Annotated in this window: 88 protein-coding genes; 33 read left to right on the top strand and 55 right to left on the bottom strand. The window is 66.5% G+C overall.

Annotated elements, in window-relative coordinates:
• The first annotated feature begins 330 nt into the window (after positions 1–330).
• On the top strand, positions 331–1,254 hold the full coding sequence (locus tag HMH01_RS16530) for a lipid A-modifier LpxR family protein (RefSeq protein ID WP_171326907.1): 924 nt from the start codon (positions 331–333) through the stop codon (positions 1,252–1,254).
• A 201-nt stretch (positions 1,255–1,455) separates the two neighbouring features.
• Here the strand turns inward: HMH01_RS16530 and HMH01_RS16525 are convergent, their stop codons facing one another.
• From HMH01_RS16525 to HMH01_RS16495, 7 genes are read right to left on the bottom strand one after another with little or no spacing between them, the layout of a single operon-like run.
• Positions 1,456–3,264: an ABC transporter ATP-binding protein gene (locus tag HMH01_RS16525; RefSeq protein WP_171326906.1), complete on the bottom strand. Its 1,809-nt coding sequence runs from the start codon at positions 3,262–3,264 to the stop codon at positions 1,456–1,458.
• On the bottom strand, positions 3,261–4,205 hold the full coding sequence (locus tag HMH01_RS16520; RefSeq protein WP_171326905.1) for an acetamidase/formamidase family protein: 945 nt from the start codon (positions 4,203–4,205) through the stop codon (positions 3,261–3,263). Before HMH01_RS16520 ends, HMH01_RS16525 begins: the two co-directional genes overlap by 4 nt.
• A gap of 4 nt (positions 4,206–4,209) precedes the next feature.
• Positions 4,210–5,832: an ABC transporter substrate-binding protein gene (locus tag HMH01_RS16515; RefSeq protein WP_171326904.1), complete on the bottom strand. Its 1,623-nt coding sequence runs from the start codon at positions 5,830–5,832 to the stop codon at positions 4,210–4,212.
• Between the two features lie 37 nt (positions 5,833–5,869).
• Positions 5,870–6,790 (bottom strand): ABC transporter permease, encoded by a 921-nt coding sequence (locus HMH01_RS16510; protein WP_171326903.1) that lies wholly within the window; start codon positions 6,788–6,790, stop codon positions 5,870–5,872.
• A complete protein-coding gene (locus HMH01_RS16505) occupies positions 6,790–7,671 on the bottom strand; it encodes an ABC transporter permease (protein ID WP_171326902.1) in 882 nt (293 codons plus the stop codon). The genes HMH01_RS16510 and HMH01_RS16505 overlap by 1 nt, the downstream gene beginning before the upstream one ends.
• Complete coding sequence (locus tag HMH01_RS16500) at positions 7,649–8,257, bottom strand: ANTAR domain-containing response regulator (RefSeq protein WP_171326901.1); 609 nt, start codon at positions 8,255–8,257, stop codon at positions 7,649–7,651. The genes HMH01_RS16505 and HMH01_RS16500 overlap by 23 nt, the downstream gene beginning before the upstream one ends.
• Positions 8,254–9,423 carry a transporter substrate-binding protein gene (locus HMH01_RS16495; RefSeq protein ID WP_171326900.1) on the bottom strand — a complete coding sequence of 390 codons (1,170 nt, stop codon included), beginning with the start codon at positions 9,421–9,423 and terminating at the stop codon, positions 8,254–8,256. Before HMH01_RS16495 ends, HMH01_RS16500 begins: the two co-directional genes overlap by 4 nt.
• Positions 9,424–9,905: 482 nt before the next feature.
• On the opposite strand from HMH01_RS16495, the gene HMH01_RS16490 reads away from it, so the two are divergent.
• The 6 genes from HMH01_RS16490 (at position 9,906) to HMH01_RS16465 (ending at position 20,036) form a co-directional block, all read left to right on the top strand.
• A complete protein-coding gene (locus tag HMH01_RS16490; RefSeq protein WP_171326899.1) occupies positions 9,906–13,844 on the top strand; it encodes a PAS domain-containing hybrid sensor histidine kinase/response regulator in 3,939 nt (1,312 codons plus the stop codon).
• Positions 13,845–14,173: 329 nt separating this feature from the next.
• Entirely contained in the window at positions 14,174–14,911 is a 738-nt protein-coding gene (locus tag HMH01_RS16485) for a GAF domain-containing protein (protein WP_171326898.1), read from the top strand.
• A 613-nt stretch (positions 14,912–15,524) separates the two neighbouring features.
• Positions 15,525–16,067 carry a Csu type fimbrial protein gene (locus HMH01_RS16480; protein WP_171326897.1) on the top strand — a complete coding sequence of 181 codons (543 nt, stop codon included), beginning with the start codon at positions 15,525–15,527 and terminating at the stop codon, positions 16,065–16,067.
• Between the two features lie 56 nt (positions 16,068–16,123).
• Entirely contained in the window at positions 16,124–16,579 is a 456-nt protein-coding gene (locus HMH01_RS16475; protein WP_171326896.1) for a fimbrial biogenesis chaperone, read from the top strand.
• Between the two features lie 68 nt (positions 16,580–16,647).
• Positions 16,648–19,086: a fimbria/pilus outer membrane usher protein gene (locus HMH01_RS16470; protein WP_171326895.1), complete on the top strand. Its 2,439-nt coding sequence runs from the start codon at positions 16,648–16,650 to the stop codon at positions 19,084–19,086.
• Positions 19,086–20,036: a Csu type fimbrial protein gene (locus tag HMH01_RS16465; RefSeq protein WP_171326894.1), complete on the top strand. Its 951-nt coding sequence runs from the start codon at positions 19,086–19,088 to the stop codon at positions 20,034–20,036. The genes HMH01_RS16470 and HMH01_RS16465 overlap by 1 nt, the downstream gene beginning before the upstream one ends.
• Before the next feature lie 22 nt (positions 20,037–20,058).
• Here HMH01_RS16465 and HMH01_RS16460 read toward each other — a convergent pair whose 3' ends face one another.
• From HMH01_RS16460 to HMH01_RS16435, 6 genes are all read right to left on the bottom strand, one after another.
• Complete coding sequence (locus HMH01_RS16460) at positions 20,059–20,796, bottom strand: response regulator transcription factor (RefSeq protein ID WP_171326893.1); 738 nt, start codon at positions 20,794–20,796, stop codon at positions 20,059–20,061.
• 597 nt (positions 20,797–21,393) lie between these two features.
• Positions 21,394–22,797, bottom strand: coding sequence for an amidase (locus tag HMH01_RS16455; RefSeq protein ID WP_171326892.1), 1,404 nt, complete (start codon positions 22,795–22,797; stop codon positions 21,394–21,396).
• Positions 22,794–23,072, bottom strand: coding sequence for a hypothetical protein (locus tag HMH01_RS16450; RefSeq protein WP_171326891.1), 279 nt, complete (start codon positions 23,070–23,072; stop codon positions 22,794–22,796). Before HMH01_RS16450 ends, HMH01_RS16455 begins: the two co-directional genes overlap by 4 nt.
• A 39-nt stretch (positions 23,073–23,111) precedes the next feature.
• Positions 23,112–25,088, bottom strand: a complete 1,977-nt coding sequence (locus tag HMH01_RS16445; RefSeq protein ID WP_171326890.1) for a TRAP transporter permease — start codon at positions 25,086–25,088, stop codon at positions 23,112–23,114.
• 100 nt (positions 25,089–25,188) lie between these two features.
• Positions 25,189–26,172 carry a TAXI family TRAP transporter solute-binding subunit gene (locus HMH01_RS16440; RefSeq protein WP_171326889.1) on the bottom strand — a complete coding sequence of 328 codons (984 nt, stop codon included), beginning with the start codon at positions 26,170–26,172 and terminating at the stop codon, positions 25,189–25,191.
• Between the two features lie 112 nt (positions 26,173–26,284).
• Positions 26,285–27,763, bottom strand: coding sequence for an aldehyde dehydrogenase (locus tag HMH01_RS16435; RefSeq protein WP_343035376.1), 1,479 nt, complete (start codon positions 27,761–27,763; stop codon positions 26,285–26,287).
• Between the two features lie 179 nt (positions 27,764–27,942).
• On the opposite strand from HMH01_RS16435, the gene HMH01_RS16430 reads away from it, so the two are divergent.
• Positions 27,943–28,719 (top strand): IclR family transcriptional regulator, encoded by a 777-nt coding sequence (locus HMH01_RS16430; RefSeq protein WP_171326888.1) that lies wholly within the window; start codon positions 27,943–27,945, stop codon positions 28,717–28,719.
• Positions 28,720–28,889: 170 nt separating this feature from the next.
• Here HMH01_RS16430 and HMH01_RS16425 read toward each other — a convergent pair whose 3' ends face one another.
• From HMH01_RS16425 to HMH01_RS16380, 10 genes are all read right to left on the bottom strand, one after another.
• The gene (locus HMH01_RS16425; RefSeq protein WP_171326887.1) at positions 28,890–29,411 is read right to left on the bottom strand and encodes a DUF2478 domain-containing protein; all 522 of its coding nucleotides are present in this window, start codon (positions 29,409–29,411) and stop codon (positions 28,890–28,892) included.
• 10 nt (positions 29,412–29,421) lie between these two features.
• The gene (locus HMH01_RS16420) at positions 29,422–30,699 is read right to left on the bottom strand and encodes a molybdopterin molybdotransferase MoeA (protein ID WP_171326886.1); all 1,278 of its coding nucleotides are present in this window, start codon (positions 30,697–30,699) and stop codon (positions 29,422–29,424) included.
• The gene (locus tag HMH01_RS16415) at positions 30,696–31,313 is read right to left on the bottom strand and encodes a carbonic anhydrase (RefSeq protein ID WP_171326885.1); all 618 of its coding nucleotides are present in this window, start codon (positions 31,311–31,313) and stop codon (positions 30,696–30,698) included. The genes HMH01_RS16420 and HMH01_RS16415 overlap by 4 nt, the downstream gene beginning before the upstream one ends.
• The gene (locus HMH01_RS16410; protein WP_171326884.1) at positions 31,303–31,824 is read right to left on the bottom strand and encodes a hemerythrin domain-containing protein; all 522 of its coding nucleotides are present in this window, start codon (positions 31,822–31,824) and stop codon (positions 31,303–31,305) included. Before HMH01_RS16410 ends, HMH01_RS16415 begins: the two co-directional genes overlap by 11 nt.
• A gap of 55 nt (positions 31,825–31,879) precedes the next feature.
• Positions 31,880–32,674 carry a peptidylprolyl isomerase gene (locus HMH01_RS16405; RefSeq protein ID WP_171326883.1) on the bottom strand — a complete coding sequence of 265 codons (795 nt, stop codon included), beginning with the start codon at positions 32,672–32,674 and terminating at the stop codon, positions 31,880–31,882.
• Between the two features lie 5 nt (positions 32,675–32,679).
• On the bottom strand, positions 32,680–33,465 hold the full coding sequence (gene narI / locus HMH01_RS16400) for a respiratory nitrate reductase subunit gamma (protein ID WP_171326882.1): 786 nt from the start codon (positions 33,463–33,465) through the stop codon (positions 32,680–32,682).
• 1 nt (position 33,466) lies between these two features.
• Entirely contained in the window at positions 33,467–34,174 is a 708-nt protein-coding gene (gene narJ / locus HMH01_RS16395; protein WP_171326909.1) for a nitrate reductase molybdenum cofactor assembly chaperone, read from the bottom strand.
• 8 nt (positions 34,175–34,182) lie between these two features.
• Positions 34,183–35,709, bottom strand: coding sequence for a nitrate reductase subunit beta (gene narH, locus HMH01_RS16390; RefSeq protein WP_171326881.1), 1,527 nt, complete (start codon positions 35,707–35,709; stop codon positions 34,183–34,185).
• The gene (locus tag HMH01_RS16385; protein ID WP_171326880.1) at positions 35,706–39,452 is read right to left on the bottom strand and encodes a nitrate reductase subunit alpha; all 3,747 of its coding nucleotides are present in this window, start codon (positions 39,450–39,452) and stop codon (positions 35,706–35,708) included. The genes narH and HMH01_RS16385 overlap by 4 nt, the downstream gene beginning before the upstream one ends.
• Positions 39,453–39,516: 64 nt before the next feature.
• Complete coding sequence (locus HMH01_RS16380) at positions 39,517–42,240, bottom strand: nitrate/nitrite transporter (RefSeq protein WP_171326879.1); 2,724 nt, start codon at positions 42,238–42,240, stop codon at positions 39,517–39,519.
• A gap of 258 nt (positions 42,241–42,498) precedes the next feature.
• Between HMH01_RS16380 and HMH01_RS16375 the strand changes: the two genes are divergently transcribed.
• Positions 42,499–43,197, top strand: a complete 699-nt coding sequence (locus HMH01_RS16375) for a helix-turn-helix domain-containing protein (RefSeq protein WP_171326878.1) — start codon at positions 42,499–42,501, stop codon at positions 43,195–43,197.
• 21 nt (positions 43,198–43,218) lie between these two features.
• On the opposite strand, the gene HMH01_RS16370 is transcribed toward HMH01_RS16375, so the two are convergent.
• The 5 genes from HMH01_RS16370 to HMH01_RS16350 form a co-directional block, all read right to left on the bottom strand.
• The gene (locus HMH01_RS16370) at positions 43,219–43,887 is read right to left on the bottom strand and encodes an NnrU family protein (RefSeq protein WP_171326877.1); all 669 of its coding nucleotides are present in this window, start codon (positions 43,885–43,887) and stop codon (positions 43,219–43,221) included.
• A gap of 10 nt (positions 43,888–43,897) precedes the next feature.
• Positions 43,898–45,103: an NnrS family protein gene (locus HMH01_RS16365; protein ID WP_171326876.1), complete on the bottom strand. Its 1,206-nt coding sequence runs from the start codon at positions 45,101–45,103 to the stop codon at positions 43,898–43,900.
• A gap of 84 nt (positions 45,104–45,187) precedes the next feature.
• The gene (locus HMH01_RS16360; protein WP_171326875.1) at positions 45,188–45,667 is read right to left on the bottom strand and encodes a hemerythrin domain-containing protein; all 480 of its coding nucleotides are present in this window, start codon (positions 45,665–45,667) and stop codon (positions 45,188–45,190) included.
• The gene (locus HMH01_RS16355) at positions 45,668–46,201 is read right to left on the bottom strand and encodes a DUF2478 domain-containing protein (protein WP_171326874.1); all 534 of its coding nucleotides are present in this window, start codon (positions 46,199–46,201) and stop codon (positions 45,668–45,670) included.
• Between the two features lie 7 nt (positions 46,202–46,208).
• Positions 46,209–46,703 (bottom strand): hemerythrin domain-containing protein, encoded by a 495-nt coding sequence (locus tag HMH01_RS16350; RefSeq protein ID WP_171326873.1) that lies wholly within the window; start codon positions 46,701–46,703, stop codon positions 46,209–46,211.
• Positions 46,704–46,822: 119 nt separating this feature from the next.
• Here HMH01_RS16350 and HMH01_RS16345 point away from each other — a divergent pair, with 119 nt between their 5' ends.
• The 5 genes from HMH01_RS16345 (at position 46,823) to HMH01_RS16325 (ending at position 50,685) form a co-directional block, all read left to right on the top strand.
• Complete coding sequence (locus HMH01_RS16345) at positions 46,823–47,236, top strand: RrF2 family transcriptional regulator (protein WP_171326872.1); 414 nt, start codon at positions 46,823–46,825, stop codon at positions 47,234–47,236.
• Positions 47,237–47,656: 420 nt separating this feature from the next.
• Positions 47,657–47,911: a (2Fe-2S)-binding protein gene (locus HMH01_RS16340; protein ID WP_171326871.1), complete on the top strand. Its 255-nt coding sequence runs from the start codon at positions 47,657–47,659 to the stop codon at positions 47,909–47,911.
• Positions 47,898–48,383: a bacterioferritin gene (gene bfr, locus HMH01_RS16335; protein WP_171326870.1), complete on the top strand. Its 486-nt coding sequence runs from the start codon at positions 47,898–47,900 to the stop codon at positions 48,381–48,383. Before HMH01_RS16340 ends, bfr begins: the two co-directional genes overlap by 14 nt.
• Positions 48,384–48,724: 341 nt before the next feature.
• On the top strand, positions 48,725–49,393 hold the full coding sequence (locus HMH01_RS16330) for a hypothetical protein (protein ID WP_171326869.1): 669 nt from the start codon (positions 48,725–48,727) through the stop codon (positions 49,391–49,393).
• A 59-nt stretch (positions 49,394–49,452) separates the two neighbouring features.
• Positions 49,453–50,685 (top strand): surface lipoprotein assembly modifier, encoded by a 1,233-nt coding sequence (locus tag HMH01_RS16325; RefSeq protein WP_171326868.1) that lies wholly within the window; start codon positions 49,453–49,455, stop codon positions 50,683–50,685.
• 9 nt (positions 50,686–50,694) lie between these two features.
• On the opposite strand, the gene HMH01_RS16320 is transcribed toward HMH01_RS16325, so the two are convergent.
• The 7 genes from HMH01_RS16320 to urtA all read right to left on the bottom strand — a co-directional run bounded on the left by HMH01_RS16320 (position 50,695) and on the right by urtA (position 59,968).
• Positions 50,695–51,351 carry a LuxR C-terminal-related transcriptional regulator gene (locus HMH01_RS16320; protein ID WP_171326867.1) on the bottom strand — a complete coding sequence of 219 codons (657 nt, stop codon included), beginning with the start codon at positions 51,349–51,351 and terminating at the stop codon, positions 50,695–50,697.
• Positions 51,348–53,498 (bottom strand): sensor histidine kinase, encoded by a 2,151-nt coding sequence (locus HMH01_RS16315; protein ID WP_171326866.1) that lies wholly within the window; start codon positions 53,496–53,498, stop codon positions 51,348–51,350. The genes HMH01_RS16320 and HMH01_RS16315 overlap by 4 nt, the downstream gene beginning before the upstream one ends.
• A gap of 497 nt (positions 53,499–53,995) precedes the next feature.
• Positions 53,996–54,691: an urea ABC transporter ATP-binding subunit UrtE gene (gene urtE / locus HMH01_RS16310; protein ID WP_171326865.1), complete on the bottom strand. Its 696-nt coding sequence runs from the start codon at positions 54,689–54,691 to the stop codon at positions 53,996–53,998.
• 2 nt (positions 54,692–54,693) lie between these two features.
• Entirely contained in the window at positions 54,694–55,434 is a 741-nt protein-coding gene (urtD, locus tag HMH01_RS16305) for an urea ABC transporter ATP-binding protein UrtD (protein WP_171326864.1), read from the bottom strand.
• Positions 55,431–56,699 carry an urea ABC transporter permease subunit UrtC gene (gene urtC, locus HMH01_RS16300; RefSeq protein WP_171326863.1) on the bottom strand — a complete coding sequence of 423 codons (1,269 nt, stop codon included), beginning with the start codon at positions 56,697–56,699 and terminating at the stop codon, positions 55,431–55,433. The genes urtD and urtC overlap by 4 nt, the downstream gene beginning before the upstream one ends.
• Before the next feature lie 4 nt (positions 56,700–56,703).
• Positions 56,704–58,653 carry an urea ABC transporter permease subunit UrtB gene (gene urtB, locus HMH01_RS16295; protein ID WP_171326862.1) on the bottom strand — a complete coding sequence of 650 codons (1,950 nt, stop codon included), beginning with the start codon at positions 58,651–58,653 and terminating at the stop codon, positions 56,704–56,706.
• Between the two features lie 55 nt (positions 58,654–58,708).
• On the bottom strand, positions 58,709–59,968 hold the full coding sequence (gene urtA / locus HMH01_RS16290) for an urea ABC transporter substrate-binding protein (protein WP_246237457.1): 1,260 nt from the start codon (positions 59,966–59,968) through the stop codon (positions 58,709–58,711).
• A gap of 544 nt (positions 59,969–60,512) precedes the next feature.
• Here urtA and rfbC point away from each other — a divergent pair.
• The 7 genes from rfbC to HMH01_RS16255 are packed head-to-tail and all read left to right on the top strand — an operon-like array spanning position 60,513 to position 67,208.
• On the top strand, positions 60,513–61,079 hold the full coding sequence (rfbC, locus tag HMH01_RS16285; RefSeq protein WP_171326860.1) for a dTDP-4-dehydrorhamnose 3,5-epimerase: 567 nt from the start codon (positions 60,513–60,515) through the stop codon (positions 61,077–61,079).
• Positions 61,076–62,119, top strand: a complete 1,044-nt coding sequence (rfbB, locus tag HMH01_RS16280; RefSeq protein ID WP_171326859.1) for a dTDP-glucose 4,6-dehydratase — start codon at positions 61,076–61,078, stop codon at positions 62,117–62,119. The genes rfbC and rfbB overlap by 4 nt, the downstream gene beginning before the upstream one ends.
• On the top strand, positions 62,116–62,973 hold the full coding sequence (rfbD, locus tag HMH01_RS16275; protein ID WP_171326858.1) for a dTDP-4-dehydrorhamnose reductase: 858 nt from the start codon (positions 62,116–62,118) through the stop codon (positions 62,971–62,973). The genes rfbB and rfbD overlap by 4 nt, the downstream gene beginning before the upstream one ends.
• Positions 62,967–63,851 carry a glucose-1-phosphate thymidylyltransferase RfbA gene (gene rfbA / locus HMH01_RS16270; RefSeq protein ID WP_171326857.1) on the top strand — a complete coding sequence of 295 codons (885 nt, stop codon included), beginning with the start codon at positions 62,967–62,969 and terminating at the stop codon, positions 63,849–63,851. The genes rfbD and rfbA overlap by 7 nt, the downstream gene beginning before the upstream one ends.
• Before the next feature lie 45 nt (positions 63,852–63,896).
• A complete protein-coding gene (locus tag HMH01_RS16265; RefSeq protein WP_171326856.1) occupies positions 63,897–65,153 on the top strand; it encodes a lipopolysaccharide biosynthesis protein in 1,257 nt (418 codons plus the stop codon).
• Positions 65,154–65,194: 41 nt separating this feature from the next.
• A complete protein-coding gene (locus tag HMH01_RS16260) occupies positions 65,195–66,274 on the top strand; it encodes a glycosyltransferase (RefSeq protein WP_171326855.1) in 1,080 nt (359 codons plus the stop codon).
• Positions 66,275–66,284: 10 nt separating this feature from the next.
• Complete coding sequence (locus tag HMH01_RS16255; RefSeq protein ID WP_171326854.1) at positions 66,285–67,208, top strand: glycosyltransferase; 924 nt, start codon at positions 66,285–66,287, stop codon at positions 67,206–67,208.
• A gap of 21 nt (positions 67,209–67,229) precedes the next feature.
• On the opposite strand, the gene HMH01_RS16250 is transcribed toward HMH01_RS16255, so the two are convergent.
• From HMH01_RS16250 to cuyA, 7 genes are all read right to left on the bottom strand, one after another.
• Positions 67,230–68,102 (bottom strand): glycosyltransferase family 2 protein, encoded by an 873-nt coding sequence (locus HMH01_RS16250; protein ID WP_171326853.1) that lies wholly within the window; start codon positions 68,100–68,102, stop codon positions 67,230–67,232.
• Between the two features lie 44 nt (positions 68,103–68,146).
• Complete coding sequence (locus tag HMH01_RS16245; protein WP_171326852.1) at positions 68,147–68,308, bottom strand: hypothetical protein; 162 nt, start codon at positions 68,306–68,308, stop codon at positions 68,147–68,149.
• Between the two features lie 156 nt (positions 68,309–68,464).
• Positions 68,465–69,193, bottom strand: a complete 729-nt coding sequence (locus tag HMH01_RS16240) for an amino acid ABC transporter ATP-binding protein (RefSeq protein WP_171326851.1) — start codon at positions 69,191–69,193, stop codon at positions 68,465–68,467.
• Positions 69,190–69,846 (bottom strand): amino acid ABC transporter permease, encoded by a 657-nt coding sequence (locus HMH01_RS16235; RefSeq protein ID WP_171326850.1) that lies wholly within the window; start codon positions 69,844–69,846, stop codon positions 69,190–69,192. The genes HMH01_RS16240 and HMH01_RS16235 overlap by 4 nt, the downstream gene beginning before the upstream one ends.
• A 2-nt stretch (positions 69,847–69,848) precedes the next feature.
• Entirely contained in the window at positions 69,849–70,565 is a 717-nt protein-coding gene (locus HMH01_RS16230; RefSeq protein ID WP_171326849.1) for an amino acid ABC transporter permease, read from the bottom strand.
• 69 nt (positions 70,566–70,634) lie between these two features.
• Entirely contained in the window at positions 70,635–71,504 is an 870-nt protein-coding gene (locus tag HMH01_RS16225) for an amino acid ABC transporter substrate-binding protein (RefSeq protein WP_171326848.1), read from the bottom strand.
• Between the two features lie 46 nt (positions 71,505–71,550).
• Positions 71,551–72,618 (bottom strand): D-cysteate sulfo-lyase, encoded by a 1,068-nt coding sequence (gene cuyA, locus HMH01_RS16220; protein WP_171326847.1) that lies wholly within the window; start codon positions 72,616–72,618, stop codon positions 71,551–71,553.
• A gap of 106 nt (positions 72,619–72,724) precedes the next feature.
• On the opposite strand from cuyA, the gene HMH01_RS16215 reads away from it, so the two are divergent.
• Positions 72,725–73,603: a LysR family transcriptional regulator gene (locus tag HMH01_RS16215; protein ID WP_171326846.1), complete on the top strand. Its 879-nt coding sequence runs from the start codon at positions 72,725–72,727 to the stop codon at positions 73,601–73,603.
• A gap of 124 nt (positions 73,604–73,727) precedes the next feature.
• On the opposite strand, the gene HMH01_RS16210 is transcribed toward HMH01_RS16215, so the two are convergent.
• Complete coding sequence (locus HMH01_RS16210; RefSeq protein ID WP_171326845.1) at positions 73,728–74,807, bottom strand: polyheme membrane-associated cytochrome C; 1,080 nt, start codon at positions 74,805–74,807, stop codon at positions 73,728–73,730.
• 125 nt (positions 74,808–74,932) lie between these two features.
• Between HMH01_RS16210 and HMH01_RS16205 the strand changes: the two genes are divergently transcribed.
• From HMH01_RS16205 to HMH01_RS16195, 3 genes are all read left to right on the top strand, one after another.
• The gene (locus HMH01_RS16205) at positions 74,933–76,405 is read left to right on the top strand and encodes a ferredoxin reductase family protein (protein ID WP_171326844.1); all 1,473 of its coding nucleotides are present in this window, start codon (positions 74,933–74,935) and stop codon (positions 76,403–76,405) included.
• Between the two features lie 177 nt (positions 76,406–76,582).
• Complete coding sequence (locus HMH01_RS16200) at positions 76,583–76,900, top strand: c-type cytochrome (RefSeq protein WP_171326843.1); 318 nt, start codon at positions 76,583–76,585, stop codon at positions 76,898–76,900.
• A gap of 220 nt (positions 76,901–77,120) precedes the next feature.
• Positions 77,121–78,404: a PQQ-dependent sugar dehydrogenase gene (locus HMH01_RS16195; RefSeq protein ID WP_171326842.1), complete on the top strand. Its 1,284-nt coding sequence runs from the start codon at positions 77,121–77,123 to the stop codon at positions 78,402–78,404.
• Between the two features lie 100 nt (positions 78,405–78,504).
• On the opposite strand, the gene HMH01_RS16190 is transcribed toward HMH01_RS16195, so the two are convergent.
• The 7 genes from HMH01_RS16190 to HMH01_RS16160 all read right to left on the bottom strand — a co-directional run bounded on the left by HMH01_RS16190 (position 78,505) and on the right by HMH01_RS16160 (position 84,893).
• The gene (locus tag HMH01_RS16190) at positions 78,505–79,389 is read right to left on the bottom strand and encodes a polysaccharide deacetylase family protein (RefSeq protein ID WP_171326841.1); all 885 of its coding nucleotides are present in this window, start codon (positions 79,387–79,389) and stop codon (positions 78,505–78,507) included.
• Between the two features lie 3 nt (positions 79,390–79,392).
• Positions 79,393–79,818, bottom strand: a complete 426-nt coding sequence (locus HMH01_RS16185) for a nuclear transport factor 2 family protein (RefSeq protein ID WP_171326840.1) — start codon at positions 79,816–79,818, stop codon at positions 79,393–79,395.
• Positions 79,802–81,304, bottom strand: coding sequence for an amidohydrolase family protein (locus HMH01_RS16180; protein ID WP_171326839.1), 1,503 nt, complete (start codon positions 81,302–81,304; stop codon positions 79,802–79,804). Before HMH01_RS16180 ends, HMH01_RS16185 begins: the two co-directional genes overlap by 17 nt.
• A 77-nt stretch (positions 81,305–81,381) precedes the next feature.
• Entirely contained in the window at positions 81,382–82,410 is a 1,029-nt protein-coding gene (locus tag HMH01_RS16175) for an ABC transporter substrate-binding protein (protein WP_171326838.1), read from the bottom strand.
• A gap of 42 nt (positions 82,411–82,452) precedes the next feature.
• Positions 82,453–83,226 (bottom strand): ABC transporter permease, encoded by a 774-nt coding sequence (locus HMH01_RS16170; protein WP_171326837.1) that lies wholly within the window; start codon positions 83,224–83,226, stop codon positions 82,453–82,455.
• A gap of 27 nt (positions 83,227–83,253) precedes the next feature.
• Positions 83,254–84,123 (bottom strand): ABC transporter ATP-binding protein, encoded by an 870-nt coding sequence (locus tag HMH01_RS16165; protein ID WP_171326836.1) that lies wholly within the window; start codon positions 84,121–84,123, stop codon positions 83,254–83,256.
• A gap of 173 nt (positions 84,124–84,296) precedes the next feature.
• Positions 84,297–84,893 carry a TetR/AcrR family transcriptional regulator gene (locus HMH01_RS16160; RefSeq protein ID WP_246237456.1) on the bottom strand — a complete coding sequence of 199 codons (597 nt, stop codon included), beginning with the start codon at positions 84,891–84,893 and terminating at the stop codon, positions 84,297–84,299.
• Between the two features lie 327 nt (positions 84,894–85,220).
• Here HMH01_RS16160 and HMH01_RS16155 point away from each other — a divergent pair, with 327 nt between their 5' ends.
• The 6 genes from HMH01_RS16155 to HMH01_RS16130 all read left to right on the top strand — a co-directional run bounded on the left by HMH01_RS16155 (position 85,221) and on the right by HMH01_RS16130 (position 91,717).
• Complete coding sequence (locus HMH01_RS16155; RefSeq protein WP_171326834.1) at positions 85,221–86,813, top strand: gamma-glutamyltransferase family protein; 1,593 nt, start codon at positions 85,221–85,223, stop codon at positions 86,811–86,813.
• 142 nt (positions 86,814–86,955) lie between these two features.
• Positions 86,956–87,846: a LysR family transcriptional regulator gene (locus tag HMH01_RS16150; protein ID WP_171326833.1), complete on the top strand. Its 891-nt coding sequence runs from the start codon at positions 86,956–86,958 to the stop codon at positions 87,844–87,846.
• 94 nt (positions 87,847–87,940) lie between these two features.
• Positions 87,941–88,756, top strand: a complete 816-nt coding sequence (locus HMH01_RS16145; RefSeq protein WP_171326832.1) for a putative hydro-lyase — start codon at positions 87,941–87,943, stop codon at positions 88,754–88,756.
• A gap of 30 nt (positions 88,757–88,786) precedes the next feature.
• A complete protein-coding gene (locus tag HMH01_RS16140; protein WP_171326831.1) occupies positions 88,787–89,827 on the top strand; it encodes a TRAP transporter substrate-binding protein in 1,041 nt (346 codons plus the stop codon).
• 22 nt (positions 89,828–89,849) lie between these two features.
• Entirely contained in the window at positions 89,850–90,437 is a 588-nt protein-coding gene (locus HMH01_RS16135) for a TRAP transporter small permease subunit (RefSeq protein ID WP_171326830.1), read from the top strand.
• Positions 90,434–91,717 carry a TRAP transporter large permease gene (locus HMH01_RS16130; protein ID WP_171326829.1) on the top strand — a complete coding sequence of 428 codons (1,284 nt, stop codon included), beginning with the start codon at positions 90,434–90,436 and terminating at the stop codon, positions 91,715–91,717. Before HMH01_RS16135 ends, HMH01_RS16130 begins: the two co-directional genes overlap by 4 nt.
• A gap of 99 nt (positions 91,718–91,816) precedes the next feature.
• Here the strand turns inward: HMH01_RS16130 and HMH01_RS16125 are convergent, their stop codons facing one another.
• From HMH01_RS16125 to HMH01_RS16105, 5 genes are all read right to left on the bottom strand, one after another.
• The gene (locus tag HMH01_RS16125) at positions 91,817–93,325 is read right to left on the bottom strand and encodes a sugar ABC transporter ATP-binding protein (RefSeq protein WP_171326828.1); all 1,509 of its coding nucleotides are present in this window, start codon (positions 93,323–93,325) and stop codon (positions 91,817–91,819) included.
• On the bottom strand, positions 93,322–94,323 hold the full coding sequence (locus HMH01_RS16120) for an ABC transporter permease (protein ID WP_171326827.1): 1,002 nt from the start codon (positions 94,321–94,323) through the stop codon (positions 93,322–93,324). The genes HMH01_RS16125 and HMH01_RS16120 overlap by 4 nt, the downstream gene beginning before the upstream one ends.
• A gap of 11 nt (positions 94,324–94,334) precedes the next feature.
• Positions 94,335–95,315 (bottom strand): ABC transporter permease, encoded by a 981-nt coding sequence (locus tag HMH01_RS16115; protein ID WP_171326826.1) that lies wholly within the window; start codon positions 95,313–95,315, stop codon positions 94,335–94,337.
• Positions 95,316–95,384: 69 nt separating this feature from the next.
• Entirely contained in the window at positions 95,385–96,206 is an 822-nt protein-coding gene (locus HMH01_RS16110; RefSeq protein ID WP_171326825.1) for an SDR family oxidoreductase, read from the bottom strand.
• A gap of 72 nt (positions 96,207–96,278) precedes the next feature.
• Positions 96,279–97,238: a sugar ABC transporter substrate-binding protein gene (locus HMH01_RS16105; protein ID WP_171326824.1), complete on the bottom strand. Its 960-nt coding sequence runs from the start codon at positions 97,236–97,238 to the stop codon at positions 96,279–96,281.
• 213 nt (positions 97,239–97,451) lie between these two features.
• Here HMH01_RS16105 and HMH01_RS16100 point away from each other — a divergent pair, with 213 nt between their 5' ends.
• Together HMH01_RS16100 and HMH01_RS16095 are read left to right on the top strand one after the other, a co-directional pair.
• A complete protein-coding gene (locus HMH01_RS16100) occupies positions 97,452–99,272 on the top strand; it encodes an ABC transporter substrate-binding protein (RefSeq protein ID WP_246237455.1) in 1,821 nt (606 codons plus the stop codon).
• Between the two features lie 11 nt (positions 99,273–99,283).
• Positions 99,284–100,090 (top strand): SDR family NAD(P)-dependent oxidoreductase, encoded by an 807-nt coding sequence (locus HMH01_RS16095; RefSeq protein ID WP_171326823.1) that lies wholly within the window; start codon positions 99,284–99,286, stop codon positions 100,088–100,090.
• Positions 100,091–100,150 lie beyond the last annotated feature (60 nt).

Genomic DNA, 100,150 nt, shown 5'->3' with positions numbered 1-100,150 from the left:
AGGCGGTAGACCCTTCCAACCACAGGGCGTGCACGGCCCCGATGGCGCGCATCACCCTGACCCGTCCAACTGCCTGCCACACCGCGGGTGTCGATGCAAAGTCCGGGGAAGAAAGGCAAGCGCCGCCCGGGTGAGAAGCATATGGCGGGGCAAGGGGAAACGGCAAGAAAGCCGAAACTTCCCGAACACAGGTCGAAAAATCCGGCAAATATCAATTTTTACTTAAATTTTCAGAACAAACCAAAATATTCCGAGAAAATATAAAATTTTCCCAAAATCCTGTCCGCAAGCAGGGACTCTACCCCTCCGGCTGCAAAGTCGGGGGATGACATGAGAATCCTGGTACACATCAAATCCGCAGTAGCCGTGCTGTCCATCTTTCTAATACCGATGCAGAGCCTTGCAGAGGGTGAGTCGTTCTCACCAAGAATTGCGGGGCATGTTACGCATCTTCAGAATGACGCGCTTGTATTCGATGGCAATGATCGGTGGAGAACCGGAAGCGGATCCACGTCTCTCTTTTTTGAAACTGACGCGCGTCTTTACGAGTTGCGTGGAAGAGTTGAGGTCATTACGCCGTGGAACGCGAAACACAAGCCTGTCGATCGCGCCGCCACGGGCGTTTTCGGCATCGGACTGTTTGCCCACGAGAACATGGGCAAGAATCGGGTCTCTTATGGGCTCGAATATGTGAGAACTTCATCAAAGATTCTTGGCCTTCAGGAGTTTATTCATGAAAGCCTCGACTCCGGAGGATACTCGCACGAGCGCCGGCAGTCAGAGACGGTACCGGATGAAAGCTTCATCTCTTTCAAGGGGGAACTCTCTCGTGAGTATCGCCCGACGCAGTATGCCGTGTTGCGTCCGTATACGTCCGTCCAACTGGGGTTCGACACCCATTTCCGGTTGGGACTGGAGGCTGTCATCGGGTCGTCCGGCTTCCCGCTGATGTCGGCGCGGGATCCCGTTACCGGCTTCTCGATCCCGGCGACCCCCACCAGGTCGGCCGCGCTGGGCAGCGGAGGGGCGATCAATCTGCACCTCGGAGCAGACATAAGCTTCGGCCATGATGACTATACCCTGAATTCGGGCTTGGTGACGCCCTCTCCGGTAAGAACGCGCCTGCGTGCAGGAGCACAGATAAACACCGGCAGGGTCGTTCTGTTCTATGGCGTGGCGCTTCTGTCGCGCGAATTCAAGGAACAGAAAGAAGCGCAGATGGTCGGCGCCGCATCCCTGAACATCCGTTTCTGAACGGGTGTCCAGGGAAGGGATCCGGCGCCACGCGATCCAGCAGAGCGGCACCGGGCGTGTTGCGCAAGCAATCCGCGGAACGGCCCGGTCCCGAAAGGCCGCGAACCCCTGCCGCCCGGAATTCTGCAAGACGCCGGGGACGGCCGACGGTCGCCTGGCGGGGCAGATCCACCGCCCGCCGACGATGTCCGTCACCGCGCATCAGGCCGTGGGGTGAAGGGCCGTGTCCTCGGCGACGACATGCCCGTTGCCAAGATCGCGCAGGCGCAGGCGCGGCGGCGGATCGCCCAGGCGGCGCACGGGGCTCGGGATCTCGGTGTCGAGGCGGGCGGACGGCTGGCGCTGGTGGCGCGGGTCGGGCACCGGCACGGCCTCGATCAGCCGACGCGTGTAGGGATGAGCGGGCGACCCGAAGACCTGTGCCCGCGTGCCCAACTCGACGACCTGGCCAAGATACATCACCGCGACCCGATCGGCGATGTTGTCGACCACCGCCATGTCGTGGGAAATGAACAGGTAGGAGACACGGAACTCTTCCTTCAGGGCGCGCAGAAGGTCGAGAACCCGCGCCTGCACCGACACGTCCAGCGCCGAAACACTCTCGTCGGCGATGATCAGGCGCGGCTCGAGCGCGAGCGCACGCGCGATGCAGATGCGCTGCCGCTGCCCGCCCGAGAATTCGTGCGGGTAACGCTCCACATGCCGGCGCGACAGGCCCACCCTCTCGAACAGGTCGACCACCCTGGCGCGGCGGCTTTCGGCTGTGCCGATGCCGTGGATCACCAGCGGCTCGGCCACGAGATCGCCCACGCGCATGCGCGGGTCGAGCGCCGCCATGGGATCCTGGAAAACGAGCTGCGCCTCGCGCCGCGCCGCGCGCAGATCGGCAGCGGTTCCCCCCAGGCGCTTGCCGCCGATCTCGATGCTGCCACGGAAAGGTACCAGCCCCGCCATCGCCCTGGCGATGGTGGACTTGCCGCAGCCGCTTTCGCCCACCAGCGCCACTGTCTCGCCCTCGCGGATATCGAGGGAGACGCCGGCGACCGCGTGGACCCGGTGGGTGACACGGCCGAACAGGCCGCCGCGCACATCGAAGGTGACCTCGACATCCGAAAGCCGCGCGACCACCTGCCCGCGCGCGGCGGCCTGCGCCACGGGCGCGGGCGCGGCCGGCCGCATGCGCGGGACCGCCGCAAGAAGCGCGCGGGTATAGGGCTCGCGCGGCGCGGTGAAGACCTGCTCCACCGTTCCCTGCTCGACCATGCGGCCCGACTGCATGACGATGACATCGTCGGCCAGTTCCGCAACGACGCCCATGTCATGGGTTATCAGGATGATCGCCGTGCCCAGATCCCGTTGCAGGTCGCGCAGAAGTTCCAGCACCTCGCGCTGCACGGTCACGTCGAGCGCGGTCGTGGGCTCGTCCGCGATCAGCACGTCGGGCCGCAGCGCCAGCGCCATGGCGATCATGATGCGCTGGCGCATGCCGCCGGAAAGCTCGTGGGGGTATTGCCCGAGCCGCCGCTCCGGCTCTGATATGCGCACCGCGCGCAGCGCCTGAAGCGCGAGCGCCCGCGCCGCGTCACGGCCGAGCGCCTCGTGCGCCTCGATCGCCTCGGTCAGCTGCCGGCCGATTGTCATCACCGGGTTGAGCGAGGTCATCGGCTCCTGGAAGATCATGGCGATCCGGTTGCCACGGATCCGCTGAAGCGCCTCCTCGGGAAGTGCGGTCAGGTCGGTCTGCCCCAGCCGGATGCTGCCACCGGTCACGCGCACCGCGGGCGGCGGCAGAAGCCCCATGATGGCAAGCGAGGTGATCGACTTGCCCGAACCGCTTTCCCCCGCGATGGCAAGGGTGCGGCCACGCTCCAGCGCGAAGCTCATGTCGCTGACAAGGGGGTGCAGCCCGCTCTCGGTCCGGACCGAGATGGTCAGCCCCTCGACCGACAGCACCGGCTCGGCTCCCGGGGCCTTGACGGCCCCGGGCTGGGTTTGCGCAAGCGCCGTCATTCGAAGACGCAGCGCGGGAAGTAGAAGGACACGACCCAGTTCGGCATGTCCACGATCTCCGATATCCGCAGGTCGCCGCAGGTGGAAACCAGCATGTAGGCATCCACCGCCTCCATGCCGTGCTGCGCGCAGAGCAGGTCGATCATGTTCGACACCGCGTCCCTCGAGGCCTGCATCAGGTCGGGCCCGATGCCGGTCGTCACCTCGTAGCCCTGCGCGTCGAGATGGCGCGTGACCGGCCCCGGCGTCGTGAAGCGGGGCGTCCTGAGCTTCGCGTCCTTCACCAGGTCGAGGGTCAGCACCACGTCCATCGGGCTTTCGATGGCCGTGCCGCAGACCTCGCCGTCGCCCTGCGCGGCGTGGGTGTCGCCCACGCTGAACAATGCGCCCTCGACTTCCACCGGCAGGTAAAGCGTGACCCCGGCCGTCAGGTCGCGGATGTCCAGATTCCCGCCCACCCGGCGCGGCGGCACGATCGAGTGATGCCCCGGCTCGGCCAGCGCGTTGCCGATCGTGCCCGCGAAGGGCTTGAGCGGCACGCGGCCGGACTTGCCCCAGAGCGCGGGCTCCATGGTCCCGGGATCGTATTTCCACAGCGTGAGCGCTGCCTCGGTGAACTGGTCGGCGAGCAGCCCGAAACCGGGGATGTTCGCCGTCCAGCCCCAGCCCGAGGGCGCGAAGCTGTCGATGGTGATCTTGAGCGCGTCGCCCGGCTTCGCCCCTTCGACATGGATCGGACCCGAAACCGGGTTGATCCTGCCGAAATCGAGGGCCTTCACCGTTTCGACGGTGGACGACGGGCCAAGCTGGCCCGCCGAACTGTCATGGCAATGGAAAAGGATCGTCGATCCGGGCGCCACCCGTTCGGCCGGGACATTGGTATTGTCCCAGCCGAAATGGTGCTGCGCGCCGTGGATCGTGTAGTCGCACGCCTTGCACATCGCCTTACTCGGTCACGTAGACATAGTCGTAGTTGACCGGGATCGACACCGGATCGACATAGAGCGCGTCATCGCCCCCCATGCGCGGCGACTTCATGGTGTAGCGCTGTTCGTTGAACACCGGCACCCAGGGCGCGTCCTCCATGACGCCCATGTAGACGTCGGACCACTTCGCCATGCGCGCGCCGCTCATCGCCGGGTCGGTGATGCCGTCGGCCTCGACCGCCATGGCATCAAGCGCCTCGTTGCAGTACTTGGACCAGTTCCACCCACCCTCAACGGCCCCGGCACAGCCGAGGATCGGTCCGTAGAAGTTTGACGGATCGGGGAAATCCGCGATCCATGCCATGCCGCCCGACCAGATCATCGGCGCGTTGCCGGCGCCGCCGGCCTCGATCACGTTGGCCTGCGCAAGGCTCTGGATCGAGGCCCTTATGCCGATGGTGGCCAGGTCCTGCTGGATCGCCTGCGCGATCCGCGGGTTGGGATCGGTGTTCATGACATAGAGTTCGGTGTCGAACCCGTCGGCCAGCCCCGCTTCGGCAAGCAGCGCCTTTGCGCCCTCGGGGTCGAAGGGATATCCCTCGTAGCCCTCGGTATAGCCCGGCATCGACGGCGGCAGCGGCTGGGTCGCGGCGACGGCGCGGCCGTTGATGATCTGGGTGATCCGCTCCTTGTTGATCGCCATGTTGATGGCCTTGCGGACATTGACGTTGTCGAGCGGCGGCGTGTTCACGTTCAGCGTGATGTAGCCGGTATGAAGCTGGCCGCCCTCGACCACGCGCGCGGCCTGTTCGGGATCGCCCATCACCTCGACGAATTTCGCCGGCGGAATACCGTCGCCCGGCACGTCCACTTCGCCGTTCTGAAGACGCAGCAGCGCGACGATCGGCTCCTGTCCGACCTCGAAGGTCACGGTATCGAGATAGGGCACACCCGCGCGCCAGTAGTCGGCGTTCTTCTCGAACACCAGCCGCTGGCCCAGGGTCCATTCGGCCAGCTTGAACGCGCCGGTCCCCACGGGCTGCTTGCCGAAATCGTCGCCCGCCGCCTCGACGGCCTCGCGCGCGACGACAGAGGCGAAGTTGAGCGCCATCACATGCAGGAACGTCGCGTCGGGCCGCGAAAGGGTGATCCTGACGGTCAGCGGATCCACCACCTCGACGCCGCCAAGGCTGGTGGCAGAGCCGTCCGACATCGCGTCATAGCCCGCGATCGACCCGAAAAAGCCCGCGCCCGGCGACTGGGTCGCGGGGTTGGTCACGCGGTCGAGCGAGTATTTCACGTCCTCGGCGGTCATCTCGCGGCCATTGTGGAACTTGACGCCCGGCCGCAGCCTGAAGGTGAAGGTCATGCCGTCTTCCGAGATCTCGTAGCTTTCGGCAAGGCCGGGGCGCAGCTCGGTGGTGCCGGGGACGTAGTCCATCAGCCCGTCGAACAGCGACTTGATCATCGACCAGTTCTGCCAGTCGTAGCCGATGGCGGGGTCCAGCGTCGCCACGTCGTCCTTGTAGGTGACGACGATGCCGCCGCCCGCCCTGGCGTTCGGGTCGTGCGTGTAGTCCTGGGCGAGCGCGGGCAACGCGAAGGTCGCGATGAGCGCGGTCGTGGCAAGCAGTCTTTTCATTTCCGTCTCTCCTGTTGGTTGGTCGATGGATCGTTGGTCACCGCACCCGGATCCGGGGGTCGATGAAGGGTGTCACGATGTCGGCAAGCAGGTTGCCCAGCACGATCGCGCAGGCCGAAACCAGGGTGACGCCCATGATGATGGGGATGTCCACGCGCTGGATCGCCTGCCAGGCAAGCTGGCCGATGCCGGGCCAGCCGAACACGCTTTCGACGACGACGATCCCGCCCATGAAGATGCCGATGTCGATGCCGATCATGGCGATGATGGGCAGGATCGCGTTGGGCAGGGCGTGGCGCAGGATGACGCGGCGCCGGCTGAGGCCCTTTGCCCGGGCGGTTCGGATGTAATCCTGCCTGAGCACCTCGATCATCGAGGAGCGCATCATCCGCGAATACCAGCCAGAGCCCAGTATGCCGAGCGTGATCGAGGGCAGCACCAGGTGCGCGAAGGTCCCGTAGCCGCCGATGGGAAACCAGCCCAGTTTCACCGCGAAGACATAGAGCAGCAGCAGCCCCACCACGAATTGCGGCGCCGAGACCCCGACGAACGACGTGATCATCAGCGCGTTGTCGGTCGCCGTTCCGCGCCTGAGCGCGGCGATGATGCCCATGGTCAGGCCGACCACCAGTTCGCAGAGGATGGCGCCGGCCATCAGCAGCAGGGTGGCCGGCAGCCGGGCCGCGATCAGTTCCGACACCTCGGATTTCTGAAGATAGGACCGGCCCAGATCGCCCTGCACCAGCCCCGAAAGGTAGCGCCAGTACTGCACGACGAAGGGCTGGTCGAGCCCGAGTTGCCGGCGGATGTTTTCCACCGTCTCGGCGGTGGCCGAGCGTCCCGCGATCTGGCGGACCGGATCGGCCGGCAGGGCATAGAGCAGGAAGAAGGTGATGAACGAGACGCCCAGCAGGATCAGCGCCGCCTGGGCCAGTCGCCGGAAAAGATAGGCCGCCATCAGTCGCGCCCCCTCTGTGTGGGGTCGAGCACGTCGCGAAGCGCGTCGCCCACCAGGTTGAACGCGAGCGCCAGCACAAGTATCGCCGCGCCCGGCAGGAACACCAGCCAGGGCGCCGCCTGGAAATAGGTCTGGTTCTCGAAGATGATGTTGCCCCAGGACGGCGTGGGCGGCTGCACGCCGATGCCGAGAAAGCTCAGCGTCGCCTCGAGCAGCACCGTGGTCGATATCCCGAGCGTCCCCCAGACGATGATCGTGGGCACCAGGTGCGGCAGGATATGCAGGAACAGGATGCGCACATGCCCCGCGCCCAGCGCGCGTTCGGCGGCGATGAACTCGCGTTCGGCAAGCGAGGTCGTCTCGGTATAGAGCACCCGCGCCGTCTGCACCCAGTTCACGAGCGCGATCACCAGCGCCACGATCCAGAGCGACGGCTGGAAGATGGCCGCAAGGCAGATCGCCAGAAGAAGCGCGGGAAAGGCCATCATCAGGTCGGTGAAACGCATCAGCACGCTGCCGATCCAGCCCCGGAAATAGCCCGCCGTCACGCCGACAAGGGTGCCGATCAGAAGCGCGAGACCATTCGCGACCACGCCGATGATCAGCGATGTGCGCGCCCCGTGCATGAGGCGGCTCAGCAGGTCGCGGCCCAGAAGGTCGGTGCCCAGAAGGTATTCGCCCCCCGGCGGAAGCGGCGCGCCCTCGATCGTGAGCCCGTCGAAGTGCTGCTCGTCGGGGCCATAGCTGGTCAGGAAAGGCGCGAAGATCGCGCAGCCCACGGCCAATCCGATCAGCACGAGCCCAAGCACCGCAAGCTTGCGGCGGGCCAGGCGCGCCAGCGCCCCCTGCGGGCGGGTTTCAGGAAAGCTCGTGTCGGACATCGCCGTCCCCCGTCGCTGCGTGCCGCGCGACCACGCGCGCCGCCGCCTGCTCGATCGTCTCGCGCCATGCCATGGCAAGCTGGCGCAACTGGGCGAATGCCTCCTCCTCGGTCCTGCCGCGCGTGGCAAGCAGGGTGACGGCCCGCACGACCGTCTGCCGCTCGGCCAGCCGCTGCCGGAGCCCGGCAATCTCGGCCGCAGATGCGCGGCGCGCCTCGAAGCCCTGGCGCGCGATCAGCAGCGCCGAGAAAACGCCGTTGTCGCCAACGGGCTTGAGGATCTGCGCGTCGGCGCCCTGTTTCAGCGCCCATTCGATGCGCCCCGGCGCTTCGGACCCGATAAGCGCGATCATCGGCATCGGCGCCTCGCCCGGCGCCCAGGGGAACTGGCCGTCATGGCCCATGTCCGCATCGAAGAACACATAGTCGGCCCCAAGCGCCACGGCGGGCAGGTCGGGCCAGTGCTCGCTGACCGCAAGGCCTATGGCGAGAAGCTGGCGCGTCAGCGCCTGCACGGTGGCGTGCGGGCGATGCAGGATCATCGCGCGCGCACCGCCAAGATCCGGAACCATCAGCCGCTTCTTCATTTCACCACCGACAGGCTTGCCCGCGGCGCCGTCAGCTGCCGGTCGCGGTTGCACAGGTAGGGATCGGCCACCACGCTGTCCCACCGCTCCAGCACCCGGAAGACGCCCGCTTCCATCTGCGCGATGACCACAGGCAGGGCGGCGTGATGGGTGCCAGTGTCGATCCTGAGACCGCCCTCGACCCGAAGCCCGAGGAGTTCCGGGAGCGTCGCCTCGGTCGGGTTCGCACAGCGCAGGAGCCTGAGCGCCAGCGTCCTTACCGCTTCATGCGCCGCCGCCTCGAAGGCCGAGCCGTGCGGCGCGTCCCCGGCGCGGAAATAGGGCCCGGCCGAGATGAGGCCCTCGGCGGCGGGGCCCAGCGCCTCGGTCTCGCATTCGGTCAGGTTGCACGACAGCACGGGGCAGCGCGCGGGCGTGAAATGCGCGTCCTCCGCCCCCAGCGCGCGATAGGCCACGAGGAAGCTGTAGGAGGACGGGCCGATCAGGTTGTTGAGGATGAAGTCGGGCCGGGTTGCGCGGATCTCGTCGATGAGTCGTCCCACATCCTCCTCGCCAAGCGGCAGGTAACGCTCTCCGGCCACCTCGCCGCCGGACTCCGAGATCATGTCGCGCGCGACGCGGTTCATCTCCCAGCCCCAGATGTAGTTGGAACCGGTCAGATAACCGTTTCGCCCGTATCGCGCGAAAGCCCATGTCAGCAGCGGCAGCAGGTGCTGGTTCGCGCAGGCATTGGCGTAGACGACGCGGTCCGACGTCTCGAACCCCTCATAGGGACACGGATACCAGAGGCTTCCGCCCAGCTTCTCCAGCGTCGGGATGACTTCCTTGCGGCTCCACGAGGTGACGCAGCCGACGATGTGCCGCGCCGAGGTGTCGCGCAGGATCTCTGCGCAGAGCAGTCCGTAACGGTCCACGTTGCCTTGCGGGTCGCGCTCGACCGGCACGAGTTCGATCGGCAGCGAGGGATCGGCATTCACCGCCTCGACCGCCGCCAGCGCGCCGGTGCGGCAGGCCTCGGATAGCCGCCGATAGCTGCCCTCGCGGGAAAACAGTATGCCGATCTCGATGCGCAACGCTCGCGAGCCCCAAACAAAAGCGCCCCGCGTCTGACCCGGATCCGGCTGGATCCCGTGCAGACGCGAGGCGCGGATGCCTGCCGGACCCATGGATCCGGCTATGTTCGTCCCCCACGGTGTCCGAGTCTTGACGCAAGTCAAGCGACTCGATGCGCCAGCCGCCACTTCTGACCGGAAACGGACAGGCCAAGGCGAAGCTTTGGGCCATATCGGACACCCGTTGCACATTTCGGCGGCACCGGACGCATTCGGAAAGCCCCCTGCTTGCGTCCCGCATTTACCGTTCCGCCATTCCGCGCCACAGGCACGCCCATATCGCGCTTGCATCAGCCAGGATCGTCGTCATGCCCATCCGGCGCATGGATCGCGGGTCGGCCGCAGGGCGGCCATATTCATGTCCTTAAGATCAAAGCCGACTGATTCCGGTTGATCGTTCCCTTGAGTCCGGGATCGCAGCCGGTGAAGGAACCTTATGCCAGAGTTTCCGAAAACTGATGTCCGCGGTGAACAGTCCTTCGGGGCCGGTCCCCGTCAGGACGACACGCCTGCCAGACCGACAAGGTGAAATGCCTGTGACAAGGGTTCCAGAACTCTCAGCCAACGCTCTCGACGCCTTCGACCAGGTGCTTGTCCCGGTCTGGATCTTCTCGATCGAGAGCCTGAAGATCCTCGAGGCCAACCAGTCGGCGCTGGACTGGCTGGGCTATGATCTGGCGACGCTGCGGACAATGACGATCGCGGACCTGCGGCCGGAACCCGACCGGGCCCGGATCATCGAGACGGTACGGCGATTCGAAGGAACAAGGGCCGATGCCGGAACATGGACGATCATCGACCGGTCGGGACGGCGGTTCACCGCGCATTTCAGTTGGAGCAGGGTAAGCTACAAGGGCATGGCAGCCGTCGTCGCGAGCATCCGCGACATGACGCTGATGTCACGGGCCGAGGCGCTGGCCGCCAATCTCAGGGTCCAGAACGACGCGCTTCGCCGCAGGGCCAGCCTGTCGGCCGAACATCTTTCGCGCCTTGTCGATGCGCTTCCCGGCAAGATGCTGGTGGTGACGCCGGGGGACTACCGGGTGGTGGCGGTCACCGACGAATACGCCAAGGCCGTCATGCTGGATCGCGACGCGCTGCTGGACCGGCACCTGTTCGACCTGTTTCCGGATGATCCGAACGAGCCCGGATCCGACGGGGTGGCCAATCTGGAAAACTCGCTTCGGCGGGTCGAGGTCATGCGCGTGACCGACGTGATGAACCTGCAACGCTATCCGGTGCGCCGCCCCGACGGCAGCTTCGAGGAACGCTTCTGGCTGCCCACGAACAAGCCGGTGCTCGATGCCGACGGGAACGTCATCCACATCGTGCACCGCGTCGAGGATGTGACCGCGCTGGTCGCGGAAAGCGCCGTGACGCAAGGCAACAACCGGGCCAGCCCGAGAGAGCTTTCCGAGGCGCGCAACGCCTTTCTTGCCCTGGAGGAACGCGAAACGCGCCTGAGGACCGCAGAGATGCTTCTCGAGCTGGGCGCGTTCGAATGCGACTTCAATGACGGCACATTCCGCTGGTCGGATCGCGCCTTCGATATCTTCGGGGTTCCGCGCGACCGTTCCGCCCCCAACTTCGATGGCTATGTCGCCCTCGTGCATCCGGACGACCAGCAGGCGATGCTCGAGAACTACAGGCGCTTCATCGAAACGGGCGCGCCCGAGATCGAGTTCCAGCACCGGATCATCCGGGCCGATGGCGCCGTGACCTATGTGCACGGCATGGGCGCACGCCATCGGGTCGACGGCAAGGAAATCGTGATCGGCTTCGTCCAGGACATCACCTACCTTCGCGAGGCAGAAGAGAAGCTGCGGGGCGAGGCGCAGCGGCGGCGTTTCGCCAGCCGGCTCGTCAGCCTGGGCAGCTGGCGGTACGATATCGGGCAGGCGACCGTCGCATGGGGCGACGGGATCGCCGCCATTCACGACGAGCCCGAGGCCACATCCCCGTCGGTCGAGCAGGCGATATCCTACTACATCCCCGAGCATCGCGGCCTGATCCGCGAACGCTTCGATGCCTGTGTCCAGAAGGGGGTGTCGTTCGACGAGATCTGCCAGATCATCACTGCCAAGGGCCGAAAGGTCTGGGTGCGGGCGATCGGGGAACCGGTACGCGACGCGTCGGGCAGGATCATCGCGGTACAGGGGGCATTCCAGGACGTCTCGGACCTGATCAACGCCCGCGACGCCGCCTCGGAACTTTCCGAGCGGCTGCGCACGACGCTGGAGCGCATGAGCGATGCCTTCTTCCTGCTGGATGAGGACTGGAACTTCGCATTCATGAACTCGCGGGCAGAGGAATTGCTGCTGCGTCCGCGGGACGAGCTTCTGGGCAGGAATTTCTGGGTTGAGTTTCCCGAAGCCGTGGGAACCCAGTTCGACGAACAATACCGGCGCGCCGTGTCCCTGAACTGCCCGGTCCGTTTCGCCGAATACTACGCGCCGCTGGAAGCATGGCTCGAGGTGGCCGCCGATCCGACACCGCAGGGGCTGGCGGTGCATTTCCGGGACATCACGCTGCAACGCGCCCGCGACTTCCAGCTTCGGCTGCTGGAGGCCGCGGCAGCCCGCATGAACGACATCCTGCTGATAACGGAAGCGGAACCGATCAGCGGGCCGGACGGGCCGCGGATCGTCTATGTCAACGACGCCTTCGAACGAAGGACCGGCTTCTCGCGCGAGGAGGCGATCGGAAAGACGCCGCGCCTGCTGCAAGGCCCGAAGACCGAGCGTGCCGAACTGGACCGCATTCGGAACGCGCTGTCGCGCTGGCAACCGGTCCGGGCCGAGCTGACCAACTACACCAAGACAGGCGAGGAGATCTGGCTGGAACTGGACATCGTCCCGTTGGCCGACGAGACGGGCTGGTATACCCATTGGGTTGCCATCGAGCGCGACATCAGCGAGCGCAGGCAGGCGGAACAGGCGCTCAACGCGAACGAAGAGCGGTTCCGGCTTGTCACCAAGGCCGCCGGCACGGCGATCTGGGACTGGCATGTCGCGGATGACAAGCAATGGTGGAGCGAGGGCCTTCAGGACATCTTCGGACATACCCCGGACAAGCACAACGTGGTTCCCACGATCTGGCGTCAGAACGTGCATGTCGACGATGTTGCCCGCGTGGATGCTGCCCTGGACCGCCTGGTTTCGGGAGAAGACAGCATCCTGAAGGAAACCTATCGCTTCCGGCGGTCGGATGGCAGCTGGGCCATCGTCGAGGACCGCGCCTTTGCCCTGCGCGACGGTACCGGCAGCGCCGTGCGTGTTCTGGGAAGCATGACGGACGTTACCGACAAGACGCAGCTTGAAGAACGGCTGCGCCAGGCGCAGCGGCTTGAAGTCGTGGGGCAACTGACGGGGGGTGTCGCCCATGACTTCAACAACCTGCTGACGATCATTCTCGGCAACGCCGAGCTGCTGGAAGAAGCACTGGGCGGGCAGCCGGCCCTGCAGAAGCTTGCCCGGATGTCGCTGGACGCCGCGGACAGGGGGGCGGCCCTGACAAGCCAGTTGCTTGCCTTTTCGCGCAGGCAGCCGCTTGCGCCGAAGATAATCGATGTCGCGAATCTGATCCTGGGAATGGACGGCCTGTTGCGGCGCACGCTTCCCGAGAACATCGACATGGAAATCGTGAATGCCAGCGATCTCTGGCAGATCGAGGCCGATGCCGCACAGCTTGAATCCGCGCTGCTCAACCTGATCGTGAACGCGCGTGACGCGATGCCGAACGGGGGATGGCTGACCATCGAGGCGACCAATACCGTGCTCGATAACGATTACATCGCAACGGAGCCGGATGTCCGGCAGGGCCAATATGTCGTCATTGTCGTCACCGATACCGGCCACGGGATCCCGCACGACATCCTTGGCAGGATCTTCGAGCCGTTCTTCACGACCAAGGGGGTCGGCAAGGGTTCGGGACTGGGGCTCAGCATGGTCTATGGCTTCGTCAAGCAGTCCGGCGGCCATGTGCGCGTCTATTCCGAACCTGGGGAAGGCACCGCCTTCAAGCTGTATTTCCCCCGCGCGCAGGGCGGCCCGGCACCGATGGACGGGGACGTACACCGGCAGATCATTGCCGGCGGCACCGAGTCGATCCTGGTGGTCGAGGATGACCCGGGCGTGCGGGATCACGTCTCCACGCAACTGCGCGGATTGGGGTATGTCGTGCTGGAGGCGTCGTCCGGGAACGAGGCTATGGACGTGCTTCGCAGGACGCCGGACGTGGATCTGCTGCTGACCGACGTGGTGATGCCCGGCGGCATGGGCGGCCGGGAACTTGCCGAGGCTGCCCGCGGTCTTCGGCCCGATATCAGGATATTGTTCACGTCCGGATACACGGAAAGCTCGTTCGTCCATGACGGGCGGCTCGATCCGAACATAATCCTGCTGAGCAAGCCATATCGGCGCGAGGATCTTGCGTCCAAGGTGCGCGAGGCGCTCGAGGAACAGCACGGACCCTGACCCATGCCCCCTGCCCCGGGTCGCGGCCTGCGCGCGCGCCGGGCATCGCCTGGGCCTTACAGCAAGCAAGCCGCAAATCCGCGTCACATCTTAGCAAACTTTCCGGGACATGATCGGCCCAGAGAGCAGCGGAAAGGAAGTGCAACTCGAATTCGCCCGCATGGTTAGCGGCCCCGGACACCTGAAGAACACGCCAGTCGTCCGGCGGCCGTCACGAAAAATCGCCCCTCCCCCCTCCGACGGGGCGATGGAAGCGCCCTCCACTCGGCCCCCTGACCCTACGCAGGGATGTGTAGAGTGGAGGGCGCGCTTACCTTTTGCGGACTGCAATGACGATCGGGATGCCTTCGGTTTCTGAACAAGAATTCTCGACCGTAAGAGCGACAAAAATGGCCACCAAAAAAATGATGCACGACATCAAGGAAGATGATGCCGAAATCCGCGAAAAATACAGGCTGAGGACCGTCGACAAGTACAATATACTCGACACGGCCCCCGAAAAGCAGCTTGACCAGCTGACAAGCCTGGCTGCCAAGATCTGTGGCACTCCGATGGCGCTGATTTCCGTGATTGACGAAGACCGACAGTGGTTCAAGTCGAACCAGGGCTTTGACACGAAGGAAACGCCACGCGAGCATTCGTTCTGCACGCACGCGATCGAGGACGACAGCATAATGGTCGTGGAGGACGCGACCAAGGACCAGAGATTCGCCGGCAACCCCTTTGTCGTGGGCGCCCCCGACATCCGGTTCTACGCAGGCTCACCGCTTGTCATGGAGAATGGCCACGCGCTCGGCACCCTCTGCGTGATCGACAGAAAGCCGCGGAAGCTATCTGAAAACCAGTTGGAAATACTTCAGATCCTGAGCGACGCCGCTGTAACCCATCTCGAACTGCGTCGTGCGTTGATGGACATGAAACTGATAGAAGGCATTCTTCCCATCTGCGCGTGGTGTCGGAACATCAGGCAGCCCGATGGCTCGTGGCAGACACTTTACGAGCATGTCATGGCGAAGCGAAGGGTCAGCCATTCGATATGCCCCGATTGCGCGGGGGAAATAAGCTAGGGCCAGTTCGCGGCGGTCCGACAACGGCGCGCGGCCGCTCCTGGCCCCGCCTCGCAGGTCCGCGCCCCGAATGAACAGTGGCGCATATGCCGTCGCGAGGGCAGGCTCGCAGCCCAGGCACAGGCGGCCCGACGGGCGGAAAAAAACCTTCGCCCCGGGCCAATCGGCCCGAAGGCGAAGGTACAAGTTCTCCCGGACTTGTTCTTTGCGCCCCGGTGCCCCTTATGGCTGCCCTTGTTACTCAAGGTTTGCGGGATTCTTGCGGTTTCTTTCGGATTTCTTTCCGCAAGGTTGCCACCCGGGGCCGTGGTCGGGCGCCTTGCCGGACGGGCCGCTGACCGGCCGGCCATGCGCAGGGCCCGCTCACAGTCGGGCGCAGCATGTCCCTGCAAGGACATTGTGGCGACGCCCCCGCCGAGGGGCCCGATTTCGGCCTTGAGTGTGCGCGCCGCGGCAAGCAATCCACCAGAAAATCCATAGATTTCGACACACTGATGGAAACTCCACCGCCGAGACTGGTCCCTGTCGCACCGGGCATAGAGCAGAAAAGCTGCGGGCCCGCACCGGCTAACAAGGGTGACGCCCGAAGGGCGCTTTAAGTGGAGAGAAGAGGATGAAGACCATCAACAAGAATGTCCTGGTGGCGCTGGCTGCCGGTTCCATGGTCATGGGCGCGCTGCCCGTGCTCGCGGCGTCTCAGACGGCGCCCGGCAGCATGACCGTGTCGGCGACGGTCGTCCGCAGCTGCAGCGTCAGCGCCGACGCTCTTTCCTTTGGCAACATCGACGACGCAGGCACTCCGGTCGAAGTGAGTGCTGACGTGACCGTCAGCTGCGGTTCTGCCAATGAAAACGACGCGGTGACGATTGCCTTCAGTGGCGGCCTCAACCCCGACGGCACCACCACCCGGCAGATGGTCAGCGCGAACGACGCAAACAACTACATCGCCTACACGCTTTCGGAGGCGACGAACGGAGTCACCCCGATTGCGATCGACGGTACCGTTCAGCCGGCGACGTCCGATGGAGGCGTAACCTACACCAAGACGATCTACGGCCAGACGCAAAGCGGCGCGGCCGCCGTGGCTGGTTCGTACTCCGACACGGTGACTTTGACCGTGACCTATGACGACGCCTATGTGGCTCCTCAGGGCTGATCCCCTGACATAGACGCCTGAACGCCCACACCCGATCTTGGAAGGTACGGATCATCATGAACACCAACGGCAACCCGAAACTCAAGACCACCATCGCGGCCCTTGCGTTCGGCTGCGCGCTTCTGCTGGCAGGGGCGTCCGCCGCGGGTGAATTCACGATCTCGCCGACCTCGATGAAGGTGTGGGCGCCTGCGCAGACGGCCGAACTGACGGTTGCGACGGGGGCGCGCAGCCAGGCCGTAGGCCAGGTGCGGGTCATGCGCTGGACCCGGTCGGGCGGGCGGGATGTCCTGACGACGACACGCGATGTCGTCGCCAGCCCGCCCGTCCTTCGGATGGCGCCGAACCGCGAGACCACGATCCGGCTGGTGCGGACCAGCAAGGCGCCGGTTCGCGGAAAGGAATGCTACCGGATCCTTGTGGACCAGTTGCCCCAGACCGGCGGAAAGGGGGCGCAGGTGGCCTTCACGATCCGCCATTCCGTCCCGCTCTGCTTCGAGAACCGGGGCTGAGGCGCGCGGGGGCGCGCCTGCGCCCGTGACGGCACAAGACTGGCAATCTGACCCGGAAGGAGCGACCATTGGACCGGTTCCGCGGCCGGACCCGTATCGTCGGCGTCCTGACATTCCTGCTGATGAGCACCGCGGCGCTGCGTCCCGCAGGGGCCGAGCCCGCTGCGGTGCCGGCGATTGCACAAGCCGGCGGCCCTTTTGCCGGGCCGTTCCTGCCGTCGGTGGACATGCCGCTTTTTCTTCTCGTCCTCGTCAACGGCGAGGATACGGGCCTGATCGCGGAATTCACCCAGCACGCCGGCGACGGGCGGATCTCGTCCACTGCCGGAGAGTTGCGCCAGGTGGGGATCAAGGCCAGTGGGGGCGACGGACGAACCGTCCATCTGGACGACATCCCCGGCCTTTCCTACGTCTACGACGATATCAGCCAGACCATCGAGATCACGGCCCCCCATTCGCAACTGGTCCCGCGGCAGATTTCGGCCGTCAAGCGGCCCGCATTCGTGCCCGCGCAGCCCGGCCTTGGCGCCGTGCTCAACTACGGCCTGACCGGCAACCTGGGCAGCAACCTGCTGGACGACGGGTTCGAGCTGTCCAGCCTTGGCGCCTATCTCGACGGGCGGATCTACACGCCGTTCGGCGTGCTGAGTTCCACCGGAACCGCAAGCTTTCCGGACTGGTCGCTCAAAGGCGGCCGTTTCCAGCGCCAGGAGACGGTGTTCTCCTACTCGAACCCCCAGCGGATGATCACCTTCTCGGCGGGCGACATCCAGTCCTCCGGCCCGCAATGGTCGCGGCCGGTGCGCATGGGCGGGCTGCAACTGATGCGGGATTTCTCGCTGCGCAGCGACGTGGTGAACACGCCGCTGCTGACCTATTCCGGCGCGGCGGCCCTGCCCTCGACCGTCGACGTGTTCATCGACAACGTGCGCGCCTGGTCGGGGCAGATCGAACCGGGGCCGTTCGTGCTGACCGAGCTGCCGACGATCACGAGCCAGGGCGAGGCGCGGATCGTGGTCCGGGACAGCGAGGGAAACGAGCAGGTCGCCCGCGTCCCCTTTTTCGCCGCGCGCGACCTGCTGCGGCGCGGCAAGCTCGATTTCTCGCTTGAGGTGGGGCACGCGCGGGAGGCCTATGGCGAGCGCAATTTCCAGTATGGCGACGCGACCATCTATTCGGCCAGCGCGCGCTACGGCGTGAGCGACCATTTCACGCTGGAAGGCCATGTCGAGGGCTCTAACGACCTGTTCATGGGCGGGATCGGGTTCACGACCACGCCGTTTCACCTGGCCGAGCTGACCCTTGCCGCGGGCGCCAGCCGCTACGGAAGTGAAACCGGGCACTTCGTCCACGGGCGCCTGCGCACGGAAGTGCTGGGCGCCAGGATAAACCTTGAGACGTTTCGCAGCTTCGGCGACTTCCGCGATCTCGCCTATGCCACAGGCGTCGATTACCTGGGCGCGGACGTGGTCAACGAAGACGTCACCGGGCTGATCCCGGCACGGGCACAGGACTCCCTGTCGGTCTATTTCCCCGAGATCTGGGACGGTGCGGGCCTCAGCCTTGGGCTGGTCAATGCCGAACGCGGCAGCGACAGGCGGACGATTCTTTCGGCAACCTACTCGCAGCGTTTCGAATGGACGGACGCATCGCTGCGCGCGGCCGCGTTCAAGAGCGTCAGAGGCGACGGGGGATACGGCGTCTCGATCGGTCTCTCCATCCCGCTGGGGCGCAAGACGCACGCATCGACCAGCGTGTCGCGCAGCGAGAACGGCGGGACGCGGGCGATTGCCAGCCTCAGCCGCCCGATGCGCCGCGAGGCGGGCAGCCTTGGCTACCGCCTCGACCTGAATTCGCAGGACGGCGAGCTGACCGGCAACGGCCGCGTGGAGTACCGTTCGCGCTACGGACAGGCGGGCCTGTCGCTGCGGGAGACGGGCCAGGGTGTCGGCGGTTCGGTGACGCTTTCGGGGGCTCTTGTCGCGGCGGGCGGCGGGATCTTCGTCGGGAACAGGATCAGCGACGCCTTCGCGGTGGTCGATGTCGGGGTCCCGGGCGTCGAGGTGATGTTGCACAACCAGCCCGTGACGCGGACCGGCCCGCTGGGGCGCGCGCTGGTCCCCGATCTTCGCGCCTATCGGGTCAATCGCGTCTCGATTGACCCGGCAAGCCTGCCGATCGACGCCTCGATCGATGCCACCAGCTTCGAGGTGGTGCCGGCCCGCAAGTCCGGCGCCGCGCTGAAGTTCGGCTCGGGCTCGGTGCCGTCCGCGCTTGTGGTGCTGCGAGACCCGACCGGCGCGTTTCTTTCCGTAGGCTCGATCGTCCGCCTCGAGGGCGGTGACGACGAGTTCATCGTGGGATTCGACGGAGAGACCTGGATCGAGGGCCTGGGGGCGACCAACCGGATCGTCGTCACCACGCCGCAAGGCCCTTGCACCGCCGAATTCGCGTTCGCCCCCCGGGTCGGCGAACAGGTTGTCATCGAAGACGTGGAGTGCCGCTGATGCTGACAAGATCTTCCATCGCCGTGCTGGCGATCGCGATTGCGCTGCTGTTTCACGCCCCTTCGGCAAGGGCCGCACTTGTCTGCGAGGCGACCATCCAGGATGTCGTGTTCGGCGAGGTTTCTGTCAGGGACGGAGCATCGGACACGACACTCGCCAACGTGTCGATCACCTGCGCCGGCGGGACGCCATCCACCTCGGCGCGCGTCTGCATCGACATCGGCACGGGAAGCGGCGGCGCGAATGCCGGCCGGTCGCCGCGCTACCTTGCGGGGCCACAGGGCGCGACGCTCGCCTATGAACTGACCAGCGGCAATTACGCCAGCTCGGGCGGCACGCTCTGGACCAACGCGGAATTCGACGTGACGCTCGACGCCAATGGCGATGGCAGCGTCGTCCCCGGGCTCTATGCCGAGATCACCTCGACCGGATCGGGCTTCGTCGGCGGAACCTACAGCTCCACCTTCCTGTCCGGCTCGGATGTCAGTCTCGACTACGGCGCCGGGTCCATCTGCACGACAAGCGGGGACGTGACCGGGTTCCAGGTCACGGCCGATGTCACACCGAGTTGCACGATCACAGCCTGGCCGCTGGATTTCGGCAACATCGACGGGACAATCCCGGCACCCATCGACGATATGACCACGCTCGACATTTCCTGCACGGACGGCACGCCCTACACCGTCAGCCTTGGCCTTGGCATGGGCACCAACGTCACGGGACCGTCCCAGCGCAAGATGATGAGCGGCAGCGAGGCGCTGACCTATGGGCTTTACCTGGATGCGGCGCGGACCATGCCGTGGGGCGACGGCGCAGGCGACGATCACGCCGGGACCGGGACCGGGACCGGATCAAACCAGTCCACACCCGTCTATGGCCGCATCCAGTCCGGTCAAAGCGTGCCCGTCGGCACCTATGTCGACTCGGTGGTCGTCACCATCGAGTACTAGGACTGGCCATCGTGGCACTGCCTCAATCGACAGAAAAGCAGTATCCGATGCCCCTGATCGTCTGAATGGAATCGAATCCCTGATCTATTGCGGCCATCTTTGCGCGCAGCCTGGAAATGAAGCCGTCGATCAGGCGATCGTAAGCAGCCCAACTTTCGCCCCGCAAAGCATCCATGATCTGGTTTCTTGTCACAACCCGGTTTCTGTTTCTGACAAGATAAAGCAGGACATCATACTCGGACGTGGTCAGGACAAGCGCCTTGCCAGACTCATGCATGACACGCCGCCCGGCGGTGTTGATGGACCACGCCCCTGCCTTCAGTCTTTCCTCAGGGGCCTGCGTCGCATCCTGCCCGGATGCCGGTGCCGCCGCCGGGACCAGCGCCCTTTCCTTCCGCCTTCTATGGACGGCCGCCACCCTTGCCCGCAATTCACGCAGGCGAAAGGGCTTGGGTATGTAGTCGTCGGCACCAAGCTCAAGACCAAGCACCACGTCCACTTCCGAACTGTGCCCGCTCAACATGATGATTCCAGCGTCTTCAAATTCCCGGATTTCCTTGACCACGCGCAGGATATTCATATTCGGGACACACAGGTCCAAAATATAAATATCGATATCCTCGCGTGATTTGATCTCCGAGAATTCCTGGACACTGTTCGCGACCAGAACCTTGGAGCCATCAAGCGCCAACGCTCCCTCGATCAGCGACGTGATCTGCTCTTCATCATCAAGCGTCAGAATTGTAGGGGCATCCAGCATCTAAGCACATTCATGTTTTGGGGTGGAACGATGATGGAGCGTCCCGCCGGGGGCGGCACGTTCACATTTCCGGCGGACACCTTAAAATAAATTCCCCACCCTCGTCAAGACAAAATCAAGACTTTTTCCGCCATTACATGCATGAAGTGGTATCTGTATGTAAAATGCATGCAACATTTGCGATGGGTGGATATGGTTTTAATAAATTTTTATACTTAAATACTCAATTTTTACGGGATAAATATAAAATTTTATACGCAAAAATTTGAAATCGTTTTAGATCAGTCAATTGTATATATGTTTTGTTCTGGATATGTCCTGTTCATCCTTCTTGCTGCCATGCAGCAAAAATTCATGCGAAGGACAACCGAGGCAGGGTGTTCGACCCGGGTCGATACCGGGCACGCACTTGGGGGTGGGGACCTGCGGAAAAGCCGGCGCGGCCGCCTCTGCATCGCGATACGCGCGCGGGAAGGCCTGCGGCTTCCGCCGCTCGGGCCGGGCTGGCCCCTCGGGGCCTGCAACCGGGCCGCAAGCTGCGCGGCCCGGCGGGAAAGCGGGTTGTTCGGTAAGGCAGCCGGCCGCGCGGCTGCTCTTTCAGCCGTCTGCTCTTTCGTCCGCTACCGGCGGGAAAAGATGGGCCCAGGGGCGGGCCATCTCGAACTGGTGGCCGATCCTGCAGATCATTGCCTCGTCGCGATGATGGCCAACGACCTGCATCCCCAGCGGCAGGCCGCACGCGGCAAACCCCGTGGGCACGGCGATGGCCGGGCTTCCGGTCAGGTTGAAGGGTGTCCGGGCCTGGCGGTCATAGGTCGCATCGATCGCATCATCGTCATCGACACGCGCAGGAAGGTGAAGGCTCGATACCCCGACGGCGGCGTCAAGCCCGCGCATGGCCTGGTCGAAGGCCTGCGTCAGGCTACGCCGCAGCTGCTGGGCCTGGATATAGGTTCCGGCATCCACGAATGCGCCGGACAGGATCTTGGTCCGGGCCCGCCAACCATACTCATGGGCGCGTGACCGCATCCACGACTTGTGAACCGCATAGCTTTCCGCCTGGATGATCAGCCGGCCGCAATCGGTAAAGGTCTGAAGCGGCGGCAGGTCCATCGCGACCAGTTCCGCCCCCATCTCGCGCAGCGTGTCCAGCGCCTGCTCGACGGATTGGCGAACCTCGTCCTCGGCGTGAGCGTTGAACTCCTCCAGCACGCCGATGCGCAATCCCTTGACGGATTTCCCCAGATCGGGGCTTGCCGGGCGCGCGTCCCGCAGGCTTGTCGGATCGCGCGGATCGTGGCCGATACAGGCGTCGAACAGTGCCGCGTTGTCGGCAACCGTGCGGGTCATGGGGCCCACATGATCAAGCGAGAAGGCCAGCGGAAACACGCCATGGCGGCTGATCGCCCCGTAGGTGGGCTTCATCCCGACAATTCCGCACGCCGTTCCGGGGTGTCGCGTGGATCCTGCCGTATCCGTCCCAAGCGCCGCCGGGGACATCGATGCCGCGACTGCCGCGCCGGACCCCGAGGAGGACCCGGCGGGATGATGGGCGGGGTTCCAGGGGTTGCGGGCAGGCGGCCACGGAAGATCGTGGGACGGGCCGCCGGTCGCGAACTCGTGAAGCATGGTCTTGCCGATGATGACCGCACCGGCCGCCCGCAGCCGTGCGACCACATGCGCGTCCTCGGCGGCCTTCTCGGTTATCGTTATCCGCGAGTTTCCCGTCGTGGCCATGCCTTCGACATCGATGATGTCCTTGACCGCGACCGGAACGCCGTGCAGGGCACCGGCGCGCGCGCCCCTGGCGTGCATCGCGTCAAGTTCATCGGCGCGGCGACGGGCGTTTTCGGCATCGACGCTGATGAACGCGTGAAGCCTGTCGTTCTGTGCATCGATGCTTTGCAGAAAGGCCTCGGTCACCTGGGTCGCGGAAAGCGCGCCCTCGTCAAGACGTCGGGCAAGGTCGGTCAGGGAAAGCCGGCAGGCTGGATCGATCATGAGACATCTCCGGAAACCTGAAAGACGACAGCCGGTTCGGTCGCCGGTGCAACATCCGCATCAAGGCTTTCGGACAGGGTCCGCTGCTTGAGCAGGGACTGCCACAGGCGGTTCCGGTCATGCGCGTCGAGATGGTCCAGTCCGAGCGCGCGAAGCCGCGCGTCGAACCAGCGCCTGGTATCGTCGTTTTCGGCAGACATCGGTCGTTCTTCTCCTTTTCCGTGCGGCGTCCGGCCGGAGTTGCGCGCGGCAGGCGCGCGCAAGATCAGGCCCATAAGCGCCCCTTGTCCGCAGGCCACAAGCCTGCAAGGACGTCATGCCTTGGCCATGTTTCCTGCAACGCGCCGCTTCTGGACAAGGTAGACCCCCGCCAGCAGAAGCAGCCCCCCAAGGTTCAGGATGAGTTGCGGGAACAGAAGTATCACCGAGCTTGTCACGAGCGCCCCGCGTTCGAGCAGGGTGGTGCGGCACAGCATGAAGTTCGACAGGGCGGCCGCCGCCGCGATCACGGCGATGAAGGACGTGACCATCGCCTGCGCCGCGCCGAAGGTCATCCCTTCGGGCATCAGGATCGGCGTGTAGAGAAACAGGACGGGGATCACGAACAGGAATGCCGAGAACTTCAGCGCCGTGAACCCGGTCTTCATCGGATTTGCCTTTGCGATCGAGGCGCCGGCAAAGGCCGCCATGCAGACCGGGGGCGAGATGTTCGAGGACTGGCTGTACCAGAACACCAGCATGTGCGCGGCCAGCGCGCTGACCCCCATCACCTCGAGCGCGGGAGCGACCAGGATCGCCATCAGGATGTAGGCCGAGGTCACCGTCATCCCCATGCCCAGGATGTAGGAACTGGCCAGCGCCAGCAGGATCCCCAGAGGCAGAAGCCCGAAGGTGAACTGCATCACCGAGGTGGTGAAGATGAAGCCGAGCCCCGTGAGGAACACGATGCCCAGGATGATGCCGACCGTGCCGACGACGGCCGAGATCACGAGCGAGTTCACCGCGCCCTCTTCGAGCCCCTTGATCAGATCGACCCCGGACTTCCTCAGGACCGAGGCATAGCTTTCATCCGCGGGCTTCTTTATCAGCCGCGCGGCGATGGCGACAGCAAGGAACAGGAAAACCGTGTAGTAGACCGCCCGCGATGGCGAGGTGCCGGTCAGCATCAGGTACACGACGAAGAAGATCGGAAGCAGGTAGTACCAGCCCTGCTTGAAGATCTCCCACGCGCTTTCGCGGTCTTCCTTCGGCAGGATCGGGATGTCTTCGCGGGCTGCCTCGAAATGGGCGACCGCGGCCACCGAGAAGAAGTAGAGAAGAGCGGGTACGATGGCCGCTATCATGATCTGCGTGTACGGCATCTGGATCATCTCGGCCATGATGAACACACCGGCGCCCATGATCGGCGGCATGAACATGCCGCCCGTGGATGCCGCGGGCTCGATGGCGCCGGCCACATGCCGCTTGTAGCCTGCCTTGATCATCAGCGGGATGGTGAAGGTGCCCGTCGCGACCGTATTCGCCGTCGCACTGCCCGAGATCATGCCCATCATGCCGCTGCCCAGGACCGCGGCCTTTGCGGGCCCCCCGCGATAGCCGGCGGTCAGCGCGAAGGGCAGCCGGACGAAGAAATCCCCGGCGCCGAAACGGTTCATCAGGGCGCCGAACACGACGAAAAGCACGACGTACTGTGCGGTCACGTTCAGGACCAGGCCGAACATCCCCTCCTGGGTGAACATGTCGGTCAAGACGCGCCCCCACGGGTACCCGCGATGCGAGACGCTTTCGGGAAGAAGGTTGCCGTATACGGCGTAAAGCAGGAAGATGACCGCAACGGCTGGCAGCATGCTGCCCATGACGCGGCGCGTCGCCTCGAACGAGACGATCGTGGCCATCAACGCCATGTAGAAATCCATCTCCGTGTAGTATCCGACGCGCTGGACGAGGGCGTCGAACTCCACCACGAAATAGCCGAACGACACGACCGTCATGGCTATCAGGGCCAGATCCACCGGCGTGGGACGCCTCGGATCGGATTTTCGGCCAAACGGATAGATCATGAAGACCATCAGAATGGCAAGAAGCAGGAACATTCCGCGATAGGTTCCGACACCGATCCGGCCGAAGAAGGACGGCCCCGCCGTATAAAGGTAGAAGGCGGCGAAGAAGATCGCGATCGCAGAGAACAGGAGCCCGAACGCCCCGTCGCGCGGGCGAAGCACGGTCTCGCCTTCCGCCCCTGAAGCCGCCGCTTGCGCCTCGTTCCTTGTCTTGTCTGCGGATCGCGACATGCGTCCCCCCCTGTTTGCAGGCTGTTGTTCGGGCCCCGGACAGGCCGGGCCCGGCCACGGCGGCAGCACCGCCGTGGCCGGCAAGCGCATTGGCCCTGGGTTACTGCTGGACCGGTTCCGGCACTTCCAGGCCCTTCTCGGCCCAGAAAGCGGCGGCCGCGGGGTGCAGCGGCACATAGGCCGTTTTCAGCCATTCCATGTTGCGATGGTCATGCTGCGGGAATGCGCGGTCAAGATGTGCGGCGGCGTCCTCGGTGTATGCAAGCTCGAGGAACTCGCGGACCGCCTCGTCGGGCACATCCTTGTGCACGATCCACTGCACGCCCTGGGCGTAGGTCACCGCATCCTCTTCCTGCCCGGAATAGGTTCCGGCCGGGATGGTCAGCTTCGTGAAGAACGGAAACTCCTCGAGAAAGCCGCTCTCATCGATCTCGGCCTCCAGATCGAGCACCCGGATCGGATGCGTGGCATCGATCTCGGTCGCGAACGGGGCCGGCGCGCCGCCCGTGCGGTTGAAGCCCTCGATATCGCCATCGGTCAGCATCCGACCCAGCTCGCCCCAGCTGTAGTAGCTTATGTCGATCTGATCGCGGACACCGATATGCTCGAGGAACAGGTCGGCATCCGACGCCGAACCCGAGCCGGGAGCGCCGGGCACGAATTCGCGACCGGCAAGGTCCGCCACGCTCTGGATGTCGCTGTCGGCCAGGACGATGAAGTTCCAGCCCGAGGTCTGCTGCGCCGGCCCGACCATCCGGTATTCGGTGTAGGGCTTCTCGAAGCCTACGCCGCTCCAGGCGCCGTAGATATGGCCTTCGAACGCCATGCCGAATTCGGCCTGGCCGCTGCCGACCAGCCGGATATTCTCGACCGATCCGCCCGAAGTCGACGGCACGACGCGAATGCCATCCGCGCGCGCGTTGATGAAGTCGGCCAGCGCCGCGCCCTGCGTGTAAAAGGTTCCGGAAGTCCCGCCCAGCGGCATGCTGATCTGGTACACCTGCGCCTGTGCTGCCGCGCCGAAGGCAAGCGGCGCGACAAGCGCCATGGACGCCAGCACATTGATGCGTGTCTGCTTGTTCATCTTGGTCTCCTCCTTCAAGTTCTTTTCTCGGCGCCGGTCCGGCACCTCGGTTCTTGGGGGCCGAAGCCCCCGCGCCGCCCATGCGTGGTCGGGGCGACGCCAGCCATCGGCATCAGAGCTTCATCGCGAATGGATCCCGCTCCTCGGCCGAAAGGTCGAGCATCACGTTCTTCACCTGAGTGTACTCAAGCAGGGCATGCCAGCTTCGTTCGCGGCCATGACCGGACAGCTTGGTCCCGCCGAAGGGCGCACCGACATAGGACGCACGATAGGTATTGAGCCAGACAAGCCCCGCCTCGATCTCGCGCGCGACGCGATGGGCCCGCCGCAGATCGTTGGTCCAGACCCCCGAAGCAAGACCGTACTCCGTCGCGTTCGCGATAGCCACGGCGTCGGCTTCGTCCTCGAACGGAATGATGCACAGCACCGGCCCGAACACTTCCTCGCGGGCGATCGTCAGCGACGGGTCGACATCGACGATGACCGTCGGCTCCACGAAATATCCACCCTCGAGCGCGGGGCCGCTCGCCTTCGCGCCGCCGACCGCGATGTTCGCACCCTCGTCCCTGGCCTGCTGGATCATCGCAAGGATCTTGTCGAGCTGGGCGCGGTTCGCGACCGGTCCCATCTCGGTCGTTTCATCAAGAGGATTGCCGAGCTTGATGCCCCGCACCTTCTCCACGACCAGGCGGCATACCTCATCATAGATCGCGCGCTGGACCAGCAGGCGGGATCCGGCGATGCAGGTCTGGCCCGAGGCGCCGAACACGCCGGCCACCGCGCCGGTCACCGCGGCGTTCAGATCCGCATCGGCAAAGATGATGTTGGGCGACTTGCCGCCAAGCTCGGTCGTCACGGGGATCAGGTGCGCGGCGGCGCTTTCCAGTATCCTGCGCGCCGTGGGCAAACCGCCGGTGAAGCTGATCTTGCGGACAAGCGGATTGGCGGTCAGCGCATTTCCGATCCGGCCGTCCCCGGTCACGATGTTCACGACGCCGTCCGGGAACCCCGCCTTCGCGATGAGCTTCCCGAACGCCAGCGTCGACAGGCTCGCATGTTCCGAGGGCTTGATGACCACCGTGTTTCCGGCTGCCAGCGCCGGCGCCAGCTTGTTCGCGAGAAGCGGAAGCGGCGAATTCCAGGCGGTGATGAGAACAGCCACACCAAGTGGTTCGACCAGCGTGTAATCGAACATCTGCCCGTTATCGAGCGGGATCGTGTTGCCCTGAAGCTTGTCCGCGTAACCCGCGAAGTACCTGTAATTGCGCGCGGCAAAGCGCATCTGGGATCGGGTCTCGCGGATGACCTTGCCATTGTCGGTGCTGTCGATCGTCGCCAGCTCTTCCGCATTCTCCTCGATCAGGTCGGCAAGCCTGTTCAGCATCGCCGCCCTGTCGCGCCCGTTCACATGGCGCCAACGCTCGCGAAAGGTCCGGTGCGCGATCTCGATGGCGTTGCCGACATCCTGTTCGGTCGCCTGCGGAATGGTCCCCCAGACTTCCTGGGTAAAGGGATTGTAGCTGTCGAGACGTTCCCCGCCGGTGCCGTCGGTCCATTCGCCACCGATGAGCATCTGATAGCTTTCTGCCACGTATTCTTCCTTCCATTGTCCTTTTGCGGCACCGCCCACGCTCTCACCGGTTGGTAATCCGCGGGCGGCGCGGTACCCTGCCCCTGGAAACTCGGAGAAGGGTGTTCCATCTAGCAGAACGCTGTTCTATTTTATGCAGAGTTGGCGCCGATGCAAGCGTTTTGCACACCGGCCCCGGGTTGGTACAAATCATCGGCGACTTTATCTTGAGCGGGAGAATTTTCGTGGACGAGAAAACAGGTGTGGCCGCGGTGAACCGGGCGTTGAGCATCCTCTCCGCATTCGACGGAGAGGTGGAGCCGCTGTCCGTTTCGGAACTTGCGCGGCGCACCGGCCTGTACAAGAGCACGACCCTTCGGCTGATCGAGTCGCTGAAGGCCTACGGCTACATCATCCAGCTCGCCGATGGCCGCTACCAGCTCGGCCCCATGCTTCTTCGCCTTGGCGCGATGTACCAGCGGGCCAGCCGCATGGAGGAACGGATCATGCCCGTCCTCGAGCGCATGACCGCGGCGGGAAGCGAGAGCCCGTCGTTCTACATCAGGCACGACGCGGAACGGCGGCTGTGCCTGTTCAGGGTCGATTCCGGGCATTCGACACTGGATCGCGTCAAGACCGGGTTGCTTCTGCCACTGCGGCATGGGGCGGCCGGTCGGGTCTTTCTGGCCCATGACGACGTCCCGGATCTTCCGCCGGAGATGGTCAACGACATCCGCCGAAAGGGCTATGCCGTTTCCTTCGGTGAAACCGACCCTGACTGCGCGGCTGTTGCCGCCCCCGTTTTCGGGCACGATGACGAAGTTGTCGGGGTGCTGTCGATCTCTGGCCCGCTCGATCGCTTCACGGAAGCCCATGTCGCCAAGCAGGTCGGCTACCTTCTTCCTGCCGCGCGCGCGCTGACCAATGCCTTTGGCGGAAGATTTCCCGCCAGCGGCGACGTGACAAGCGCCGCCTGAACCGCGGCCTGGCCCGGCCCGGCACCGCCACCACGACCCGCGCAGGCGGCTACGCGCACCGCTCCCTCGCAGCAACCGCCGACAGGGACGAAATCCGCCCCCGCCCCGGCAAGCGCGCGCAGGACCGCCCCGCACGGGCATGCAGGCGCGGTTCCGATCGCGCGGGCGCTTCAGGCGGCCCGGTCCGCCTTGCGCGACACCCGCTCCGCCCAATGCGCAAGCGCGGCCCCCTCGGGCGGCAGCCGGGTCGCAAGCCCGCCGGCAAAATCCTCGAACGCGGCACGGTTCAGGGCGTTCACACCCACAAGCACGGGCACGCCCAGCGCCATGGCCTCGGCGATCACGTCCCGAAACCCGCGGCCCGCCGCTTCGTGCTTTCCGAACTTGTTGACGATGAGCAGGTCCACCCCCGCATCGAGCCGGGCCGAGACCAGGCCGACTGCCGTCTCCAGCACCGCCGGATCCAGACGGCACCCCCGCGCCTCGAGCCCGAGGTTCTGGCTTATCCGCAGGACGGGGCCGCCGGGCAGCACCTGCACGTCCATGTCGCAGGGGCCGGCACCGGGCCTTTCGGTGTTGATCTGCACCGCGCCGCAGACCCTGACGCCGCGCGCGGCCAGGTCCGAGGCAAGGGTTGCAAGAATGAGATCGGTGTCCCCGCGTCCAGGCGACATTGTCCAGGCCAGTTGCATGTCCTGCTCCTCATGCATTGGAAAAAGGGTGAAACTCCACAAGCGCGCCGGTCGGCAGCACGTCGCGGTCGGCGGGCAGAAGGACCAGGCCATCGGCGGCCGCAAGCGATCCGACCCGGGCGGAATGGGTGGCATCCCCGAACCGCACGACCTCGCGGCCCAGCGCATCGCAGCCCACCAGCGTCGCGGGGCGAAGTTCGCAGCGGCCGGGCCTGCGGCGCACCGGCACCGCCGTGACGACCAGCCGCCGCGCCCGGGGCGGCGTCTGCCCGGTCAGCCGGCGCAGCAGCGCGCCCCCGAAAAGCTGCCAGGTGACCAGGGCCGAAAGCGGGTTGCCGGGCAGACCCAGCCAGGGCGTCGCGCCGACGCGCCCGAAGGATACGGGCTTGCCGGGCTTCATCGCGACGCCGCTGAAGTGGATTTCCCCGCCCAGTGCCCGAAGGGCGGGTTTCACATGGTCTTCCTCGCCCACCGAAACGCCCCCGGTGGTGACGATGACATCGACCCGCCCGATCCGGCGCGCCAGACCCTGCATCAACGCATCCCGGCGATCGGGGATACGTTCGAGCCGGACCACTTCGACCTGCGGGTCGCGCATCGCGGCCATGAGCATGGGGGTGTTCACGTCCCATATCTGCGCGTCGTCACGCCCGCTTTCGGCGCAGGCGATTTCATCGCCGGTCACCAGAAGGGCCACGCGCAACCTGCGCCGGACCGCGACCGTGCCCACCCCGGCGGCGGCGCAGGCCGCGATCTCGCGTGGGCCAAGACGGACGCCGGGGGCAAGGATCACCTGGCCGGGCATCATGTCCTCGCCTGCGCGGCGGATGTTCAGACCGCGCGGCGGGCACCTGTCGAAGCTCACCCGGTCGTGGGACAGGTGGGCGGCTTCCTGCGCGATGACGGCATCCGCGCCGGCTGGCAGGGGCGCGCCGGTGAATATGCGCGCAACGCGCGACGTGCCGACCATAGCCACGGGCGCCGTACCGGCCGGAACGCGGGATGCGACCGCAAAGCTCCAGGGACCGTCGCCCGCGAAGGCCGCGGTGCTTACAGCGTAGCCGTCCATCGCCGAATTGTCGAAAGGCGGTGTCATCGTGTTGGCGCGGACCGGCTCTGCCAGGACGCGGCCAGCCGCGCCGAGCAGCGGCACAGCCCCCGTGCCGGGCACCGGCGAGACATGTGTCTCGATCCGTGCAAGCGCCTCTTCCAGGCTGATCAGCCCGGCCCGGTGCCCTGCGGCGTCGCAGTCGCAGCCCTGCGCCTCGATGCGCTGGAGAACGGTCATTCCGCGGCCCTCCCCTCGAAATGTCCGGGGCCTGTCGAACAGTCGAGGTTCCTCAGGCGTCCGTCCTTCAGCCCGTAGATCAGCCCATGGACCCGGATATCGGCCCTGCGCGCCCACGCCTTCTGGATGATGGGCGTCTCAGAGACGCGCCTCACCCCCTCGACGACGTTCAGTTCGGCAAGGCAGTCGCGGCGCTCTTCGGCGGTCTTGCATCTGGCCAGGTCGACGGCATAGGCGCGCGCCAGTCGCCGGATCGGCTCCAGCCAGTGATCGGCCAGCCCGTGCGGCATGTCCTCGGTGGCGGCCCGCACGCCGCCGCAACCGTAATGGCCACAGACGATGATCTCGCGCACCTTCAGCGCCTCGACCGCGAACTCCAGCGCGGACAGAAGGTTCATGTCGGCCGAGTGCACCACGTTCGCGACGTTGCGGTGCACGAACACCTCGCCCGGGTCCAGCCCGGCGACGACATTTGCCGGAACGCGGCTGTCCGAGCAGCCGATCCAGAAGAATTCCGGCGTCTGCTGGGCCGCCAGCCGCGAAAAGTAGCCGGGGTCCTCGGCGTTGCGGGCATCCGACCATCGGATGTTTCGGTGGATCAGGTCACTCAGCATGTTTCGGCTCCAGGGTGGTGCGGGGGCTGCGGCGTCGCGTCATGGCGGCCCGAAGCTGCTCAAGATCCGCTGGCGTCAGGCGCAGCCGTGCGAAAGGCAGAAGAACGGCATTCTCCAGGATGAGGTGACGCCGCGATTGACCGGCATAGCGCCGGAGTTCGTCGCAGTCGCCCGCATCCAGTCCCGACCCGGCGTCCCCGACGATCCCGGTGATGCGCGGCGTCAAGGCGCTGGCGCGGCAGTGATCGGCGTGCAGCTGGTCCAGCAGGCGGTCGATCTCGTCGTCATCCGAGCAGCGCGCGCGCAGCATCGGAAACAGGTCCTGCTCCTCGTCGTCCAGATGCGCGGGAAGCTCGTCGGACAGGAACCGCAGGGCGGCCTCGATCTCGCCGGATGCGGCCCGGGCGCGGTCCGCGATCCGGTCCAGAAGCGCGCAGATCTCGCGCTCGCGCAGGTGCACGGCGTGCAGGAACTCGACCGGGGTCCGAAGCAGCGACGGATCTATCCGCATCGGACCGCCGGGGGGATGTTTCTGGCCTGACCGCTCCATGACGACCTTTCCCGCTTCAGATCGGCGCGAGGCTTGCGCCGGTGATCTGCGCACCTCGGGCCAGGCTTTCCACGAAGTCCCGCGATGCCCGTGCCCAGGCGGCTTTCTCCAGCGCCTGCGCTATCCTCGGACGGACGCTTTCGAAGGGCAGCACCTGCCCGGGCGCGACCGCGTTCAGCCGGATGATGTGCCAGCCGTGCCGCGACAGGACGGGCGCCGGGCTGATGCCCCCCTCGGGCAGGGTCCGCAGCGCCGCCTCGAATTCCGGGACGGTGTCGCCGGGGCCAAGCTGGCCGAGATGGCCGCCGGACGCCTTCGAGTCGCAGTCGCTGTCCCGGGCGGCCGCGGCGAAGCCCCTGGCATCACCGTCAAGCCGCGCCAGCAGGGCCGCGGCCCGCGCCTCGGCGGCCGCGCGCCCGTCCTCGTCGCGCGGATCGCAGGCGCACAGGATATGCGACACATCCCACAGCGGCGCAGAGCGGTAGCGGTCGGGGTCCTTTTCCCATTCCGCCCGAACTGCGTCATCGGTGACGGGCGGGATCGTCAGCGCCTCGTCCAGAAGGGCGCGGATCAGCGCCTCTTCCTCGGTCTCGATCCGTCCGGGGGCAAGTTCCTCGGAACGGGCCTTCAGGCCGCGGCGACGGGCCTCCTGCAAGAGCAGCGCGCGGATCGCCAGCGCCTGCGCCGCCTTGCGCCAGGCGATGCCGGGCTTGTCGCGCGGGGCCTGGTGGTTCTGCGCCTCGGCGGCGATGGCCGCCGAGGGGATGGTTTCGCCGTTGACGACGACATCGGCAAGGAACGCGGTCGACATTGCCCTCACTCCCCCGGCGTCGTGATCGAGGGCCCCCGCCGGGCCTGCACGCTGTCGAACGCGCGGCGGCGTTCTTCCAGCGGGCGATGCCGGCGCGAGCGCACGATCTGGTAGCCGGGCCGCGTCAGCAGGTAGCGGAAGGGGGCCGCGAAGCCCGACCAGATGTGCACCAGCCGCGTGAAGGGGAACAGCATGGTGATCACAAGCCCCAGGAAGATGTGGGTCTTGTAGAGCCAGTGGACATCCACCACCGTGACCCAGGCGTTGATGTTCCAGCTGACCACGCTTTGCGACCAGGTCATGAAGCGCACCATCTCGGACCCGTCCATGTGCTGGAGCGTCTGGGTGATCGTCAGCAGGCCGATGGCAAGTTGCAGCCAGATCAGCACCATGATCAGGATGTCCGGAAAGGTCGACGTCGCGCGGATGCGCGGATCGGCCAGCCGCCGATGCAGAAGCATCGTGGAGCCGATCAGCGCCGCCATGCCGGCTGGCCCGCCGATCAGCACGGCCATCCACTGCTTCAGCCCATAGGGAATGCCCAGCGTATCCAGCACCCAGACCGGCGTGAACAGCCCCACGAGATGGCCGAAGAATACCGTCAGGATGCCGACATGGAACAGGATCGATCCCCAGATCAGCTGCTTGCGCCGCAGAAGCTGGCTGGACGAACTCTTCCAGGTGAAGGGGTCGCGCTCGTAGCGCGCGACCGACCCCACCAGGAAGACGGTCAGCGCGACATAGGGCATGACGCCGAAGATGACGAAGTTGATGTCGAAGTCGCCGAACATGTCATGCGCTCCTGTCCAGGGGTTTCAGCGTGGCGGCCGGGCGGTCCATCACCGCGAGCATGTCGCGGACCTGCGGACAGCCGGCATTCGGGTCCGGGCCGAAGGTGACCTCGGTCTCTTCCCATACGGCGTCGAGCGCCTCGAGGTCGGACGGGTCATCGTCGGGCTGCGCCAGCATCGCGGCCACCGCGTCGGCGTCGGCCGTTGTCCCGGCAAGATCGGAAAGAGCGGCGAACGCGGCTGCATATCCACTGTCGCGCCGGCCGAGCCTGGCCCCCAGCGCGTCAAGGATATGGGCCGCGTCCGCCAGGGTGTCCCGTGCTTCGCGCGAGGGTCGCGTCGCCAGGAATTCCAGCAGCACCGGCAGGTGGTCCGGCAGTTCCGAGGTGGCGGGCTCGAACCCGCCCTCCCGGTAGGTCTCGATCAGGCTGACCATCGCGCCGCCCCGGTCGCGGCTTTCGCCGTGGACATGCTCGAACAGGTTGAGCGACAGGGTGCGCGAGCGGTCGAAGAGCATCACATAGCTCTCCTGAAGGTCGTAGAGATCGCCGCGGGCAAGCCCGAGGCAAAGCGCATCCAGCGCCGTCTTCACGTCCGGCGACAGGCGACGGTCCCCGGCCAGCACGTCCGCGATGTCGGGCATCGCCTGCCGAAGCTCCGGCGTGGGGTAGCTCAGGATCAGCGACAGCGCCTTGAGTGTGCGGTCCATCATCATCATCAGAAGGTCTCCTGCGGAAGGGTGAAGTTCCGCTTCTTGCCGCCGAACAGGGTGGTCTTGCCGGTCTCGCCGGTGGAACAGCCGTTGCCATCGGTGAAGCCGCAGCCGCCGCGGATGTCGGCGCCATGCTCGTTCTGTTCGCGGTGCGCCGTGGGGATCGCGAAGCGGTCCTCGTAGTCGGCGATGGCCATGATCCTGTACATGTCCTCGATCATGCGGCCCGACATGCCGACGCGGGCGGCCAGCCCCTCGTCGCGCACGCCGTCCACGCTGAGCGCCCGCATGTAGAGCCGCATGGCCGACATCCGTTCCAGCGCGTGCACGATCGGTTCCTCGTCGCCCGCGGTCAGCATGTTGGCGAGATACTTGACCGGGATACGCAAGCTGCGCACGTCGGGCATCTGGTCGCTCATCGCGATCTGCCCGGCCTGGGCGGCGTTCTGGATCGGGCTGAGCGGCGGGATGTACCACACCATCGGCAGGGTCCGGTACTCGGGATGCAGCGGGAAGGCGACCTTCCACTCCATCGCCATCTTCCAGATCGGGCTGACCTTGGCGGCCTCGATCCAGTCCTCCGGCACGCCGTCGCGGCGGGCGGCGGCGATCACCTCGGGGTCGTTCGGGTCGAGGAACACGTCCATCTGCGCGCCGTAAAGATCGGTCTCGCGCTCGACACTGGCCGCCGCCTCGATCTTGTCGGCGTCGTACAGGATCACGCCCAGGTAGCGGATGCGCCCGACGCAGGTTTCCGAACAGACCGTCGGCTGGCCGCTTTCGATGCGCGGATAGCAGAAGGTGCATTTCTCGGATTTGCCGGTGTCCCAGTTGTAATAGACCTTCTTGTAGGGACAGCCCGAAATGCACATCCGCCAGCCGCGGCATTTCTCCTGGTCGATCAGGACGATGCCGTCCTCCTCGCGCTTGTAGATCGCGCCCGAGGGGCACGACGCCGAACAGGTCGGGTTGAGGCAATGCTCGCACAGACGCGGCAGGTACATCATGAAGGTATTTTCATACTCTCCATAGATCGACTTCTGCACATCCTCGAAGTTGTAGTCGGCCGAGCGCTTCGAGAATTCGCCGCCCAGGATCTCTTCCCAGTTCGGGCCCTTCTCGATCTTTTCCATCCGCTCGCCGGTGATCCGCGACCGCGGCCGCGCGGTGGGGAAGGCGTCCATCTCGGGGGCGGATTTCAGGTGGTCGTAGTCGAAATCGAACGGCTCGTAATAGTCGTCGATCTCGGGCATGGCGGGGTTGGCGAAGATGTTCGCCAGGATCCGCCACTTGGACCCCTGCCGCGGGTGCAGCTTGCCGGAGGCCGAGCGCACCCAGCCCCCCTGCCAGCGTTTCTGGTTTTCCCAGTCGGTGGGATAGCCGGTGCCGGGCTTGGTTTCCACGTTGTTGAACCAGGCGTATTCGACACCGTCGCGGCTGGTCCAGACGTTCTTGCAGGTGACCGAGCAGGTGTGACACCCGATGCACTTGTCGAGGTTCAGGACCTTGCCGATTTGCGCGCGAACTCTCATTCCGCTGCCTCCACTTTCCGGGTTGCGGGCTGATCGAGCCAGTCGATCTTCTTCATCTTGCGAACGATCACGAACTCGTCGCGGTTCGATCCCACGGTGCCGTAGTAGTTGAAGCCGTAGGACAGCTGCGCGTAGCCCCCGATCATGTGCGTGGGCTTCAGCGTGGCGCGGGTCACCGAGTTGTGGATGCCGCCGCGATGGCCGGTCTTTTCCGATCCGGGCGTGTTCACGATCTTTTCCTGCGCGTGGTACATGAACAGCGTGCCCTGCTTGATCCGCTGGGACACCACCACCCGCGCGGTCAGCGCGCCGTTGATGTTGTAGGCCTCGACCCAGTCGTTATCGACGAGACCCGCTTTCTGGGCATCGACCTCGGACATCCAGACCACCGGCCCGCCCCGGTTCAGCGTCAGCATCAGCAGGTTGTCGGTATAGGTGCTGTGGATGCCCCATTTCTGGTGCGGGGTGATGAAGTTCAGCACGACATGCGGGCTGCCCTCGGCCGCGTCGTTGTTCACGGCCGCGGTGATGGTCTTGAGGTCCACCGGCGGGCGGTAGCTGACGAAGCCCTCGCCGAAGGCCCGCATCCACAGATGATCCTGGTAGAGCTGCTGTCGCCCCGTCAGCGTGCGCCACGGGATCAGCTCGTGCACGTTGGTGTAGCCGGCGTTGTAGCAGACTTCCTCGGACTCGATGCCCGACCAGGTGGGGCTGGAGATGATCTTGCGCGGTTGCGCGGCGATGTCGCGGAAGCGGATCTTGGTGTGATGCGCCCCTTCCGCCAGGTGCGCGTGGTGGCGGCCGGTGGGCTTTTCCAGTTCCTCCCACGCCTTCACGGCCACCTCGCCGTTGGTCTCGGGCGCGAGCATCAGGATCATCTCGGCCGCGTCGATGGCGGTTTCCAGCTTGGGCTGGCCCAGTGACACGCCCTCGTCCTGCACCACCCCGTTCAGGTCGCGCAGGTGCCCGACCTCTGTCCTGGTGTCCCAGTTGATCCCCTTGCCACCGTTGCCCAGCTTTTCCAGCAGCGGCCCGACGGAAGTGAACTTCTTGTACAGGTTGGGATAATCCCGCTCGACCGCCACATAGTTCGGCGCGGTCCTGCCCGGGATCAGGTCGCATTCGCCCTTTTTCCAGTCGCGCACATCCGCCTGCGCCAGTTCGCCGGGCGTGTCGTGCAGCAGCGGAAGCTGGACGATGTCGGTCTCGACCCCCAGCACCTCGGGTGCGACTTCAGAGAACTTGGCCGCGATCGTCTTGAAGATCTCCCAATCAGACCTGCTCTCGTAGGCCGGGTCCACCGCCGCCTGAAGCGGGTGGATGAACGGGTGCATGTCGGACGTGTTCAGGTCGTCCTTTTCGTACCAGCTGGCCGTCGGCAGCACGATGTCGGAATAGACCGCCGTGGTCGACATGCGGAAGTCGATGGTCACCAGCAAGTCGAGCTTTCCCTTGGGCGCCTCGTCATGCCAGACTGCTTCCTTCGGCATGGCCTGTCCTTCCTCGCCCAGGTCCTTGCCCATCACGCCGTGATCGGTGCCCAGCAGGTGCTTGAGGAAGTACTCGTGCCCCTTGCCGGACGACCCCAGCAGATTGGACCGCCAGACGAACAGGTTGCGCGGCCAGTTCTCGGGTGCGTCCGGGTCCTGGCAGGACATTTCCAGATCGCCGGATTTCAGCCGTTCGGCGACGTAGTCCTTGATCTCCCTGCCCGCCGCCCTGGCCTGTTTCGACACCTCCAGCGGGTTGGTCTTGAGTTGAGGCGCCGACGGCAGCCAGCCCATGCGTTCCGCGCGGATGTTGTAGTCGATGAGGGATATGTCCCAGTCGCCCTCGGGGGCGGTGGGCGACAGGATCTCGCCCGCGCGCAGGGTCTCGTAGCGCCACTGGTCGGTGTGGGCATACCAGGCGCTGGTCGAGTTCATGTGCCGCGGCGGGCGGTTCCAGTCCAGCGCGAAGGCCAGCGGCGTCCAGCCGGTCTGCGGGCGCAGCTTTTCCTGGCCAACGTAATGCGACCAGCCGCCGCCCTCCTGGCCGATGCAGCCGCACATCACCAGCATGTTGATGATGCCGCGGTAGCTCATGTCCATGTGGTACCAGTGGTTCAGGCCGGCGCCCAGGATGACCATGGACTTGCCGCGGGTCTTCTCGGCGTTGCCCGCGAATTCGCGGGCGACCGCGATGATCTTCTCCCGCTCGACCCCGGTGATCCGTTCGGCCCAGGCGGGGGTGTAGGGCATGTCGTCGTCGAAATCCTTCGACACCCAGTCACCGCCCAGGCCGCGATCCAGCCCGTAATTGGCGCAGAACAGGTCGAAGACGGTGGCGACCAGCACCTCCCTGCCGTCTGCAAGCTTGATCCGCCGCGCGGGAATGTTCCGGGTCAGCACCTCGGGCGCGTCGCACTTGACGAAATTTTCCGTCGCCACGCCGCCGAAATAGGGGAAATCGACCCCGACCACCGCGTCGTGGTCGTCATCGAGGATCTGGCTCAGGCGCAGCCTTGTCCCCGCCCCTTTCGCCTGCTCCTCCAGGTTCCACCGCCCCTCCTCGCCCCAGCGAAAGCCGATCGAGCCGTTGGGCGCCACGATCCGGTCCGACGCTTCGTCATAGGCGACGGTCTTCCAGTCGGGGTTGTTGGTCTCGCCCAGCTTGTCGTCGAAATCATCGGCCCGCAGCATCCGGCCGGGGACCAGCCGGCCGTCCCTTTCGTCCAGCACCACCAGCATCGGCATGTCGGTGTAGCGGCGGGCGTAGTCCTCGAAGTATTCCGCCTGCCGGTCGATGTGGAATTCGCGCAGGATCACATGGCCCATGGCCATCGCCAGCGCCGCATCCGTGCCGGCCTGCGGGTTCAGCCAGATGTCGCCGAACTTGGCGGCCTCGGAATAGTCGGGGCTGACCACGGCGGACTTCGTGCCGCGATAACGCACCTCGGTGTAGAAATGCGCGTCGGGGGTCCGTGTCTGCGGCACGTTCGAGCCCCACAGCATCAGGAAGCCCGCATTGTACCAGTCGGCCGATTCCGGCACGTCGGTCTGCTCGCCCCAGGTCTGGGGGCTGGCTGGCGGCAGGTCGCAATACCAGTCGTAGAAGGACATGCAGGTGCCGCCCAGCAGGCTCAGGTAGCGGGTGCCGGCGGCGTAGCTGACCATCGACATCGCGGGGATCGGCGAGAAGCCGAACACCCGGTCGGGGCCGTAAGTCTTGGTCGTGTAGGCATTGGCCGCCGCCACGATCTCGGTCGCCTCGTCCCAGGTCGCGCGCACGAAGCCGCCCTTGCCGCGGGCCTTGTTGATCGCATCGCGCAACGCGGGGTCGTTCTGGATCGCGGCCCAGGCGGCAACCGGGGTCATCGTCTCGCGCTTCTTGCGCCAGGCGCGCATCAGGGCGCCGCGGATCAGCGGGTTCTTCACCCGGTTGGCGGAATAGAGATACCAGCTGTAGGACGCGCCGCGCGCGCAGCCGCGCGGCTCGTGGTTGGGCAGGCCGGCGCGGGTCCGGGGATAGTCGGTCTGCTGCGTCTCCCAGGTGACGATGCCGGACTTGACGTAGATCTTCCACGAGCACGACCCGGTACAGTTCACCCCGTGGGTCGAGCGCACGATCTTGTCGTGCCGCCAGCGGTTCCGGTAGGTATCTTCCCAGTCGCGGTTCTCGCGGGTGGTCTGACCCCAACCGTCCGAGAATTGCTCCAGTTCCTTGCTCTGGAAGAAGTTCAGTCTGTCGAGCAGATGGCTCATCTGGCTTTCCTTTCGGTTGTCAGGGTCCGGGCGGCGGACTGCGCCGCGCGGGTATTCGGCCGGGTCATCGGGCGGGCCCGGCTGCGGCGCTGGCCAGCGGCCGGCCGTGTTCGATGGCGTGGAGCAATCCGCCGGGCCGCGTGTAGACGAGCCAGGTGATCGCAAGGCAGAGGACGTAGAAGGCGAGGAACACCCAGAGCGCGCCGATCGGGCTGCCGGTCATCGCGATGGACGAGCCGTAGGCCTTGGGGATGAAGAACCCGCCATAGGCCCCGATCGCGCTGGTAAAGGCGACGATCCCGCCCGATTCCATCGCGATCTGGCGCGCGCGGTCGGCCCCGGTCAGATGCGGCATCAGGCGCGGCACCTCGCGGCCCATGATCACCGGGATCATCTGGAAGGTGGATGCGTTGCCAACCCCGGTGAAGAAGAACAGCGCCATGAAGCCCGCGAAGAACCCGGCGAAGCTGCCCGCCTGAAGCGACAGGATCACCGCGAGAACCGAGACGATCATGCCGGCGAAGACCCAGAAGGTGACGCGCCCGCCGCCATGCCTGTCCGCAAGCCAGCCGGTGCCGGCGCGGGACAGCGCGCCGATCAGGGGGCCGAGAAAGACGTATTGCAGGGCGTTGATGTCCGGGAAGGCGATCCGGCTCAGCAGCGGGAAACCCGCCGAATAGCCGATGAAGCTGCCGAATGTCCCGATATAGAGCACGCACATCAGCCAGTTGTGGGTGCGCCCGAAGATCACCGATTGCTGGGCGAAGCTGGCCTTTGCGTCGGCGATGTCGTTCATGCCGACCCAGGCCGCGATCGTGGCCACCAGGATGAACGGCACCCAGATGAAGCCCGCGTTCTGCATCCACAGCTGCCCGCCGTCGGAAAGCGCCTGCGGCGCGCCGCCCATGGCGCCGAAGACGCCCATGGTGATGACGACCGGCACGAGGAACTGCATCACGCTGACGCCCAGGTTGCCGAGCCCGGCATTGAGCGCGAGTGCATTGCCCTTTTCCGCCTTGGGGAAGAAATAGCCGATATTGGCCATGGAGGAGGCGAAGTTCGCCCCGCCAAGCCCGCACAGCAGCGCAAGCGTCAGGAAGATCAGGTAGGGCGTCTCGGGGTTCTGCACCGCGTAGCCGATGCCGATGGCCGGCAGAAGCAGCGAGGCGGTCGAAAGCGTCGTCCACAGCCGGCCGCCGAAGATCGGCACCATGAACCCGTAGAAGATGCGCAGCGTCGCCCCCGACAGCGCCGGCAGCGAGGCCAGCCAGAACAGCTGGTCCGAGCTGAAGTCGAACCCGATCGCGGGCAGCCGCGCCACGACCATCGACCAGACCATCCAGACCGAGAAGGCCAGCAGCAGCGCCGGGATCGAGATCCACAGGTTGCGCCGCGCCACGGCACGCCCGGTCTCTTCCCAGAATGTGCGGTCCTCGGGGCGCCAGTCCTCCAGCACGCGCGGCATGTCGGTCTTGCCGGGGACGTGGATCTCCTGCATCTCGGGCAGGGCCGGCAGCAGTTCCAGTTCCGGGCCGCGCACCTTGCGTTCCATCGCGCGGATCGCCAGGTGCATCCAGGTCAGGGCCACGGCGACAAGGCAGAACAGGATCGCGAAGCAGGAGGTGTAGATCCCGGTCAGGTCGAGCGCGGCGCCGAACACGATGGGCAGCACGAAGCCGCCAAGCCCCCCGATCATGCCCACCAGGCCGCCCACGGCGCCGACATGGTTCGGGTAGTAGACGGGGATGTGCTTGAACACCGCGGCCTTGCCCAGGCTCATGAAGAAGCCCAGCGCGAACAGCGTCGCGATGAAGGGCCACAGCCCCATGGACGTCGCGAAGGCGATCGGCCCGTTCTTGCCCTGGATGACGTAGTCCGTGGGCGGGTAGGACAGCATGAACAGGAACAGCAGCGAAAAGCCGAAGGTCCAGTACATGACCTGGCGTGCGCCGAACTTGTCGCTCAGATGCCCGCCATAGGCGCGGAACAGGCTGGCCGACAGGCTGAACGAGGCGGCGGCCATGCCTGCCGTCTTCACATCGACGCCGTAGACGTCGATCAGGTAGTGCGGCAGCCACAGCGCAAGGGCGACGAAGGCGCCGAAGACGAAGAAATAATAGAGCGAGAAGCGCCAGACCTGGAGGTTCCTCAGCGGCGCGAACTGCTCGGAGAGCGATGGCGCGCGGATCCCCTTCTGCCTGCGTTCGACCAGCGCGGGATCGTCCTTGGCCAGCAGGAAGAACAGGATGCCGATGGTGGCAAGCCCCGCCGCCCAGGCGTATGCGACGCCGTGCCAGCCATAGGCGACCATGACGAAGGGGGCGACGAACTTGGTGACCGCGGCGCCCACATTGCCCGCGCCGAAGATCCCCAGCGCGGTTCCCTGCCGGCCCGCATCGTACCACCGGCTGACATAGGCGACGCCGATGATGAACGATCCGCCGGCAAGCCCCACGCCGAGGGCGGCCAGCAGATACATCGGGTAGCTGTCCGCAAGCGTCAGCGCCCAGGTGGCCAGCGCGGTCAGCAGCATCTGCGCCGAGAAAACCAGCCGCCCGCCGTATTTCTCGGTCCAGACGCCGAGAAACAGCCGGCTGATCGAGCCGGTCAGGATCGGTGTGGCCACCAGAAGCCCGAACTGGGTGTCGGTCAGGCCCAGCTCGTCCTTGATGGCGACGCCGATGATCGAAAAGATCGTCCAGACCGCGAAGCAGGCGGTAAAGGCGACGGTGCTCAGGCCAAGGGCGCGGTTCTGCGCCGCGCGCGTGGCCGTGACTGCGGTCTGCATGGCAGGTTCTCCTGCAGGAGTGGCGTGTTGCTCCCCTATCGGGGATTGACGCCAGACCTACGGAGCAGCCCGGGCCCAAAACTTGATCTGGATCATGAAAGCCGGGAATATCATTTAAATATAAGGGGTTATTGATATTAGTCGGATCCGCGGAAACGCATGTCAAGACCGCCCGGACGAATGTCCTTCCCGGGCTTGATGTTCATCAAGCACATCCGCCATAGTGGCGCCCCCGGCAGTGTCCCGACGAGGTAACGGATGGCCGATTCGAGTTATCAGGATCTGCGGCAGCTTCACCTTTTCGAGGCCATGGCGGACGATCATTTCGCGGCGCTCATGCGCTGTGCCTTCGTGCAGACCTTTCCGCCGCAGGTCGAACTGATCACCGAGGGCGATCCCAGCGACTTCCTGCATATCGTCCTTTCGGGGGCGGTGGACCTGTTCTCGATCTGGAACGGGCGGGAAACCAGCATGGCGACGGTGCGCCCGATCTCGACCTTCATCCTTGCCGCGACGATCCGCGACGCGCCCTATCTGATGTCGGCGCGCACGCTGGAGAAAAGCCGCATCGCGCTCATCCCCAGCGAGGAGGTGAGAACCGTCTTCGGCGTCGATGACGGGTTCGCCCGGGCGATCGTCAGCGAACTGGCGCAATGCTATCGCTCGGTGATCAAGGCGCAGAAGGATCTCAAGCTGCGCAGCTCGACCGAGCGGCTAGCGAATTACCTGCTGCGCGCGCAGCTGCGCACGGGCGGCCAGGCGGAATTCCATCTGGGCATGGAAAAGCGCAGGCTCGCCTCGGTGCTTGGCGTCACGCCGGAACATCTGAGCCGCGCGTTCCGGGGCCTGCAATCCCACGGCGTCCTGGCCGAGGGGGCACGGATCCGCATCGAGGACCGATCGAAACTCGAACGCTATGCCAGGCCCAACCCGCTGATCGACGACGCCGCAAGCTGAGCCGGCGCAGGCACTCCCGGCTCAGGTCAGCGGGCTGACCCCGAACAGCCAGGGATGCAGCCAGACAAGCCCCGCATGAAGTGCGATGCCCAGCGCCAGCCGGATCGCCGCGCCCCCCCATGAGACGGGCGGGGGCAGAAGCCGCGCCCGCCGCCGGGCACTGTCGAGACGGTCCCACGCCGCGCCCATCTCGCGCCGGCGGCGGCGGTCGACCAGCCGCATGCCGAACACGGCGAACCCCGCGAAGGTGCCGAACAGGATGACATGCGCCAGATCGCCATTGGCCGACAGATGCGCCGCGGCCCAGAGCGCGAGCGCCAGCAGCAGCGGGTGCCGCGTCAGCCGCACGATGCCGGGGCGCGCGGGATCGAAGCGGTCGTTCCGCGCGCCTCCGAATGAGAACGGGTTCGGGCGCGCGATGGCCAGCGCCAGGATCAGGCAGACCGGCAGCATGACGCTCAGCACAAGGTGGTTCTGCCACGGCGCCCAGTCCCACAGCGGGACATGCGGCGCGCGTCCCGCCGCGCCGATGAGCCATGCCAGCACGCCCAGCGACAGCGCCGAATAGGCGACGCCGAAGCCCACCGCCCCCAGCCGCGCCACCAGCCGCGGGCGCAGGGGCGGGCGGACCGGCAGCGAATGCGTCGCGAAGAACGCCGCGAAGGCCAGCGCGTATTCGGCCCATCCCATGGCCAGCCCCTCAGATCCGCTTGCCCGGCGCCGCGAAAAGAAGAAGCGGGCCGTAGATCGCCGCAACCCCGCCGAAGGCCGCGATCCAGGCAAGCCCCGCGACACCATGCAGAAGCGTCGCCTGCGACGGCCACAGACCCGCCGCGACCCGGGCCAGGACCGCAACCACCAGGGCCAGGTAGATGGCGACCGTTCCGGCATCCGCGACCAGCGCCTGCCCGGTATGGCCCAGCGTCGCCCGCGTCATCACCGCCAGCGTCATCAGCCCGATCGCCCCGCCCATCCACAGATGCTGCGCCCCCGCGATCCCCAGCGGACCCGGCACGAGGATCTCCACCCCCATGGCCAGCGCGCCGAGCGGCACGAAGGCGTAGCCCAGGTGCAGCACCGTCACCAGCGGCTCTGCCAGGGTCCGGTCCCCGGCCCAGCGCGCCAGGCGCAGCAGCTGCACAAGGCCCGCCACGATCAGAGCCACCCCGGTCGCCGCGTGCAGCGGCAGCGCAAGCCACAGCATGAGCGCGACCAGAAGCGACAGCAGCGCCAGCTTGTCGACGCGCTGCATCGGCGCCACCGGAAGCCGCCCCGGCCCGCGCCGGGCCAGCCAGTTGCGGGTGAAGGACGGCACGATCCGCCCCCCGATCACGGCGATCATCATGATCGTCGCCGCAAGCCCCAGCCGCAGGCCGTAGCCCTGCGCGGCATACCCGCCCCGCGCCGCCTCCCAGTGGAACAGGGCGTTGCCCAGCGCAAGGACCGCCAGCATGGCCAGCACGATCAGGTTGCGCCAGTTCCGCCCGGCCACGATCTCGCGCGCGATCACCCCGGCCAGGACCACCGGAAAGGCCAGGTCGACGCCCGCGACCAGAAGCGGCGGCAGGCCCGCCGACACCGTCACCACCACGCGGCCCGCCAGCCACAGCCCCGCAAGCGCGCCCAGCGGCCAGCCGGTGATGGGCATCCGGCCGGTCCAGTTCGGCACCGCGGTCAGCAGGAAACCCGCGACGACAGCGCCGACATAGCCATAGAGAAACGCATGGGCATGCCAGCTGACCGGGTCGAAGGCCGTCGGCAGCACGACATGCCCCGACAGCATCGGCACCCAGAGCAGCATGGCCAGCACAGCCCAGACCGCGCCCCCCAGGAAGAACGGGCGAAACCCGTAGGTCAGGATCGCGGGGCCGGTCCAGGCGCGCATCCGTCGGGCGGTCGAGGTCATGGGCTGCGTCTCCTTCGCGGGATGGGGCCGGGGCTGTCCTGGCGATCCGGCGACAGCGCGCCGCACCTTGGAGGAAGCCGTCTTTCAGCCGCGCATTTCTTCGAGGCGCGGAAACAGGATTTCGTTCTCGAGGTCGAGGTGCTCGTCAAGATCCTCGACCAGCCGGCCAAGCCCCGCATAGAGTCGTCGCCAACTCTCGCAGGCATGGCGGGGCAACCGGAAGCCGTGGGTGATCGCGGCGATCCGGTTCAGCGCCGCCTCCTGGCGGTCATGCTCCTTGCGCAGCCGCAGGACCGCGTCGGCCGCATGGCCCGCGCGCCATGTGCGCAGGGCGTCGAGGACGAGCACTTCCTCGCTGCGGGCATGGGCCTCGTGATCGGCGATCATCGCCTCCAGCGCATGTGTCAGGCCGTGCGGCGTCGCGGGATCGGTCGCATGGGCGGTCTCGACCTTGCGGGCAAGCGCGATCAGCGACGGCAGGTCGCGGCGATACATGTCGTGGTACCGGTTCCGGATGTGATCGATCAGCAAGGCGGTCGGCGGGTCCGTCGCAAGGTCGTGCATTCACGTCTCCATCGTGAGGGTCGCATCGCCGGCGACGGCGGACCGGCACCAGCCAAGGATCGCGTCCGCGTCGGGCCGCAGGTCGGTCGCAATGCCCCCGGCGAACCGCTCGAAGGCCGCGCGGTGGGTGTCGGGGACACCGGTCAGCACCGGCACCCCCTGCCCCAGCGCCGCGGCGATCAATGTGCGAAAGCCACGTCCCTCGGCCTCGGTCAGGCCGAACTTGCCCAGCACCACGAGATCCGCGCGCCCGGCATCCAGGCGGGCCGTCACCTGTCCGACGGCCGCCTCGAAGGCCCCCGCATCCATCCGGCACGCGCCGGAGCCGGGGCCCAGATCCTGGGTGATGCGCACCAGCGGCCCGTCGGGCAACAGCCACAGGTCGCTGTCGCAATGTCCCGCGCCGCCCTGCGTGCGGACCGGGCGCAGCGCCCCCAGAACCCGCAGCCCGTCGCGCATCAGCCGGTCCGCGACGGCCCCCAGCAGACGGTCCGTCGCGCCGCGCCCCTGCCTTGTGACGGCTGCAAGTCGCATGACTGCCCTACCTCGTCTCGAACCGGGGAAACAGCACGTCGTTCTCGAGCGCGACATGCGCGGCAAGATCGTCCAGCAGTGACGCGGTGCCACCATAAAGCGCGGCCCAGGATCCGCAGGCGTGATCCGGCGGCGTCAGGTCGTCGGTCAGCCGGCGGATCAGGGCGATGGTCGCGGCGTGGTCGTCATGTTCGGCCCGCATCACCGCGATGGGATGCCCGATGCCGGGCCGACCGCCGGCGCGCATGGCGGGAAACAGGATCATCTCTTCCTTCGCCATGTGATCCTCCATTTCCCGGGCCAGGGCCCGGATGGCGCGGGCCAGCCCTTTGGGCGCGTCCGGATCGTCGGCATGGACCTGCTCGACCCTGTCCGCCAGCGGCGCCAGCAGGGCCAGGTCCTGCCGGTGCATGGCGTGGTACCTGGTGAGGATGTGGTCGATCAGGGCGCCTGTTTCCTGCGGCACGTCTGCGTCCCCGGCGGCGTCTGCGCGGTCGTTCATGTCCGATCCTTCCCCCGGCGCGCCGCGCGGTCCTTGCGCGGGCCGGCTTCAATTGGTATCTGAAATGCGCATACCATCGACCGAATACGCACTTCAATTACCAAATCAGGACCGCGACCTTGCGCCTCACCTCCTTCACCGATTACGGCCTGCGCGTGCTGATGCGCATGGCGGGCGCGCCGGACCGCCCCTTCACCACCGCCGAGCTTGCCGACGAATTCAAGGTCTCGCGCAACCATCTGGCAAAGGTGATCTCTACCCTTGCGGGGGCAGGCTACCTGGAAACCCGCCGCGGCGGGGGCGGCGGCGCCATCCTGGCGCAGCGCCCCGGGGACATCCGCCTCGGCGACGTGGTGGCCCGGCTCGAGGCCGACCAGGCGCTGGTGGAATGCTTCGCGGCCCGCGGCAATACCTGCACGCTCACGCCACGCTGCCGCCTGATATCGCGCCTCGCCCATGCAGAGGCCGCCTTCATCGCCGATCTCAACCGCAGCACCCTGGCCGATTGCGCCTATCGCCCGGCAGAGGCGTGAACCCCCGGCGGCGGGTGCGGGTGTTCAGGCTCGTCCGGTCCGCGTTCCGGGAATTCAGCGGCCTCCGGACAGCCCGGCGGGGTGCGCGCGGCAACTGCCGCCCGGCCGCGTGGTGGCACCCGGCACAAGGCTCGGCTGGTCCCGGAAGCCGCCATCCCCGCCCTTTCCGCACGCGGCCCGGGGCAACGCCTGCGCGAAAGACCCGCCTTGGCGGCCGGCTGAATTCCGGATGACCGAGTAATTCACTCAGCCATTGCCAATGGCAACGAACTCAGTCACAAAATCGGGGGAATGAATCGAAAGGGGCGCCCGCGGGCAACGCCAGGTGCCGAAACCGGCAGGCCCGTCGGCCGGGCGGCCATGATCGTGTCAGGTCCACGGCCTGGCCACAGCGAACGCGGCCCGCCAGGAGACCGGAACATGATCGTCTGCCATTGCACCGGCATAACCGACCGCGACATCCACGCCGCCATCGACTGGATGCGGCAAGCCGATCCGGAGACCATCATCACGCCCGGCAAGATCTACCGCGCGCTGGGCCGATCGGCCGATTGCGGCGGCTGCCTGCCACTCTTCCTCGACACGATGCGGGGGAACGATAATCTCGAAGTACCCCGCAACCTGCGTGGCCTGCGCCGCGCCGCAACATCGGAGGACGCAAATGAAGGGCGATAGCAAGGTCATCGACTATCTCAACCGCGCATTGCGCAGCGAACTGACGGCGATCAGCCAGTACTGGCTGCACTACAAGCTGCAGGAGGACTGGGGCCTTGGCCACATGGCCAGGAAAAGCCGCGCGGAATCCATCGAGGAGATGAACCACGCCGACAAGATCATGGCGCGGATCATCTTCCTGGAGGGGCATCCAAACCTCCAGAAGCTCGACTCGCTGCGGATTGGCCAGACGCCCCGGGAAACGCTGGAATGCGACCTGGCCGCGGAACATGAGGCCCGCGCGCTCTACAAGGAAGCGCGGGAATACTGCCAGTCGGTCGGCGATCACGTCACCAAGGACCTGTTCGACGAACTTCTGGCCGACGAGGAAGGCCATATCGACTTTCTCGAAACCCAGCTCGACCTGCACGAGCGCATGGGGGCCGAGAATTACGCGCAGCTCAACGCCTCCCGCATGGACGAGGCCGAATAGGACGGCCCTTGCGCAGGCACTTGTCGTGATCGCCGCCAGCGGCGGTCGCGATCGTCTTGCGGCAGGGCCGGAAAACCGCCCCCCATCCGACCCAAGGCACGCGCGGCGCATCGAGGGTGCGTCCGGATAGACGCGCTCATGGCGCTGCCGCGAGGGCCATACCCTGCCAGTCGCGGGCGATGACCCCCATCGCGGTGGCACCTGTCCCCTTCGCCCGACCCTGTCGCGCATCGACACGAGGGACCCCCTGCCCCCCTGTTCGGGGGGATGACGGTCCCCGGCGCGCGCCCTCTAGTGAGCGGACCATTTCCAATCGCAAGAGGTCAGGAATGCTTTCGATCATGACGACCCGCCGGACATCCCGCGCGGCACTTCTGCTTGCCTGTACGGTGGCGCTGGGCGCCTGCGACAGCAGCACCAACGGCGGCGGCGGCGGTGGCGGCGGCGGTGGCTCCAGCAGCGAAACCCCGTTCCAGGAGAACTTCGACCAGGTGACGGGAACCGCACCCACCTCCAACATGCCGACCAGCATCAACGCGACCTATGCGGGCGCGGTACAGGCATCGGTGAACGATGGCGTGGAAGAGCTCGGCATCCTCGATGGCGACGTCACGCTGGATGTTGCCTGGACCGATGGGCAGTCCACCAACCCGTTCAGCGGGCAGATCGACAACCTGCGCTTCACCGACAGCGACGGAACCGTCGCGTTGCAGGGTGAGCTTGTGACCGACAACGATGTCGGCTCGATCTCGCGCACCGAAGTCTCGGCGCTGGGCCAGACCGCCTTCACCGGCTCCATGACCGTGCTGATGCGCGGCAATGTCAGCGTCCAGGATGGCGGGGAAACCCTCAGCGGGGATGCGGACATCCAGCTGGGCGGACCGTTCTTCGGCAGCGGCGCCTCTGGCTCTGCGGGTGCGGCATCCGGCGGGCTTCGCCTGGACGAGGGAACCTCGGGCGCGATCGCCGACTACGCCATCGCGGGCGAATACTACCTGCGCCGGCAGTGAGGGAAACGGGAGGGAGGGGGCCCTCCCACCTGCGTATCGTGACGAACGGATCCCTGCTGATGGCGCCGATCCTTGCGTTGCTGCTGGTTCTGCTGGCGGCAGCGCCGGGTCCGGCGCAGACCCCCGCGCTGCCCCCCGGCGCCGCCTCGGAACAGGCGCTCTGGGAAGCGGCCGTCGCCCATGGCCGCGCCGGAGAGCCGCGCGCGGCGCTTCCCTATCTCGAGCGGCTGGTCTCACTCGACCCGGACGACCTGAACTACCGGCTCGAGCTGGCCTCGGTCCTGGGGCTGCTCGGGCGCGACGATCGCGCAGCCTTTCATTTCCGGGCGGCCCTGGCCGGCACGCTGCCCGCGGATACCCGCCAGGAGATCCTGGCCCGGATCGCCGCGCTAGAGCGTGCGGATCGCTGGCGGGGCAGCCTGCGCGCCTCGCTCGTCACGGAAACCAACCCGCTGAATGCAACGGCCGAAAGCCGGCTGCGGATCGGGGATCTGGACTTCGTCCTCGATCCCGCGAACCGGCCGAAGCAGGCGACCGGGCTTGCGCTGGGCGCCACGCTGGGCCGCGGGGTCACGCTTCGGCCCGATCTGCGGCTCGAAGTCAGCGCGACGGTGGATGCCGAGCTGTTCGGCGGCGCGGCGCCGGACGACGTGACCCTGGGGTTGCAGGTCGCGCTCAGCCGCAGTTTCGACCGCGAGGGCCGCCTGTCCTTCGGCATCGGCCTGTCGGAACGCTGGCTCGGGCGCACGCGCGGCGAAAGCGGCGTCGAGCCCTATTCCTCGGGTGTGAACGCCACGCTCATCGCGGGCACCGGCCTGACCGACCGCACCCATGTCGAGCTGCGTTTCCGCCACGAACGCCTGCGCCACGACACCGCCATCGCCGCCGACGGGACCAGCACCAGCCTGCGGGTACAGGCGCGATACCGGCCGCAGCCCCGCCTGCAACTGCGCGCCGCCGCAGAGACAGAGGTGACGGACGCCCGCAGCCCGGTCGAAAGCGGCCGCAGGGTGACATTCTTCCTGGGCGGCGACTATGCCTTCGAAGGGGGGCTGGTCGGATCGCTCGACCTGTCGCGCGGGACCGACTGGCGCGACGCGGTGCCGTTCTTCTTCGGCAGGCTGCGCGACGACACCAGGACGACCGCCACATTGCGGCTTGTGAACCGCAACTGGGCGATCGGCGATTTCGCCCCGGTCGTGGAAATCGGCTACGAGAAGCAATCCTCGACGATCGCGATATTCTCATACGAGAACACGCGGCTGGGGCTGGGCATCACACGCTCGTTCTGAAGCGGCAGATCAGCCTTCGGTCGGCGGCTTCCAGCGCGTTCCCAGTCCCAGCCGGGTCGCGTGCCATGACGCCTCGGCGCGCGAGGATATGCCAAGCTTGCGGTATATCCCCTTGATATAGCTTGAAACCGTGTGATCCGACAGACCCAGGTGGCGCGCCACCTCGCTGTTGCGCATGCCCCGGCCGATCAGCGCGAGCACATCCGTCTCGCGCGCCGTCAATGCCACCGCGGGCGCGGCCGGCCCGGTAAGACGGAAATGCTCCATCAGCCGGCGGGCTATCGAAGGGGATAGCGCGGGGATGCCCTCGGCGATCTGGCGCAGCTGCCGCACCAGCAGTTCGCGCGGCTGTTCCTTGAGCAGGTAGCCCCCTGCCCCTGCGGCCAGCGCCGCGACGACATGGGCATCGTCGCCCATCACGGTGCTGACCACGCAGGTCGCATCCGGGTTGTGGGCCAGCACGTCGCGCAGGACATCGAGACCGGACCCGTCGGGAAGCCCCAGGTCGATCAGCGCAAGCGTGGGGGCATATGTCCGCGCGGCCGCCCGCCCGTCGCGCAAGGTGGCGGACTCGTTGATCAGGCTGCCGGGGAACGCCTCGGCCACGATCCCCGCCAGCCAGCGGCGCGTGGCCGGGATGTCCTCGACGATCATCACCCGCCTCATGCCGCCTGCCCCCGCGACAGAAGCGGAAGTTCGACCAGGATCGTCGTTCCATCGCGCCCGGACCGGATCTGCAGACGCCCGCCCAGCGCCTCGGCGCGGCGGTGCATGTTGGCCATGCCATTGCCGCCCGCGCGCGGCGTCCCGGTCCATCCCGTGCCGTCATCGGTCACGCCGAGCGCGATCGCGCCATGGCGCTCGGACAGGCGGATCGTGACCCGGCTTGCCCCTGCGTGACGGATGGCGTTGTGGACCGCCTCGCGGATGACGGAGCGCAGCGCATGGGTGAGTTGAAGCGGCAGCGCCCCCTGTCCGCCCGCCGCCACCTGCCAGTCGAGCGCCAGCCCCGACGCCTCCAGCTGGTCGGCGATCTGGACCCGCAGGTCCGCGAGCATCTCGTCCAGGCTCAGCGCCCGCCCCGTGGCGTTGCTGATGATGTCGCGCAGGTCCGAAAGCGAGTCGCAGATCATCCGGTTCTTGCTTTCCGGCTCGACGCTGTGCAGCGCGCCCATGAGCTGGATGCCGATATTGTCGTGGATGTCGCGCGCGATGCGCGCCCGTTCCTCGGCGACGCCCTTCTCATAGGCGCGGCGGCTTTCCATCGCGTCCCGCAGCATGGCGCAGATCTCGGCGGCGAATTCGACATCGCGCGGCGAGAACAGCCGCCGACCGCCGCTGGCATGCTCCAGCCGCAGGGCCGGCACGGGGCCGGCACCGGGAACGACCAGCGCCAGCCCTTCGGCCGCAAGCGCGGCCCGGTCCTGCGGCACGCAGGGGGTGATCCGCAGCGGATCGAACGCCTTGGCCAGCAGCCGGTGCCAGCCGGCAATCTGGTCCGCGCCGGGGGGCGTGAGGGCGATGTCCACGACGTCGCGAAACAGCCGCGCGGGCGTCAGGGTGGACCTGTGCAGGAAGCGCCGGCCGATCGCATCGCGCATCGGCAGGTAGAGACAGCCGACCAGCACCAGCGAAAGCGCAAAGGCCGGGACCCGATCCTCGAGCACGACATAGACGAAGATCGCGTCGACCCCCAGCAGCAGCAGGACGCCCCCGACATAGAACAGCGTGCGGAACGCCCATTCGTCGAGCAGGAACAGCCGGAACCGCGCCACCCCGAGCGCCACGCCCATGTAGATCAGCAGGAAGAACACGAAGCCCACGCCCTGTGACAGGATCGGCGCCAGTCCCAGCAGGTTGGGCATGATGACCAGCGCGACGAAGGCCCCCGACCCGATGGCGACCGAAAGTCCGAGCCATGTCAGCGAGGTGCGCGCGACCAGATCGCCGCGCGTGACACGGTACTGGATGCCCACCAGCACCAGGATCGTGGCCATCGACAGCACGATCGGCAGGTGAATGCCAAGGGGCGGCCCCTCGACAAGCTGCAACTGGTCCACCGCAAGCCAGGCCCCCAGCACGATCGCCGGCAGCGCCAGCGCGCGGCGCCCCACCAGCCGGTGCGGATAGCACAGGAACAGGCCGATCATGCCCACGCCGAACAGCAGCGTGCCGGCATGGTTGGCCCCCGACAGCAGCCGGAACGTCGCGCCGCCAAGCGCCAGTTCCCGCCCACTGTAGACCGCAGCCGTCAGCGCCGAGATCATCAGCCCCGTACCGGCCAGCGCCAGGAAACGGGCCGGCCACTGCCCGCGCTGCAACGACCAGATCCACGCCCCCAGCCAGAAGCCGGTCAGCCCGACCGCCAGTTGCAGCCAGAAGATTGCCGGCAGATCCGACAATGGCCGGTAGGGTGCCGGGCTGATCGCCACGCGCGACGGCGCCTGGCCGGGTTCGGCCACGACCTCCAGGGTGATCTCCTGGCCTTGCAGGATCCGCGCGATGCTGCGCTGCCGCGCGAAGACGTCGTTCATGGCGGCATAGGTGTCGACGGTGTCGGGTTCCTCGACCAGGTCGACGGCCCCGGGCAGGATCCGCTCACCCGCGCCGGCCAGCGCCAGGATGCGGGTGCCGGGCGGAAGGGACGCCGCCGGACCCGAAGGGTCGGCAGCGCGGACCTGCACCGCGCCGCTGTCGGGATCGGCGCCCAGTTCCAGGCCAAGCCAGGGCTGTCTTGCCGCCAGAATGACCATCGCCAGCGCAAGGACAAGGCCGGCAAGGACAGCGCCCAGAAGTGTCGGGGCCGGCGCCATTCGGGCAGAAGAAACTCGATCAATCATCACGCGACATCGGCAAACACTTGCCCGCACATAAAAACTTGCATGGATATCCAACGCTATCCAGTCAGGGCGACAAGTATTCGAGGCAAGCATTCTCTGGCTGTAGCCCGCCGCCTTTTGCAACCGTTGCGTGAAAGTCGCAGTCGCCCCCCAGGCAAACCGGGATTGCGCCATGATTGCCCGCATGCCGCCGCTTTTCGTGGCTCATGTGTGCGGAACTGTACTGCGGTGTATCGCCCTGAGGCCGTTGCGGCACTGTCGGCAGGCGCGAAACCGGACGCCGCCACCCTTCTTCGGCGCCCATCACGCGCCCGGCGGCGGGCACCGCCCCGGCCGCGCATCTGCGCGGGGCAGCTTGTGCCGATCCTTCATTCCGTGGCGCCGGATCACGCGCTGCCTGGCGGGCCGGATGGTGTCGGCACGGGGGACACGCAGGCGGGGGCGGGTCGTCCTGCCCTGCGGGCTTCCCGTCAGATCGACACGCTTGCAAGCAGGCGGTCGCGGTCGAGCGTCGCCTTCTCGCAGCGGTAGCTGACCTCGCCCCGGGTCATCACGACGAAGCTGTCGGCATGGCCCACCGCAAAGTCGAAATATTGCTCTACCAGCAGAATGCTCATCTGGCCCTCGTCCCGCAGGAAGGCGATCACCTTGCCGATCTGCTTGATGATGTTGGGCTGGATGCCCTCGGTCGGCTCGTCGAGGAGCAGCACCCGGGGCCGTGTCACCAGGGCGCGGGCGATCGCAAGCTGTTGCTGCTGGCCGCCCGACAGGTCCCCGCCGCGGCGGTCCTTCATTTCCCTGAGCACCGGGAACAGTTCGAAGATCCGTCCAGGAACGCTTCGCTCGGACCGGCCCAGGCAGGCAAAGCCTGTTTCCAGGTTCTCGGTCACGGTCAGCAACGGAAAGATCTCGCGCCCTTGCGGCACATAGGCGATGCCCGCCTTCGCGGCCGTGAAGGCGTTCGGACGGCCCAGGTCCCGGCCATCGAGCGCGATCGAGCCGCCCGCGAAGGGATGCCGCCCGGCGATTGCCTTCAGAAGGCTCGTCTTGCCCACGCCGTTCGTCCCCATCACGGCCGTCACCTCGCCCCGGCGCGTCACCAGGCTGACCCCGTGCAGGATCTGGCTCTGCCCGTAGCGCAAGGTCAGATCGCGAACTTCCAGCATCCTCAGCGCCCCAGATAGACGTCTATGACGTCCTTGTTCCGCGTCACATGGTCGAGCGACCCCTCGGCCAGCACCGACCCCTCGTGCAGCACCGTCACCTTGCATTCCAGCCGGCGCACGAACTCCATGTCGTGCTCGACCACGATCACGGCCCGGGTTTCGGCCGCTCTCTTCAGAAGATCCGTGGTGTGCTCGCGTTCGGCCGGGGTCATCCCGGCGGCCGGCTCGTCGACAAGCAGCAGCCGCGGATCCTGTGCCAGCAGCATCCCGATCTCCAGCCATTGCTTCTGACCGTGGCTCAACTCGCCCGCGCGGCGCGGCAGCTGCGCCAGAAGGCCGATCTCGTCGGCGATTTCCTCTATGCGCCGCGCGGCGCGGTCGGACTTGCGGTAGAACAACACGTCGAACGGCCCGCGCGGATTCTTCAGCGCCATGGCCAGGTTCTCGCGCACGCTCTGCGCCTCGAAGACGGTGGGCCGCTGGAACTTGCGCCCGATCCCGGCCCGCGCGATCCGGCTTTCGCTGAGCGACAGCAGCGACACGCTCTTCTCGCCCCAGGTGACGCGGCCCTCGTCGGGTCGGGTCTTGCCGGTGATGATGTCCATGAAGGTGGTCTTCCCGGCACCGTTCGGCCCGATTATGGCCCGCAATTCCGGCTCGCCGATCTCGAGCGACAGGTTGTTGATGGCCTTGAACCCGTCGAAGGACACCGAGACGCCCGAAACTTCCAGAAGCGCGCTCATTGCTCGCCCTCCTCCTTGCGCCAGGCGCCCGCCTCGGGCCCGTAATCGCCCTGCCGATCCGGCGCGCGGCGCTGCGCGACCAGATCGAAAAGCCCGCCGATCCCCTTGGGGAAGAACAACGTGACCCCGACGAAGGACACCCCCAGAAGCACCAGCCACCAGTCGGTCCAGCGGATCACATACCCGCCCAGCGCGATGTCGGGCGCACCGCCGCCGGTGAACCAGGACGAGAGCAACGATACCAGGGCCGCCCCGATCACGGCCCCGTAAAGCCGCCCGCGCCCGCCGATGGCGACCCAGACCGCAAGATAGATCGAGGCGATCGGCGCCATCTCTGCGGGGTTGATGATGCCGGCTTGCGGATAGTAGAGAGCCCCGGCGATGCCCGCGATCACCGCGGTCAGGGTGAACACGAAAAGCTTGTAGCTCTCGACATGGTAGCCGAGAAATCGCACCCGCGCCTCGTCGTCGCGGATGCCCCGGATGACGCTTCCCATCTTGCCCGACACCGTCCAGGCCAGAAGGACATAGCCCAGGCCCAGCGCCAGCGCCGCGACCCAGAAGAAGGCGATCGAGACCACCGATTGCGGGACATCCTCGTAGCCGGGGATGTTCTGCAGGCCCGACAGCCCGTTGTTGCCCCGTAGCCCGCTGTCGTTCTGGAAAAGATAGAGCGACAGCGCAAGCGTCATGGCCTGCGTGAGGATGGACAGATAGACCCCGGTGACGCGGCTGCGGAAGGCCAGCCAGCCGAACACCAGCGCAAGAAGGCCGGGGACCAGCACCACCAGCAGAAGCTGCAGGAACAGGCTGTCGGCGAAGGCCCACGCCCAGGGAAATTCCGAGGTGCCGACCACCCCGAAGATCTGCGTCGCGATGGCGTCGACGATCTCCTGTTCGGTGGGCGGGATCGGCGCGGCCGCAAGGCTTTCGGCGACGATGATCTCGGTGCGGGCATACATCAGCCACATGCCGATCGCGTAGCCCCCGAGCCCGAAAAAGGCCATGTGCCCGAGCGACAGGATCCCGCAATGCCCCCATACGGCATCCATCGCGATGGCAACCAGGCACAGGCACAGCGTCTTGCCCAGCGTCTTGACGAACGAGGTGGACACGACGCCGATGCCCGTCGCCTCGGCAAGGAACGTCACCAGCGCCGTGAACAGCGCAAGCGCCAGGAGAAACCACAGCACCGACGGGTTCTCGGCAAGAAAGCTGCGGCGGGTGGGGAATGCGGGGCCGGCGATGGTTGCGGTCCGGGTCATGGCGTCAGGCCTCCGCCGCGCGGCCCTTGAGGGCGACGATGCCCTTGGGGCGGAACTGGATGAACAGGATGATGAAAAGGATCATGTAGGTCTGCGCCGCAAGCGTGTTGGACGGGTTCATCCATTCGATGCCCTTCTGCAGGGTTCCGATCATCACCGCACCCGCAAGCGTGCCCCAGACGTTGCCCACCCCGCCCACGACCACGGTCATGAAGCTTTGCACGATATAGTCCTGGCCCATCTCGGACGTGACCTTGGCATAGAGCCCTATCGCCACGCCCGCGATCCCCGCGATGCCCGAGCCCAGCCCGAAGGTCAGCATGTTGATGCGGTCCGGGTTGATCCCCATCGAGGCCGCCATGCCGGGGTTCTGGGTCACGGCCCGCACCTCCAGCCCGAGGCGCGTCCGGTTCAGCACGAACAGGATCAGCCCCAGGAACATGAGCGCCAGGAAAAAGATCGCGATACGGATATGGCTGATCTGGATGACCTCGTTGTAGACCAGCGCGCCATCCAGCCATCCGGGGGCGGTCAGCGGCCGCGCCTGCGTGCCGAAGATGTTCTTCGCAAGCTGTTGCAGCGCGATGGAGATGCCGAAGGTGGCAAGCAGCGTCTCGAGCGGGCGATGATAAAGCCAGCGGATCACCAGCCGTTCCATCGCCACGCCGGCCCCGAAGGTCACGGCAAAGGCCAGCGGCAGCGCCACGATCAGCGCCAGCGTGTAGTCGGGGATGAAGAGCTGCACCACATAGCCGGTATAGGCACCCATCATTATGAATTCGCCATGGGCCATGTTGATCACGCCCATCACCCCGAAGGTGATGGCGAGTCCGATGGCCGCAAGGAAGTAGATCGAGGACAGCGACAGCGCATCGAGCGCCAGGTCCAGCGCCTGATCGAACGCGACCCGGCGCTCGATCGCGGCAAGCACGCGGGCCGCGGCCCGGGTCACGGCGGCATCGGGGTCGGCATAGGCCAGGTAGAAGACATGCGCATCGAGCGCAGCGCGGACCTCGTCCTCGGACACGGTGGGCGGAACGGTGCCGGCTGCCGCAAGCGCGGCATAGGCGTCGAGCCGGCGCGCCTCGGTGTCGAGTTGCCCGACGGCAATCCCGCCCGCGCGACCGTCCACGACATTGGCCACCAGCGCATCCCTGATCTGCGCCGCGGGGATACGCGGCGGGGCCAGGCCGGACTCGACCAGCCGGGCATAGGCCTCTGCGCGGGAAAGTTCGGGGCTTCCGGGTTCCAGCAGGCGGGCGATGTTTCCGGCCGGCAGTTGCGGCGCGACGCCCGCGCTGGTCGCGAGGATCTGGTTCAGCGTGGCGCGCACATCGACCGAGACATCCCCCGCAAGCCCCTCGATCGCAGCGACGCGGCCCTCGGTCGTTTCCGCGAAGCGGGCCTGCAACAGGCCCAGCAGCCGCGCCTTGCGGATCCGCAGGGCGGTGTCCGTTTCATCCTCGAGCGATGCGGCCAGCGGCTCCATGTGGTCGGCAGAGGGGGACCGCCCGATCGTGTCGAGCGCATCCCGCCGCAGGACGATGTCCGGTGCGGACAACTGGAACTGCACCAGGGCGCCTGCGATCTCGCGCCGGACGCCCCCGTTGGGGCGGATCTCCTGGATGGCCGAGGCGGGCACGCGCCCCGCATCCTGCCCCGTCTCGATGTCGAGAAGCGCGATCTGCCCGTCCGAAGCCTGGCCTGCATAGTAGAACAGCCCGTCGGAGCGGTTCAGCACGACCTCGCGGTTCTGCCACCGTTCGAGAAACCCCGACACGCCGGGATGCCCCGCCTCGATCAGCGCGTCGAGCACCACCGCGACGCGCTGGCGGCTTGGGTTCGCCACCTCCTCGGCATGGGGCTGCAATACCTCTTGCAGGCCCTGCGCCCGAACCAGATGGGCCGGCGCTGCCGCGAGCAGCGCAACGATGATCAGAAGAATGCGCAGCATGATGCCTGCCCGAACAGGAAAATGGGGCGCGCGCGAAGGCGCGCGCCCGCGACCGTCAGTAGTTCGACGTCAGCTGGACACAGGTCTGGGTCTGGGTGTTGTACATCCCGCACCCAAGATCCTTCCAGTCAGAGGTGAGCACGGCGGATTCCGGCAGGTAGTCCGTCCACGCGTCACCCGGAACTTCCTCGGTCTGGCTGATGATGTCGAACTGCCCGTCGGCGCGGATCTCTCCGATCAGCACCGGCTTCGAGAGGTGGTGGTTCGGCAGCATCACCGCCGTGCCACCGGTCAGGTTCGGGAATTCCTGACCGTACATGGCGCTGCGCACCGCATCGACATCGGTCGTGCCCGCTGCCGTGGCCGCATTCACCCACATGTTGAAGCCGATGTAATGCGCCTCCATCGGATCGTTGGTGACGCGGTTCTCGTCGCCGATGAAGGCGTGCCACGCCTCGATGAAGGCCGAATTCTGCTCGGCGTCCGCCGACATGAAGTAGTTCCAGGCGGCCAGGTGCCCCACGAGGTTGGTGGTATCGAGCCCCGACAGTTCCTCCTCGCCCACCGAGAACGCGATCACGGGGATGTCGTCGGCCGACACGCCGCGCGCGGCCAGTTCCTTGTAGAACCCGATATTCGCATCGCCATTGATCGTCGAAACGACCCCGACCTGCTTGCCGTCGGCCCCGAGCGCGACCACGTCGGAAACGATCGTGGACCAGTCGGAATGGCTGAACGGGGTGTAGTTCACGAAGATGTCCGCTTCCGCGATCCCCTTCGACATCAGATAGGATTGCAGGATGTTGTTCGTGGTGCGCGGATAGACATAGTCGGTCCCGAGCAGCGCGAACTTCTCGACACCCAGTTCCTCGAGGAAGTAGTCCACCGCCGGGATCGCCTGCTGGTTGGGCGCGGCCCCCGTATAGAACACGTTCTTCGAGCTTTCCTCACCCTCGTACTGGACCGGGTAGAACAGAAGCCCGTTCAGTTCCTCGATCACGGGCAGCACCGACTTGCGGCTGACGCTGGTCCAGTTGCCGAACATCACGTCCACTTCGTGCACGGTCAGAAGCTCTCGGGCCTTCTCGGCGAAGAGAGGCCAGTCCGAGGCCGGGTCCACGACCACCGCCTCCAGGTCGCACCCCAGCAGGCCACCCTTCTTGTTCTGCTGGTCGACCAGCATCAGCATGGTGTCCTTGAGCGTCGTCTCGGAAATTGCCATCGTTCCCGAAAGCGAGTGCAGGACGCCGACCTTGATGGGACACTCCTGTGCAAGGCTGCTTCCCGCCGACATGATCGCAGCCGTGGAAGCCATGGCAAGAAAACCTGCTTTTCTCATAACGCGTATTCCCCCTTCCGACTGGATACCCGCCTGTCTCCGGCCGCCATTCCAGGGGAAAGGCGCCGATGCGGGCACAGCGCTTCGTTTCACCACACGGGGATCGTGCATCTGCGCAGGCCACCCCGCCCGACAGCCCCGCCGCGCGGGACCGCCATGGGCTCAGTAAGCAGGGGTTGACGAACGGCACCGCAGGAATTGCGCATAAAAAAGGCCCGATCGGTTTGCATGAAATGTTTTTAAGCAGAAATACTGCTCTGTGATCGGGCAATGTGCATCAATTGATCATGAGCACCGCCAGCGCCCCCTTGCATCGGATGGCGACGTGGCGCAGATGCGATTCCCCTCCCGCCCGCAGGCACGCCGATCCGATGCGCCGTCGGGCGGGCGCGCAGGGGTCCGGGCGGGCCGATCCCGACGGCTGGCGGCTGGCCGGACCACTTCGCGACGGTTGCCCTCGGGATCGAACTGCGGTGTATGTTGCGTGCAAACACGCGTAACCTGCGCGCGAGGTGAATGAATGCTGAACGCAAGACCCGTCCCCCACCTGCCCGACCTTCTGGTCATCGAGCCGCGGCGCTTCGTGGATGACAGGGGCTATTTCGAGGAAACCTGGTCGGCCGGGGATTTCGCCAAGGCAGGCATCGGCGTGACCTTCGTGCAGGACAATCATTCGATGTCGCTTGCGCCCGGAACCCTGCGCGGGCTTCATTTCCAGGCACCGCCGCGCGCGCAGGCCAAGCTGGTGCGCTGCGTGCGGGGCGCGGTGTTCGACGTGGCGGTGGACATTCGACGGGGCTCGCCCACCTATGGCCACTGGCACGGGATCGAACTTGCCCCCGGAAATGGCAGGAAGTTCTTCATACCCGAGGGGTTCCTGCACGGCTTCATCACGCTGGAGCCGAATTCGGAGGTCGAGTACAAGTGCTCCGACAGCTATGCGCCGGACCTGGAGGGGGCGGTGCGCTGGGACAGCGTCGGGATAGACTGGCCCTGGAAAGACGCGCCCAGGCTTTCGCCAAAGGACGCCGCGGCGGTGCCCTTTTCCGGATTTCACTCTCCCTTCGGCAAGGGGCAGATCGCGTGAAGATCCTCGTCACAGGCGGCGCCGGTTTCATCGGGTCCGCGGTCGCAAGACTGGCCATCGCGCGCGGCTTCGACGTGGTGAACCTAGATGCGCTGACCTATGCGGCCAATCCCGCCAACCTGGCTTCGGTGGACAGCGCCCCCGGCTATGCGTTCGAGCATGCCGACATCCGCGACCGCGACGCGCTCGACCGGATCCTTGCGACGCACGAACCGGACGCGGTGCTGCATCTTGCGGCAGAGTCGCATGTGGACAGGTCCATCGACGGGCCGCGCGCCTTCATCGACACCAACGTCACGGGGACATTCAACCTGCTTGAGGCGTCGCGCGCCTGGTGGAGCGCACGGGGAAAGCCCGACGGATTCCGGTTCCTTCATGTTTCGACCGACGAGGTCTTCGGCTCGCTGGGCCCGGACGGGCGCTTCACGGAAGACTCGCCCTATGACCCGAGATCGCCCTACTCGGCGTCCAAGGCGGCGTCCGACCACCTCGTGCGCGCATGGCACGAGACATACGGCCTTCCGGTGATCGTCACCAACTGCTCGAACAACTACGGGCCGTACCAGTTCCCGGAAAAGCTGATCCCTGTCACCATCCTGAATGCCCTGGCGGGCAGGCCCCTGCCCGTCTACGGCAAGGGCGCCAACATCCGCGACTGGCTTTTCGTCGAGGATCACGCCGAGGCGCTTCTGCTGGTTCTCGAACGCGGAAGGCCCGGCCGCACCTATGCCATCGGCGGCGAGAACGAGCGTCGCAACATCGACATCGTCACCACGATCTGCGGGATCCTCGACCGCAAGCGCCCGCGTTCCCGGGGCGCGCACCGCGATCTTGTCACTTTCGTCGCCGACCGTCCCGGCCATGACGCGCGCTATGCCATCGACCCGACCCGCATCGCGACGGAACTCGGCTGGCGCCCATCGCTTACCATCGACGAAGGGCTGGAGCGGACGGTCGACTGGTATCTCGCGAACGAGGACTGGTGGCGCCCCCTGCTGCAGCGCGACGGGGTCGGCGCCCGGCTGGGCCTGAGCGCATGAGGGTTCTGGTCTTCGGCAGGACCGGCCAGGTCGCGCGGGAACTGGCGCGCCGTGCCCCCGCGGACCGGGCCATGGTCTTTCTCGACCGTGCCGACGCGGATCTGGGCATCCCCGAGGCCTGTTTCGCGGCGATCATGTCGCATCGCCCCGATGCCGTGATCAACGCTGCCGCCTGGACCGGGGTCGACCGGGCCGAAGACGACGAGGCGGCGGCGACCCTTGTGAACGCTCACGCCCCCGGCGCGATGGCGCGCGCCGCGGTCGAACTGGCGATCCCGTTCCTGCATCTTTCCACGGACTACGTTTTCGACGGGCGGGGGGATCGTCCTTTCGCGCCGGACGCGCCGACCAACCCGCTGGGCGCCTATGGCCGGTCCAAACTGGCCGGCGAACAGGCGATCCGGGACAGCGGCGCCCGGGCGCTTGTCCTGCGCACCAGCTGGGTGATCTCGGCGCATGGCACGAACTTCGTCAAGACCATGCTGCGGCTGGGACAGGAGCGGCAGACGCTGAACGTCGTGGCGGACCAGATCGGCGGGCCGACCCCCGCAGCGGCGATCGCGGATGCGCTACATGCCGTGCTGCCGGTGCTGGCGGCGGGCCATCCGGGCGGCACGCATCATTTCGCCGGGGCGCCGGATGCAAGCTGGGCCGACCTTGCCCGCGCGGTCATGGCCGGTGCGACCCTGCCCTGCCGCATCCTCGACATACCGAGCGCGGCCTATCCGACCCCGGCGCGCCGCCCGCTGAACTCGCGCCTCGACTGTTCCGGGTTCGAGCGGGATTTCGGGATCGCCCGGCCGGACTGGCGCACGGGGCTGCAAGACATACTGAAGGAGCTGGGCGCATGCTGACACGCCGCAAGGGGATCATTCTGGCCGGCGGGTCGGGCACGCGGCTCTGGCCGATCACGATGGGCGTCTCCAAGCAGCTGCTGCCGATCTACGACAAGCCGATGATCTTTTACCCGCTTTCCGCGCTGATGCTGTCGGGCATCCGGGAAATCGCGCTGATCACCACGCCCGAGGATCAGCCGCAGTTCCGGCGCCTGATGGGCGATGGCAGCCATTGGGGCCTGAACTTCACCTATATCGCGCAGCCCTTGCCGGACGGGCTGGCGCAGGCCTATCTGCTGGCCGAGGACTTTCTCGCCGGGGCCCCGTCGGCGATGGTGCTGGGCGACAACATCTTCTTCGGCCACGGCCTGCCGGAAGTGCTGGCAACGGCCGATGCCAGGACCGACGGCGCCACCGTGTTCGGCTACCATGTGACCGACCCCCAGCGTTACGGCGTGATCGATTTCGGCCCCGAGGGCGAGGTGCGCGCGATCGTCGAGAAGCCCGCAAGCCCCCCCTCCAGCTACGCGGTGACCGGGCTCTACTTCCTTGACGGGCGGGCGCCGGAACGGGCCGCGCGCCTGACACCCTCGGCCCGCGGGGAGCTGGAGATCGCCGATCTGCTGGAACTCTACCGCGCCGAGGGCAGCCTGCGGATGGAGAAGATGGGCCGCGGCTTTGCCTGGCTCGACACCGGAACCCATGGCAGCCTGCTCGACGCCTCGAACTTCGTGCGCACGCTGACCGAACGGCAGGGTCTCCAGGTCGGCTGCCCCGAAGAGATCGCCTTCCAGAAGGGCTGGATCGACGCCGAGGCGGTGGAACGGCGCGCGAAGATGTTCGAGAAGACCGGCTATGGCCAGTACCTGCGCGAGGCGGTGCTGGGCAGGCGCTGACCGGCCGGCAGGGAAACGGGGAATGACGGGATGCTGAGCGGAAGGATGCCGACATTCGGGGCCGGGCTGCGCGCCATCGCCCGCAACGGCATCCTGCTGTCGGGCGCCATGTGGATCGAGACGGCGATCCGCTTCGGCTACATCCTGGCGATCACGCACTACATCGGGGCCGAGGGCTATGGCGTCTGGGCCTATGCGGCGGCGGCCTATCTGCTGGGGGTCGGGCTGTCGGGCTTCGGGCTCGATGCGCTGATCCCGGTCCGGCTGGGCGCCTCGCGGCAGGGCACCGGGCGCTACCTGGGCGCGACGCTGACGATCCGCGTGGCGCTGGGCGCGCTCGCCGGTGCCGGGCTTGCGGCCTATGCCGGCCTCGTCGAGCCCGATCCGACCATCCGCATCGCCCTGCTTCTGGCGGTTCCGGCGCTGGTCGGGCGCAGCCTTTCGCTGTGGGTGCGCACGGTCTTCGTCGCCTGCGAGTCGCCCGCACGGCAGGTCCGCCTGTCCGTCGCTATGCGCCTGGCCGAGGTGGCGACCGGCGTCGCCCTGCTCTGGGCGGGGGGCGGCATCCTGGGGATCATGGCCGTCCATGCGCTGGCCATGATGACCGAGGCGGCACTCGGCCTTGTCCTGATGAACAGGCATGTCGCACGGGTCCGGCTGACCATCGCCGCCTCGGAGATCCGCCCCATCCTCGGCCAGGGCGCGACGCTGGGGGTGACGGCGATGCTGACGGCCTGGCTGTCGGCCGGCCCGCTGATCCTTCTGCGGCATTTCGGGCCGTCGGACCTGGCCACCATCGGCCAGTTCGCGCTCGCGCTTCAGGTGGGCAACCTGCTGGTGGCGGCCGTCATTCCCTTCTACCAGGCGGCGCTGCCGGCCCTGAGCCGGTCGGTCGCCAACGGGGATCCGCGGGCGCACGGCTACGGCCTGCTCACCGCCGGAGCAGCGCTTCTGCTGTTCGGAGGGGCGGCGGCACTCGGTTTCGCCGCGGGGCCGTGGGCCGTGACCACGGTGCTTGGCGCTGAATTCGCGCTGACCGGCAGCCTGCTCGCACCGGGCATCATCATCGGCGCGCTGGTGGTGCTGCCAACCGGGTTCTCGCAGATGCTGCTGGTCCGTGGCAGGCGCCGGGCCACGATGCTGGCCGCAGGGCTGGGCTGCGCGGTCTTGATCCTGGCGTTCCCGCAGGCCACCATGCAGTGGGGCGTGCATGGCGCGGCAGCAGCGCTTGCGGGGGCGTGGTTTATACGAAGTAGTGTAATCATGCTGATTGTAACGTCACTTGGACCGCCCAGAACATGAAAGTGTGCTGTATGCCCAGCGCAATTTAAAAAAGGTCAATAATGGCTCGCTTTCTACTTTTAACTAATCAGCTTTTTGAATGGGCAGGAAGCGAAACCGTAATCATAGAGATTGCAGAAGAGCTCGAAAAAAGAGGGCATGAAGTATGTGTTTTTGCAAATATATTTGGAGACAGCTTCATAGAAAAACTCAAATACAATTCGATTTCATTCGTTCGGAAAAGAAAAAATATTAAAATTGCTGATTTTGATGTTGTATATTGCCAACATCAGGTTCTTTCCTTGTTTGCGAACCAGCTCATTCACGCAGCCAAAGCAGGAAAGCTACCCAAGATTATATACGGGCACCTATCTCCTTATGTGCCTCTAGAATTCCCAGGCTCAAATATCGAGTCCCTTTTTTCGAGTTGTGGTTTATGCAACAGTCGTGAAACAATGCAAAAGATGGTGGAACTGGGCTTACCGGAGGAGAAACTCAAGTTATTTCCCAATCCGGCGCCAGAGGCATTTTTCTCCCTGGATGCTCCTAGCGATCCGCCAAAAAGCATTTTGGCGGTATCAAATCATTTTCCAGAAGAAGTTATAAACGCCTTAAAAATATTAGAAGAAAAGGGGTTTTCTGTTACGAGAAGGGGATCGGAGTTCAAGAACGAGCGTGTATCACCAAGAGACATTCAGGATCACGATATGGTCCTCACTATAGGGAAGACGGTTCAGTACGCTATCGCAAGTAGGCGACCGGTGTATATCTACGATAGGTTTGGCGGACCAGGCTGGTTAACAGCCGAAAACTTTGAGCGCGCCTCATTCTACAATTTTTCCGGCAGATGTACCTCAAAAATAAAGAGCGCCAACACCATCGCAGATGAAATAGAACGTATTGATTATATTTCGCTTGATCTTCTCAGCACCTCGCTGTCACGCGATGAATTTAGATTGCCTTTTTACATTGAAAATTTTTTCCTGGATAAAAATTGTTTTATTGATTCAAAAAAACACCTATCATTTTTTGAAAAAATTCATATATTGATTGAGCTTTTTCGATATAATTTGAAAATATCAAAGTTGAAAATCAAACAGCCGTTACGACCAGTATATTATTTTCTGAAGCGCCGGATATAGTTTTCGAAAGATGAGCACTCCCCCGCCCCGCGTCGCGGTCCTGATGGCGACCCACAATGGCGGGGCTTGGGTGGGTGCGCAGCTGGAGTCCATCCTCGCCTCCGAAGGGGTCGCGGTGCATGTGTTCGTGTCGGACGACAATTCGACCGACCGCACCCTCGAGGTGGCGCGACATGTCTGCGCCGACCGCATGACGCTGCTGCCCGCCCGGCGGCACGGCAGTGCCGCGCGGAACTTCTTCCGGCTTCTGCTCGACGTGGACTGGAGCGACTTCGACCATGTGGCCCTTGCCGACCAGGACGACATCTGGCGCGCCGACAAGCTGCACCGCGCGGTCGGGCGCATCCGCGCGGGCGGGCTGGATGCCTATTCGTCGGACATCACCGCCTTCTGGCCGGATGGCAGGCGCAGGTACATCCGCAAGAGCCAGCCGCAGCGCAGCCGCGACCACCTGTTCGAATCCGGCGGGCCCGGCAACACCTTCGTCCTGCCGCGCGCCTCGGCCGATTTCCTGCGCAGGCGGCTGCGGGCGACCGACCCGGCCCTTCTGCACCGGGTCGACGCGCATGACTGGCTGATCTATGCGATCCTTCGCGAGGCCGGGATGACATGGGGGATCGACCGGTTCCCGGGCCTCGACTATCGGCAGCACGCGGTCAACGTGATGGGCGCCGCCACCGGCATCGCGGCCCTGCGCAAGCGGCTGGGGATGATCCGCTCCGGCTGGTATCTGGACCAGGTGCGCCTGATCGCCGACATCGCGGGGGCGCGGGGCGGGCCGGTCATCGACTATGTGCGCGATCCTCGCCCGACGCGGCTGTGGGTGCCGCTCGTGCACTTCCGCAGCTGCCGCCGCAGGCTGCCAGAGGCGTTGATGCTGCTTCTGATCCTGCTCGACGCGGGGATCCGCCGGAACGGAGCCGACCGGGCGTGACGCCGGTCAGGGCCGAAGGATTTAGCGAATGGCAGAGAGGGCGCCGACGCTCTTGCGGTTCCCGAGCACGAACCACAGGCGGCCGGGCAACGTTCGGGAGGCGTTTAAAAACTCGGCCAACATCCGCGAGGCGTCGGCCGGCAGATCGGCGCCATAGGCCGCCTTGAATTCCTGAGCTTGAGACAGGCACGAAGAACTGCGAGACCGCCTCAGCGCCTTCAGGCCACGCTCCAACACACCCGCAACACTGCTTCGAAGACCTACGTGATTTGCCCCGTGCTGGCGGTAGAGGATATGGCTCTCGTTGTCATATCGGACCGAACCGTTCGCACTTGCGGTCAGTGAAAGCCACCAGTCGTGCATCAGAATCTGCGACGATCGAACGGGAAAGCGCAAATGTTCGAGAAATTCGCGATCCATGACGCAGGTGCATCCGGTCGCGTAGTTTCCGATCAGCGTGCTTGCCAAACTCTGATCACCGGCATGCCGATACCTTGACAGGGGTCTGAGTTCCTCATCCACCAGATCGAGCGCCGAGCAGTAAAAACCTGAACCTGACCTTTGCAGGCATTCTATAGCCCGCGCGATCTTCTGCGGCTTCCATACGTCATCCTGATCCGACAGCGCGTAGTATTCGGCCTCAATATCCTTGGCCCACTCAAGAAGCGTGAGGAAGCTGCGCGCCGGTCCAAGGTTCTCTCCAACCACGACGCGTATTCTCTCGGGGCCATAGGATCGGAGTATTTCCACCGTCGCATCACTTGACCCATCGTCTCGGGCAAGGATCGAAATGGTCCCTCCAAAGTCCTGTGAAAAGATCGAGTCGAGTTGCTCCTCCAGAAATTTCTCACCGTTCCAGGTGGAAAGCAGAACGAGGACTCGCGGATTGTTCATTTGGCGTTCAGCCCGTCTGTTTCACGCGATCAGGGCCAAGCGCCTCAACCGCAGGGTCCGTCCGCCGCAATCCTTGCCGGCGTGTTCACCGCAAGGACCAGCGCGTATCCCGCTTCGTGGTACATCCCTGCCTGGAGCCTTTGCAGGTCGCTCAGCGTTCCGTCCGGAGAGAACAGGCAGAACACAAGATTGTCGAGCGGATCCATATGTCCTCCTGACCGCTGCCGGCTGCGCCAGGTATGGCCCGGCGTCACACCCTTGCGCGGCTTCAAGCGTATCGAAGACCGCGCGCGCCATCAACTTGGTTCCGCCCCCGCCCTGTCGGCGCCCGAGACCCGGCCGGCCGGTCGCCGGACCGTTCGTCAGTGGTCCAGGATCTTGCTCAGGAAGTCCCGCGCGCGATCGCTGCTGGGGCTGCCGAAGAACTCCTCGGTCGGACGATCCTCGACGATGGCGCCGGCATCCATGAAGACCACGCGGTCCGCGACCTTTCGCGCGAAGCCCATCTCGTGGGTCACGACCATCATCGTCATGCCCTCGCGCGCGAGTTCGACCATGACGTCGAGCACCTCGTTGATCATCTCGGGGTCGAGCGCCGAGGTCGGTTCGTCGAACAGCATCGCCACCGGGTCCATCGCCAGCGCCCGCGAGATCGCGACCCGCTGCTGCTGGCCGCCTGACAGCGCGCCGGGATGCTTGTCGATGTGCTGCGACAGGCCCACCCGCTCGAGCAGGGCCTCGGCCTTGGCGACCGCCTCGTCGCGGCTGCGGCCAAGCACCTTCTGCTGGGCAAGGCACAGGTTCTCGCGGACGGTCATGTGCGGGTAAAGCTCGAAATGCTGGAACACCATCCCGATGCGCGACCTGAGCCGCGTCAGGTCGGTGCCACGCGCCGTGACGTCCACGCTCTCGACGGTGATGCGGCCCTTCTGCGCCGGCTCCAGGCCGTTGACGCATTTGATCAGCGTCGACTTGCCCGAACCGGAGGGGCCGCAGACCACCACCACCTCGCCCCTGGCGACCCGCGTGGTGCAGTCGGTCAGGACCTGGAAGTCGCCGTACCATTTCGACAGTCTCTCGATCTCGATCATGCGGTGCGCGCCTTCTGCAGGTGCCGCACGAACAGCGATCCCGCGAAACAGATCACGAAATAGACGCAGGCGGCGAAGATGTACATTTCGACAAGCCGCCCCTCGGTGCGGGCGACGATGGACGAGACGGTCATGAAGTCCCTGAGCGACACGACGAAGACAAGACTCGTGTCCTGGAACAGGATGATGCCCTGCGTGACAAGGATCGGGATCATGTTCCGGAACGCCTGGGGCAGGACGATGTGGCGCTGGATCTGCCAGTAGTTCAGCCCGGTCGCCTGCCCGGCATGGACCTGGCCCTTGCGCACCGACTGGATGCCCGCGCGGATGATTTCCGAGAAATAGGCCGCCTCGAACAGGGTGAAGGCGATCAGCGCCGAGTAGAAGCTGCCGATCGGGCGGCCCAGCGCCAGGGGCACGAGGAAGTAGAACCAGAAGATCACCAGGATCAGCGGCACCGACCGGATCAGGTTCACATAGGTGGCCGCCAGCAGCGACAGCGGCAGGATCCCCGAAAGCCGCATCAGCGCAAGCAGCGTGCCGAAGACGATGCCGCCAAGGATCGCGAGACCGGTCAGCAGAAGCGACAGCTGCAAGCCCTGCCAGAGGAAGGGAAGGTTGTTCAGGATGACGGCGAAATCGAACCCGGCCATGGCTATTTCGACCCCATGTAGCCGGGGATACGCGTGTAGCGTTCAGCCACCTGCATCACCAGCGTCGCGACAAGCGCGATGCAGACATAGATCACGGTGGCGGCGGTATAGGCCTCGAAGCCGTTGAAGGTGTATTCCGCGATCTGCTGGCTTTGCGCGGTCAGTTCCAGAAGCCCGATCGTCAATGCCAGCGAGGAGTTCTTGAAGATGGTCAGGAACTCGGAGGTCATCGGCGGCACGATCAGCCGGAACGAGATCGGCAACAGAACGTAGCGATAGGTCTGCGCCACCGAAAACCCGTTGGCATAGGCCGCGTTGGTCAGCCCCGTGCCGACGGACTCGATACCCGCGCGCACCTGCTCGGCCACCCGGCTGGCGGTGTAGAGCCCGAGTGCGATGACCGCCGTGACGTATTCGGGGTTGGGCATGTCGCGCTTGATCCAGCGCCCCATGTCGTCGGGCACCAGTTCGGGCATCACGAAGTACCACAGGAACATCTGCAGCAGCAGCGGCACGTTGCGGAACAGCTCCACATAGGCCGTGCAGACCAGGGCGATCGGGCGCGAGGGCAATGTGCGCCCGACCCCCACAAGGATGCCCACCACAAGCGCCAGCGCCCAGGCCGCGATGGCCACGGCAAAGGTCCATTGCACGCCCATGACCAGCCAGCCGAGATAGGGTTCCTCGAAAAGGACGCCCCAGTTCCAGTTGTAGTCCATGCGAAAACATCCCCGTTGGCATGTAGCGAAAGGGGGCGGTCGGCCGCCCCCTTCCCCTGGCCCGGCCGGTTACTCGGGCAGCGCGTTCAGCTGGAAGGACGCCTGAAGCAGGTCGGACTGCTCGACCCCCATGGGCCCGAACCAGCGCTCGTAGATCTCGCCGATCTCGCCCGAGCGGAACAGCGCGGCCAGCGCGCGCTTGCCGACCAGTTCGAAGTCGCTCTCGTTGCGCGGGATCATCAGCGCGTAGGGATCATAGGACAGGAAGTCGCCGACCACCGCGAAGTCGTCGGGGGTGCGCGATTTCTGGATCAGCCCGTGCAGCAGGATGTGGTCGGTGGAATAGGCGTCGACCCGGTCCGTCTCAAGCGTCAGCATGCCTTCGGCATGGTCCTTGACCGGCAGGATCCGCACGTCGAGGCCACGCTCCTCGACCGCCGCCTTGATCGCGCGCTCGTTGGTGGTTCCCTGCGCAAGCGCGATGGTCTTGCCATCCAGATCGTCGACCGACGCGATCCCGGAATCCTTGCGGGTCAGGATCTTGGTCCCGGTGATGAAGGTGACGGGCAGGTATTCGACCTGCTCCTGCCGGGTCAGGTTGTTGGTGGTCGAGCCGCATTCCAGGTCGATCGTCCCGTTCGCCATCAGCGCGATGCGGGTCTGCGGGGTCACCGGCACGAACTGCACCTCGAGATCCTTGCCCAGCGTCTCCTCGACGGCGGCCACCACGGCCATGCACAGGTCTATGCTGTAGCCGACGGGGTTCTGGTTCTCGTCGAGATAGGCGAACGGGACCGAGCTTTCGCGGTGCCCGAGCACGATGCTGCCGCGCTCGGCGATGGCGCCCAGGCGCCCGCTCGTGATGTCCTGCGCAAGGGCGGTGGTGCCAAGGACGGCCATCGCGGCCGCGCCTGCCATCAGGATGCTGAGTTTCTTCATTTGGCCTCTCCTGTCGTGGATTGTTGGTTTTCCCGGATTGTCGATATCAGTCGGCAGAGAACAGATCGGCATAGCCGAACAGCGCGGCGCTGCCCCCTGTGTGCAGGAACACGATGTTCTTGCAGTCTGCAAAATCCCCGCGCCCGACCAGGTCGATCAGGCCGGCCAGTCCCTTGCCGGAATAGACCGGGTCGAACAGCAGCCCCTCGAGCCGTGCAAGCAGGCGCACCGCGTCCTTCATGCCCTCGGTCGGCAGGCCGTAACCGGGGCCGACATGGTCGCAATTGGCGCGCACGCGCTCGCGCGCGACCGTGAAGCCCGCGCCGAGGTGGTCCATCGTCCGGCACGCAAGGTCGTAGACCATCTGCTCCTGCTTCTCGCGCGGCGCCCGCACGCCGATGCCCAGCAGGTCGAGATCGGACTCGACCGCCGCCAGACCGGCGACCAGCCCCGCCTGCGTGCCAGAGCTTCCGGTGGCATGGACAAGCGCGTCGATCTTGAGCCCCATGTCCTCGGCCTGGGTCAGAAGTTCCAGCGCGCAGTTCACATAGCCCAGCGCACCGACCGGGTTCGATCCGCCGCCGGGAATGACATAGGGCCGCCGGCCCTTTGCCCGCAGCGTGTCGGCCAGCGTCTCCATCTCGGCGGCCATGTCCGCCCCGCCGGGCCTGCGGTCCACCGTCGCGCCGTGGATGCGATCCAGCAGGACGTTGCCGTTGTCGGTGTAGTCGGGGTCGGTATAGCCGGTCCGATCCTCCAGCAGGATATGACAGCCAAGCCCCAGCCGCGCGGCCGCCGCCGCCGTCTGGCGCGCGTGGTTCGACTGGGTGGCGCCCTGCGTGATGACGCAGTCGGCGCCCTGCGCCTGGGCGTCGGCCATCAGGTATTCGAGCTTGCGGGTCTTGTTGCCGCCCCCCGACAAGCCGGTGCAGTCGTCCCGCTTGACCCAGATGCGCGGCCCGCCCAGATGCGCGCTCAAGCGGTCCATCGGCTCGAGCGGTGTCGGCAGATGCGCAAGCGACACGCGGGGGAAATGCTCCAGCTTGCGCCGGATCGCGTCGCAGCGATCCTTAATGTTGCTTTGGGCGACGGGGGCCGGGGAAACCGCACTCATGGGGAGGCCTTTCGAAATTCAATGTTGCCTCTGGTCTAGCAACGTTGACCAGCCGCGAAAAATGCTTCTATCCTTGACCGCTCATACAATTGATATGAGCGGGCGGATGGACTCACGGCTTCTCGATGATGTGCTCGCGCTTCTGGAAGAGGGAAACCTCAGCCGCGCGGCGTCCCGGCGGAACATCACGCAGCCGGCGTTCTCGCGGCGCATACAAAGCTTCGAGGACTGGGTCGGCATCCCGCTGCTCGAGCGGCGGAAGAACCGGATCGCGCTGCACCCGGCGCTTGCTGCCAACGAGCTGGAAATCCGCGCGACGATCCAGCGGATCGAGGCCCTGCGCGCCCGCCTGCGCGACGGAACGACCGGGGCGGGGCGCCTTGTCCTCGCGACCCAGCACGCCCTGGCCGCAAGCGTCATGCGCGATACGCTGGTGGCCCTGCACAGGTCAGAGCCCGGTCTGATCACGCGGCTGCGCACCATGAACCGCGAGGACTGCGTTTCCTTCTTCCTGCGCGGCGAGGCCGACCTTCTGATGATCTACGAGGCGCGCGGCTTCCCGCCCCTGCCCTTCGACGACACGATCGGCCGCCGCACATGGATGCGCGATACACTCGTGCCGGTCTGCGGCGGGGCCTTGCGCCACAGGTTGACCGAGGATGGCATTCCCAAGGCCCCCTTCCCGCTGATCCAGTACCCCCCGGACAGCCATTTCGGACGGCTGATCCACCGCAACGGCCGGGACGCGGTGCTGTTCGATCACGGCGGCCGGGTCGCCATCGAGACCGCGTTCAGCGTGGCGGCGCTTAGCCTGGCCGAAGCCGGGCTCGGCGTGGCCTGGCTGCCGCACAGCCTGTGCCTGCGCCAGATCGCGGCCGGGGACCTGGTCAACCTGGCGCCCAGCTTCGGGCAGATCGCGCTTGATGTCAGCGTCTTCTTCTCGAAGCAGAGCGCCGATGCGCAACGCTTCCTGTCCGGCATCTGAGGGGGTCTGAGCGCCGCCGATCCCGCGCGTCCGCGGGGCCGAAGGGAAGCTGCCATAGGTGCGTCATGTTCATGGTTTCAAGCGACGTTCTTCGTGCAAGAACAGCGCCGGCCGGCCCATGCCGTCACGGTCGGCTCAGCCGCCCGTGCCCGACTTCGGCGACATCCGCCAGGCTTGCGATGCTGTCGTGCAGCAGCTGGATCGCATAGGCTGGGTTGTGGACCCAGGCGCCGCCATCCCTGGCCACAAGCTGGTAGTTGTAGGCCGCCATCAGCAGCCGCGGCGTCCAGCTGGCATAGCGGTTGGGACCAAGCGCCTCGGCGTCGGAAATCGCCCCGTCGCCATCGCTGTCGTTGAAGAAATAGGGAAAGCGGCCGGGCGCGTAGCCGATGGGGCTGCCTGCGATCTCGCGCGCATAGGTGGCGATGGCGTTGCCGAGGACGGCGTGCAGCCCCTCGATCTCGGACGCGATGCCACCGCTTGTCACGCCGTCCCCGTCGAAATCGGCGTGGCGGGTGCGGATCCCGGTGATGTCGCCGGTCCCCTGGTGGCAGGCGAAGCAGCGTCCGGTGTCCACCTCGGTCGTGTGCGGCTCGTGGCAGGCGACGCAGCTTCCCACGCTCGGGACATGGCGGAAACGGCCCGCATAGTCGCGGCCCGGATACTCGAACCCGCCGCGCGCATCCGCGCCGTGCAGCACCGCGGCCGCCACGCCGTAATGCACGTTGATGAACCGCAGATCCGGCGACACCGCGTCCGGATCCATTCCGTCCGTCGCGCTTGCCACGCTGTCGGCAGAGGCGCGGCCCTGGTGACAGACCGTGCAGGTCGCCGAAGAACCGAGCCCGCCGACGGTGACGCCCGAGGGGAACGGCACCGCATCCAGCGCCCCCGCCTCGGAGACATGGCAGGCGGCGCAGCCGATCACGGTGTTGATCGTGCCGGGATGCTCTACCGCAAGGGGCGCGCTGCCATCCGCGCCCAGCCAGTCCAGCATGCCGCTTTCCGAATGGCAGGCGGCGCAGGCGGCCGGAACCTCGCCCTCCGGGTTCCAGTGCGTGAAGGCGGGCGAGCGGTAATCGCCATGCGGGCCGTCGAGCCATGCCTCGACAATCTCGGCAAGGCTGCGGTCCTGGGCGGCAAGCGGCATCGCCGCAAGGACGAGGAACGCGGCAAGACCGGAAAGGAAACGGGCGGGGCGCATGGCGGCCTTTCTCGTGCTGGGAAAGACAGGGTGCACCGGGCTTTCGGACCAGGTCCTTGACGCAGGTCAAGGAAGCATGCGCCCGCGCCCCGCTCAACTGGGGCCCTATGCAAGGGAGAGGTTTCATGCAGGACGCGCCGGCCGGCAGCCGATCCGCCGACGCCCACCAGTCGCCACGCCTTCCCGCCTGGGTGGCGGCCCTGCTCTATCCGGCGGCCTGTCTCGCGCCCCTTGCGCTTGCCGCGACGCGCACCGTCGCGCCCGCCGCCACATGGGAGCTGGCGGCAGCGGGTCTGGGCCTTGCGGGTCTTGCGGCGATGGCGGTGCAGTTCGTGACCTCGGGGCGGTTCCAGATCGTCTCAGGGCATCTCGGCGTCGATCGCGTCATGGCCTTTCACAAGACCGCCGCCTGGTGGGTGCTGCTGGCGCTGCTGCTGCACCCGGTGCTTTATGTCGTGCCGACATCTCTTGCCGATCCCGCCCTGGGGGCAGAGCGGCTTCGGGCCTATGCCACCCTGACGCATTACCGCAGCGGGGTCGTGGCGCTCGCGGCGCTTGCAATCCTTGTCATCGGCTCGGCGCTTCAGAAGCGCCTGCGACTGCGCTACGAGGCATGGCGCGGCGCCCATGTGCTGCTGGCGGCCCTCGCGCTGGGCGCGGGCCTGCACCACGCGCTTGCGGTGGGCCGGTTCAGCGCCACGGGTGCGCTGGGCCTGTTCTGGTGGGCGCTGGGCGCGCTGGTCATGGGCATTGTCGCGGTGCTCTACGGGTGGCGCTGGGCCCGGCTGCACCGGCGGCCCTGGCGCCTTGCCTCCGTCGTCAGGGTGGCCGACCGGATCTGGGAGCTGGACATCCAGCCGGTGCCGGGCACGCCGCCGCTGGGCTACCGCGCGGGACAGTTCGTCTGGATGACCGAAGGCGCGCGGCGCTTCCCGCTGTTCGATCACCCCTTCTCCGTCGCCGACAGCCCCGAACGGCCGGGGCTGAGCCTGATCGTCAAGGAGGCGGGCGACTTCACCGGGCGGATCGGGCAGCTTGCCCCCGGCACGCCCATCGGGATCGACGGGCCATATGGCACCTTCACCCTCGAGGGCCGGGACGAGGACGCGGTCCTCCTGATCGCGGGCGGCGCGGGGATCGGGCCAATCATGGGGCTTCTGCGCGACCTGGTCGCGCGCGGGCATGAACAGCCCGTGCGCCTGGCCTATGCCGCGGGCGCGCCCGAAAACCTCGCCTGTCTGGGCGAGATCGCGGCCGCGGAGGCGCGGCTCGACCTGCGGACGCTTCTTCTGAGCGAGACGCCGTCGTCCGGGTGGTCGGGCGCGGTGGGGCGGCTCGACCATGCGCGGATGGCGGAAATGCTGGACGGGCTGGACCCGGCCCGCACCGTGGCGCTGATCTGCGGGCCGGGGCCGATGGTGACGGCGGTCGCCGACGGGCTGATCGAATTGGGGCTTCCCATGGACCGCGTGATGTACGAGCGGTTCGACTATTCCGAAGGCGCCTCACGGCTGGACCGGCGCCTCAGGCGGCGCTTTCTTGCGCTCGCGCTGGCACTTGGCATCGGTATCGCCGCCTTCGTGGCCGCCCTTGGCTGAGGGATCGTCGGCGGGCGCGACGCGCAGGCGGCGCACCCCGAATGGACCCGCTTGATTGCGCCTGCGGAGCCTGTAGAAGTCGGGGGTGCGTTCGCCGGCCGGGCCCTGTCCCGTCACGGGACGCGGGGGCCCCGCCGCATCGCCGGGCCCCGGCAAGGACACAAGGGGAGGACACAGATGTATCGAGCATTCATCCTGGCGCTGGGCATGACCGGGCTTGCAGCGACCGCGCAGGCAGGCGAGGCGGATGTCGCGGCCGGCGAGAAGGCCTATCAGCAGGTCTGCCGCAACTGCCACGGGCCCAAGGCGCAGGGCATGTCGGCCTATCCCAAGCTGGCCGACAAGGAAGCGGATTACCTGACCGAGCGGCTGGAGACCTATCGCGCGGGAGAGCGGATCGGGCCGAATTCGCCCCTGATGATCCCCTTCGCGCAGGAGCTGTCCGACGAGGATATCGTCAACATCGTGGGCTACATCACCACCGCCTTCAAATAGGCAGGCCCACAGGTTGCAGGACACCGGCCGGCGCACGCGCCGGCCGTTTTCGTATGGCGCTTTCCCATTGTGCGGAAACATGAATTTCCGATGCACCGGCTTCGGAATCAATTGAAGGCGGACCCGGCGAAGCGTACTCTCCGCCCACTGCTTCGCCCAGGGTCGGACCAGCTGTCCGGCCCGGCGTCGACAGAAAAAGACGATCCCTTGGGAGGATACAATGAAACTTCGTACAAGCAGCGCATCCGCGCTCTTCCTGGTGCCGCTGGTTGCCGGCGCGCTCGCCCTTCCGGCCACCGCCCAGACCGGCATGAACACCACCGCGCTTGAGCACAGCGTCGTTCTGGACAACCTCGAAAGCCCCTGGGACATGGCCTTCCTTGCGGACGGCACGATGTTCTTCACCGAGAAGTGCAAGGGCCTGTCGGTGCTGATGCCCTCGGGCGAGGTGAAGCCGCTTCTGGGCATGTCCGGCTCGGAGGGCTACCCCAGCACCGCCGACGACCTGTTCTGCGAGGGGCAGGCCGGCATGATGGGCGTGGCCATCGATCCGAACTTCGCCGAGAACCGCCGGATCTATGTCTACTCGACCTCGAACATGGTCACGCCGCACACCAACCGCCTGATGCGGCTGGTGGTCAGCGAGGACTTCACCGGCGTGTCCGATCGTACCGACATCGTGGACGACGTGCCCTACAAGATGGCGGCCTCGGATCACCCCTTCGGCGGGCCCGGCGCGCATAACGGCGGGCGCGTGCGCTTCGGTCCCGATGGCGCGCTCTGGCTGACCACGGGCGACAACCACAACGCCGAGATCCCGCAGAGCCCGACGCTGATGGGCAGCAAGGTGCTGCGCATCGACACCGACGGCAACGCGCATCCCGACAACAACCCGCCCGAGGGCTTCGACAAGCGGGCCTATACCTATGGCCACCGCAACGTGCAGGGCATCGCGTTCGAGCCTGCGACCGGCACGCCGATCGTGGTCGAGCATGGCCCCTGGCACTCGGACGAGATCACCGTCCTGGTGAACGGCGGCAATGGCGGCTGGGATCCGCGGCCCAACATGGCCGGCCGTGGCGATTGCCCGGACAACTACTGCGGCTACAGCCCGAACCAGATGGAGGGGATGAACCGCTACGAGCGCGCGGCCTTCATGCCGATGACCGATCTCGACACCTATCCCGACGCGATGCAGCCGATCTGGGACAACAACGGCTGGTCCCAGGGCAGCGGCTCTGCCGCCTTCCTCGAGGGCGAGCAGTGGGGCGACTGGAACGGCGCGATGGTCGTGGGCGTCATGGGCATCGGCTTCGGCGGCACGCCGATCGGCCAGCGCATCGACGTGGTCGAGCTGACCGACGACCTTCAGGTCGAGGACGTGACCGAGATGACGCTGCCGATGGAATCCGCGCGGTTCCGCTCGGTGGTGCTCGGGCCCGATGGCAGCCTCTACACCGCGGTGGACGAGGGCGCGATCCACAAGCTCACCCCCGCCAACTGAGGGCGACACCGGCGCGCCGCCCCGCCGCGGCGCGCCATCTGCCGGGCGCGGGTCCCCTGACGGGGGCCCGCGTTTTCCGTTTCGGGCCGCCCACCCACGCTCAGACGATCAGGCCGTCGATCTGCTCCCGGCAATAGGTGTGGATGTCGCCTGCGCGGGTCAGCCAGATCCGGTCCCGGTGCGCGCAGATATGCGACAGCGCCCGGCGCAGCTGGCGCAGGCGGTAGGGCTGGCCCACCAGGTAGGGATGCAGCGCGATGCCCATGACCAGCGGCTGGGCGCGGGACTGCTCCAGCATCTCGTCGAAATTGTCGATGATCATGTCGGCGAAATCTGCCGCCCCGTCCTTGCGCGCGACGATCGAGGGGATGTCGTTCACCTCCTGCGGATAGGGGATCGACAGGATCCGGCCCGCCCGCGTGCGCATCCAGACCGGCTGGTCGTCCATGCACCAGTTCAGCGTGTAGCCATAGCCCGCCTCGGCCAGCAGGTCCGGGGTGACGGCGCTTTCCGCGATCCAGGGCGACAGCCAGCCCTGGGGCGCCACGCCCTCGGCCTGCGTGATCGCTTGCGTCGCCTCGGCGATGAGTTGCGCCTCCTCCTGCTCCGCCAGCACGCTCTGGCGTTCGGAATTGGTGCGGCCATGGCCCACCACCTCGTCGCCGCGGGCGCGGAAGCTGTCCATCAGTTCGGGCGCGTAGTCGTACATCGCGCTGTTGGCGATGATGCTGGCGGGCATCTCCAGCGCATCGAACATCTCGCGCATCCGCCAGGCGCCGACCCGGTTGCCGTAGTCGCGCCAGGCGTAGTTCAGCACGTCGGGCTGCGGCCCGCCCGGCGCAAGCTCTGCGCCCAGCCCCTCGCCAAAGGCGAAATGCTCCAGGTTCAGGCCCAGATAGACCGCCAGCCGCGCGCCACCCGGCCAGGTGTAGTCGGCGCGCCGGGTGATCGGCACATAGTCATAGCGCCCGTGGTGCCTCTGCATGGATCAGAGCTCCGCTTCCGCCAGCCCCGCCTTGAAGAGCAGGATCTCGGCGCTGTCGTTCCAGACATCGGTGCGCACCAGCTTGCCGTCGCGCACGATGAACTTGTCCATGTAGCGGTTCGTCTCGAAGGGCGTGCCGTCGGGCCATTCGCCATACAGATAGCCGGTGTTGTAGACATGCACGTCGCCCGTCTCGGGGTCCAGCGCGGCATCGGTGCGCAGGAAGCGCTTCTTCACCCAGGCATAGCGCCGGGCGTTGAAGGCGGCGCTTTCCGAGGGGTTCGCAAAGCGCCGCCCCCCGGTGAAGACCAGCTCGAAATCCTCGCTGATATGGGCAGAGGCTGCGACGGGGTCGGGGATCATCGACAGCTCGAGATAGGTTTCGACGATGGCCTTTGCGGCGGCCACGGGATCAGTTTTCTGGTCCATGCGATCCTCGTTGATGACTTGCGGGGGGGAAATCGGCGCAGGCGCCGCGACAGAAGCTTCGCACGATCACGGCGGCCGCATCGGCCATCTGCCGCGCCTGCGCGTTGGCGGCATCCAGCCGCCGCGCGGCGGTGCGGGCGCGTTCGGCCAGCGCCGTCTCGTCCAGCGTCAGGACGCGCCCGTCCTTGAGCACGAAGTCGCCCGCGATCATCACCTCGCGAAGCGCCGCGCCATTCTCGGCGAACACGATCTGGGAAAGCGTGTCGCGCAGGGGCACATAATGGCAGTAGTCGGCATCGAGAAACAGCAGATCCGCGGCCCAGCCCTCCTCGATCCGGCCGACCCGGTCGAGGCCCAGGATCCGCGCGCTGCCCTCGGTCGCCATGCGGAAGGCTTCGGTCGCGCCGATCCAGTGCTCGGGCGCTGCGGCCTGCGCCCGGCTGAGCGTGGCGCCAAGGCGCATCGCCTCGAACATGTTCTGCCCGTCCGAGGTGTTCGAGGCGTCGGTGCCGATCCCCAGGCCGACACCCGCATCCGCCAGCATCCGCACCGGCGCGGTGCCCGAACCGAGCCGCAGGTTGCTCATGGGGTTGTGCACGATGCCGGTGCCGCTGGCGGCCAGAAGCCGCGCCTCCGTCTCGGACAGCCAGACGCCATGCGCGCCGCTCGCCCGGGCCGACAGCACGCCCAGCGCCCCGAGATGCGCGGTCAGGCTGGTGCCGTAGCGGCGCCGGGCTGCCACCTGCTGCATCCGGCTTTCGGCCAGGTGGGTCTGAAGCCGCAGGTCGCAGTCATCCGCGAGAGCAGCACAGGCGCGCAGGAAATCGTCGGAACAATGGAGCGGGATGGCCGGGCCGATGCCGGGCCGGACCCGGTCCATGGGCACCGGCCAGCGCTGCACGGCGTCCGCGCAGATCGCCAGCGTCTCGGTCCAGGGGGGCATGGCGATCGCGGCAAGGGCCGCGCGCATCTCGGGCGGAAATGCGTCAAGCAGCCCCGGCAGCGCCTGGTGGATCGTGCGGTCCGAGATCATCGGCGCGACCACCGCCCGCATGCCGGCCCCATGATAGGCCATCGCCACCGCGTGAATGCCCTCGACGCTGGGGCTTGGCAACTCCACGCTCAGGTCGAAACAGGCGGTGCAGCCCTTGCGGATCATCTCGACGGCAGAGAGTTCCGCACTCAGACGCAGGTCGTCGACGTGGCGGTTTCCGTTCAGGGCGCCCGCCCCGGCAAGGAACGTCTCGAGCGTGGCATCGTCCGGCACGCCACCCCGGCCCAGCGCGCCGTGCGAATGGGTGTGCCCGTTCACCAGCCCCGGGATCACGATGCGGCCCGCCGCGTCGATCACCTCGACATCCGCGGGGCCGTCGCCGTCGATCAGGGCCTTGATGCGGCCGTCGCGCACCAGGATCGAGACGCTCTCGAAGCGCGTGTTCCCGACCAGCACGAGGCCGCCGCGGATCAGTCTGGCAGGGCTGGGCACGCGGAACCTCGGGCCATTGGGGGATCAGGAAACAGGGGCGCGCCGGCCAGACGGGTCCGGCCGGCGCGCGGGGTGGATCAGTTCATGATCTCGACGGCGAAACGGCGCTCCTCGACCGGCGGCAGGAAAGAGCGGTCGAAGATCTCGGAGGCGTCGGGCAGACGCTCCAGCCCGTAGCCCTGGGCCACTATCTCGATCGAGCGGGTCAGCCGCTCGTCCACCAGGTCGCCCATGCCGATCTCGTCGGCCTCGGGGGCGTTCATCAGGTTGGTCAGCGCGAAGTTCAGGCGCGCGCGCTCGATCTCGGGGTCCACCAGGTTGTCGAAGGCCATGATCGCCTCCATCGCGGCGTCCTGGTCCTTGGCCACCTCCAGCGTGGCGCGGTTGACGGCGCGCACCATGGCGGCGACCGCGTCGGGGTTCTCGGCCAGAAGCGCCTGGGACACCATCAGCCCGTTGGAATACAGGTCCATGCCGTAATCCTCGAACTGGAACCAGTTGTAGTCGGCGGCCGGGTCCTGGCGGTTGGCGATCAGGTTGAACCAGCTTGTGATGGTGAAGACGAAGGCGCCGTCGATGTCGCCGCGGATCATCATGGGCTCTTGCAGGTTCGGCGCCATGTTCTCCTGGCTGACCTTGGTGATGTCGACGCCGTTCAGTTCGGCAAAGACCGGGAACAGCCGCGTGGTGGGCGTGCCCTGGGCGCCGCCCAGCGTGCGGCCCTCGAAATCGGCCACCGTCTCGATGCCGCTCGACTTAGGCGTGACGATCGCGAAGGGCGGGCGGTTCCACAGCTGGTAGACCATGACCGGCGCCTCTCCGGGGCGCTGGGCGGCGTTCTGGATGATCGCGTTGATGTCGCCGAAGCCCGCGTCATAGGCCCCGCCCATGATCCGGGTGACGGTCGCGGCCGACCCCTCGCCCTGGTCGATGGTGACGTTCAGCCCCTCTTCCGCGAAATACCCCTTGCTAAGGGCCAGCAGGAAGGGCGCGTCCGAGCCTTGCGTCTTCCAGCCCAGGGTGAAGCGGATGTCGGTGGCCTGGGCGAAGGCGGGGGACAGTGCGGTGGCGATGGCGATTGCGGCGCCGAACAGGGAGTGTCTCATTCGCGTGGTCCTTCTCTGGCGGGTTGCAGGGGTAGTCGGAACTCAGCTGACGGCGATGTCGTTGCCGCGCGTGGCCCAGCCGGTCACCCGGCGCTCGAGGAAGGAGAAGGCCGCGTAAAGCGCCACCCCCATCAGGGCCAGGATGATCAGCCCGGCGAAGACCAGCGAGACCTGGAAATTCGAGGACGCCGTCATCATCACGTTGCCGATGCCCCGGTTCGAGGCGACGGTCTCGGAGAGCACGGCGCCCACGAAGGACAGCGTGATCGCCACCTTCAGCGAGGCGAAGAAATAGGGCATGGTGCGTGGCAGGCCGACATTCCACAGGATCTCGCGCTTCGATGCGCCCAGCGTCTTGAGCACGTCCTCGAGATCGGGCTCGGTGGTGGCAAGGCCCGTGGCGATGTTCACCACGATGGGGAAGACGCAGATCACCATGGCCGTCAGGATCGCGGGCGTCGTGCCCGAGCCGAACCACAGCACGAAGATCGGCACCACCGCCACCTTGGGGATCGAGGAAAAGCCCACCAGCAGCGGATAGGCCACCCCGTAGGCGATGCGCGAGGTGCCGATCAGCACGCCGATGGACACCCCGATCAGCACGCCCAGCGCAAATCCCGTGAGCGTGGCGTAAAGCGTCTGCACGATATGCGGCCACAGCACCGGGAAGCGCGTCCACATCGTCACCAGGATCTCGGACGGGCGCGGCAGGATCAGGTCCGACACGCCCAGCAGCACGCAGAGCACTTCCCAGGTCAGGAAGAAGCCCGCGATCAGCGAGTAGGACATCAGCTTGATCTTGTGGCTTTCGGTCATCGGGCGCACTCCGTTACGCGGTGGCGGTCACTTGCGGATCTGCGCGATCAGCTCGCGCAAACCTTGGGTCATCTCGACGAATTCGGGGGTGTAGATGATGCCGATGTCGCGCGGCTGGGGGATGTCCACCGCGCGGTCGGATATGACCCGGCCGGGCCGCGCGCTCATCACGCAGATGCGACGCGCAAGATATCCCGCCTCGCGCAGGTCGTGGGTGACCAGCAGCACCGTGGGCTTGCGGTCGAGGTAGAGTTCCTGAAGCGTCTGCCACAGTTCTTCGCGGGTGAACTGGTCGAGCGCGCCGAAGGGTTCGTCGAGCAGCAGCAGGTCGGGCTCGTGGATCAGCGCCCGACACAGGTTGGCACGTTGCAGCATGCCCCCCGACAGCTGCCAGGGGAAATGCCCGGCGAAATCCTTCAGCCCGACCTGCGCCAGCAGCGCGTGCACCCGGTCGCGATAGGCGCCCTTGCGGTCGCGCTGGAAACTCTGCTTGAACGGCTCCACGATCTTGAGCGGCAGCATCACGTTCTTCTCGATCGTGAGCCAGGGCAGCATGGTCGGGTTCTGGAACGCCATGCCGATCCGAACCGCCTTGGCCGCGGCCTCGCGCCCGCCCAGCAGCACCTCGCCCGAGGAGGGGCGGATCAGGTTGCTGACAAGCCGGAGGATGGTGGATTTCCCGCAGCCCGAGGGGCCTACGAGAGCGACGAAGTCGCCCCGCTCCATGCGCAGCGTGGTGGGCGACAGGGCGGTCACGGTCTTTTCCCCCGTGCCGAAGACGACCGATGCCTCGATCAGCTCGATCGCCGGGCGGGGATGGACCGCGCCGTCATGGCCCGTGGGCTGCGCCTGCGCAGCGGATCGGGCCGGGGTGGGGATGGTTTCCAGGATGCTCATGCCGCCAAGTGACAGCGCGGGGGGCGGGCTGTTAAGCAGCGTTAGTAAGTGAATTCTGAATTATGCGCGAAGTGCTGAAGTTTTGGGCGTCTGGCCGGACCGAAGCCGAAGCCGCAGGCGAAACGCGAACGGGATGCCGCGGAAAAGGGCGCAGGCGCGCGGGGCGGGCCGCGTCAGGGCGTGGGCGAATCGCCCGCCGCCACCGCGTCCAGCACCAGCGCCACCGCATGCGCCCGCCGCGCCCTGCGCCAGTCGGCGGTGCGGATGTCGGTGTCGAAGATCACAGACAGCGTGTGGCCGTTGTTCAGGTGGAAGGCGCTCAGCGCCACGATGGTGATGTAAAGCTGAAGCGGGTCGTGCCGGCGGCGGAAGGCGCCCTGCGCCACGCCGCGGTCCATGATCCCCGCGATCGCGGTCAGGATCGGCTGGGAGCTGTTGCGGATCGCGCCGGTCTGCTCGATGAAGCGGCCCTCGAGCAGGTTCTCGTTGCGGGCGATCTTCACGAAAAGCGGGTTGGTCTCGAAGAAGTCGAAGGTGAACTCCACCAGCCGCTTGAGTGCGACCAGCGGCTCGAGCCGGTCCAGCGCCAGCGCGTTCTCCTGCGCGCGGATGTCCGCGAACACCTGCTCCAGCGCCGCGATGTAGAGTTTTTCCTTGCTGCCGTAATAGTGGTACAGAAGCCGCGGGTTGCAGCCCACCGCCGTGGTGATGCGATCGACGCGCGCGCCGTGAAAGCCGTGATCGGCGAACTCGCGAAGGGCCGCGTCCATCAACTGGGCCTTGGTGCGTTCGGGGTCACGCCGACGCGGTGTCTTCTTTCCCGGCGACTCGGTCATTTCCCTCGACTTTCCCGGCGATCCCGTTGCGCGCGTTCCCCTTCCCTAAACAACGCCGCCCGCTCTCGCCAGCCCGCTTGCCGTGATGGATGTGCACAAAATTCTGCCAATCGCCGATTTCAGGGCGCCGGGCGTGTAAGTGAACGTTTACTTATGCGCCCGCCCCTCCTACCACCCGGATGACCGCCCCCCTCTGCGGCGGCCGGCCGGGCCCGTCCGCGCCTGCGCTCGATCCGACCGTGACCGATGAAAGGAAGACGCATGTCGCTCGTCCAGGATTGTGGCGAAGTCTCCACCCCGGCGAAGGGCGCGCAGGCCCGCGGCACCCCCGGGGCGCTTACCACGCCCCACCCGCTGGCGACGGCCGCCGGGATGCGCGTGCTGGAGGCCGGGGGCACCGCCCCCGAGGCGCTGATCGCCGCCGGGGCGGTCCTGGCGGTCGTGATGCCCCATTTCTGCGGCCTGGGCGGCGATGCGGTCTGGCTCGTCTCGGACCGGCACGGGCGGCAACGCAGTTTCCTTGCCATCGGACAGGGCATCGACAGGCCGATGCCCGCGGGGCCGTTCCCGCTGCGCGGGCCGGGCTCGATCCTGACGACCGCGGCCGTTGTCGACGGCTGGCGCCACGCCTTCGAGGATGCGCGCGCAACCATGGGCGCCACCGCCGGGTGGGAGGATCTGCTGGCCCCCGCGGCCGGCATCGCCGCCGACGGCCACGAAGTGACCCGCTCGCAGGCGTTCTGGGCCGGCTTCCGCGCACCCGACTGCGGCGGCTGGCCGGGCTTCGGCCGGATCTTTCTGGGCGATGGCCAGCCCCTGCCCGCCGGCCATGTCCTGCGCCAGCCGGAACTTGCGCGGACCCTTTCAGACCTGGCCGAACGCGGGCCGCGGGAATTCTACACCGGCCCCCTTGCCCGGCGCATCGTCGAGGGGCTGCGGGCAGAGGGCGTCGTGATCGGCGCCCATGACCTGGCCCGGACCACCACGCGGCAGGCGGCGCCGCTCGCGCTCGACTATCGCGGGCTGACGCTGCTTGCCCCGCCGCCGCCGACGCAGGGCGTGACCACGTTGCAGATCATGGGCATCCTCTCGCGCTTCGATCTTGCGCGCCACGCACCGGGCAGCGCCGGGCATGTCCATCTCTGCGTCGAGGCGGTCAAGCGCGCGTTCCTCCATCGCCACGCCATCGCCGACCCCGCCTTCGCAAGGGCGGATACCGGCCGCTGGCTCGGGGATGCCGCACTCGATGCCGAGGCGGGGCGCATCGCGACCGATCGGGCGATGCCCTGGCCGCATCGCTGGCAGCACGGCGATACGGTGTTCCTGGGTGCCATCGACGCGCAGGGCAACGCGGCAAGCGTGCTGCAAAGCACCTATTTCGACTGGGGCAGCGGGGTGGTCGCGGGCGATACCGGCATCCTGTGGCAGAACCGCGGCGCGGCCTTTTCCAGCGACCCCGCCAGTCCGAACGCCTTCGCGCCGGGCAAGCTGCCCTTCTACACGCTGAACCCCGGCCTCGCGCTGAAGGACGGCCAGCCGCACATCGTCTATGGCACGCAGGGCGCCGACGGCCAGCCGCAGACGCTGGCAATGCTGCTCACCCGGCTGATCGATTTCGCACAGACCCCCGAGGACGCGCTGGCCGGCCCCCGTTTCCTGCTGGGGCGCACCTTTTCCGACAGCCGCGACAGCCTCAAGATCGAGGCGGATGCAGGCGCTCAGGTGCTTTCCGACCTGGCCGCGCTGGGGCACGAGATCAGCCCAATCCCGGCGCAAAGCCCGATCGCCGGGCAGGCCGGGCTTGTCGTGGCGGACGGCATGGGCTGCCACGCGCGCCACGATCCCAGGCAGTAGCCGCCGCGTCGGTCGCAAGGGACCGACAGGGCCCCGGCGCCCGACGGCAGACCGCCGCCCGTCCGCGGGCATGCGGGGCGGCGCGTTTGCAGGGCCGCGGGCTTGTCGCTACGCTGATGCGTGACCCTTCGGGACAGGACATATGAGCCGGCTGAACTTCGAGCAGCTTCGCACCTTCACCGCCGTCGTGCGCTGTGGCGGAGTAGGACGGGCGGCGGACGCCCTGAACCTGACCCAGCCGGCGGTCACGGCCCGGATCCGCAACCTCGAGCAGGTGCTGCACGGCGCGCTTTTCGACCGGACGGGCGGGACGATGACGCTGACCAAGCGGGGCGAGCGGCTGCTGTCCTATGCGCGCAAGTTCGAGCAGCTTTCCGAGATGGTCGAGCGCGACGTGATAGACCCCGAAGGGCTGGAACGCCATCTCAGGATCGGGGTGTCGGAAACGATCGCCCAATGCTGGCTGCCCGACCTGATCGCGCGGCTGCACCGGCTTTACCCGAAGCTGGAAATCGAGTTCAACGTCGACATCTCGCTGGGCCTGCGCGAGGGGCTGCTGAACCGCGAGATCGACCTGGCCGTGCTGCTGGGGCCGATATCGGAATATTCCGTGGACAACATAGAGTTGCCGGGTTTCGACCTGGCCTGGTACGTCGCCGCCGATGCGCCGCCGGTGACGCATCCCTCCGAGCATTTCCGCAGGCCAGTCCTGACCTATGCCCGCAACACGCGGCCCTACCGCGAGTTGCGCGACCTGCTGTTCGAGCGGGTCGGGCCAGAGGTGCCGATCTTTCCGTCTTCCTCGCTCTCGGCCTGTTTCCGGCTGGTCGAGGCGGGGCTGGGCGTCGCCGCCCTGCCCCGGGCACTGGCGGCCGATCCGCTGGCGGCGGGCCGGATCGTCGAGTTCGATCCCGGCTGGGTGCCGAGCCCGCTGCGCTTTACCGCGTCCTACCTGGCCGAGCCCAGAAGCCACCTGGTCGAGACCGCCGCGCGCCTGGCGCTCGAGGCGGCCGTGAACCATGCGAGATCATAAAAATCCTTTATCAAAATCAAGAAAATCTTTCGATTTGATCTGATGGACGTCCCACGACAGCCTGTCCCGGCAAGAATGACGACCCGGGGGGCCGATGCGCGACACCTTCAGCGACCTGCAACGAAGCGACCTTGCGACCCTGCGCGCGGCCATCCGCGGCGGCGCCTATCGCGGCCACACGGCGGGGCTTGGCGCGGGGTATCTTCAGGCCAATGTAGTGATCCTGCCAGAGCCCTGGGCGCTCGATTTCATGCGCTTCTGCCAGCGCAACCCCAAGCCCTGCCCGCTGGTGGGCGTGTCCGAAACCGGGGATCCGGTGATGCGCACGCTGGGGCGCGACATCGACATCCGCTCGGACCTGCCGGCCTACAACATCTATCGCGACGGCCGGCTGGCGGGCACGGCGAACGACATCGCCGACCTGTGGACCGGGGACATGGTGGCCTTTGCGCTGGGCTGTTCGTTCACCTTCGAGCATGCGCTGATCCGCGCCGGCATCCCGCTCTGGCACGTCGAGAACGACACCACGGTGCCGATGTTCCGCTCTTCCATTCCCTGCGCGCCGGCCGGGCCGTTCCGCTCGATGATGGTGGTGAGCCTGCGCGCCCTGGACGCGGACCGCGTGGACCAGGCGGTCGCGATCTCGCGCCGCTATCCGCTGGCCCATGGCGGCCCCGTCCATGCAGGCGACCCCTCGGACATCGGGATCGCGGATATCGCGCGCCCCGACTGGGGCGACCCGGCGCCGCTGCTGCCCGGCCAGGTGCCGGTCTTCTGGGCCTGCGGCGTGACCCCGCAGGCCGCCATCGCCGCCGCCGCCCCGCCGCTCTGCATCACGCATCGGCCGGGGCACATGCTGATCACCGACATCCCCGAGGATGCCGAGGTGCCGGTGCTCGCCCAAGACTGAACCAATCACAACAACAGGGATACCAAGACCATGAAAACCAGGATCGCAGTCCTTCTCGCGGCCACCGCCCTGAGCGGCCCGGCCCTTGCCCAGTCCGAAACGCTGTCGGTGGTCGGCAGCTGGTCGAACCTGCCGCTGCACAACGAGTACGAGGCCCCCTTCTGGTCGCAGACCCTGCCCGAGGCGTCGGGCGGCACGATCGACGTGGCGCTGACCACGCACAACCAGATGAACCTGGGCGTGGGCGACGTCTACCGCCTGCTGGGCGAGGGCGTCTATGACGTCGCCATGACCGTGGCCGACTACGCGGTGGCCGATGCGCCGGAACTGGAGGGGCTGGACGTGCCGCTGATCGCCATGACCGCCGACGAGGCGCGCGCCATGGTCGAGGCGGCCCGCCCGATGGTCGAGGACATCTACCGCGACCGCTTCAACAGCCATGTGCTGGCCATCGCGCCCTATCCGCCGCAGGTCGTCTTCTGCAACGCCGAAATCGAGAGCCTTGCCGATCTTCAGGGCCTGAAGGTCCGCGCCTCGGGCCGGATGACCGCGCAGTTCCTGGAGGCGCTGGGCGCCGAGGGCATCAATGTCGGCTTCGGAGAGGTGCCGGGCGCGCTTCAGAACGGCGTGGTGGACTGCGCGGTGACGGGCGCGGGCTCGGGTTATTCCGCCGGCTGGTGGGAGGTGTCCACCCATCTTCTGCCGATCCCGCTGGGCGGCTGGGACAGCGTCGTGACGGCGATCAACCTCGACCGCTGGAACAGCCTCTCGCCCGAGATGCAGACGCTGATCGCGGATACCATCGCGGCCGAATTCGAGGCCCCGGCCTGGGCGGCGGCGCAGGATGCGCTGACCAGCGACATTGCCTGCCTGACGGGCAACGGCGATTGTCCTGCGGGCGAGGCGCGCGACATGGTGCTGGTCGAGGTGTCTGACGCCGATTTCGCCCGCGCGCGGGAAGTGCTGGAAACCACGGTCCTGCCCGACTGGGCGGCCCGCGCCGGGTCCGAGTGGGCCGCGCGCTGGAACGAGAGCGTGGGCGCCGCCGTCGGCGTGAGCATCGCGCAGTAGGCGCGGACAAGGGGGGCCCGCCATGGCCGAAACGATCCTGGGCGCGCTGCGCCGGTTCAACCGCTGGGTCGCGCTGGCCGTGGGGGCAAGCCTTCTGCTGTGCGCGGGCTTCGTCCTGCTCGACATCGTGCTGCGGCGCTTCCACGCATCCTTCGGCGGCACGGACGAGATCAGCGGCTATGTCATGGCGATCGCCACCTCCTGGGGCATGGCCTATGCGCTGAGCGAGCTGGGCCATGTCCGCATCGACCTGATCCGCAGCCGGGGCGGTCCCCGGCTGCGCGCGCTTTTCGACCTGTTCGCGCTCAGCGTGCTGGCGGCCACCGTCAGCCTGATCGCGCTGAAATGCTGGCCGGTGCTGGAACGCTCGATCCTGAATTCCTCGCGCGCGAATACCCCGCTGGAAACGCCGCTGGCGCTGGTCCAGTGGCCCTGGATGGCGGGCTGGATCTGGTTCGCGATTGCGTCCTGGGTGACGGTTCTCGCCGCCGCGGCCCTGCTTCTTCAGGGGCGGCATGACGCGGTCCACCGCCATATCGGCATCACCGGCGAGATCGAGGAGGCCGAGGCCGCCGCGGTTGCCGCCCTTCGGCCGGAGAATGCACGATGATCCCTTCGATGACCGTGGGACTTCTGGTGTTTCTGGGGCTGTCGATCCCGGTGGGCATCGTGCTGTTCCTGCTGGGTTTCGGCATCGACACCTTTTTCAGCCCGTTCCCGCTGGTGCGCGGACTGGGCAACATGGTCTGGTCCACCTCGAACAACCCGACGCTGATCGCGATCCCGTTCTTCGTGCTCCTGGGCGAGATCCTGGTGCGTTCGGGGATTGCCGCGCGCACCTATGCCGCGCTCGACCGCTGGGTCAGCTGGCTGCCGGGCGGGCTGGTCCACGCCAACATCGCGACCGCGACGATGTTCTCTGCCACCTCGGGCTCGTCGGTGGCGACGGCTGCCACGGTCGCGACCGTGGCGATGCCGCAGGCCGAGAAGCTGGGCTACGATCCGCGCCTGTTCTCCGGCGCGATCGCGGCGGGCGGCACGCTGGGCATCATGATCCCGCCCTCGATCAACCTGATCGTCTACGGGTTCCTCACGCAAAGCTCGATCCCGCAGCTGTTCCTGGCGGGGCTGATCCCCGGGCTGATGCTGGCGCTCGGCTTCATGGCGGTGACGGTGCTGCTGTGCGCGATCCGCCCCGAACTTGGCGGCGTGCGGCGGGTATTCCCCCTTGCCCAGATGCTGCGCGCGCTGGCGCAGCTTCTGCCGATCATCCTGCTGTTCGGCATCATCGTGGGCACGATATATCGCGGCTGGGCGACGCCCACCGAGGCCGCGTCCGTGGGCGTCTTCGGCGCGCTGGCGATCGCGGCGCTGTTCGGGCGGCTGGACCTGGGCGTGATCCGGGAAAGCCTGCTGGGCACGGTCAAGGTCACGGCGATGATCATGCTGGTGGTGATAGGCGCGTCGTTCCTGAACTTCACCCTGGCCTCGGCCGGGCTTGGTGCCGAGTTGCAGACGATGCTGGACGGGCTGGGCCTGTCGCCGATGGGGCTGATCCTGGTGGTGGTGGGGATCTATGTCGTGCTGGGGTTCTTCATCGAGACGTTGTCGCTGATGGTGGTGACGATACCGATCATCGTGCCGCTGGTGGTGGCGGCCGGGTTCGATCCGGTCTGGTTCGGGATCCTGATGATCGTGCTGATCGAGATGGCGCTGATCACGCCGCCGGTGGGGCTGAACCTGTATGTCGTTCAGGGCGCACGGAAATCCGGGCGGATGGGCGAGGTGATGGTGGGTGCGGTGCCTTATGTGCTTGTCATGCTGGCGATGGTCGCGCTGCTGATCGCGATGCCGCAGCTGGCGCTGTTCCTGCCGGAGACGCTGCGCTGAGGCGCCGGAAACGGCGTCTGGAAAACGTCTGGAAAGTGTATGGCACCTGTATGGCAGTCGGGCCCGGCAGCGGCCCGACGCAAGGGGTGCGGCGCCCGCTCAGGCGGCGTCGCCGGTCAGGCCCGAGATGGCCTGGATCAGGCTGTCCTCGGTCACTTCGGCGGCGGTGAATTCGCGCATGATCCGGCCCTGGTACATCGCGAGGATGCGGTCGGAGACATGCAGCACCTCGGGCATCTCGGAGGAGATGACGATGACCGCGAAACCCTGCGCGGCCAGGTCGCGCAGAAGGTTGTGGATCTCGGACTTGGAGCCCACGTCGATGCCGCGCGTGGGCTCGTCCACGATCAGCACCTCGGGGCGCATGGACAGCCACTTGCCGATCACGATCTTCTGCTGGTTGCCGCCCGAAAGATTGCCGACCTGGGTGCGCCAGCTTGGGCTCTTGATCGAGAGCCGGTCGCGGTACTGGTCGTAGATCGAGATTTCCGCCCCGTCCGACACGAAGGGCCCGGCGGTCATGTCGTCCACCTGCGGGAGCGTGATGTTGTCCTTGCAGTTCATGCCCAGGACGAGGCCCTGTTCCTTGCGGCTTTCGGGCACCAGGCTGATGCCGCGGGCGATCGCCTCGATGGGCGAGGAAAGCGTCACCTCCTCGCCCTTGAGGAAGATGCGACCGGCCGAGGGCGTGCGCAGGCCAAAAAGCGTCTCGGCGATCTCGGTGCGGCCGGCGCCCACGAGGCCGTAGAAGCCCAGCACCTCGCCCTCGCGCAACTCGAACGTGACATCGTTGAAGAGCCGCCCGCAGCTCAGCCCCTCGACGCGCAGCGCGACGGGGCCGGGTTTCGTCGGGGCGACGTTGCGGCCGAGATCGAGGTCGCGGCCGATCATCATGCGCGTGATCTCTTCCTCGTTGGTGGCGGCGGTCTCGAGCGTGCCGCGATACTGCCCGTCGCGCAGCACGCTGATGCGGTCGGTGATGCGGAATATCTCTTCCATGCGGTGCGAGATGTAGATGATCCCCACGCCATGCGCCTTGAGATCCGCGATCACGTCGAAGAGCACCACCTTCTCGGCATCGGTCAGCGAGGCGGTGGGCTCGTCGAAGATCACGGCCTTTGCGTCCACCGTCAGGGCGCGGGCGATCTCGACCATCTGCTGGTTGGCGATGGAGAGTTCGCCGACCCGGGTGCGGGCGTTGAAGCCGACCTTGAGCTTTTGCAGGATCGCATCGGTTCGGGCATAGAGCGTCGCCCAGTCCACGCGGCCGAAGCTCTTGCGCGGCAATTCGCCCAGGTAGATGTTCTCGGCCACCGAGAGTTCCTCGGCCAGGCTGAGTTCCTGGTGGATGAACATGACGCCCCGGGCCTTGGCCTCCAGCGGGCCGCGCATCACCGTCTCGCGTTCGGCGATGAAGATGCGGCCCTCGTCGGGCTGGTAGATGCCGCCCAGCACCTTCATCAGGGTGGACTTGCCGGCGCCGTTCTCGCCCATCAGGGCGTGCACTTCCCCGGGCATCACCGAGAAGCTCACACCGTCGAGGGCGCGGACGCCGGGAAAGGTCTTTACGATCCCTTCCAGGCGAAGGGCAGGTTTCTGGTCGGTCATAGCCGCAACTCCTCTGCGCCCTTGCGGTTCAGCTGCCGGTCGAGGAACAGCACCGCGATCAGGATGGTTCCGATCACCAGGTTGACCGTCTCGGAATCCGCGCCGATGTGGTTCAGGCCCCGGCGCAGAAGCTGGATCGCGATGACCCCGCCCAGCGTGCCGATGATCGAGCCCTTGCCGCCCGCAAGCTTGGTGCCGCCCAGCACGACGGCGGTGATCGCCCACAACTCGAACAGCATCCCGTCATTGGGGTTCACCGAGCCGCTGCCCGAGTAGAAGACCACCGCCGAGAGGGCTGCGAGAAAGCCGATCAGCACGAAGTTGATGGTGATGTGGGGCCCCACGCGGATGCCGGCATTGACCGCCGCCTCGCGGTTGTCGCCGATGGCATAGGCGTTGCGGCCATGCACGGTGCGGGTCATCACCAGCCAGACGATCAGCGCGACGCCCAGCAGCACCAGCGCCGGCACCTGGAGGCCGAGGATGTCCGCCTCGGCGATGTCCACCATGGCCCAGTTCAGGTTGTAGGTGGGCTGTTCGCCGTTGTAGACGAAGACGAGGCCGCGATAGCCGAGCATGGCGCCCAGCGTCACGATGAAGGCGTCGACGCCGGTCTTCCAGACGATCAGGCCGTTGATCAGGCCAAGCAGGCAGCCGGTCAGCAGCGCGAAGAGCCAGGCCAGCGGGATCGCCGCATCGCCCATCGCCGCCATGAAGGGCCAGCCCAGGCTGTCGAGCATCACGATCCCCGCAAGCGCGTAGATCGCGCCCACCGAAAGGTCGATGTTGCCGTTGATCATCACCACGGTCATGCCGATGGCGATGATCCCGATGGGGGCCGACTGCTTGAGCAGCAGCAGCATGCTGTCGAGATCCATGAAGGCGCTGTCGGACAGCGACCAGTAGCGGCCGGCAAGTTCGAAGAAGACGAGCTGGAGGGCGATGAAGCCCCAGATCGCGCCGTTCCGTGCCAGGTTCTTCAGGGTTGGATTGTTCATGTCCGTGCTCCTCAGGCGATCGGCGACCAGAGCTTTCCGCGCTTGGTGGCGATATCGAGCCAGACGGCGAGGATGATGATGATCCAGGTGACGACGAACTGGACGTAGAATTGCAGCCCCGCGAGCAGCAGGCCGTTCTGGATGAAGCCCAGGATCAGCACGCCGATCACGGTCTTGAACACGGTGCCCGAGCCGCCCAGCAGCGACGCGCCGCCCAGGATGACGGCGGCCAGCACCTCAAGCTCCATCCCCTGCCCCACGGTGTTCTGCGCGCCCATGGTGCGGCTGGCCTGGATCAGGCCCGCGGTCGCGACGCAGAAGGCCGAGATGAGGTAGGTGAGGAACACGACGCGGGCGCGCGGGATGCCCGAGAAGGTGGCGGCGGTGCCGTTGCCGCCCACGGCATAGACCTTGCGCCCGAAGGGGGTGCGCGCGAGCAGGATGCCCAGCAGGGCCGCGAGCCCCGCGAACAGGAGCACCGGGATCGGGATGCCGAGCGCCGAGCCGCGCCCGAAGACGCCGAACCAGGTCGCGCCCTGGTTGGCGATGTCCATGTTCTGCCCGCCCGAATAGGTCAGCGTCAGGCCGTGGATCGCGGACAGCATCCCCAACGTGACGATCAGCGAGTTGAGCCTGAGATAGCCGATCAGGTAGCCGTTGATCGCGCCCAGGCACAGGGTCATGGCGAACATCGCCGGGATGGCGAGCGCGGGGCCGAAGGCGGGGTTCTCGTGCAGGTCCAGCACCACGATGGCCGAGAAGGACAGCATCGAGCCGACCGACAGGTCCAGGTTGCCGCCGATCACCACGAAGGTGACGCCAAGCGCCATGATGCCCAGGATCGCCGAGGAGCGGACCACGCCGAAGACGTTGTCCACGGCGATGAAGCGCGGGTTCCACAGCGCGAAGCCCAGCATGAAGATCACGAAGGCGATCAGGATGCCCTGGCGTGCCAGCACCCTGCCCAACGATTTGGCGGCCGTGTCGGCCATGTTCCGTTCTCCCCTCCATGAGGCGCCTTGGCGGCGCTCTCGTTCGTTTGCGGTTCAGATGGTCCGGTGTCAGACCAGGACCATGCCTCCGTCGATCATCACGATCTGCCCTGTCATGTAGTCGCTTGCCCGCGAGGCAAGGAAGGTGGTGGTGCCGGTGATGTCCTCGGCGCGGGCGACGCGGCCCTTCAGGATCTCGGAGGAGAATTCCTCCATCGCCTGGCCGGGGCGCTCGGAGGCGCCGATTTCCATGAGGTCGCGGTCGACCTGTTCCCACATCTCGGTCGCGACCACGCCCGGCGCGAAGCCGGTCACGGTGATGTCGTGGCGCGCAAGGTCGCGGGCCGCCGACTGGGTCAGGCTGACCACGGCGAATTTCGAGGCGCAGTAGGGTGCGACGTTGTCGAAGCCCTGGCGCGACGCGATCGAGGCGGTGTTGACGATCTTGCCGCCGCCGCCCTGCGCGATCATCTGGCGCGCGGCTTCCTGGATGCCGATGAGGCAGCCCAGGCCGTTCACGTCCATGATGAAGGACCAGTTGTCCTCGGTCACGTCCATGAAGTTCATCGGCTTGTTGACGCCTGCGTTGTTGAACATCACGTCGAGGCGCCCGAAGGCCGCGACGGTCTGCCCGATCATGTCGCGGACCTGCGCGCGGTCGCGCACGTCCACCCCGGCGGAGATCACCGCGTCGGGGTCGATGCCGGGGCGGGCGCGGTTGCGCGCGGCCACCTCGGCCACCTGGTCTGCGTTCAGGTCCGCGAAGCAGACCCGCGCCCCTTCGTCGAGCAGCGCCTCGCCGATGGCGCGCCCTATTCCGCGCGCGGCACCGGTCACGATGCAGACGCGTCCCTCAACTCCACGAGGTTCGGCCACGGCGTGTCCCCCCATTCATCTTATCTGTAAGTCGCAAGGTGGGGCGGGGCCAGCCAAGCGGGCCGGCCCCACCCCGGGGGAGGAAGATCAGAACACCGGCCGATCGAACTCGGTCATGTTCTCCTGCGTGATCTTGGGCGTGTCGAAGTAGTTGAGGAAGGGCACGTCCTCGCCCGCCAGCACGTCGAGCGCGGTCTGGAGCGCGGCCTCGGCGTCATCGACCGGCGACTGGTAGATCGAGCCCCAGTACTCGCCCCGCTCCATCGCGTCGTAGCCGACGGCGAAGTTGGTGGCGCCCACGAAGGTGATGTCGGCGGCGCGGCCGGCGGCGAGCGCCGCGTTCAGGGCGCCCACGCCCATGTTGTCGTCGCCCGAATAGACGCCGTCGATGTCGTCATACTTGACGAGGAAGGCCTCCATCACGCGCTGGGCTTCCTCGCGGTTCCAGTTGCCCGGCTGGCTTTCCACCAGGGTGACGTTCGGGCAGACCTCGGGCAGACGCTCCTCGAAGCCGGACGCGCGCTCGATCGCGGTGGTATAGCCGGGCTGGCCGGTGATCTGGACCACGCGGGCCTCGTCCTCGATGCCCTGCGCCTTGAAGCGGTCGCACATGATCTCGGCCGCGCGGGCGCCCTGGGTCACGTTGTCGGGGCCCGAGAAGGAGCGCACGAAGTCGAAGCCCTCTTCGGCGATGTTGGAGTTGGTGACGATCACGGGAATGCCGGCCTGGTGGGCCTGGCGCACCGCCGGGATCACGGCCTGGCCGTTGGTCGGCCAGATGATCATGGCGTCGACCTGCTGCTGCACCAGGTCCTGGATCTGGGCGATCTGGCGCGCCACGTCGCCGCCGGCGTCGAGCACGACGACCTCGACATCGGGGTTCTGCTCGGCCGCGGCGATGAAGGCCTGCTCATAGGTGGTCTGGTAGCTGTCGACGCCCACGTTGTTCTGGGTGATGCCGATGGTGACGGACTGCGCGGCAGCCGCGCCGCCGATCGCGACGAGCGCGGTCGAGCACGCGAGTGAAAGCCTGGTGATACGGGTCATGTCGTTCCTCCCAATTTCTTGTCCTGCTTGTCCTGTGATTGCCGCCGGAGATCCAGCCCGGGAATCGCCCGGTGCAATCTGACCCGTATCCAGCGCGTTTTGATCCGTTTCGGAACCACGGCTTTATGTTCATTATGGATAAATTTTCATCCATTATGGATAACTCAGCCATCCCGCAGAAATGTCAATCTGGTCATTTGAGGAGGACCGCCCATGAAACGCCGCCCGACCCGGGCCGTTGGGCCAAGCGCTCTTGGAACCATGAACCAGCAGCCCGCCAGAAACCGCCAATTCGGACAGGAGGCCGCGTCGCCCGGCGCCGCGTCCCTGTCGCCGGGCACCCCCGAGGCGGAGCTGGCGCGGGTGGTGACGTTCCTTGGCAATCTTTCTCTCGAAATGGATACCGCGCTGGAGCCGACGACGCCCAATCCGCATCTCAACATGATGCTGCACCTGCTGAAGGGCCATATCGAGGGGCGGCTGGTCTCCGCCTCGTCGCTGGCCTCGGCCTCGGGGGTTCCCTATGCCACGGCGATGCGCAAGCTGGCCGAGATCCAGAATGCCGGGCTGATCGAGCAGCGGCCGCGCACGAAGTCGGGGCGCAGCTTTTCGCTGCATCCGAGCGCGGCGCTGCTGGAGCGGTTCAGCGAGCTGGCCAGCCGCGTCGGCCGCATCGCGCGCGGCGCCTTCGACGGCCCCGAGGAGGTGGAGGACTACTTCTACGGCGGCTCCTATGTGCCGGGACAGGCCGCGATCGCGCCGCCAAAGGCGCTTCTGTCGCCGCTGAAGCTGACCGGCGGGCTGCGCATCCTGGTGCATGGCGACCCCACCTTCATGGTGATGGGCAACCTAAAGCGCCAGTTCGAGCACCTGGTCGGCACCGAGATCCACCAGCGCGCCTTTTCCATCGACCGGCTGCACCAGGAGGCGTTGCGCAACGCCGAGCGCAAGCGCAGCGCCTATGACCTGATCGCGGTGGACCTGCCCTGGATCGGCGAGTTCGTCGCCAAGGGCGTGATCCGGCCGCTGACCGAGGTGATGGACACCGCCCGGCTGGACCCGAGCGACTTTCACACCGCGGGCTGGCGCGCGACCCATTGGGGCGGCCTGCCCTACGGCGTGCCCAGCCAGACGACGCCCGAGCTGATGTTCTACCGCAAGGACTGGTTCGCCGAAGAGGGGCTGGCCCCGCCCGCAAGCGCGGCCGAGGTGATCGCGGCCGCCCGGCATTTCCACGATCCCCGCAGCGGCCGCTACGGCGTCGCCTGGAACGCCGCGCGCGGCACGGCGCTGGGGCACACCTTCATGATGACCTGCGCGGCCTTCGGCCAGCCGATCATCGACCTGCCGCGCGTGGCCGGCGGCTATGACGCCGACCACCTGAGCGCGGGCGACTACCGTCCGATGCTGGACACCGATCGCGCGCTGGCGGCGGCGGAATACCTGATGGAGCTGATGGACTACTCGCCCCCCGACATCCTGTCGATGTCCTGGTACGAGCGGGTCCGCCCCTATGCGGCCGGAAAGGTCGCGATGGCCTATGGCTACACGCTGCTCGCCCCGTATTTCGAGCTGGACGAGACCTGCCCCGCTTATGGCAACACCGGCTACCTGCCGCATCCGCACGGGCCCGAGGGCGCGCCGATCGCCCCGGTGGGCGGCTATGCGCTGTGCATCCCGGCGAACCTGTCCGAGGAGCGCGTGGCAGAGGCGGTCGAGGCGCTGATCGCCTTCACCTCTCCGGCGGCGCAGAAGCTGTATGTGCAGAGCGGCAGCCGCACCGCGCCCCGCTATTCGGTGGGCGCCGATCCGGAGGTGCGGCGGCTGTCGCCCATCTTCGAGACGGTGGACCAGATGTCCTGGCGCGACGAATTGCAGTTCTGGCCGCGCCCGCCGATCCCGCGGATCTCGGACCTGATCCGGCTGTGCGGGCACGAGCTGCACGACATGCTGCGCGGGCTGGTCAGCCCGCAGACCGCGCTCGCCCGTGTGCAGGCGCGGGCCGAAGAAATCCTGAAAACGCCAATTGACTGAGGGAGGAAGACATGGACACCGAACGCCTGAAGGGCAAGAACATCCTGATCACGGGCGCCGCGCGCGGCATGGGTGCCGCCAACGCCGAGGCCTTCGCAGCCCAGGGCGCCAATGTGTGCCTGGGCGACCTGGACCGGGACGCGGCGCAGGCGGTGGCGGATGCGATCAACGCCCGCGGCAACGGCCGGGCCATCGCGGTGAAGATGGACGTGACCCGTCGCGAGGACAACGCGGCCGCGGTCGCGGCGACGGTCGATGCCTTCGGCATGATCAACGTGGGCCTTTTCAATGCCGGCCTGAACAAGCCCCGGTTCTTCATGGATATCGATGAGGACAACTGGGACATGATCATGAACGTCAACACCAAGGCGATGTGGCTTGGCATGCAGGAGACCGCGCGCCAGATGATCGCGCAGGGCAAGCAGGACGCGCCCTACAAGCTGATCAACGTGGGCTCCATCGCCTCGCGCAAGCCGCTGGTGGACGTGACGGTGTACTGCACCTCGAAATACGGCTGCCTTGCGCTGACGCATTGCGGCGCCATCGCGCTGGCCGAGCACAACATCACCGTCAACGGCTATGCGCCGGGCGTGGTGGTGACGCCCTTGTGGGAACAGCTCGACAAGGACCTGGTGGATATCGGCTTCAAGCAGAAGGAAGGCCAGGCCTACGAGGACATCGTGCGCGACGCGCTGCAGATCAAGCGCGTGTCCTATCCCGACGACATCACCGGCACCGCGTCCTTCCTTGCAAGCCCGGACAGCGACTACATGACCGGCCAGATGATCCATATCGACGGCGGCTGGTGCATCCAGTAGCGCCCGGCCCGTTCCGACAATCAGCCAAACACAGAGGGCAGGCCCGGCCGCCCGGAGGAG

The organism is Halovulum dunhuangense, from assembly GCF_013093415.1.
GTDB lineage: Bacteria > Pseudomonadota > Alphaproteobacteria > Rhodobacterales > Rhodobacteraceae > Halovulum > Halovulum dunhuangense.
The sequence above is the reverse complement of the archived record's forward strand: the minus strand, read 5'-3'. Positions and strand labels throughout refer to the sequence as shown.

Bases quoted from the DNA above. Each gene is read 5' to 3' on its own strand.
- HMH01_RS16415 (WP_171326885.1), bottom strand. From the start codon at position 31,313: ATGCTGAGTGACCTGATCCACCGAAACATCCGATGGTCGGATGCCCGC.
- HMH01_RS16505 (WP_171326902.1), bottom strand. From the start codon at position 7,671: ATGTCCGACACGAGCTTTCCTGAAACCCGCCCGCAGGGGGCGCTGGCG.
- HMH01_RS16145 (WP_171326832.1), top strand. From the start codon at position 87,941: ATGCGCGACACCTTCAGCGACCTGCAACGAAGCGACCTTGCGACCCTG.
- HMH01_RS16485 (WP_171326898.1), top strand. From the start codon at position 14,174: ATGACGATCGGGATGCCTTCGGTTTCTGAACAAGAATTCTCGACCGTA.
- HMH01_RS16230 (WP_171326849.1), bottom strand. From the start codon at position 70,565: ATGGACTACAACTGGAACTGGGGCGTCCTTTTCGAGGAACCCTATCTC.
- HMH01_RS16330 (WP_171326869.1), top strand. From the start codon at position 48,725: ATGACGACCCGCCGGACATCCCGCGCGGCACTTCTGCTTGCCTGTACG.
- HMH01_RS16325 (WP_171326868.1), top strand. From the start codon at position 49,453: ATGGCGCCGATCCTTGCGTTGCTGCTGGTTCTGCTGGCGGCAGCGCCG.
- HMH01_RS16475 (WP_171326896.1), top strand. From the start codon at position 16,124: ATGAACACCAACGGCAACCCGAAACTCAAGACCACCATCGCGGCCCTT.
- HMH01_RS16365 (WP_171326876.1), bottom strand. From the start codon at position 45,103: ATGACCTCGACCGCCCGACGGATGCGCGCCTGGACCGGCCCCGCGATC.
- HMH01_RS16320 (WP_171326867.1), bottom strand. From the start codon at position 51,351: ATGAGGCGGGTGATGATCGTCGAGGACATCCCGGCCACGCGCCGCTGG.
- rfbA (WP_171326857.1), top strand. From the start codon at position 62,967: ATGCTGACACGCCGCAAGGGGATCATTCTGGCCGGCGGGTCGGGCACG.
- HMH01_RS16460 (WP_171326893.1), bottom strand. From the start codon at position 20,796: ATGCTGGATGCCCCTACAATTCTGACGCTTGATGATGAAGAGCAGATC.
- HMH01_RS16315 (WP_171326866.1), bottom strand. From the start codon at position 53,498: ATGGCGCCGGCCCCGACACTTCTGGGCGCTGTCCTTGCCGGCCTTGTC.
- HMH01_RS16530 (WP_171326907.1), top strand. From the start codon at position 331: ATGAGAATCCTGGTACACATCAAATCCGCAGTAGCCGTGCTGTCCATC.
- HMH01_RS16260 (WP_171326855.1), top strand. From the start codon at position 65,195: ATGGCTCGCTTTCTACTTTTAACTAATCAGCTTTTTGAATGGGCAGGA.
- HMH01_RS16160 (WP_246237456.1), bottom strand. From the start codon at position 84,893: ATGGACGCGGCCCTTCGCGAGTTCGCCGATCACGGCTTTCACGGCGCG.
- HMH01_RS16440 (WP_171326889.1), bottom strand. From the start codon at position 26,172: ATGAACAAGCAGACACGCATCAATGTGCTGGCGTCCATGGCGCTTGTC.
- HMH01_RS16135 (WP_171326830.1), top strand. From the start codon at position 89,850: ATGGCCGAAACGATCCTGGGCGCGCTGCGCCGGTTCAACCGCTGGGTC.
- HMH01_RS16360 (WP_171326875.1), bottom strand. From the start codon at position 45,667: ATGCACGACCTTGCGACGGACCCGCCGACCGCCTTGCTGATCGATCAC.
- HMH01_RS16165 (WP_171326836.1), bottom strand. From the start codon at position 84,123: ATGAGCATCCTGGAAACCATCCCCACCCCGGCCCGATCCGCTGCGCAG.
- narJ (WP_171326909.1), bottom strand. From the start codon at position 34,174: ATGGACCGCACACTCAAGGCGCTGTCGCTGATCCTGAGCTACCCCACG.
- HMH01_RS16225 (WP_171326848.1), bottom strand. From the start codon at position 71,504: ATGAAGAAACTCAGCATCCTGATGGCAGGCGCGGCCGCGATGGCCGTC.
- HMH01_RS16195 (WP_171326842.1), top strand. From the start codon at position 77,121: ATGAAACTTCGTACAAGCAGCGCATCCGCGCTCTTCCTGGTGCCGCTG.
- HMH01_RS16445 (WP_171326890.1), bottom strand. From the start codon at position 25,088: ATGTCGCGATCCGCAGACAAGACAAGGAACGAGGCGCAAGCGGCGGCT.
- HMH01_RS16175 (WP_171326838.1), bottom strand. From the start codon at position 82,410: ATGAGACACTCCCTGTTCGGCGCCGCAATCGCCATCGCCACCGCACTG.
- HMH01_RS16210 (WP_171326845.1), bottom strand. From the start codon at position 74,807: ATGCGCCCCGCCCGTTTCCTTTCCGGTCTTGCCGCGTTCCTCGTCCTT.
- HMH01_RS16250 (WP_171326853.1), bottom strand. From the start codon at position 68,102: ATGAACAATCCGCGAGTCCTCGTTCTGCTTTCCACCTGGAACGGTGAG.
- HMH01_RS16405 (WP_171326883.1), bottom strand. From the start codon at position 32,674: ATGTCGACCGCGTTCCTTGCCGATGTCGTCGTCAACGGCGAAACCATC.
- urtD (WP_171326864.1), bottom strand. From the start codon at position 55,434: ATGAGCGCGCTTCTGGAAGTTTCGGGCGTCTCGGTGTCCTTCGACGGG.
- HMH01_RS16450 (WP_171326891.1), bottom strand. From the start codon at position 23,072: ATGGGCCTGATCTTGCGCGCGCCTGCCGCGCGCAACTCCGGCCGGACG.
- urtB (WP_171326862.1), bottom strand. From the start codon at position 58,653: ATGCTGCGCATTCTTCTGATCATCGTTGCGCTGCTCGCGGCAGCGCCG.
- HMH01_RS16185 (WP_171326840.1), bottom strand. From the start codon at position 79,818: ATGGACCAGAAAACTGATCCCGTGGCCGCCGCAAAGGCCATCGTCGAA.
- HMH01_RS16140 (WP_171326831.1), top strand. From the start codon at position 88,787: ATGAAAACCAGGATCGCAGTCCTTCTCGCGGCCACCGCCCTGAGCGGC.
- HMH01_RS16465 (WP_171326894.1), top strand. From the start codon at position 19,086: ATGCTGACAAGATCTTCCATCGCCGTGCTGGCGATCGCGATTGCGCTG.
- HMH01_RS16120 (WP_171326827.1), bottom strand. From the start codon at position 94,323: ATGAACAATCCAACCCTGAAGAACCTGGCACGGAACGGCGCGATCTGG.
- narH (WP_171326881.1), bottom strand. From the start codon at position 35,709: ATGAGAGTTCGCGCGCAAATCGGCAAGGTCCTGAACCTCGACAAGTGC.
- urtE (WP_171326865.1), bottom strand. From the start codon at position 54,691: ATGCTGGAAGTTCGCGATCTGACCTTGCGCTACGGGCAGAGCCAGATC.
- HMH01_RS16375 (WP_171326878.1), top strand. From the start codon at position 42,499: ATGGCCGATTCGAGTTATCAGGATCTGCGGCAGCTTCACCTTTTCGAG.
- cuyA (WP_171326847.1), bottom strand. From the start codon at position 72,618: ATGAGTGCGGTTTCCCCGGCCCCCGTCGCCCAAAGCAACATTAAGGAT.
- HMH01_RS16520 (WP_171326905.1), bottom strand. From the start codon at position 4,205: ATGTGCAAGGCGTGCGACTACACGATCCACGGCGCGCAGCACCATTTC.
- HMH01_RS16155 (WP_171326834.1), top strand. From the start codon at position 85,221: ATGTCGCTCGTCCAGGATTGTGGCGAAGTCTCCACCCCGGCGAAGGGC.
- HMH01_RS16510 (WP_171326903.1), bottom strand. From the start codon at position 6,790: ATGGCGGCCTATCTTTTCCGGCGACTGGCCCAGGCGGCGCTGATCCTG.
- HMH01_RS16170 (WP_171326837.1), bottom strand. From the start codon at position 83,226: ATGACCGAAAGCCACAAGATCAAGCTGATGTCCTACTCGCTGATCGCG.
- HMH01_RS16130 (WP_171326829.1), top strand. From the start codon at position 90,434: ATGATCCCTTCGATGACCGTGGGACTTCTGGTGTTTCTGGGGCTGTCG.
- HMH01_RS16420 (WP_171326886.1), bottom strand. From the start codon at position 30,699: ATGACCGTTCTCCAGCGCATCGAGGCGCAGGGCTGCGACTGCGACGCC.
- HMH01_RS16110 (WP_171326825.1), bottom strand. From the start codon at position 96,206: ATGGGGGGACACGCCGTGGCCGAACCTCGTGGAGTTGAGGGACGCGTC.
- HMH01_RS16355 (WP_171326874.1), bottom strand. From the start codon at position 46,201: ATGCGACTTGCAGCCGTCACAAGGCAGGGGCGCGGCGCGACGGACCGT.
- narI (WP_171326882.1), bottom strand. From the start codon at position 33,465: ATGTTCGGCGACTTCGACATCAACTTCGTCATCTTCGGCGTCATGCCC.
- HMH01_RS16200 (WP_171326843.1), top strand. From the start codon at position 76,583: ATGTATCGAGCATTCATCCTGGCGCTGGGCATGACCGGGCTTGCAGCG.
- HMH01_RS16500 (WP_171326901.1), bottom strand. From the start codon at position 8,257: ATGAAGAAGCGGCTGATGGTTCCGGATCTTGGCGGTGCGCGCGCGATG.
- HMH01_RS16340 (WP_171326871.1), top strand. From the start codon at position 47,657: ATGATCGTCTGCCATTGCACCGGCATAACCGACCGCGACATCCACGCC.
- HMH01_RS16125 (WP_171326828.1), bottom strand. From the start codon at position 93,325: ATGACCGACCAGAAACCTGCCCTTCGCCTGGAAGGGATCGTAAAGACC.
- HMH01_RS16100 (WP_246237455.1), top strand. From the start codon at position 97,452: ATGAAACGCCGCCCGACCCGGGCCGTTGGGCCAAGCGCTCTTGGAACC.
- HMH01_RS16105 (WP_171326824.1), bottom strand. From the start codon at position 97,238: ATGACCCGTATCACCAGGCTTTCACTCGCGTGCTCGACCGCGCTCGTC.
- HMH01_RS16215 (WP_171326846.1), top strand. From the start codon at position 72,725: ATGGACTCACGGCTTCTCGATGATGTGCTCGCGCTTCTGGAAGAGGGA.
- HMH01_RS16150 (WP_171326833.1), top strand. From the start codon at position 86,956: ATGAGCCGGCTGAACTTCGAGCAGCTTCGCACCTTCACCGCCGTCGTG.
- HMH01_RS16480 (WP_171326897.1), top strand. From the start codon at position 15,525: ATGAAGACCATCAACAAGAATGTCCTGGTGGCGCTGGCTGCCGGTTCC.
- HMH01_RS16410 (WP_171326884.1), bottom strand. From the start codon at position 31,824: ATGCGGATAGATCCGTCGCTGCTTCGGACCCCGGTCGAGTTCCTGCAC.
- HMH01_RS16425 (WP_171326887.1), bottom strand. From the start codon at position 29,411: ATGCAACTGGCCTGGACAATGTCGCCTGGACGCGGGGACACCGATCTC.
- HMH01_RS16255 (WP_171326854.1), top strand. From the start codon at position 66,285: ATGAGCACTCCCCCGCCCCGCGTCGCGGTCCTGATGGCGACCCACAAT.
- bfr (WP_171326870.1), top strand. From the start codon at position 47,898: ATGAAGGGCGATAGCAAGGTCATCGACTATCTCAACCGCGCATTGCGC.
- HMH01_RS16350 (WP_171326873.1), bottom strand. From the start codon at position 46,703: ATGAACGACCGCGCAGACGCCGCCGGGGACGCAGACGTGCCGCAGGAA.
- rfbC (WP_171326860.1), top strand. From the start codon at position 60,513: ATGCTGAACGCAAGACCCGTCCCCCACCTGCCCGACCTTCTGGTCATC.
- HMH01_RS16115 (WP_171326826.1), bottom strand. From the start codon at position 95,315: ATGGCCGACACGGCCGCCAAATCGTTGGGCAGGGTGCTGGCACGCCAG.
- HMH01_RS16455 (WP_171326892.1), bottom strand. From the start codon at position 22,797: ATGATCGATCCAGCCTGCCGGCTTTCCCTGACCGACCTTGCCCGACGT.
- HMH01_RS16380 (WP_171326879.1), bottom strand. From the start codon at position 42,240: ATGCAGACCGCAGTCACGGCCACGCGCGCGGCGCAGAACCGCGCCCTT.
- HMH01_RS16245 (WP_171326852.1), bottom strand. From the start codon at position 68,308: ATGGATCCGCTCGACAATCTTGTGTTCTGCCTGTTCTCTCCGGACGGA.
- HMH01_RS16235 (WP_171326850.1), bottom strand. From the start codon at position 69,846: ATGGCCGGGTTCGATTTCGCCGTCATCCTGAACAACCTTCCCTTCCTC.
- HMH01_RS16205 (WP_171326844.1), top strand. From the start codon at position 74,933: ATGCAGGACGCGCCGGCCGGCAGCCGATCCGCCGACGCCCACCAGTCG.
- HMH01_RS16095 (WP_171326823.1), top strand. From the start codon at position 99,284: ATGGACACCGAACGCCTGAAGGGCAAGAACATCCTGATCACGGGCGCC.
- HMH01_RS16370 (WP_171326877.1), bottom strand. From the start codon at position 43,887: ATGGGATGGGCCGAATACGCGCTGGCCTTCGCGGCGTTCTTCGCGACG.
- HMH01_RS16385 (WP_171326880.1), bottom strand. From the start codon at position 39,452: ATGAGCCATCTGCTCGACAGACTGAACTTCTTCCAGAGCAAGGAACTG.
- urtC (WP_171326863.1), bottom strand. From the start codon at position 56,699: ATGACCCGGACCGCAACCATCGCCGGCCCCGCATTCCCCACCCGCCGC.
- urtA (WP_246237457.1), bottom strand. From the start codon at position 59,968: ATGGCTTCCACGGCTGCGATCATGTCGGCGGGAAGCAGCCTTGCACAG.
- HMH01_RS16495 (WP_171326900.1), bottom strand. From the start codon at position 9,423: ATGGGTCCGGCAGGCATCCGCGCCTCGCGTCTGCACGGGATCCAGCCG.
- rfbD (WP_171326858.1), top strand. From the start codon at position 62,116: ATGAGGGTTCTGGTCTTCGGCAGGACCGGCCAGGTCGCGCGGGAACTG.
- HMH01_RS16525 (WP_171326906.1), bottom strand. From the start codon at position 3,264: ATGACGGCGCTTGCGCAAACCCAGCCCGGGGCCGTCAAGGCCCCGGGA.
- HMH01_RS16240 (WP_171326851.1), bottom strand. From the start codon at position 69,193: ATGATCGAGATCGAGAGACTGTCGAAATGGTACGGCGACTTCCAGGTC.
- HMH01_RS16190 (WP_171326841.1), bottom strand. From the start codon at position 79,389: ATGCAGAGGCACCACGGGCGCTATGACTATGTGCCGATCACCCGGCGC.
- HMH01_RS16265 (WP_171326856.1), top strand. From the start codon at position 63,897: ATGCCGACATTCGGGGCCGGGCTGCGCGCCATCGCCCGCAACGGCATC.
- HMH01_RS16515 (WP_171326904.1), bottom strand. From the start codon at position 5,832: ATGAAAAGACTGCTTGCCACGACCGCGCTCATCGCGACCTTCGCGTTG.